The organism is Marinoscillum luteum (assembly GCF_044005705.1).
Taxonomy (GTDB): Bacteria; Bacteroidota; Bacteroidia; order Cytophagales; family Cyclobacteriaceae; genus Marinoscillum; species Marinoscillum luteum.
In genome coordinates this window covers 749730-865072 of the sequence record NZ_JBIPKE010000020.1, presented here as the reverse complement: position 1 = coordinate 865072, position 115343 = coordinate 749730, and the positions used below count along the sequence as shown (strand labels likewise).

102 protein-coding genes and 2 tRNA genes (2 of these 104 cut by a window edge) are annotated in these 115343 nt (G+C 45.9%); 58 read left to right on the top strand and 46 right to left on the bottom strand.

The genetic code is table 11. The features are described 5' to 3' along the window. The 3 genes in view from cobA to ACHKAR_RS21285 are tightly spaced (at most 4 nt apart) and all read left to right on the top strand, a layout consistent with a single transcriptional unit that may run on beyond the window. Window positions 1-416, top strand: the 3' portion of a protein-coding gene (gene cobA, locus ACHKAR_RS21295; protein WP_159582158.1) for a uroporphyrinogen-III C-methyltransferase. The gene continues 352 nt to the left of window position 1, outside the view; the window shows 416 of its 768 coding nt (coding positions 353-768); the start codon falls outside the window, past its left edge; the stop codon is at window positions 414-416. After that, a complete protein-coding gene (locus tag ACHKAR_RS21290; RefSeq protein ID WP_395419472.1) occupies window positions 413-1015 on the top strand; it encodes a precorrin-2 dehydrogenase/sirohydrochlorin ferrochelatase family protein in 603 nt (200 codons plus the stop codon). The genes cobA and ACHKAR_RS21290 overlap by 4 nt, the downstream gene beginning before the upstream one ends. A gap of 4 nt (window positions 1016-1019) precedes the next feature. Next, on the top strand, window positions 1020-1685 hold the full coding sequence (locus ACHKAR_RS21285) for a phosphoadenylyl-sulfate reductase (RefSeq protein ID WP_255465301.1): 666 nt from the start codon (window positions 1020-1022) through the stop codon (window positions 1683-1685). Between the two features lie 92 nt (window positions 1686-1777). On the opposite strand, the gene ACHKAR_RS21280 is transcribed toward ACHKAR_RS21285, so the two are convergent. The 4 genes from ACHKAR_RS21280 to ACHKAR_RS21265 all read right to left on the bottom strand — a co-directional run bounded on the left by ACHKAR_RS21280 (window position 1778) and on the right by ACHKAR_RS21265 (window position 3336). After that, window positions 1778-1987, bottom strand: coding sequence for a hypothetical protein (locus tag ACHKAR_RS21280; protein ID WP_159582155.1), 210 nt, complete (start codon window positions 1985-1987; stop codon window positions 1778-1780). Window positions 1988-2175: 188 nt separating this feature from the next. Beyond that, the gene (locus tag ACHKAR_RS21275) at window positions 2176-2400 is read right to left on the bottom strand and encodes a hypothetical protein (RefSeq protein WP_395419471.1); all 225 of its coding nucleotides are present in this window, start codon (window positions 2398-2400) and stop codon (window positions 2176-2178) included. 199 nt (window positions 2401-2599) lie between these two features. After that, entirely contained in the window at window positions 2600-2926 is a 327-nt protein-coding gene (locus tag ACHKAR_RS21270) for a HesB/IscA family protein (protein ID WP_159582153.1), read from the bottom strand. 2 nt (window positions 2927-2928) lie between these two features. Next, complete coding sequence (locus ACHKAR_RS21265; RefSeq protein ID WP_159582152.1) at window positions 2929-3336, bottom strand: hypothetical protein; 408 nt, start codon at window positions 3334-3336, stop codon at window positions 2929-2931. Window positions 3337-3436: 100 nt separating this feature from the next. Between ACHKAR_RS21265 and mce the strand changes: the two genes are divergently transcribed. Both mce and thiL read left to right on the top strand, forming a co-directional pair. Then, window positions 3437-3841, top strand: a complete 405-nt coding sequence (gene mce / locus ACHKAR_RS21260) for a methylmalonyl-CoA epimerase (protein ID WP_395419470.1) — start codon at window positions 3437-3439, stop codon at window positions 3839-3841. A gap of 22 nt (window positions 3842-3863) precedes the next feature. After that, entirely contained in the window at window positions 3864-4895 is a 1032-nt protein-coding gene (gene thiL, locus ACHKAR_RS21255; protein ID WP_395419469.1) for a thiamine-phosphate kinase, read from the top strand. Here thiL and ACHKAR_RS21250 read toward each other — a convergent pair. Together ACHKAR_RS21250 and ACHKAR_RS21245 are read right to left on the bottom strand one after the other, a co-directional pair. Continuing rightward, window positions 4892-5305 (bottom strand): hypothetical protein, encoded by a 414-nt coding sequence (locus tag ACHKAR_RS21250; RefSeq protein WP_395419467.1) that lies wholly within the window; start codon window positions 5303-5305, stop codon window positions 4892-4894. The genes thiL and ACHKAR_RS21250 overlap by 4 nt on opposite strands. A gap of 233 nt (window positions 5306-5538) precedes the next feature. Further along, window positions 5539-6576: a LacI family DNA-binding transcriptional regulator gene (locus ACHKAR_RS21245; protein WP_395419466.1), complete on the bottom strand. Its 1038-nt coding sequence runs from the start codon at window positions 6574-6576 to the stop codon at window positions 5539-5541. 162 nt (window positions 6577-6738) lie between these two features. Here ACHKAR_RS21245 and ACHKAR_RS21240 point away from each other — a divergent pair, with 162 nt between their 5' ends. The 8 genes from ACHKAR_RS21240 to corA all read left to right on the top strand — a co-directional run bounded on the left by ACHKAR_RS21240 (window position 6739) and on the right by corA (window position 13552). After that, the gene (locus ACHKAR_RS21240) at window positions 6739-7785 is read left to right on the top strand and encodes a sugar kinase (RefSeq protein WP_159582147.1); all 1047 of its coding nucleotides are present in this window, start codon (window positions 6739-6741) and stop codon (window positions 7783-7785) included. A gap of 79 nt (window positions 7786-7864) precedes the next feature. Continuing rightward, a complete protein-coding gene (locus ACHKAR_RS21235) occupies window positions 7865-9082 on the top strand; it encodes a 6-phosphofructokinase (RefSeq protein ID WP_395419464.1) in 1218 nt (405 codons plus the stop codon). After that, window positions 9082-9753 carry a bifunctional 4-hydroxy-2-oxoglutarate aldolase/2-dehydro-3-deoxy-phosphogluconate aldolase gene (locus ACHKAR_RS21230; RefSeq protein WP_159582145.1) on the top strand — a complete coding sequence of 224 codons (672 nt, stop codon included), beginning with the start codon at window positions 9082-9084 and terminating at the stop codon, window positions 9751-9753. The genes ACHKAR_RS21235 and ACHKAR_RS21230 overlap by 1 nt, the downstream gene beginning before the upstream one ends. A gap of 129 nt (window positions 9754-9882) precedes the next feature. Next, entirely contained in the window at window positions 9883-10371 is a 489-nt protein-coding gene (locus ACHKAR_RS21225; RefSeq protein ID WP_159582144.1) for a gluconokinase, read from the top strand. A 1-nt stretch (window position 10372) separates the two neighbouring features. Continuing rightward, the gene (locus ACHKAR_RS21220) at window positions 10373-10885 is read left to right on the top strand and encodes a DUF3124 domain-containing protein (protein ID WP_159582143.1); all 513 of its coding nucleotides are present in this window, start codon (window positions 10373-10375) and stop codon (window positions 10883-10885) included. Between the two features lie 61 nt (window positions 10886-10946). After that, a complete protein-coding gene (locus ACHKAR_RS21215; protein ID WP_395419463.1) occupies window positions 10947-11132 on the top strand; it encodes a YwbE family protein in 186 nt (61 codons plus the stop codon). 449 nt (window positions 11133-11581) lie between these two features. Further along, a complete protein-coding gene (locus tag ACHKAR_RS21210; RefSeq protein ID WP_395419462.1) occupies window positions 11582-12550 on the top strand; it encodes a calcium/sodium antiporter in 969 nt (322 codons plus the stop codon). A gap of 27 nt (window positions 12551-12577) precedes the next feature. Beyond that, window positions 12578-13552 carry a magnesium/cobalt transporter CorA gene (gene corA / locus ACHKAR_RS21205; protein WP_395419460.1) on the top strand — a complete coding sequence of 325 codons (975 nt, stop codon included), beginning with the start codon at window positions 12578-12580 and terminating at the stop codon, window positions 13550-13552. A 47-nt stretch (window positions 13553-13599) separates the two neighbouring features. On the opposite strand, the gene ACHKAR_RS21200 is transcribed toward corA, so the two are convergent. From ACHKAR_RS21200 to ACHKAR_RS21180, 5 genes are all read right to left on the bottom strand, one after another. Continuing rightward, window positions 13600-15750 (bottom strand): M3 family metallopeptidase, encoded by a 2151-nt coding sequence (locus ACHKAR_RS21200; RefSeq protein ID WP_395419458.1) that lies wholly within the window; start codon window positions 15748-15750, stop codon window positions 13600-13602. Window positions 15751-15846: 96 nt separating this feature from the next. Further along, a complete protein-coding gene (locus ACHKAR_RS21195; RefSeq protein ID WP_395419457.1) occupies window positions 15847-16575 on the bottom strand; it encodes a mechanosensitive ion channel family protein in 729 nt (242 codons plus the stop codon). 18 nt (window positions 16576-16593) lie between these two features. Then, entirely contained in the window at window positions 16594-16734 is a 141-nt protein-coding gene (locus tag ACHKAR_RS21190) for a hypothetical protein (RefSeq protein ID WP_395419455.1), read from the bottom strand. A gap of 1 nt (window position 16735) precedes the next feature. Next, window positions 16736-17677, bottom strand: a complete 942-nt coding sequence (locus tag ACHKAR_RS21185) for a mechanosensitive ion channel family protein (RefSeq protein WP_395419454.1) — start codon at window positions 17675-17677, stop codon at window positions 16736-16738. A 1-nt stretch (window position 17678) separates the two neighbouring features. Next, window positions 17679-20612, bottom strand: a complete 2934-nt coding sequence (locus tag ACHKAR_RS21180; RefSeq protein WP_395419453.1) for a hypothetical protein — start codon at window positions 20610-20612, stop codon at window positions 17679-17681. 111 nt (window positions 20613-20723) lie between these two features. Here ACHKAR_RS21180 and ACHKAR_RS21175 point away from each other — a divergent pair, with 111 nt between their 5' ends. Then, window positions 20724-21215 (top strand): hypothetical protein, encoded by a 492-nt coding sequence (locus ACHKAR_RS21175; RefSeq protein ID WP_395419451.1) that lies wholly within the window; start codon window positions 20724-20726, stop codon window positions 21213-21215. Window positions 21216-21388: 173 nt separating this feature from the next. Here ACHKAR_RS21175 and ACHKAR_RS21170 read toward each other — a convergent pair whose 3' ends face one another. Continuing rightward, on the bottom strand, window positions 21389-21685 hold the full coding sequence (locus tag ACHKAR_RS21170; RefSeq protein WP_395419449.1) for a putative quinol monooxygenase: 297 nt from the start codon (window positions 21683-21685) through the stop codon (window positions 21389-21391). Then, window positions 21682-22464: an SAM hydrolase/SAM-dependent halogenase family protein gene (locus ACHKAR_RS21165; RefSeq protein ID WP_395419448.1), complete on the bottom strand. Its 783-nt coding sequence runs from the start codon at window positions 22462-22464 to the stop codon at window positions 21682-21684. Before ACHKAR_RS21165 ends, ACHKAR_RS21170 begins: the two co-directional genes overlap by 4 nt. A gap of 88 nt (window positions 22465-22552) precedes the next feature. On the opposite strand from ACHKAR_RS21165, the gene ACHKAR_RS21160 reads away from it, so the two are divergent. The 4 genes from ACHKAR_RS21160 to ACHKAR_RS21145 all read left to right on the top strand — a co-directional run bounded on the left by ACHKAR_RS21160 (window position 22553) and on the right by ACHKAR_RS21145 (window position 28035). Further along, entirely contained in the window at window positions 22553-23500 is a 948-nt protein-coding gene (locus tag ACHKAR_RS21160; protein WP_395419446.1) for a PhoH family protein, read from the top strand. Next, window positions 23497-23931: a GNAT family N-acetyltransferase gene (locus ACHKAR_RS21155; RefSeq protein ID WP_395419445.1), complete on the top strand. Its 435-nt coding sequence runs from the start codon at window positions 23497-23499 to the stop codon at window positions 23929-23931. The genes ACHKAR_RS21160 and ACHKAR_RS21155 overlap by 4 nt, the downstream gene beginning before the upstream one ends. 80 nt (window positions 23932-24011) lie before the next feature. Next, entirely contained in the window at window positions 24012-26144 is a 2133-nt protein-coding gene (locus ACHKAR_RS21150) for a ComEC/Rec2 family competence protein (protein WP_395419444.1), read from the top strand. 13 nt (window positions 26145-26157) lie between these two features. Next, complete coding sequence (locus tag ACHKAR_RS21145) at window positions 26158-28035, top strand: RecQ family ATP-dependent DNA helicase (protein ID WP_395419442.1); 1878 nt, start codon at window positions 26158-26160, stop codon at window positions 28033-28035. Here ACHKAR_RS21145 and ACHKAR_RS21140 read toward each other — a convergent pair. The 3 genes from ACHKAR_RS21140 to ACHKAR_RS21130 all read right to left on the bottom strand — a co-directional run bounded on the left by ACHKAR_RS21140 (window position 28032) and on the right by ACHKAR_RS21130 (window position 30902). After that, entirely contained in the window at window positions 28032-28580 is a 549-nt protein-coding gene (locus ACHKAR_RS21140; RefSeq protein ID WP_159582129.1) for an HNH endonuclease, read from the bottom strand. The two genes, ACHKAR_RS21145 and ACHKAR_RS21140, sit on opposite strands and share 4 nt — an antisense overlap. 112 nt (window positions 28581-28692) lie before the next feature. Beyond that, window positions 28693-29880, bottom strand: a complete 1188-nt coding sequence (locus ACHKAR_RS21135) for a phosphoglycerate kinase (RefSeq protein WP_395419440.1) — start codon at window positions 29878-29880, stop codon at window positions 28693-28695. A 62-nt stretch (window positions 29881-29942) separates the two neighbouring features. After that, window positions 29943-30902 carry an L-threonylcarbamoyladenylate synthase gene (locus tag ACHKAR_RS21130; RefSeq protein WP_395419439.1) on the bottom strand — a complete coding sequence of 320 codons (960 nt, stop codon included), beginning with the start codon at window positions 30900-30902 and terminating at the stop codon, window positions 29943-29945. A gap of 112 nt (window positions 30903-31014) precedes the next feature. Between ACHKAR_RS21130 and ACHKAR_RS21125 the strand changes: the two genes are divergently transcribed. Further along, complete coding sequence (locus ACHKAR_RS21125) at window positions 31015-31170, top strand: hypothetical protein (RefSeq protein ID WP_159582126.1); 156 nt, start codon at window positions 31015-31017, stop codon at window positions 31168-31170. Here ACHKAR_RS21125 and ACHKAR_RS21120 read toward each other — a convergent pair. From ACHKAR_RS21120 to ACHKAR_RS21105, 4 genes are read right to left on the bottom strand one after another with little or no spacing between them, the layout of a single operon-like run. Continuing rightward, window positions 31167-33977, bottom strand: coding sequence for a FlgD immunoglobulin-like domain containing protein (locus tag ACHKAR_RS21120; protein WP_395419438.1), 2811 nt, complete (start codon window positions 33975-33977; stop codon window positions 31167-31169). The genes ACHKAR_RS21125 and ACHKAR_RS21120 overlap by 4 nt on opposite strands. Beyond that, a complete protein-coding gene (locus tag ACHKAR_RS21115) occupies window positions 33977-34336 on the bottom strand; it encodes a carboxypeptidase-like regulatory domain-containing protein (protein ID WP_159582124.1) in 360 nt (119 codons plus the stop codon). Before ACHKAR_RS21115 ends, ACHKAR_RS21120 begins: the two co-directional genes overlap by 1 nt. A 25-nt stretch (window positions 34337-34361) precedes the next feature. After that, window positions 34362-34952 carry a hypothetical protein gene (locus ACHKAR_RS21110; RefSeq protein ID WP_395419437.1) on the bottom strand — a complete coding sequence of 197 codons (591 nt, stop codon included), beginning with the start codon at window positions 34950-34952 and terminating at the stop codon, window positions 34362-34364. Window positions 34953-34954: 2 nt separating this feature from the next. Next, complete coding sequence (locus ACHKAR_RS21105; RefSeq protein ID WP_395419436.1) at window positions 34955-39184, bottom strand: PKD domain-containing protein; 4230 nt, start codon at window positions 39182-39184, stop codon at window positions 34955-34957. Window positions 39185-39315: 131 nt separating this feature from the next. Here ACHKAR_RS21105 and ACHKAR_RS21100 point away from each other — a divergent pair, with 131 nt between their 5' ends. From ACHKAR_RS21100 to ACHKAR_RS21090, 3 genes are all read left to right on the top strand, one after another. After that, window positions 39316-40395, top strand: a complete 1080-nt coding sequence (locus ACHKAR_RS21100; RefSeq protein WP_395419435.1) for a PorP/SprF family type IX secretion system membrane protein — start codon at window positions 39316-39318, stop codon at window positions 40393-40395. Between the two features lie 69 nt (window positions 40396-40464). Beyond that, the gene (locus tag ACHKAR_RS21095) at window positions 40465-42795 is read left to right on the top strand and encodes a TonB-dependent receptor plug domain-containing protein (RefSeq protein WP_395419433.1); all 2331 of its coding nucleotides are present in this window, start codon (window positions 40465-40467) and stop codon (window positions 42793-42795) included. Then, entirely contained in the window at window positions 42795-43646 is an 852-nt protein-coding gene (locus ACHKAR_RS21090; protein WP_395419432.1) for a DUF4249 domain-containing protein, read from the top strand. Before ACHKAR_RS21095 ends, ACHKAR_RS21090 begins: the two co-directional genes overlap by 1 nt. Before the next feature lie 57 nt (window positions 43647-43703). Here the strand turns inward: ACHKAR_RS21090 and ACHKAR_RS21085 are convergent, their stop codons facing one another. Next, window positions 43704-45068, bottom strand: coding sequence for a hypothetical protein (locus ACHKAR_RS21085; RefSeq protein WP_395419430.1), 1365 nt, complete (start codon window positions 45066-45068; stop codon window positions 43704-43706). A gap of 185 nt (window positions 45069-45253) precedes the next feature. On the opposite strand from ACHKAR_RS21085, the gene ACHKAR_RS21080 reads away from it, so the two are divergent. From ACHKAR_RS21080 to ACHKAR_RS21060, 5 genes are all read left to right on the top strand, one after another. Next, the gene (locus ACHKAR_RS21080; RefSeq protein ID WP_395419429.1) at window positions 45254-46495 is read left to right on the top strand and encodes a M48 family metallopeptidase; all 1242 of its coding nucleotides are present in this window, start codon (window positions 45254-45256) and stop codon (window positions 46493-46495) included. Window positions 46496-46497: 2 nt separating this feature from the next. Beyond that, on the top strand, window positions 46498-46926 hold the full coding sequence (locus ACHKAR_RS21075; RefSeq protein WP_395419427.1) for a response regulator transcription factor: 429 nt from the start codon (window positions 46498-46500) through the stop codon (window positions 46924-46926). 85 nt (window positions 46927-47011) lie between these two features. Beyond that, window positions 47012-47548, top strand: coding sequence for a DUF4199 domain-containing protein (locus ACHKAR_RS21070; protein ID WP_395419426.1), 537 nt, complete (start codon window positions 47012-47014; stop codon window positions 47546-47548). 100 nt (window positions 47549-47648) lie between these two features. Further along, window positions 47649-48668, top strand: a complete 1020-nt coding sequence (locus ACHKAR_RS21065; protein WP_395419424.1) for a potassium channel family protein — start codon at window positions 47649-47651, stop codon at window positions 48666-48668. A 42-nt stretch (window positions 48669-48710) separates the two neighbouring features. Then, complete coding sequence (locus tag ACHKAR_RS21060; RefSeq protein WP_395419423.1) at window positions 48711-49367, top strand: energy transducer TonB; 657 nt, start codon at window positions 48711-48713, stop codon at window positions 49365-49367. Between the two features lie 89 nt (window positions 49368-49456). Here ACHKAR_RS21060 and ACHKAR_RS21055 read toward each other — a convergent pair whose 3' ends face one another. Further along, on the bottom strand, window positions 49457-50125 hold the full coding sequence (locus tag ACHKAR_RS21055) for a heavy metal transporter (protein ID WP_395419421.1): 669 nt from the start codon (window positions 50123-50125) through the stop codon (window positions 49457-49459). A gap of 395 nt (window positions 50126-50520) precedes the next feature. Between ACHKAR_RS21055 and ACHKAR_RS21050 the strand changes: the two genes are divergently transcribed. Then, the gene (locus tag ACHKAR_RS21050) at window positions 50521-51057 is read left to right on the top strand and encodes a hypothetical protein (RefSeq protein ID WP_395419419.1); all 537 of its coding nucleotides are present in this window, start codon (window positions 50521-50523) and stop codon (window positions 51055-51057) included. Between the two features lie 89 nt (window positions 51058-51146). On the opposite strand, the gene ACHKAR_RS21045 is transcribed toward ACHKAR_RS21050, so the two are convergent. Further along, window positions 51147-51989, bottom strand: a complete 843-nt coding sequence (locus tag ACHKAR_RS21045; protein WP_395419417.1) for an ATP cone domain-containing protein — start codon at window positions 51987-51989, stop codon at window positions 51147-51149. A 47-nt stretch (window positions 51990-52036) separates the two neighbouring features. After that, window positions 52037-52780, bottom strand: coding sequence for a sulfite exporter TauE/SafE family protein (locus ACHKAR_RS21040; RefSeq protein WP_395419415.1), 744 nt, complete (start codon window positions 52778-52780; stop codon window positions 52037-52039). A 103-nt stretch (window positions 52781-52883) separates the two neighbouring features. Here ACHKAR_RS21040 and ACHKAR_RS21035 point away from each other — a divergent pair, with 103 nt between their 5' ends. Beyond that, a complete protein-coding gene (locus ACHKAR_RS21035) occupies window positions 52884-53612 on the top strand; it encodes a helix-turn-helix transcriptional regulator (protein ID WP_395419413.1) in 729 nt (242 codons plus the stop codon). 10 nt (window positions 53613-53622) lie between these two features. Here ACHKAR_RS21035 and ACHKAR_RS21030 read toward each other — a convergent pair whose 3' ends face one another. Then, complete coding sequence (locus ACHKAR_RS21030; protein ID WP_159582107.1) at window positions 53623-53817, bottom strand: hypothetical protein; 195 nt, start codon at window positions 53815-53817, stop codon at window positions 53623-53625. Window positions 53818-54027: 210 nt separating this feature from the next. Then, window positions 54028-54882 (bottom strand): AraC family transcriptional regulator, encoded by an 855-nt coding sequence (locus tag ACHKAR_RS21025; RefSeq protein WP_395419410.1) that lies wholly within the window; start codon window positions 54880-54882, stop codon window positions 54028-54030. Window positions 54883-54995: 113 nt separating this feature from the next. Here ACHKAR_RS21025 and ACHKAR_RS21020 point away from each other — a divergent pair, with 113 nt between their 5' ends. The 13 genes from ACHKAR_RS21020 to ACHKAR_RS20960 all read left to right on the top strand — a co-directional run bounded on the left by ACHKAR_RS21020 (window position 54996) and on the right by ACHKAR_RS20960 (window position 66387). After that, window positions 54996-55943 (top strand): NADP-dependent oxidoreductase, encoded by a 948-nt coding sequence (locus ACHKAR_RS21020; RefSeq protein WP_395419408.1) that lies wholly within the window; start codon window positions 54996-54998, stop codon window positions 55941-55943. Window positions 55944-56024: 81 nt separating this feature from the next. Next, window positions 56025-57542, top strand: a complete 1518-nt coding sequence (locus tag ACHKAR_RS21015; RefSeq protein WP_395419407.1) for an L-dopachrome tautomerase-related protein — start codon at window positions 56025-56027, stop codon at window positions 57540-57542. A gap of 36 nt (window positions 57543-57578) precedes the next feature. Beyond that, window positions 57579-58112: a carboxymuconolactone decarboxylase family protein gene (locus ACHKAR_RS21010; protein ID WP_395419406.1), complete on the top strand. Its 534-nt coding sequence runs from the start codon at window positions 57579-57581 to the stop codon at window positions 58110-58112. A gap of 77 nt (window positions 58113-58189) precedes the next feature. Further along, window positions 58190-58444 carry a nitroreductase family protein gene (locus ACHKAR_RS21005; protein ID WP_395419619.1) on the top strand — a complete coding sequence of 85 codons (255 nt, stop codon included), beginning with the start codon at window positions 58190-58192 and terminating at the stop codon, window positions 58442-58444. A 315-nt stretch (window positions 58445-58759) separates the two neighbouring features. Next, on the top strand, window positions 58760-59632 hold the full coding sequence (locus tag ACHKAR_RS21000; protein WP_395419404.1) for an SDR family NAD(P)-dependent oxidoreductase: 873 nt from the start codon (window positions 58760-58762) through the stop codon (window positions 59630-59632). A 69-nt stretch (window positions 59633-59701) separates the two neighbouring features. Beyond that, window positions 59702-60217 (top strand): hypothetical protein, encoded by a 516-nt coding sequence (locus ACHKAR_RS20995; protein WP_395419402.1) that lies wholly within the window; start codon window positions 59702-59704, stop codon window positions 60215-60217. A 30-nt stretch (window positions 60218-60247) separates the two neighbouring features. Beyond that, a complete protein-coding gene (locus tag ACHKAR_RS20990; protein ID WP_395419400.1) occupies window positions 60248-61048 on the top strand; it encodes a helix-turn-helix domain-containing protein in 801 nt (266 codons plus the stop codon). Between the two features lie 125 nt (window positions 61049-61173). Continuing rightward, window positions 61174-61752: a TetR/AcrR family transcriptional regulator gene (locus ACHKAR_RS20985; RefSeq protein WP_395419398.1), complete on the top strand. Its 579-nt coding sequence runs from the start codon at window positions 61174-61176 to the stop codon at window positions 61750-61752. A 53-nt stretch (window positions 61753-61805) separates the two neighbouring features. Next, on the top strand, window positions 61806-62531 hold the full coding sequence (locus ACHKAR_RS20980) for a hypothetical protein (RefSeq protein ID WP_395419396.1): 726 nt from the start codon (window positions 61806-61808) through the stop codon (window positions 62529-62531). A gap of 8 nt (window positions 62532-62539) precedes the next feature. Further along, a complete protein-coding gene (locus ACHKAR_RS20975) occupies window positions 62540-63388 on the top strand; it encodes an alpha/beta fold hydrolase (protein ID WP_395419395.1) in 849 nt (282 codons plus the stop codon). Window positions 63389-63644: 256 nt separating this feature from the next. Continuing rightward, complete coding sequence (locus tag ACHKAR_RS20970) at window positions 63645-64691, top strand: alpha/beta hydrolase (protein WP_159582097.1); 1047 nt, start codon at window positions 63645-63647, stop codon at window positions 64689-64691. A 22-nt stretch (window positions 64692-64713) separates the two neighbouring features. Then, window positions 64714-65535: an SDR family NAD(P)-dependent oxidoreductase gene (locus tag ACHKAR_RS20965; RefSeq protein WP_159582096.1), complete on the top strand. Its 822-nt coding sequence runs from the start codon at window positions 64714-64716 to the stop codon at window positions 65533-65535. Between the two features lie 30 nt (window positions 65536-65565). Continuing rightward, on the top strand, window positions 65566-66387 hold the full coding sequence (locus ACHKAR_RS20960; protein ID WP_159582095.1) for an SDR family NAD(P)-dependent oxidoreductase: 822 nt from the start codon (window positions 65566-65568) through the stop codon (window positions 66385-66387). 213 nt (window positions 66388-66600) lie between these two features. Here the strand turns inward: ACHKAR_RS20960 and ACHKAR_RS20955 are convergent. Further along, window positions 66601-66674, bottom strand: a tRNA-Arg gene (locus ACHKAR_RS20955). 156 nt (window positions 66675-66830) lie between these two features. On the opposite strand from ACHKAR_RS20955, the gene ACHKAR_RS20950 reads away from it, so the two are divergent. Beyond that, entirely contained in the window at window positions 66831-67400 is a 570-nt protein-coding gene (locus tag ACHKAR_RS20950; protein WP_395419393.1) for a nitroreductase family protein, read from the top strand. Between the two features lie 3 nt (window positions 67401-67403). Here ACHKAR_RS20950 and ACHKAR_RS20945 read toward each other — a convergent pair whose 3' ends face one another. The 5 genes from ACHKAR_RS20945 to ACHKAR_RS20925 form a co-directional block, all read right to left on the bottom strand. Continuing rightward, on the bottom strand, window positions 67404-69968 hold the full coding sequence (locus tag ACHKAR_RS20945) for a TonB-dependent receptor plug domain-containing protein (RefSeq protein ID WP_395419392.1): 2565 nt from the start codon (window positions 69966-69968) through the stop codon (window positions 67404-67406). A 9-nt stretch (window positions 69969-69977) separates the two neighbouring features. Then, on the bottom strand, window positions 69978-70880 hold the full coding sequence (locus ACHKAR_RS20940) for a FecR family protein (RefSeq protein WP_395419390.1): 903 nt from the start codon (window positions 70878-70880) through the stop codon (window positions 69978-69980). A gap of 53 nt (window positions 70881-70933) precedes the next feature. Further along, entirely contained in the window at window positions 70934-71461 is a 528-nt protein-coding gene (locus ACHKAR_RS20935) for an RNA polymerase sigma factor (protein WP_395419389.1), read from the bottom strand. A 190-nt stretch (window positions 71462-71651) separates the two neighbouring features. After that, window positions 71652-75119: a YHYH protein gene (locus ACHKAR_RS20930; protein WP_395419387.1), complete on the bottom strand. Its 3468-nt coding sequence runs from the start codon at window positions 75117-75119 to the stop codon at window positions 71652-71654. 30 nt (window positions 75120-75149) lie between these two features. Beyond that, window positions 75150-75641, bottom strand: coding sequence for a hypothetical protein (locus ACHKAR_RS20925; protein WP_395419386.1), 492 nt, complete (start codon window positions 75639-75641; stop codon window positions 75150-75152). Between the two features lie 153 nt (window positions 75642-75794). Here ACHKAR_RS20925 and ACHKAR_RS20920 point away from each other — a divergent pair, with 153 nt between their 5' ends. The 4 genes from ACHKAR_RS20920 to ACHKAR_RS20905 are packed head-to-tail and all read left to right on the top strand — an operon-like array spanning window position 75795 to window position 77942. Further along, window positions 75795-76319: a hypothetical protein gene (locus ACHKAR_RS20920; protein ID WP_395419384.1), complete on the top strand. Its 525-nt coding sequence runs from the start codon at window positions 75795-75797 to the stop codon at window positions 76317-76319. A 22-nt stretch (window positions 76320-76341) separates the two neighbouring features. After that, complete coding sequence (locus ACHKAR_RS20915; protein ID WP_395419383.1) at window positions 76342-76845, top strand: hypothetical protein; 504 nt, start codon at window positions 76342-76344, stop codon at window positions 76843-76845. A gap of 22 nt (window positions 76846-76867) precedes the next feature. Next, window positions 76868-77389, top strand: a complete 522-nt coding sequence (locus ACHKAR_RS20910) for a hypothetical protein (protein ID WP_395419381.1) — start codon at window positions 76868-76870, stop codon at window positions 77387-77389. Window positions 77390-77411: 22 nt separating this feature from the next. Continuing rightward, window positions 77412-77942: a DUF6252 family protein gene (locus ACHKAR_RS20905; RefSeq protein WP_395419380.1), complete on the top strand. Its 531-nt coding sequence runs from the start codon at window positions 77412-77414 to the stop codon at window positions 77940-77942. A gap of 47 nt (window positions 77943-77989) precedes the next feature. On the opposite strand, the gene thrC is transcribed toward ACHKAR_RS20905, so the two are convergent. The 9 genes from thrC to ilvE form a co-directional block, all read right to left on the bottom strand. Further along, entirely contained in the window at window positions 77990-79273 is a 1284-nt protein-coding gene (thrC, locus tag ACHKAR_RS20900) for a threonine synthase (RefSeq protein WP_395419379.1), read from the bottom strand. A 16-nt stretch (window positions 79274-79289) separates the two neighbouring features. Beyond that, window positions 79290-80210, bottom strand: coding sequence for a homoserine kinase (locus ACHKAR_RS20895; protein ID WP_159582077.1), 921 nt, complete (start codon window positions 80208-80210; stop codon window positions 79290-79292). A 35-nt stretch (window positions 80211-80245) separates the two neighbouring features. Further along, complete coding sequence (gene thrA / locus ACHKAR_RS20890; protein WP_159582075.1) at window positions 80246-82675, bottom strand: bifunctional aspartate kinase/homoserine dehydrogenase I; 2430 nt, start codon at window positions 82673-82675, stop codon at window positions 80246-80248. Window positions 82676-82771: 96 nt separating this feature from the next. Next, entirely contained in the window at window positions 82772-84043 is a 1272-nt protein-coding gene (ilvA, locus tag ACHKAR_RS20885) for a threonine ammonia-lyase IlvA (RefSeq protein ID WP_395419378.1), read from the bottom strand. Between the two features lie 8 nt (window positions 84044-84051). After that, window positions 84052-85098, bottom strand: coding sequence for a ketol-acid reductoisomerase (gene ilvC, locus ACHKAR_RS20880; RefSeq protein ID WP_159582071.1), 1047 nt, complete (start codon window positions 85096-85098; stop codon window positions 84052-84054). A gap of 28 nt (window positions 85099-85126) precedes the next feature. Continuing rightward, entirely contained in the window at window positions 85127-85720 is a 594-nt protein-coding gene (gene ilvN / locus ACHKAR_RS20875; protein WP_159582069.1) for an acetolactate synthase small subunit, read from the bottom strand. Between the two features lie 19 nt (window positions 85721-85739). Continuing rightward, a complete protein-coding gene (ilvB, locus tag ACHKAR_RS20870; protein WP_395419376.1) occupies window positions 85740-87473 on the bottom strand; it encodes a biosynthetic-type acetolactate synthase large subunit in 1734 nt (577 codons plus the stop codon). Between the two features lie 10 nt (window positions 87474-87483). Further along, window positions 87484-89160: a dihydroxy-acid dehydratase gene (gene ilvD, locus ACHKAR_RS20865; protein WP_159582065.1), complete on the bottom strand. Its 1677-nt coding sequence runs from the start codon at window positions 89158-89160 to the stop codon at window positions 87484-87486. Window position 89161: 1 nt separating this feature from the next. Further along, a complete protein-coding gene (ilvE, locus tag ACHKAR_RS20860) occupies window positions 89162-90052 on the bottom strand; it encodes a branched-chain-amino-acid transaminase (protein ID WP_159582063.1) in 891 nt (296 codons plus the stop codon). 400 nt (window positions 90053-90452) lie between these two features. On the opposite strand from ilvE, the gene ACHKAR_RS20855 reads away from it, so the two are divergent. The 3 genes from ACHKAR_RS20855 (at window position 90453) to ACHKAR_RS20845 (ending at window position 92641) form a co-directional block, all read left to right on the top strand. Further along, complete coding sequence (locus tag ACHKAR_RS20855) at window positions 90453-91007, top strand: DUF3575 domain-containing protein (protein ID WP_395419374.1); 555 nt, start codon at window positions 90453-90455, stop codon at window positions 91005-91007. A 179-nt stretch (window positions 91008-91186) separates the two neighbouring features. Next, window positions 91187-92239 (top strand): DUF4249 family protein, encoded by a 1053-nt coding sequence (locus ACHKAR_RS20850; protein WP_395419372.1) that lies wholly within the window; start codon window positions 91187-91189, stop codon window positions 92237-92239. Between the two features lie 60 nt (window positions 92240-92299). Further along, window positions 92300-92641 (top strand): hypothetical protein, encoded by a 342-nt coding sequence (locus tag ACHKAR_RS20845; RefSeq protein WP_395419370.1) that lies wholly within the window; start codon window positions 92300-92302, stop codon window positions 92639-92641. Window positions 92642-92755: 114 nt separating this feature from the next. Here ACHKAR_RS20845 and sucC read toward each other — a convergent pair whose 3' ends face one another. Further along, window positions 92756-93967, bottom strand: a complete 1212-nt coding sequence (gene sucC / locus ACHKAR_RS20840) for an ADP-forming succinate--CoA ligase subunit beta (protein WP_159582059.1) — start codon at window positions 93965-93967, stop codon at window positions 92756-92758. Window positions 93968-94175: 208 nt separating this feature from the next. Between sucC and ACHKAR_RS20835 the strand changes: the two genes are divergently transcribed. Both ACHKAR_RS20835 and ACHKAR_RS20830 read left to right on the top strand, forming a co-directional pair. Next, window positions 94176-94826, top strand: a complete 651-nt coding sequence (locus tag ACHKAR_RS20835; protein WP_159582057.1) for an ABC transporter ATP-binding protein — start codon at window positions 94176-94178, stop codon at window positions 94824-94826. Beyond that, entirely contained in the window at window positions 94823-95662 is an 840-nt protein-coding gene (locus tag ACHKAR_RS20830; RefSeq protein ID WP_395419368.1) for a DMT family transporter, read from the top strand. Before ACHKAR_RS20835 ends, ACHKAR_RS20830 begins: the two co-directional genes overlap by 4 nt. Before the next feature lie 18 nt (window positions 95663-95680). On the opposite strand, the gene ACHKAR_RS20825 is transcribed toward ACHKAR_RS20830, so the two are convergent. Further along, entirely contained in the window at window positions 95681-96403 is a 723-nt protein-coding gene (locus ACHKAR_RS20825; protein ID WP_159582055.1) for a LytR/AlgR family response regulator transcription factor, read from the bottom strand. A 74-nt stretch (window positions 96404-96477) separates the two neighbouring features. After that, the gene (locus ACHKAR_RS20820; protein ID WP_395419366.1) at window positions 96478-98664 is read right to left on the bottom strand and encodes a tetratricopeptide repeat-containing sensor histidine kinase; all 2187 of its coding nucleotides are present in this window, start codon (window positions 98662-98664) and stop codon (window positions 96478-96480) included. A 171-nt stretch (window positions 98665-98835) separates the two neighbouring features. On the opposite strand from ACHKAR_RS20820, the gene ACHKAR_RS20815 reads away from it, so the two are divergent. The 4 genes from ACHKAR_RS20815 to ACHKAR_RS20800 all read left to right on the top strand — a co-directional run bounded on the left by ACHKAR_RS20815 (window position 98836) and on the right by ACHKAR_RS20800 (window position 112117). Next, on the top strand, window positions 98836-99000 hold the full coding sequence (locus ACHKAR_RS20815) for a hypothetical protein (protein WP_395419364.1): 165 nt from the start codon (window positions 98836-98838) through the stop codon (window positions 98998-99000). Window positions 99001-99004: 4 nt separating this feature from the next. Further along, entirely contained in the window at window positions 99005-107110 is an 8106-nt protein-coding gene (locus ACHKAR_RS20810; protein WP_395419362.1) for an MBG domain-containing protein, read from the top strand. Window positions 107111-107392: 282 nt separating this feature from the next. Then, window positions 107393-109588: a tetratricopeptide repeat-containing hybrid sensor histidine kinase/response regulator gene (locus ACHKAR_RS20805; protein ID WP_395419360.1), complete on the top strand. Its 2196-nt coding sequence runs from the start codon at window positions 107393-107395 to the stop codon at window positions 109586-109588. A gap of 204 nt (window positions 109589-109792) precedes the next feature. After that, window positions 109793-112117: a glucan 1,4-alpha-maltotetraohydrolase domain-containing protein gene (locus ACHKAR_RS20800; RefSeq protein ID WP_395419359.1), complete on the top strand. Its 2325-nt coding sequence runs from the start codon at window positions 109793-109795 to the stop codon at window positions 112115-112117. Between the two features lie 80 nt (window positions 112118-112197). Here the strand turns inward: ACHKAR_RS20800 and gap are convergent, their stop codons facing one another. Then, complete coding sequence (gene gap / locus ACHKAR_RS20795) at window positions 112198-113202, bottom strand: type I glyceraldehyde-3-phosphate dehydrogenase (protein WP_159582045.1); 1005 nt, start codon at window positions 113200-113202, stop codon at window positions 112198-112200. A gap of 334 nt (window positions 113203-113536) precedes the next feature. On the opposite strand from gap, the gene ACHKAR_RS20790 reads away from it, so the two are divergent. Next, window positions 113537-113608: transfer RNA gene (locus ACHKAR_RS20790), tRNA-Glu, on the top strand. A gap of 604 nt (window positions 113609-114212) precedes the next feature. Further along, window positions 114213-114950, top strand: coding sequence for a FadR/GntR family transcriptional regulator (locus ACHKAR_RS20785; protein ID WP_395419356.1), 738 nt, complete (start codon window positions 114213-114215; stop codon window positions 114948-114950). Window positions 114951-115237: 287 nt separating this feature from the next. Here the strand turns inward: ACHKAR_RS20785 and ACHKAR_RS20780 are convergent, their stop codons facing one another. Next, window positions 115238-115343 carry the 3' end of a PKD domain-containing protein gene (locus ACHKAR_RS20780; protein WP_159582041.1) on the bottom strand. 803 nt of this gene lie beyond the right edge of the window, so the window shows 106 of its 909 coding nt (coding positions 804-909); its start codon lies off the right edge, out of view; its stop codon occupies window positions 115238-115240.

Sequence of the window (115343 nt, the reverse complement as noted above, 5' to 3'; positions counted from 1 at the left end):
TCAGTAGTGTGATGCTGCCGGGCTATTTTGGGATACCACTGACTTGCCGTGGGGTCAATCAAAGCTTTACGGTGGTGACTGCTACTACCAGTGAGGGTACGCTCAGCGAGGATGTACTCAGAGCTGCTGAGCATTCACCTACCACTTTATTTTTTATGGGATTAGGTAAAATAGACCTGATTGCGAGGGCATATGTGGAGTTCGGACGGGGTGACTTACCCGCAGCCATTATTAGCAAGGGTTCTCACGCTGATGGAGATGTCATCAAAGGGAAGGCAAAAGATATAGCGGCCATAGCAGCCAAAGCGAAACCTGAGGCACCAGCACTTTTGATTTTTGGAGAAGGGGCTGCCCAGGCTAGCAACCAGCAGCAGGTGAATACCTGGTGGGAAGCAGCTAAATCCGAGGTAGCATGAATGAAGTAGGTATTTCTGAGGGTAATGTGTTATTTCCGGTTTTTCTAAAGCTCAACCAGATACAGACCGTGGTGGTGGGTGGAGGAAATGTGGGCCTGGAAAAAGTAGAAGCATTGCTGAAGAATGATCCTAAAGCTCGAATAAGAATTATTGCTCCATTGATCCTTCCGGCCTTGCAAGAGCTCGCTGATGGATCGGAGTTTATAGAAATATTAAATCGTAAAGTCAGGGGTGGTGACCTGAAAGGTGCTGACCTTTTGATACTCGCTACTGATGATTATTCGCTTCATGAGAAACTGAAGAAAAAGGCCAAAAAGTTAAGGTTGCTGACAAATGTTGCCGACACCCCTGACCTTTGCGACTTTTACCTGGGGTCTACTGTGAAAAAGGGGGACCTGAAAATTGGGATTAGTACAAACGGGAAGTCACCCACTTTCGCCAAGCGATTCAGAGAAGTGTTGGAGGATATTTTGCCAGACAGCACACCTGAATTACTGAACCAGCTGAAAACAATACGAGATGACCTGAAGGGAGATTTTAATGAGAAGGTAGAGCGCCTCAATGAGATCACTTCAGTCCTCACAAAGAAAGGAAAGTAAAAATATGGAATCCGATTCGAGACTTTTGGAACTTAATGACCGATACGGCAATCTTACTTATCTGGATCGATTGAAAATGCTCTTTGGTGAGTTTGAGCCAGAGGAGATCCTGGTGACCACCTCCTTTGGGAGCACCTCCATAGCGCTCATTCACATGATTAGCAAGGTGGCTCCACGCCACCCGGTTCACCTGATCAATACAGGGTACCTTTTTAAGGAAACCATTCAGTATCGCGATCAGCTCATCAATGAGTTTGATCTGAATGTGGTGGATGTTCAGCCCAGGGAGCGCTCCCATGAGTTTACGAGCAATCATAAAGTTTGGGAGGGCAATCCGGACTTTTGCTGTTTTATCAATAAGGTAGAGCCATTGAATGCTTTGAAGAAGGGTAAGAAAGTATGGGTGTCAGGTTTATTGGGTTTCCAAAATGAGAATCGAGCGGGAAAGAGAATTTTTGAAGAGTCCCAGGGTTTACTGAAGTTTCATCCCATCATTGATATGAGTCAGGAGGACCTGAATCTCTACCGTACCATATATGAGCTTCCCGCTCATCCGCTTTTATACAAGGGGTTTGGGTCTATCGGCTGTGTGCAGTGTACCAAAAAAGGAGTAGGAAGAGCAGGAAGGTGGGAAGGTAAAGAAAAAACCGAGTGCGGGCTGCACTTATGAGTGTGCATGTTTGAATCCTCTATATAGCGTTTGCTAAACCAAAAAAAAGCCCGGAATTTCCGGGCTTTTTACTTTTTGTACTTTCAATGTGATTACTCTGCTACTGTTTCAGTTACTACTTCTACAGAATCAGATACTTCCATCGCAAGAGAGTCTGCTGCTTCTACTACTTCTTCCACAACAGCGATAGGTTCTGATACTTCTACAGTGTCTGCTGCAGTACTTTCAGATTGAGAAGTTCCGGCTCCGCCACAGGCGAAAAAAGCCAGAGAAATGAGTGCTAGGTAAATTTTGTTTTTCATGATAAAAAGGTTGATTTGTTGGTTTAGTGCACACAATTTACGGGGAATATTAAAATATTGCTAATTTTTTAAAAAATTATTATATGAGAGAAAGTGAATGTAACTAACGATTTTTCTTGAAATTAACGGTTTATCACTAGTGTGAAGCCTTTTTTGTTTTCTCTATTCACCTCTTTAGGGCAGATATTTTATTTCTGTAGTCTACTCTTGTAGATGTCGGAGGCTCCTTCCGAGGCGATTTTCTTACGTCCGGGTCTGTTGTTGTAGCCAGTGTCTGATTCCACATAGTTGCGTACTCTAGATGCGGATTGTGTGGAAGTTTCTTTTTCATTCTCGTTGCCAACTAGATTTTGGTTGTTTTCACAGGAGAGGAGGGCAAGAAACATCATGTTGATTAAAATTAGGTGTCTCATGGTTTGGTGTTGTTCTACCGCGAAATTGCCAACATGTGAGTACCCAAGGGGTTAATATTCGTTGGATGACTCGATGCGCTCTGTGGTTTGATCTGTGAGTAGGGTGGAGCAAGGACTTGCTTCAGAGAGGAGCTATAAAAAAAACCACCCTGTGTAATCAGAGTGGTTTTACAATTTTCTGTTGGGTGATGGTATGGTGCTAAACCGCGAAGCTCTCACCGCAGCCACAGGTACGTGAGGCATTCGGGTTGATAAACTGAAATCCTTTGCCGTTCAGTCCATCAGAGAAATCCAGCGTGGTGCCCAGTAAATAGAGCATACTTTTTTTGTCCACAATCACCTTTACTCCTTTGTCCTCAAAAACTTCGTCGCTTTCAGTAAGTGTATTGTCAAAAAGTAAGTCATACATCAAACCGGAGCAACCGCCACCTTTGACTGCCACACGCACGTTATGCGCTGGTGAGTGTCCTTCTTCTATTCTTAGCTCTGCGAGCCTCTCTTTTGCTTTATCGGTTACATTGATCATAGTCAAGCTATTGGGTTGAGTACTACACTAAACACTGTGATGTTGTTCATATCCCGGCCATAGTACAGTTTGTCCATGGCATCATAGATATTTTTTGCTCTGAAATAGGAGGTCTGAAGTTCATTCATCCCCTTAGTGGTCCACTGGATGGTATAGGAGCTTTCCTTCTCTTTATGCGTTTTCACATAATCCAGCATCTTGTTCAAAGCATCTGTCTTGTCAAAACCAGTGATGGTTTTGAATAGAAAAGACTGGTTATGCCTTGGGTTGATGGTGATCAGATCCAGTTTTACCTTACCTTCACTGCTGGCAAATTCAAATACAAGGTCACTGCTTTTCAGACCCAGAAAATTCTTAATTTCATTTTGAATGCGAGCAGCCTCTACATGGACGTCTGTCCTAAATTCCATATTATGTTGACTTTACATAAAAATACAACAACTCAAGGAACCTTTCAAATACAGGAAAAGTTTCCTCATTTTTGCGAAATTAATACATAATCGACACATCATGGTTAGAATAGAGCACATTGGTATCGCAGTAAAGGATTTAGACAAAGCCAATGCGCTTTTTCAGAAGCTTTTTGGAACCCCCTCTTACAAGGAGGAGGTGGTAGATTCTGAGCATGTGACCACTTCATTCTTTGGGATTGGCCCCAATAAGGTGGAATTGCTTCAGGCTGGGGCTCCGGAAAGTGCCATTGCCAAATATATTGATAGGAAGGGGGAGGGCATTCATCACATCGCCTTTGAGGTGGATGATATTCTGGCAGAAATGGAGCGACTGGAATCCGAAGGGTTTGAATTGATTAACAAAGCACCCAAAAAAGGTGCAGATAATAAGCTGGTGTGTTTTTTACATCCCAAAAGCACCAATGGCGTCCTGGTAGAGTTGTGTCAGGAAGTAAAGGCCTAAAAAAGGAAAATCAAACAAGAAAATGAGCGAGGAAAAAAGAACAGAAATAGGAGCGTTGGGTGAGTTTGGCCTGATTGATAAGCTTTCAGAAGGAGTAAAAATATATCATGACACTACTGTAAAAGGTATAGGGGATGATGCTGCGGTGTATGATGCAGGAGATCATTTCGTGCTACTTTCCTCTGACATGCTTTTGGAAGGTGTTCATTTTGATTTGAGTTATATACCCCTGCAGCATCTGGGCTACAAGGCAGTGTCTGTGAATGTTTCGGATATAGCTGCTATGAATGGTACACCCAAGCAGATTACCGTGAGCCTGGGTCTGAGCAATCGATTCTCGGTGGAAGCCGTGGAGGTGCTATACGAAGGGATAAGGGCGGCATGTGAGGATTACAATGTTGATTTGGTGGGTGGAGATACTACTACTTCGCGCTCCGGGCTGGTGATTTCGGTGACTGCCATGGGTACTGTGGAGAAGGACAAGGTGGCTTATCGCTCAGGAGCTAAAGAAAGCGAAATTCTCTGCGTGACCGGGGACCTGGGAGGGGCTTATGTAGGTCTTCAGGTGTTGGAGCGTGAGAAACAGGAGTTTTTGGCTAACCCAAACATGCAGCCCAAGCTGGATGGTTATCCATTTGTGGTGGGCAAGCAGCTGCGACCCATAGCGCGCATGGATGTGATTCATGAGTTCGGGGCTTTGGGCATTGTTCCCACGTCTATGATTGATGTGTCGGATGGTCTTGCATCAGAGGTTTTTCATTTATGCAAGGCATCTGGTCTGGGAGCGGCTCTATATGAGGATAAGATCCCAATAGATAAGGAAACCTATGAGACGGCTGCCGAATTTGGGCTCGACCCTAATACCTGCGCCCTCAATGGCGGTGAGGATTACGAGTTGCTGTTTACCATCACACAGGCAGACTTTGAAAAGGTGAAGAATCATGCGGAGATTCACACCATTGGGTACATGCAGTCTGCTGATAAGGGAAAGGCGCTGGTTACCAGATCTGGCAATACGATCGCCCTCACAGCTCAGGGGTGGAAACACTTCTAATTTTCCTCGAGCCAGTTGAGGGCCATGTCATAGCTGCCGAATGTGACAAAATCCACGTTTTTAATGGTTTGATTGAATATTTCGTAGGCAGGTTGTTTGGCGCTGGTGTCTGTTGATACCACATGCGCATAGGATTTGAGGTTGGTTTTGAGTAGGGCATTGATCCAGTCCGTTCTAAGCCAATCCATGAAATCGGGCCAGGGGCCTGATCCGAGCCGGTTATCATCGATCACTTTGGTGTACCCGGTTTCTTCCAGCTGCCGCACTATGCTCAGGGCTGCCTCTTTGGCGGGTGTAATCTCCATAAGATTGCCAGTCCAGGTGCATTTAATGATCCCCCTTTCGTGAATGGGGATACAGGAAAAAAATGTATGACCACTTGTGTCTTTAAGGGTGATGGAACTGCTCAAGGCTGTTGGTTTAGGTTGGGTGATGCCTAAATTTAACCTGATATGGGACTAAATAAAAGGCCTGACGTGAAAACGACAGGCCGTGTTTTTAGCGGGGGTATTGATTAATCATGCGAAATACTCAGGTTTTCACTGCTACTTATTCTTTTATTGGTGTTTTGGCCATTGTGGATCAGCTCGGTTAGGAGGTGAGATCATCCACCCTGCAAAAGATCAGGGCGTATTTTGAATGGTTATTTCCCATACATCAGGTTCTCTTTGGTGATGATGTCCAGCTGCATGTAGTGCGTGGGTGGCACTTCAGTTTTGAGGATCAGGTGCTTATAAAATGCCTGCACGGCCAGGTTACCCTGCACTTTCGGGTTTTGATATATGACAAAATCAATGAGCCCTTTGTTGAGGTAGACGATGTTTTCGCGGACTAAGTCATAGCCTATGATCCGACTCAAATGTCTCGGAATAACGTTTTCAGCACTTTTTGCGATTTGGTGCACCCGCGAATTGGGTACGAAAAAATGGATAGGTTCCTGATTACCCAGTAGCGACTCTATCCCCGGAGGCAGACCGACAAAGTCCTTTTCGAGTGTTATTTCATGAATGAGCTCCGGGCTGAAATTTTCCTGCTTGTAGTATTTCTTAAATCCCTCTATTCGCTCATCCAGCGTTTTATTCAGACTGTCAAAATCAGTGTATTTGATCACAATCGCTTTTTGGCCCGAGGCATACCCGAGATTAAGGAGTTTGGCCGCCAAAAAACCACTTTGTCTGGAGTCTTGTCCTATGAATGCCAGAGGCTTGATGTTGTCCAGATTGGAGTCCACAAAGATGAATGGAATATCGGCCTGCTGAAGTGACTCACAAATCTGGGTGGCCTCTCGCTGAAGCAGGGGAGCGAGTATCACCCCATCTGGTGAGCTGTTCAGCGCGATATTTGATTGGGTAAGAAACGAATCCTTGTCTTGCCGGTCAAAGGTATAGAAGCTCAGCTGCATTCCCAGAGAGGCATACTCCTCAGCAGCCTCCTCTATACCTTCGCTTTGATTCTTCCAGTATTCATTGTCTTTTGGCAAAATCACGGCCAGGTTATAAACCTTGTTGAGTTTCAGGTTTCTGGCAAACACGTTGGTAGAGTAGTTTCCTTCTTTGGCTATTTTGAGTACCAGATCCCGGGTGGCTTCAGCCACCTCACCCCTGTTGTGCAACACACGGTCTACCGTACCCGCCGAAACCCCGGCCTTTTTCGCTATTTCCTTAATGGTGATTCTTGCCATGGAATATTTTTGTGAAAATAGGTCATATTTTTTTGAAATCAGATGCAATATATTACATTTGTATGAATCGTTATCGTACACGATACAATATCCTCCTTGATTGGGGGTTATTTTTTACCAAACACCGTGTACGAACACGAACATTCTTAAAAGTATAAAGACATGAAAAAAGTAGTAACATTTGGCGAGATCATGCTTCGTCTTGCCCCAGAGGGTTTTTTGCGTTTCTCACAAGCCAACTCATTCGATGTGGTTTATGGTGGAGGAGAATCTAACGTTGCAGTATCACTGGCCAATTTTGGTGTTCCTGTGGATTTTGTAACCAGACTTCCAAAGAACGACATTGGCGAGTGTGCCATGATGGAAATGCGTAAGCGTGGGGTGAATGTGGACAAGATCGTGTGGGGTGGAGAGCGATTGGGTATCTACTTTTTGGAGACTGGTGCTGTCTCTCGCGGGAGCAAGGTGGTGTATGACAGGGCGCATTCTTCTATGTCCACTATCCAGCCAGGAATGGTGGATTGGAAAAAGGTTTTTGATGGGGTAGAATGGTTTCATTGGACGGGTATCACGCCAGCTATTTCTCAGAGTTCTGCTGATGCATGTCTGGAGGCCGTGAAAGTGGCCAGCGAAATGGGTGTTACCATTTCTACGGACTTGAACTATAGAGCAAAATTGTGGCAGTATTGCGATGGAGCTAAGCGAGAAGAGATCATGACCGAGCTGACCTCTTACTGTGATGTGATTTTGGGTAATGAAGAAGATGCTGAAATGCATTTCCACATCAAACCAGAAGGCGTCAGTGTGCAAACGGAAGGTCACAATGTGAAAGCAGAAGCTTTTCTGTCGGTATGTCAGCAAATGATGAAGAAGTTCCCTAAAGCCAAGAAAGTGATCACCACGCTTCGTGGTTCTATCTCGGCTTCTCACAATACATGGGCTGGAGTGCTTTATGATGGCACCAAAATGTTGGAAACCCGTCAATACCAAATCACAGATATCGTGGATAGAGTAGGTGGTGGTGATTCATTCATGGGTGGATTGATCTACGGACTGCTGAAGTACCCTGAAGACGATCAAAACGCACTTGACTTTGCTGTAGCGGCATCTTGCCTGAAGCACACGATCAAAGGTGATGCTAACCTGGTGACAGTTTCTGAAGTAGAGAAATTGATGGGCGGAGATGCTTCCGGAAGGGTAGCGCGCTAATAAGAAACTGGGTCGGTCCTTGAAGTATAATATATTGGTTGTATAAAAAGAGCCTGGGCCGGCCCAAAATTTTAATTCTATGGAAAAATCAGTAGCAATCATCTGCGGTGGAGGTCCGGCCCCTGGCATCAATACGGTCATTAGCACCGTCGCCAAAGTCTTTTTGAACGATGGATACAGAGTGCTGGGTGTGCAGGAAGGATACAAGGGATTGTTCGCTGAGTCTCCACAGATTAAGGAATTTGATTTTGAGCATGCCGACAGAATTTTCAGTCGGGGTGGATCCACTTTGATCATGAGCAGGCATAAGCCCAAAGATGATGAGTTTACGGTGGATTTCTTTGTCAAGAACAATGTGAAACTCCTGGTCACCATCGGTGGAGATGATACGGCCAGCACGGCCAATCGGATTTCTAAATTTCTGGCAAAAAACAACCTGGATGTCAAGAATATCCACGTGCCCAAAACCATAGATAACGACCTCCCCCTGCCGGATCGAAATCCTACTTTCGGGTTTCATTCTGCCAAAGATGAGGGGGTAAAAATTGGCAATACCGTCTATGAAGATGCCCGCACGAGTCACAACTGGTTTGTGATGTCTACCATGGGCCGGTCAGCCGGTCACCTGGCTTTTGGGATCGCCACGGGGTGTCATTTTCCTATGATGATCATCCCTGAGATGTTTAACAAGACCAAGCCCACGCAGGATAAGATCATTAACCTGATCATTTCGTCCATGGTGAAGAGAAGAATTCTTGACATCCAATATGGCGTGGCCCTGGTGAGCGAGGGGGTTTTTCACATCATCGATGTGGAAGAACTCAAGAATTGCGGCATACTCTTCACCTATGATGATCATGGTCATCCTGAGCTGGGCAATGTGAGTAAATCCAATATTTTCAACGTGTTGGTGCAGGAAAAGCTTAAAAAGCTTGGCATCAGTATAAAAAGCCGACCTGTAGAGATTGGCTATGAGCTGAGGTGTTGCAGGCCGATCGGGTATGACCTCACGTTGTGTACTTTGTTGGGCATAGGGGTGAAAAAACTGTACGATGAGGGCATTTCCGGATGCATCGTCACGGCCAACTCCAAGGGAGATATTTCACCGATGTACCTTTCAGAGTTTGAGGACGCCAATGGAAAGATCCCTCCACGGCTTGTGGACATGGATTCACAGATCGCGAAGCTCTGTTTACAGAATATGCATTTCATTACCGAAAAGGATTATGCAGCGGCTGGAGCTTTGCTGGATCATCCCGAAGAATACGATTTCAATAAAATTTTAAATTGGCAATAATGGCAAGATTTACAAGAATAGAAGTAGCATTAAAGATGAAGGAAACCGGGATAGTGCCGGTTTTTTACCACAAAGACGTGGAGGTGTGCAAGGAAGTCCTGAAGGCCTGCTACGAAGGTGGCGTACGAGTATTTGAGTTCACCAATAGGGGAGATTATGCCCATGAGGTTTTCGCAGCGTTGAATAAGTACGCGGAGAAAGAAACTCCTGAAATGATTCTTGGTGTGGGCTCTATTGTAGAGGCAGGAACCACTTCATTGTATATCCAGTTAGGTGCCAACTTCATTGTGTCACCGGTGTTGAACCCTGAAATGGCGAAGGTTTGTAATCGCAGGAAAATCTCCTGGTCTCCAGGCTGCGGGTCTGTGACGGAGATTTCATATGCCGAGGAGCTTGGCTCTGAAGTGGTGAAAATCTTCCCTGGTTCTCAGGTAGGAGGTCCATCTTTTGTGAAGGGTGTAAAAGGGCCATTTCCATGGTGTAGCATAATGCCGACTGGTGGGGTAGAGCCAACTGAAGAAAACCTGAGCAAGTGGTTTGAAGCAGGAGTGCATTGTGTAGGCATGGGCTCACAGCTCATCACTAAGGAAATCCTTCAGAATAAGGACTATGCGGCTTTGCAGGCGAGTGTAAGCCAGGCCGTGGCACTGGCCAAGCGACTTTCTAAGTAATTGATCTCAGAACCGACTCTCTGGCCCTGGGGTGTATGAAAAGGAGCGTTGATGTTTTGGCTTTAGGGTCGGTTTGGTCATCTTAGTAGGTAGAAGTGGGATCCATTCACTTCCAAAAGCAGTAAAGGGATGATTTATATTATTGGAGGAGTGGCAGGAAGCGGAAAGACCACTGTCGGTACGTTACTGGCATCCAAACTGGGTGTTCCCTTTTATGATGCGGATGATTTTCACGTACCGGAAAATATTGAGAAAATGGCTTCCGGTATTCCTTTGTCTGATAAGGATCGCATCTCCTGGCTCAGAAAAATATCACTGAATATGGTCCGATGGGACCAGGAGGGTGGGTGTGTGCTGGCTTGCTCAGCCCTCAAAGAGTTTTATCGCAATATATTGACCCCCATTCCCACACACCACGTACAATGGATTATCTTAGAGGGAGATAGAAACCTTATTCTGCGGAGAATTCGAGAACGAAAGGGGCATTTCTTTGATGAAAGAATTCTTGGCTCTCAGTTTGATATCTTTGAGAAGCCCAAGTATGGGTGGTTTTACAATGTAGCAAACCCCGTGGATGCCATCGTCGATGAAATCCTTGTCAGAATTAATCAGGTGTGATATGAAAAAGATCTCTCCAGTGTTGTTAGTTTTTGTGGCCTTGATGTCCTGTCAGGAAAAGACAGTAGGGTCTGATGAGGTGACACCTGTCAACTGGAACAAGAGATCCGCCAACCTGACGACCTCAGATTCCCTTCAGAAAGGGGTAACATACCTCTCTGTTTACTCACAAATCTATAGCCGCTCCGAACACCGAAGACATGATCTTACGGCTACCGTGAGTCTCCGAAATGTGAGCATCGAAGATACAATCTATGTGTCCAGGGCTCAGTTTTTCGGTACCGAGGGCAAACTGATCCGAACCTATTTTGATCAACCCATTTTCATTTTGCCACTGGAGACGGTAGAAATAGTCATACAGGAAGTGGATAACGAAGGTGGGACAGGAGGTAATTTTATTTTTGAATGGATGATCAATCCAGGCACCCCCGAGCCATTGTTTGAAGCGGTGATGATCTCTACGTCCGGTCAGCAGGGGATTTCATTCACCACGCGAGGGATTCAGATCCGGTAGGTATTCCTATCTTCACGGGAAAGCACATTTTTTATTAGCTTGGTGTCAAAATAACCACAGGATGTCAGACGGAACCATCAGAAGCCATGTGAAAGTGGGACAGGAGGTAGAGATCGTGCAGAAGCACCACCAGCGTACCGGCGAGCTGAAGCGAATCCTTACCAATTCACCCAATCACCCGCATGGCATCAAAGTACAACTCACCACGGGAGAAGTAGGCCGGGTCAGGCATATTTTGGAGGACTGATATCTCCAGATTTGTTAGAGTAGGAATAATGAATCAAATGGAAATGCTGTGGGGAGATGATATTAAAAGATAGATGTTGAGGTGATCTAATACTTTATACCTCAATCCAAATGATTGGCTACTTACCCTTCATTTTCTTTGCTTGCCCAAAGAAAACGAAGCAAAAGAAAAGGCACCAACGCAAAAAATCATTTTGACTCATCATGTTTGGGCTTTTTTTAGGGACTTTTTTGGAGTCAAAATGATTCACACTTGCCTTGGATGCCCCGCCCTCCTTTTCTGAATTCAAAGTGGATTAATTCAGCTTTACAAAATATCTTTATAGTCATACCCCACATAAATATTGCTTGATCCGAAGTAACCTTACGTCTGAAAAAAAAAGTCAATAGAATCAAAGTAAATTCTTATTTTTAGCGGTTTTAACGATTGACTTAACACTTCGGAGATTTATGATTTACTTCTTGTTTTTGATCGGTTTTGTGCTGCTTATTAAAGGTGCAGATTTTCTGGTGGAAGGGGCCTCGTCTCTGGCCAAAAGAAACAATATTCCGGAGTTGGTCATCGGGCTGACCATTGTGTCATTCGGTACCAGTATGCCTGAGCTTATCGTTAACCTGCTCGCCAGCTTTGACGGGAGCTCTGAGCTGGCCATTGGAAATATTCTTGGGAGCAACATTGCCAACGTACTCCTCATCCTGGGGGTGGCGGCTATGATCCGGCCTTTAACTATTCAGAAGAGTATCTATTTTACTGAAGTTCCCATTTCTTTGTTTGCTACTGTGATGGTTGGCTTTTTGGCGAATGCCAATTTGTTTGTAGATGTGAAGGGGCTCACACTGAGTCGTTACGATGGTTCCATTCTCTTGTTTTTCTTCGCTCTTTTCATGACCTATATTTATGTAGTGTCCAAGTCCAAGCAGAGCATTCAGGAAGAAGCCGCTTCTGTGGAGACCATTAGCACCCTCCCGAAGGGTCGCTCCATAGCTTATATTGTTATAGGCTCGCTGGCGTTGTTTTTAGGCGGAAAATGGGTAGTGGATGGAGCCTTCGAAATTGCCCTGTTTTTTGGGTTGTCTGAAACTTTCATTGGTCTGACCGTGGTGGCCGTTGGTACTTCCCTTCCTGAGCTGGTAACTTCTGCGGTGGCCGCCAAAAAAGGGCAGTCAGATATGGCAGTTGGTAATGTGGTAGGATCCAATATCTTCAACATCCTATGGATCCTGGGACTAAGTTCCGTCATTCGTCCTTTGCCATTTGATGTGGTCTCGAACTCCGATATACTGATGGTGATTGCATCGAGTACTCTACTCATTGTGGCCATTGTGATTGGGAGGAAAGCCAGTATTGGCAGAGTTATGGGAACGATCTTCGTGCTGACTTATGCAGCCTACCTGGCCTACCTGGTCATGCGAGGGTAGTTTCTTTCTTGAAAATAATAGATCACCTTGCTCACGCTCATCCAATATAATGATCCCGGGTATCTCACAAAGGAGAACCTGAGCCCTTCGGAGGCGGCTACTCTGGTGAAGGAAGATTTTATCAACTGGATTGATGTGGAGATTACCAGCCAGACGTATGTGGATGATACGGCAGGGCTCTTTAATATCCACCACCTCATTGCCGAAGACATCCTCAACACTGACCAACTGCCCAAGTTTGAACTCTTCGATGATCATCTGTTTTTCAGCACCAAGATGCTCAGTTTCGATGCAGACGAGGATCAGATCATGGAGGAGCACCTGAGTGTGGTGATGTGCAAAAGCCTGGTGATCACCTTCCAGGAAGGCCTCCCAGGGGATGCTTTCAATGAGTTGCGTAAGCGTATCCAGCTGTCCAAAGGTTTGATTAGAAAGTGTAAAGAAGATTACCTGTTTTATCATATTCTGGATGCCGTGGTGGATCATTATCTGCAAATCATGGAAACCCTCCGAACCAGGATAGAGCAACTGGAAGCCCGATCACTTGCAGACCCTTCCTATGACGTCATGCAGCAGGTGATTGAAATTAAAAAAGACATTAATATTCTGAGGAAGTACACCGTGCCGATGCGCGATGCGCTCAATGAGATGCGGGTGGAAGCGGATCATTTTATTCAGAAGAGCTCCATCAATTACTTTCAGGATGTGGCTGACCACCTGCTTTATCTGATTACCTCGTTTGAGACTTCACGGGAGATGCTGAAAGACCTGATGGACTTGCACCGATCCAATCAAAACAGTGAGATGAACCGGGTGATGAAAACCCTCACCGTAGTGTCAGCTATTTTTATCCCCCTCACTTTTTTAGCGGGTGTTTATGGAATGAACTTTCGGTATATGCCGGAGCTCAACTCTCAGTGGGGCTATCCTCTGACAATTGGTGCCATGGTGGGAGTGGCTATGATCATGGCGCTTTACATGAGAATAAAACGGTGGTTTTGATACTGTTCTAAAAGTATAAAAAAAGGCCCGCAAGGGCCTTTCTTATTTTACATATCCGTTACCGGAAATCCCCGGTCACGCATCAGCGCTTTGATGTCTGCATCCCTGCCTCTGAATAGCCGGTAGGCCTCTGCCGGGTCCATAGAGTTGCGTGGAGCAAAGAGGTATTTCACCAGTTTACCTGCCAGATCTTTGTCATAAAACCCACCCGGAGCCTCCTGGAAAGCTTCGCCGGCATCTGCGGTGAGCACATCTGCCCACATATATCCATAATAGGCCGTGGCATAGCCCTCACCAGAGAAGACATGGCCGAAGTGCGGAGAGCGATGGCGCATCACCAGCTCCTTTGGCATTTTCAGCTTCGCCAACGTTTCCCTTTCAAATGTGTCCGGATCCAGGTTGGTAGGGTCAGTGGTGTGGTAGTACATGTCCATGAGCGCTGACGCCAGGTATTCCGTGGTGCCAAATCCCTGGTTGAAGGTGGAAGCCTTTTTGATTTTAGCCACCAGCTCCTGAGGGATAGGTGCTCCTGTTTTGTAATGCACCAGGTAATTGTTGATCACCTCGTCAGTGGCCAGCCACCTTTCCAGGAGCTGAGACTGAAACTCGGTGTAGTCACGCACACCACTGTTGAGTGTGGGGTACTTCACATTGGAAGAAAGGAAGTGTAGCGCATGCCCGAATTCATGAAAGAAGGTCTCAGCATCATCCCACGATACCAGCACCGGCTCGCCCGGAGCAGGCTTGATGAAGTTAGAGTTATTAGAGGCGAGCACAGTTTTCTCGCCATCAAAAGAATCATAACTGCGATATGTGGTCGCCCAGGCACCTGAGCGTTTGCCTTGCCTTGCAAAAGGATCGAGGTACCAAAGCCCAATGAGTTTACCAGAGGTTTTATCAGCCACTTCCCAAACTTTCACGTCTGCATGGAACACAGGCACTACTCCCGAGTCGATGGGGGTAAACTGAAAATTGAATAACTCACCCGCTACGAAAAACATGGCTTCACGAAGCTTGTCCAGTTGCAGGTATTGTTTTACCTCGTCGGAGTCCAAATCGTATTTTTTCTTCCTCACTTTTTCTGCATAGTAGCGATAGTCCCATGGCTCAATGGTCACCTGGTCTCCGTTGGCATCAGCTACTGACTGCATATCAGCCACCTCTTCTGCTACTCGGGCAATGGCGGCTGGCCATACGGCTTCCATCATTGCCATGGCATTCTCAGGGGTTTTAGCCATGCGGTCCTGCAGTCTCCATTGGGCGTAGTTATCAAAGCCAAGGAGTCCTACACGCTCGTTTCGAAGTTTGAGGATTTCTGTTATAAGCTTGTTGTTATCATGCTCGTCTCCGTTGTCTCCACGGGAGTAGTAGATGTTCCATACTTTTTCACGCAGCTCCCGCTCATCAGAGTAGGTGAGGAATGGATCCATGGAGGATCGCGTATTGGTCACCGCGTACATTCCATCTTTGCCTCTGTCTGTTGCGGCTTTGGCTGCAGCCTTTACAAATGACTCTGGCAATCCACTCAGCTGGTCAGCAGAGAGATAGGTGACGTATCCTTCCTCATCGGCCAGGATGTTGTTTGAAAAGCTGGTGTGAAGGGAGGAAAGTTCTTTGTTGATGGCAGCATAGCGTGCCTTTGAGGCTTCATCCAGCTCGGCACCATTCATAGCAAAACTGGTGTAAGTAAGGTCTACTACACGCTGCTGATCAGCAGGAAGAGGATCCTTTTGTGAAGCTTCATATACGGCCTTGATCCTGGCGAAAAGCTTTTCGTTTTGGGTGATCTTAGAGTTAAACTCGGAGAGCTTAGGGGCCATTTCTGCCTGTATTTCTCTAAACTCCGGAGATGAGACATTGCTACTCCAGATGCCGTAGTAAGAATACACCCGGCCCAGGTCATTGCCTGATCGCTCCATGGCCACAATGGTATTCTCAAAAGTAGGTGCTTCGGGGTTGTTGGCGATGGCCTCTATTTCAGCCAGATTGGCCTCCATACCCTGCTCCAGCGCTGGTTTCAGATCGGTCAGGCTCATTCGATCAAAAGCAGGCAGGCCGCCATATGGACCAGTCCATGGTTGTAAAAGCACATTGTCAGAGACTGGGGCCTGGGTCTCCTTGGTGCCCTGGCAACTAATAGCCGCCAGCGCAACCAAAGCAAAAAGTGCTTTGGTGATGTTCATTGTTTTGTATGTCATTCCATTCGGGATTGTTGATTTCAGGTAATTTAACCAATGCCCTGCACGTGGAAATACAGATTTCTATCAAAGGTCAGAAAGGGTGATGGACAAAGTCTACTGCTTAGCTGGTTCATTCATATGAGTCACTTCAAAAGCTGCGGAGGCTATGAAGAGCTTGTCCTGGTGAAGATTAACAGTCTCCAGAATTCGTGTGTAGAGCTGATCTTTTGTGATTCTACGTCGCTTAAAATCCACCACATAGCGGATGGTAAAAGTGATCCAGTTTTCATCAAAGGCCATGGTAACCATAGGGTCTATTTGGGCATTTTCCACATAGAGTTGGTCGGTGAGTTTATTCCATTGGGTCTTGGTTTCCAAAGTGAATTCTTTCACAAGGTTGGTAGTGATGTCCAGCATGAGCTGTCGGGCTAGTTGATGGTCGCTACTGTGCTTGAGTGGGATGGTGATTTCGTCCCAGAGGAAAGGAAAGTCTCCGGAGTAGTTGAAAACAGGTTCTTTGAAAATAAAACTGTTGGCCACACGAACCATTTTACCATTGTATAAGTCGCCATTTACCCAGTCTCCTATCTCCATGAGTGTGGTTCTCAGTATGCCAATGTCCACTACATCCCCTTTGATGCCACCGAGTTTTACCCGGTCCCCAATTTTATAGAAATTACCAAAAAGAATCGCCAGAAATCCGGCCATGCTCACAATCACCTCCTGCAGGGCAAAAGCAATGCCTGCTCCTGCTACCCCCAGGGCCAGGGTAAGGTTTGAGAACTTATAGTTGTAGATGAGCATCAGCGCGAGCAGTGCCAGGATGTAGCCTGTAAAGGACACTACCTTTCTGGCCTGATATCACGTAGTACTATTCTTGATGTACTTATTAAGTCCTTTTTGCAGCATTTTCACCATGAAAAAGACTATGGCCAATACAATGGCCACCTGAATGAGTTTGCTGCCGGTAGTACCCTGAAGAAAGTCTAGAATGTATTGCATTTTAGTTAAAGTCCTGGTCGTTGATCAACTGATCATCAATGAGTGCCTTGATGACGATCTCCGTCATTTCACTTTTGAAGGCAAATTCACTGCGGATGTCCATTACATAGGCCTTTAGTCTCATTTTTAAATAGGACTTTCGGTCTTTTACTTCATTGAAGAAGAGTACGGCTATGGGCTTGGCAAGGTAGATATATTTACTTACCTGAGCGGCCTGAGTGGCGATTTCCCTCACACGCACTGTATCTATGCTGATGGGAAGGTAAATTTCAGCCACTACCTGACAGTTGGCTTCTCCGGCATTGGAGTTGGATACCGACCCGTTCATAATCTCACTATTGGGAATAGAGACCAGCGAATCATCCGGTGTAACCACGCGAGTGGAACGAAGCCCTATCTGAGTCACCTCACCATAGTAGGAGCCTACCTCAATTTTGTCTCCTACCTGAAAAGGTCTGTCAAAAAGGATCATTACTCCGCCAAAGATGTTTTTGAGAATATCCTGAGAGGCAAAACCCACGGCAACACCCACAGAGGCGGATAGTGCCAGGATGGTAGCTGCAGGAGGCTGAAAAATCCCGGCTACAATAATGAACAGCACGAAAATCCAGCCAAGAATACGTACCACCGGAATCAACCCTTTCAGGGTAATCCGATACTGTGTGCTTCGCTCCGCAAGTATTTCCAGTATTTTGGAGATAACTCTAATGCCTATGTAGCCTGAAAGCAGAAATACCAGTGCCCAGAAAATTTTGGCCATGGAGAAAATTTCGGACAGATTGGGTGCTTCGTCCCTTACATTGGTTTTGGCAGCGGCATTCTCCACTTGAATCATCAGGGTAGACGTGTCACCAGTATCCACTGCCAGACTGTCTTGTGCATATGCCGAAGTTGCCAGGCAAAGTGCGAAGAATAATAAGCTGAGGTAGGTAAATAGTCTCATTTTAGTAGATCAGGTTTTTAGCTTTCAGGAGGCTGATGACGCTTCTATATACCAGCGGGTTCACCGTGTAGATGTCATTTTTAAAAATCAGTATACCATCTTCGAGCATCATGGATAGCATGAGGAAGGCTGATTGATGAGAAGACCTATTGACGATGGTAAATTGATTGAGCGTGAGCCCGTCATGCAGAATCAGTTGATGTAGTGCCAGGACTTTTCCGATATCAAAAGCCATCAGAAAACCGAGATCGGGCTTTCTGAAATCACCGATAACAATGCCATTTTGGTCAACAGATTTAGTAGAGAGCAACCAGAACATCAGGGCCATGCTGATATTGCTTTCGGAGAAATCTATCAGTTTTTTGAAAAAGCGCCCCTTCAAAGTGGCTTGCTGATCTGCTTCGCTTAGATTTTTAAATTTCTTGGACTTTAGATCATCTTCAGACGGATCAAATAGAATCTTGTAACCACTGATGCGATTTCGCTTGGCTACAATGTTACTCAGCTCCACCGCGGTAGGGGGTTGCAGTTTGATGTGGTAGCTGAATACATCCTGAACATTGAGGGTCTTCTGAAAGTAGTTCCAGGTATACAACGTACTTGTGGCTATCCAGAAGATGTTTTTGGAGGTATGGCTGATCAGCTCTAGCAGGTCTTTTAGCCTTGCAAAACCGCCTACTTTTCTCAGGTAGAGGTTTTGAATGTCTTCCACAATGATAATTCGTCGGGGTCCTTCATTCAGTGCGCTGACACACTGTATCGGAGTTTCAGCTGTATCATTTTCCAGCAGTCCGTGCAGGAAAGTCAGTAGTTGTTGAGTTCCATAGGATTCTGTTTCGCAGGTGATCCGGTTCACCGCATACCTGAAAGGCGACTGATGCTGAATGTAATTGAGGTATGAGGTTAGTCCACTCCATTTTTCACCGATAATTACGGCTGAGCCCATTCTTCCTTTTTCCCAGTTGGCATAGGCCCCCATCAGTTGGTCATATTCCTGCTGCCTGCCTACAAAAAGTTCATGATCTGTGAGTGGCTCTATTCTATACAGGTTTCTGTAGATGATGGGCAAAGCGTTGATCACCTCCTGAGACTCGGACAGGAAGTCAGAAACCTCTTTGGAGGCCGTCTCTTTCTTAGAAGTGAGTATAAAGCGTTGGCTGAGGTCATGCTGAAGTATCTTAAGTTTGTTTAGCCATGCCTTGGCATGAGCAAGTGCCTGATAAGTATAGGCTTTTGCCGAATCTTTCATCTCAGCCTTATAGGCTTCCGTTTGCTGGATGGCCTTGGCTTTCATCACCCGCATTCTGATCTCGCGCACATTTTCGTTGACTGTGAGCTGTCGGAGCGATTCTGTGTAGTCATTCAGCGCAATTCTCAGCTGTTCATTGGTGGTGTCTATGATGTCCGCCAGAGCAGTTTGTATATCACGCACCCTCTCCTCAGAGCGCCGGAGGCTTTCTATTGCCACTTTCTGAGCATCCTCTTTGGCAGCCGGATGTTCCTGAAGTTGCTGTATAGCTGCAGATAGACCAAAGGTGATCATATGGTCCAGATCTCTGGCCACAGTGACACTCTCATCCAGCTGGCCGATGAATTCTCCTTTGATTCGATCTAGCTGTGACTTGAAAGCAGGGGTAATCTCAAAGGCTATGAGCTCATAGGGTGAAATCGTTGTGATATTTGCAATTGCAATAGGAGAAAGGTAGTCCGTAGGAATCTTAGCTATTTTCCGCTCCGTAGTGAGATTTTCAAGGGCTCTGTTCAGGTCAGCCTCAAACCGGTTGACGGCATTGATAATCTGATTGCTGCTAAGCTTCTCCACCAGCAATGGGATCACTTCCTGGTCCAGGGTTTTTTGAGCTTTATAGGTGCATTTTTTCAGCGTGAGCGAAAAATCTTCGTCTTTCGATTTTTCTAAATCCCCGACAGCAGAGTGTATGTAGTCGAAGATCGATTCCAGCTCCTCCCCAATGTCCTCGCTCAGGTTGTTTGACTGAGCCGACTGATAGGTGACAAAGTCAGATTCAGCCAGGCTAATCAGTCTGAATACCTCCAGGTCAGCGCGCCATTCTTCAAAAAAAGCATCGAAAGTGTTATGCCAACCAGCATCCTCTTTTTGCCATAGCCCATCTGCTGATTGGAGGTGTGCCATGAGGTTTTTCTCTTCGTACCGGTTTGGGCTGTGCTCAAGTGTATCCACTGTGGTGGCAGCTTTTCTCAGTTGCTGCATGGTGGTGTGGAGGTTGTTCACCAGTTCGGTTTTCAGGTCTTTCCTTACTTTGGAGAATGACTTGGTGAGGTGGCTGAAGTCAAGCCGTGTAAATTCTGCGGTATCTGCAGATTCTTCCCATTCTTTCAGTTCCTGATAGGCCTTGGAAAAAAGGGTATAATACCTGGCGCGAACCTCCAAAATAGATTGAATATACTCGCCCAAAAGGTAATATTCCCCAATCGCCCTAAGTGGAATCTTGTGATTCCAGTAGCTGATAGGCTGTTTCTTTTTCCTAAAGAGATTGGCCGTGCGGACAGGCATCTTAGAAGCGCCAAAAGCAATAGATTTAGCACCTTTGGCCAACTTTAGCAGGAACGAGTCTGTTTTGAGTGCGGTGAATCGGTCTTTTTCCTGTGGTATTTCCAGTGTCTCCGGTATTGACTGAAGGCATGCCTGCACGGCTTCATAATAGCCCGCCGAAAACTCGCTGAAAGGCTGCCCGTCGGAGGCATTCCAGGATTGAGAGATCAAAGAGAGAATCTCCGCTTTGAGTTCTGCCTTGCTTAGCTTCCCGGCACTGTTTTCGTAGGTTTGAAAAATGGATTTTTGCAGACTTTCAAAGTCTGAATGTTCATTTCTGATCTCCGATTTGAAGCTGGTATATAGCTTGTCATTAATCAGTTTTTCTAATTCTACTTCGAGTGAATTAAGGAGCTCTTGCATTAGGTTAAATTCATGACAATGACAGAACGGAAAAAGTTTTTATTAGTTTTTGTTAAATCATAATAAATGATAACTGCCGGATGATTGTTAACTTAACTAAAATACCTTGTTATGAAGAATGTTCTGCTGATTTTCTCTGTTTTCGTGATTTTGAGTGCCTGCTCCACTGGTGATGAGCCAGGGACTGCCGAGAGAAGCTCTACTTATTTGCTTTATAGGGCAAATTATAACCCTGTGAGTGGAGATGTGACCGTGCGTGAGTTGGCTCCCGGTCAGCTGGAGTTTCATATCAAATTACAAAACACAACGGAAGGTGGTGAACACCCTGCGCACCTTCATTTTGGTTCTGTTCGGGAGGTGGGCGAATTGGCCTTTGCTCTGAATCCTGTAGACGGATCCACCGGAGAGAGCGTTACCGTGTTGGAGGGGGTACAAATGAGTGATGGTGAGGTGCTTACCTATGATAGTTTCCTGGAGATGGATGCCAGTATCAAGGTCCATATGAATGATAATTATTTCAAACACATGGTGTTGTCCTTCGGTAATGTGGGGAAGAATGAGAATTATTTCTTTGATGGGGTGGCGATGTGCACGGGGCACTAGAAAAAAAAATCCCCAACAAATGATTGAAGGGGATTTTACCAGCTATGTACAAATAACCTATGTAACCTATACGAGAGTAAAATTATTGGATTCCCTGAGATGACAATTAATTAATCGGTAGACCTTGAGAATTCATCGGTGAATATCCTCCTGGTTCAATCTAAACCTTCCAATCAGTTTAATTCTACTTCCTGTTTCAGGGAATAGGCCTGCGCTTTTTCGTTAAAACATTTCCTGGTGGCTTCCCAGGTGGTTTTGAAGAGATCAGAATCACGATATTGATCCAGCGCCTCCTGAGAATCCCATTTGCTGAGCGTATAATAGACATTGACGTGATGGTAATCTCTGTGTAGGGATAGGTATTGACACCCCTCCATGGCCCTGATTTTCTTCTTGGCCCCATGAAAGATTTCCAGGAAGTCGTCTTTCTTCTCCGGGGTGAAGGACATACGTACGATACGGGTGATCATAATTGGAAGTTGATAATGACAGGCGCATCGAGGTGGAGCCCTAGCAGCTCAGATGCATTGCCTTTGTTAATACCTATTTGTAGTTGTTGATTGCTATTGAAAAGAATAAAATATTCACCAGACTCCACCTCATGATAGGCGGAGTGTATTTTGCGGGAGCGCTCCCTGCCAAAGCACACTTCGTACGGTTTTTCACCATTGAGTTTCATGATGGTCTCAAATGCCGAGTGCACGATATTGGTGATGAGATTTCCATAGTGGTCTACCCGGATTATGTTGCCAGAGATCTCCCGCTTAGTCACTTTGAGCTGACGTGCATACAGGGTCTTGAGCACATCCAGAGGCTTGCCGAGCTCGGATATTTTTTGACCATTGGCCAGCGCCACGGCAGCAGGGGCCAGCAGGTCTTTGGCCAGGAAAGTGGAGCCATTCAGGTCATTGGTGCTCAGCTCCACCATGGCTGTAGGGGGCTGATCACTTAATAAACTAAACAGACCGGAATCATAGCCAACAAAATAATGTTCCTCTAGTTGCACCGCTACGAGTTTGGAAGGCTCACGACTGTTCATGTCTATGGCACAGAGGTGGACCGTGCCGGTTGGGAAATCCCTGAAAACGCTCTTCAACACATAGGAAGCATGCCCTATGTCTGAAGGATAAATTTCATGGCTAATGTCAATAATGTGCGTCTCAGGACCCATTTTATGGGCAACAGCTTTTACCGCCGCTACGTAATGGTCTTCTGTACCAAAATCTGACATAAATGTGACTAGAGCCATACAAGCGACGGAATATTTCTTTATTTTGACACAAAAATATAAATTCTAAAAGCAACAAAAATTAAACGCTTATAAATCACTCATTCATTTGCTAGAAAAGGTCATAACACTCGATAATATCTCCCTGGTGGATTTTTTGGGAATCCAAAATCAAAACATTAAAGAGATCGCTTCAGCGTTTCCCGAGAGTAAAATTATCTCGCGGGGCAATGAGATTCGAATTCAGGGTACCGCACCTCAGATTCTGAAAATCAATGATATCCTCAACTCACTCCTGAACCATTACGATAAGTTTGGTAAGGTAACGCATGAAAATGTGGTCTCCTATATCAATGAGGAACAACATAACTCTTCTCATGCCGGAGCTAATGATGTGTTGGTGTTTGGGACACGGGGTTTTAAGATCTCTCCCAAAACCAAGAATCAGAAGGCGCTGGTAGAAGCCGTGGATGCCAATGATTTGGTGTTTGCCATAGGGCCTGCGGGTACAGGTAAAACCTACATTTCAGTAGCTCTGGCTGTGCGTGCGCTGAAGAACAAGGAAGTGAAGAAAATCATCATCACCAGGCCGGCAGTAGAGGCTGGTGAGAACCTGGGTTTTTTGCCCGGCGACCTGAAGGAGAAAATAGATCCTTACCTCAGACCGATCTATGATGCGCTCAATGATATGATCCCCACTGAAAAACTCAGATACTACCGTGAAAATGGGGTGATTGAAATAGCGCCTCTGGCTTATATGAGAGGCCGTACGCTGAATGATGCCTATATCCTGCTGGATGAGGCGCAAAATACTACACCCATGCAGATCAAGATGTTCTTGACCAGGATGGGGCCAGAGTCCAAAGTGATTATCACAGGAGACAAGTCTCAGATAGACTTACCGAGAAATCAGCGTTCGGGGCTTATAGATGCGCTGGATGTTTTGAAAGAGGTCAAGAACATTGGGTTTGTGGAGTTGGATGATCGGGATGTGGTCAGGCACAAATTGGTGAAGGAAATCGTGAAAGCATACAACAAGCAGGGAGAAAAAGAATGATACGGGTAATCACAGCAAATACTGAGGAGCTCAAAGAAAAAGCCTTTACCATTCGGAGGGAGGTTTTTGTGGTGGAGCAAAAGGTATCTACTCGCGACGAGTTTGATGAATTTGAAGCCACCAGCACCCACTTTGTGGCGCTCGATGAAAATGAACAGCCGGTGGGAGCGGCGAGGTGGCGCCGCACCGAAAAGGGCATCAAATTAGAGCGCTTTGCGGTGAAGGCCAACCAGCGTGGTAAGCAGATTGGTTCAAAACTGGTGGAGGCTGTTATTGCCGATGTCCGATCAAAGGAAGGATCTGGTCAGTACCTCTATTTGCACGCTCAGCTCACCGCTGTGCCGCTCTATGAGAAGTTTGGGTTTGAGAAAAAGGGTGACCAGTTTTCCGAATGTGACATTTTGCACTATCTGATGTTCAAGGTGTCTTAATCGATCAAATAAACTCAAATTCCCGTTGTTTGATATGGTAAAATTTCTGAAATTGACTGGGTCAGTTTTGCAGGAATTTTATGTTTAAGTGGACCGCCTTTCCTTTTATCCGTATTTCCTTTTTCCTCTCCCTGGGCATTATTCTTTATGATTCCTATGGTGTGCTGTGGTCTGGGCTCCCCTGGCGACAGATGTCTATGATCTTTTTGTTGGCGCTGATTATTCCTTTCTGGCTGGGGCGGCCGATTCTCAAAGGAGTGGTTTACCTGTTGCTGATGGTGTATCTGGGCGGTTTGATAGCCATGCTGGCCGATGAATCTGCTGTCCCCGGGCATTATTCTTCCTTTGAGAAGGTAGAGGGTTTTATGGGAGTAGTCATTTCGGACAATACCGAGCGGGATCATTATCACCGGTATGAGGTGGCCGTTCATATGGTAGCTCAGTCAGATTCCCTGAATGCGGCTCACGGCAAAATTTTTCTTTATGTAAAGAAGACGCAGGAGGACAGCACACACTTGCAATATGGCGATGTGGTGGCAGTAGACAAAAACTTCTTCCCAATAGCGGGACCTAAAAACCCGCATGAATTTGACTACAGAGCATACCTGAAGAAACAAAAGATCTACGCCCATGCTTTCGCTGACCCCTCTGAAGTCCGGGAAATAGGGCACGAACCACCAAATCCCCTACTCGCTCACGCAATGGGCATACGTACCTATGCCAGGCAGAAGATCGAAGACTGGATCCCACAACAGCGCGAACGTGCCATCCTTACAGCGTTGATTTTGGGTGTGAAAGACTATCTCGATGAAGAGACTACTTCAGCTTATGCGGCGGCAGGCGCCATGCACGTGCTGGCAGTATCCGGCCTGCATGTAGGCATCGTAGTGATGATTTTGAGTGTCATTTTTCAGAAATGGAAGGAGACCCGATGGGGGAATGTAGTGTTTACGATTGGGTCTGTTGCAATCATTTGGCTCTATGCCCTAATTACCGGATTCACCCCATCGGTGATGCGGGCCTCCACTATGTTCACGGTGATTATCGTCAGCAGCGCTTTTAACCAAAGGGCTAATATTTACAATTCCCTGGGGTTGGCGGCTTTTGTGCTGATTTTATATAATCCTTATGTAATCTATGCAGTGGGGTTTCAGCTATCCTTTGCGGCTGTCATTGGTATCGTGATTTTGCAACCCCGCTTATACAGACTGTTGGATTTTTCTGGCATCGTTACGGACTATGTCTGGTCTATTACCTGTGTGTCCATTGCTGCACAAGTGGCTACCTTTCCCTTAGCGCTGGTCTATTTTCATCAGTTCCCCACTTATTTTCTTGTATCCAATCTCATTGTTATTCCGGCGGCATTTTTGATGCTGGGTGGTGGCATCTCTATGCTCCTGGTCGGCAGTATCCTACCTGCTGTTGGGTGGGCTCTGGGGTTTGTATTACAGGGGTTTTCATGGGTAGTGAATGAACTCATCCTGGGTATTAAGTGGTTGCCCTATCCGATTTTCGATTGGCTATATTTTGATGCCTGGGACACCATTTTCACATATCTAATTATGAGTTTTCTCGTGCTGGCTATATGGAAGTACAGCTATCACTATATGGTACTTGCTTGGTTGGCAGCCATTACCTTGGCGGCATGGCTTCATTTAAAATCCTTTGAGCAGGAAAACCAAAAGAGAATGGTGTTTTACGAAATAGATGGGATAACAGCCATCGACCTGATCAATGGGAGGGAGGCGGTATTGCTCATCGATGATTTCTCAGAAGCCAATAAGGAGCTGATCGCCTTTCAGATCAACCCCAACAGACTGGCTAGTGGGCTGCCAAAAGTGGAAGACACCTGGCAACTCATGAGCAGTTCGGAATGGGTACAGGTTCATTCTTGTTTCGATTTGATTCAGTGGGACGGGGTACGGGTGATCCTGATGAAACACATGGAAACCTACCAACTCACGCATCCATTGGAGGCTGATGTCATTTACTTTAAGGATGCTGAAATGATTTCATATGAGGGATTGCTGCCAGGAATAGCCCTCCTCGGGACAAATTTTAATTATTATGAAACACGTGATGCAAAGCGCATATTTGAAAACAGGAAAATTGAGGCCCGTAGTTTGTCGCAGGATGGCTTCTTGGAGTTAGATTTGAATCAAACAAGACCTTTTAGCCAGAGAAAACATCGGCTGGCAACTATCAGTGAGTAGACCACAGGAAATATTGAGGCAATATTGGGGCTTTGAGGCCTTCAGGCCCATGCAGGCTGAGATTATCGGTGCCGTGCTGGACAGCCAGCACGTGCTGGCACTTCTTCCTACAGGTGGTGGGAAATCACTCTGTTTTCAGGTGCCGGCACTGTGTCTGGAAGGGGTTTGCGTGGTGGTATCTCCGCTCATAGCGCTGATGAAAGATCAGGTGGAACAACTGAAGAAACGAGGCATCAAAGCGGCCGCCATCTATTCAGGGATGTCCCTGAAGGAAATTGATATTGTACTGGATAACTGTATTTATGGGGCCATTAAGTTCATATATGTTTCTCCAGAAAGGATCAAGACGGATCTTTTTCTGGCCCGGGCTGCCCAAATGAATATCTCACTGCTTGCGATAGACGAAGCACATTGCATCTCACAGTGGGGGTATGACTTCCGGCCTTCTTATCTGGAGATTGCTGATTTTATAGAAACACTTAAAATCACCAGAATCATCGCCCTCACAGCATCGGCTACCGCTCAGGTCAGGCTGGATATATTGGAAAAGCTTGGGATGAATGAGCCCAGAGTCTTTCAAAAGAGCTTTGCCCGGAGTAATCTGTCTTACTCTGTGTTTGAGTTGGAAAACAAGGAGCAAAAGATGCTGGAGATCTTGCGCAATGTTCCGGGGAGCAGTGTGGTCTATGTACGCAGTAGAAAACAAACGCGGGAGCTGGCAGAGTTTCTTCGAAACAGTGGAGTTTCCGCAGATTATTATCATGCCGGTATTCCCGGGCATGTCAGAGCCCGCCGGCAGGATCAGTGGATTTCAGGACAAACCAGGGTGATCGTGGCCACCAATGCCTTTGGGATGGGCATTGATAAGCCAGATGTGCGCACGGTTATTCATTACGACTTACCGGATTCGCTGGAGGCCTACTACCAGGAAGCCGGCCGAGCAGGGCGGGACGAACGAAAGGCATATGCCATTCAGCTCTATGCCAAAAACGATGTAATCAATCTGAGACGAAGAGCTGAGCAGGCGGCTGTGTCGGTGGACTTTATGCGCAAGGTCTATCAGGCACTGGCCAATCACTTCAAGCTGGCGGTAGGCAGCAGTGCTTTTACGAGCTTTGAATTTGATTATGAAGGTTTTATTCGCACGTTTGATCTACCCATGGTGGAGACCTACCACGCCCTGAATAAGCTGGCAGATGAGGGACTCATAGAGCTCAATGAATCTTTTAAGGAGTCCTCCAAAATGATTTTCCTCCTGGAACAATCCGAGGTGTACAAATATCAGGTGGCCAACAGGACGATGGACCCCGTGATCAAAACCCTGATGCGACTCTATGGCGGGGAGATGTTTTCGGATTTTGTGACCATCAAGGAAGAGGACCTGGCTAAACTTTTGAAGGAGCCCGTGGATCTGGTCAGAAATCAGCTGCAATACTTGCACCAGGCTGAAGTGCTGATCTATCAGCAAGCCAGTGACAAACCAAGGATCAATTTCTTAACCCCGAGGGTGGAAGCTAATAACCTGCCCATAGACCAAAAACAAATGGCCTGGCGCAAGGAGGTCACACTCACCAAAGCCAAAAAGGTAGAAGAATACGTTACCTCAGAGCATAAATGTAGATCCCGCATGTTGCAAAGCTATTTTGATGAGCTCACTTATCAGGATTGTGGCGTCTGTGATATCTGTATTCACCGACACAAGAAAATTCAGAGCATGCCACTGGACGAAATTGAGGCGTTCATCCGCGAAAACCCCAAAAAGGAGAGTGAGCTTATTCAGCAATTTAGCCGACTGGCGCTGGATGATTTGGTGACCTCTCTGCGCGTCTTAATGGATCAAAAGCGGATCGGGTTGACCAAAGAGGAATTGTTCGAAGTAAAAATTGCCTAGGAGGAAGATTTATCTGACCCAGCCGCTTTCACGTGCTTCCAGGAATCTCCACGTTTGATACTGAAGATGGTACCCACCGAGACCCCAAATTGCTTGGCAATAATTTTCACACGGGTTTTACGGTTGGGATCGTTCATCATTTTTTTGATCACCGCCACCTGTGTTCTCGTCAGCTTGTTGTTGGGAGTGAAGTCCTTATCATAAGTATATGCAGACTTATGATACTTACTCATGTGGTCTTTGAAGGTGGCCTTATCTACCCATCGCAGGTTATCTGCTTCTGGGTTTCCTTTGTTTTCGTCGATGAAAATGAGGTGGGTATGGTTTTCCGGATTGGGAACAAAGAGTTCTGCCACTACTTTATGCACGTATATCAGGGTGTTTTTCCCATCCTTTTTTCTGGTGGGAATGGCCCGATAGCCCATGTTTTTGTAGTGTTTAAGGAGTTTTGGTGGATCAAAATACAGTGATTTAACCTCACCATAGCTGCTTACCAGAAACTTGTTGCGAATCTCATCGCTTTCCCAAACTTTCCACTCTTCCATAAAAAAGAAGGGTTCTTTGAATCAAAAGTACCGATTTTTTGAGAATCGAGCGGATAAAAAAAGGGTGAATAATTCATTCACCCTTTTTGATTATCTCTAATTGATATGATTTTTATTCCTCCAGAGCGGCTACTCCGGGCAGTACTTTTCCTTCCATGTACTCCAAAAGTGCGCCTCCGCCGGTACTTACGTAAGACACTTTATCTCCGTACCCAAGATTGTTGATAGCCGAGGCAGAGTCCCCTCCACCGATCAATGAGAAAGCACCTTTTTCAGTGGCACTCACCAGAGATTTGGCGATGGCCTCAGTACCTACAGCAAATGCAGGGAACTCAAAAACACCCATTGGGCCATTCCAGAGAATGGTTTTGGAGTTTTTGATGGTTTCAGAAAATAATTTGATGGTTTCAGGTCCAATGTCCAACCCTTGCCAATCGTCCGGAATCTTACCGGCCGGAACCGTTTTCTTGTTTGCATCTTTATCGAAATCATCGGCAATTACGGTATCCACAGGCAGGATAAGGTTCACACCCTTGGCTTTTGCTTTGGCTTCCAGCTCTTTGGTGAGGTCCATTTTGTCGGCTTCCAGGAGCGATTTACCAATATTTCCTCCTTTTGCTTTGGAGAAGGTATAGGACATTCCACCACCAATGATGAGGTTGTCAGCTACATCCAGCAAACGGTCGATAATCAATATCTTATCGGAAACCTTGGCACCACCCATGATGGCTGTAAAAGGACGCGTAGGTTCACCTAATACTTTTTCTGCGTTTACCAGCTCCTGCTGCATCACATAGCCGCAGCACTTATCTGCAAAAAACTTAGCGGCGATGGTCGTGGAGGCATGGGCACGGTGTGCGGTCCCAAATGCATCATTGACGTAGATATCTCCCAAACTGGCGAGTTTCTCAGCAAAAGCTTCGTCCCCTTTAGTCTCTTCCGGATAGAATCGTACGTTTTCTAGCAATAGCACTTCACCATTTCCAAGGGCTTTAGCCTTTTCCTGAGCTTCGTCTCCGATACAGTCATTGGCAAAATGAACGCTGACACCTAGTTTTTCACTGAGGTCTGCTACGATGTGCTTAAGGGAATATTTTTCTTCTGGTCCGGTCTTAGGTCTCCCCAAGTGGCTCATCAGTATAACAGCACCCCCTTCATCGATTATTTTCTTGATGGTAGGTATGGCCGCTCTTAGTCGTGTATCGTCAGTAATTTGGCTGTTTTCATCCAGGGGTACATTAAAGTCTACCCTGATTAGTGCCTTCCTGTTTCTAAAGTTAAAATCATCTATGGTTCTCATATCCACTTATTTTGGAGTGCTAAATTGTCTGATCTGGGTAAAAAAGCAAAGCTTCTGGAGACTTATCTTGTGGCGGCTCTCTTCAAGCGGTCATTTATAGCTTGTCCAAGACCCATATCAGGGAATTTTTCGGTAATAATAAATTCCACATCCTTCTGATCCATGGTGCGCAATGCCCCAAAGAGCTGGCGCGCGGCCTCATCCAGGTTACGGGTTTTAGAAAGAATAATCTGCCGGTCTGCTGTTAATCCCTCAAATGACTGATGGAAGCTGATCACTCCAAAATTCCGCTTGTGAAATCGGGGAACCAGTTCGGTCAGGTTGCCAATGATGAGCCGCTTGGATGGAGCATAATGGGATTTGAGCATGCCTGGTGCGATGGGGTCAGAGCTGTGATTGATCCGTAATTTCACTTTGCCAACCACTTGCTCAATGTCATCTATTTTCTTCCCACCAAGCCGGTATACGATGGGTTGCTCTTGTTCATTGAACCCAATAATGGTGGATTCTATACCTACTGAGCAGTTGCCCCCATCCAGTATATAAGGGATATGTGCACCCAGCTGATCGTGAACATGCTGTGCCGAAGTGGGCGAGATGTACCCAAAAGGATTGGCGCTAGGTGCCGCTAGTGGGAAATCCAGCTGTGAAAGCAGTGAATGGGTAAGCGGGTGACGAGGTATTCTCACCGCCACATCTGAAAGGCCGGAGGTAAGAATGTCCGGGATGTGTGGCTTTTTATTCAATAAAATGGTCAATGGGCCCGGCCAGAAGGCTTCTGCCAGCATGAGTGCTTTGTCAGGAATGTGCGTGACTATGCCCTTGATTTTTTCCAGAGAATCCGTGTGTGCAATCAACGGGTCAAACTTGGGTCGCTTTTTGACCTTGAAGATGTCCAGAATGGCAGATTCATCCAGGGCATTTCCCGCCAAACCATATACAGTCTCCGTGGGAATGGCCACCAGTTTCCCTGCCTTTAGGAGGGCTGCTGCCTGTTCGATATTGGTGCCTATTTCTGCCATTTGGTAATTCAATGCACAATTATCTTGAAAATTATTGACAACTTATGAGAGGTCTATATATTTACGATTGCAACATCATCGCCAGTTGTTAAAAAACCAACTAACCGTAGATATGAGTAAAAGTACTAGAAATACCCTCAGATTGATTTCTGTTATTATCGTTTTGGCTTTGGTGTTGATGGAATTGAATGTCATTCCCAATCTGCTGAACTATAAATTTTGGTTTATGGTTGCGGCTTATGCCCTGGCGCTAATTACCTATCGCTAGTTCGGAAGGTAGATCATTCTCTTGCTGATCTGCTGTCCCTGAAACTGGAGCACATAGGTGTATATGCCGGACTTTAGGCGCGTTCCGGAGTTGTTGGTGCCATCCCAGATGGTCCTGTTTTCCCCTGCGTATTGTGGGCCCCAAAGCAGGTTTCTGATGAATCTTCCAGAGGCATCGTACAGATCTATTTTTACTTCACCATTTTCTGGCAGGGAGTACCGGATCATCGTTTCTTTGGTAAACGGATTTGGATAATTCTGCAGACTCGTTAGTTGTTCTCCGGGTGCGTACTGATTGGTGAAGGGGCGCGTATCCTCCAGGAACGACTGAAAAGTGCCATTGCCATGTGTCGCAATGACCAGGCGACCGTCTATGTCACGATAATCCATCATCGTGATCACCGCATTGCCTATTTTGTCTTCACTTTCCTTTAGCCAGATGGTTTGGGCACCATCGGTGGCAGTGGTGGAGTACAATCCTGTACTCGTGCCCACAAAGATGCTAATGCCAGTGGTGGTGGGGACAATTTCTGCCCACCTTACGCTGGGTCCGCTACCAGAGCCATCGGGGTTTTCTTCCAGGTTTCCGCTGATGTCTGAGAAGGACACTCCTCCATCCACCGTCATGAAGACAGATGGGATGCCATAGTTAGAAAACACCACGATCAGGTGATCTGCGTTTTCAGGATTGACCGTGACGCATGCGATGTGACCATTTTCAGGAAAAATGGTAGGAGACATAAACGTTACGCTTTCCCGGGTGGGGTCCGAAGCATTTTCTACTTTGACAATGGTGGGGCTTTGACTGTATATTCCGGCATAGAGAATATCCTGATCCCGTGCTTTGTCTATGGCCGTGTACACCCCGGAGGCCTGCTCCGTATCTTTAATTTCCGACCAGTTGACAGAGGTCTTTTTTTGATTTCCACCCGGCACCTGCAGCAGGTTTTCATTTCGCCAGATCACATCACCCCCAGTCAAAAACATTCGACTGGCGTTGGTCGGATCCAGAATGAAAGGATTGATGAATAGATAACCCTGACCCTCTCGTTCACCTCCGCCTATTGGATCCACCCGTGCAAAGGATTTGAGTTGGAAGGTGGAGCTGAGTGAGAGCCGGTAGATTTGGCTGTTTTGGAAGGAGACGTAAACAAAGTCACGGTTGGGGGCAATGGCACAGTAGCCTCCATCTCCACCCAGGATTCTGTTCCAGGAGGGGTTTTCACCCAGCGCATCTCTCATGTACGTCCCATTGTCCTGCATTCCGCCCAGGATTTCATCAGTGTTCTTGTCCAGTCGCTGGGTGATGGTGTAAAACTGTGAGGTAAGGTATCCGTTGTTCAGGCTTTTCCAGGAGACAGAGTCTGCCAGTACATTGGTGGTGAGCCGGATGCCACCGTCATTGGCTGAGATCATCCTTTTTTCATCTGAGGGATAAAAAAGCAGGGCATGCTGATCTGGGTAATGTCCGGGGTAGACTGAAGCGTCGTTCTCAGGGCTGTAGCCTCCGATCCATTTGATGTTTTTGGCAGATGTAAAACCATCGGTGGATCGGTAGAGGTTGGTACCACCTATGAACACGAGGTTGGGGTTCTGAGGATGTACCTCTATGAGCATGTTGTAGCCACCCTGACTCTCAAAGTCACCGTATTCGCCACCCGATGCAGGTATGTTGCTGGTCAGGTTAGTCCAGGACCCTGAGAGTATTCCATTCTGTATGTTGGCCACATTAAGTCTCCAAAGGGATGCCTCTTCGCCCTGGGTGAGGAAATACACACTCGATTCGTCAGCAGCAAAACCGATCACCGTGCGCTCGTGATAGGCTGCCAGGCCCGGAGGAGTGATTTGCTGCCATTGATCTCCGGTAGCTGAGAAATAAAAACCCGCTGAAGGCGAAAGCTTATTGGAGGAGGAGGCACTGCTCATCGCAGCAAAAAAATGTCCGGAAGGTGTTTTTCTCAAGCTGGTATAAAATGGGGCATCAGATTCGTTGAGGTCTGTGTTTTCCGGCAGGTCAAATAATTTCTGACCAAGCGCCACGCCCCAGGTCTGGCCCCCATCTGACGATTTGAGGATGGCTCCATAGGCGGCTACCAATACTTCATCCTGGCTGAGGTTGAGCTGGTTGGTTTCAATGGCCCAGATGTATTGAAACTGGCTGCTAAACTGACTGGGGGTGGCATTGTCTATAGTGCCGGGGAGTACTTCCCAGCTTTCACCACCGTCAGTAGATTTGAAGAGGCCTGCACCCCTGTATGGGGCAGCTGTACTTCGGGCGGAGTTGCCCAAAAGTTCGCCCGTTCCTGCGTACCAAATGTCCTGTTTCCCTGGTCTCAGGTCCTGATTAAGGGCAGTCACGCTATTTCTTAGTGCCGGATCAGAGGTTCTTTTCCAATCAGTGCCTCCATTGGTGGTTTTCCAGATGCCCCCGGAAACACCACCCGCGAGTATGGTATTTTCATTGCGAATGTCGAGAGAGATGGCCCGGGTGCGCCCACCCACATTGAAGGGGCCGGCAAGTTCATAATTCTGAGCAACTACCCGCTGATAATGACCAGCCCTGTGCTGTCTGGAAAGTAGCAGCTCAGCAAACCGGAGCTCCCGGTCTCTGATGTCTTTGGGAATCTGCCCTGTAGAAGGGTCAACCAGCAATCGATTTTCGTAATTTGCTCTGGCCTGAGGATCCTCTGTAGTACCAATGGCCGATGGTTGCTGATCGAGTACTAATGAATAATCCGGAAGCGGTTTCGGCTCCCGGATTATGCTGAAAAATATGAGGAAGGCTAGAAAACCGGTGACCCTATTCACTATTCGATGACAGTGTTTACTTTATTGAGTTTACCTTCTTCGAGTGCCGCTGTTCTCACTCCTTCAAAGTCATTGTTCATGTCCCCTTTTCGGGCATCGATAAAATAAGGAACCGGCTTCAGGTCTTTGAATGTAACCCGCCCTTTGTTGTCAGATATGGCTTTAGCTACGGGGTTTTCACTGTTCCGGTAGTCATCCTCATTGAGATAAATGGTCACTGTGGCACCTTCTGCAGGGTTGCCAAGTCCGTCAATTACCGTGATCCGAAGTTTAGTCGGGAGTAATTCGGGCTGTGCCGGGCTAAAGGAGAACAAACCCACCAAAAGAACGGTGGAGAGGACGAAAAGTACGTATTTCATGATTTTCATAATTAGATTCTTAATTTCAATTAACCTCAAACAAATATTTGGCCAAAACCTCAAAGCTGTCAGGGTTTTTATACATTCTGTCATTATACGTATTGGCCACTAATTTGATAAAACTTGGACGATTATCAATGGATATGTGTTCGATCAGGATATTGCCAAACTGCTGATCAAGGGGAGCCTCCTGTGATTGCTGAATGGGCTTGAAGTAATGCTTTTCCTTGGATTCGATCACATTGCCCTTATCAGTGATAGTCACATCGCTGTTGGATCGTTTATATGGCAGGGCTTCCACTTTTTCGCCCAGCCAGTCAAAGAAAAACTGAAATTCTTTCTTGTCTATTTCTTCATTGAAGGAGATGGCAAAGCCATTGGAGAGGCTGGTGGACAGCAGGTGGACATCAGGTTCTCCAACCAGATTGTTTTGCTTCAGTAAATATGACTCAGCTACTTGCCGGATGAGCTTTTTATGATTGACAGAGTGCAGCCAGAAGGCATAACTTTCTGAGTAATGCTCATTTCTCGAGATGGGTTCGTAGACCAGTACCTCATTGGAGGTTTCCGGCTTAGAAAAGAGTTTTTGATATACCTGATCGAAAAATGTCATCATGCTTATTTTACAACCGTCACAGAACCATACTGTTCAAAGGTGCCTTTTTCTGGCTCCAGCGTGCTGGTGAAAAGCATGCGATAAGCATAGGTACCCATGGGTACTTCCCCGCCTGCAAAAGAACCGTCCCACCTGAAGCTTTTATTGTTGGAATAAAAAACCAGGTCGCCCCAACGATTGAAAACATAGACCTGAAACTGATCCACAAATTCATTGGGAAAAGCAAACCACTCATCATTGGCGCCATTTCCATTTGGACTGAACGCATTGGGAACAAATATGGTACGGTAGCATTCGTCCGAGACACTTAGCCGAACAGTGTCCGATTGGATACAGTTTGGTGGATTGGTATCGCGCACTTCCACGAAGTAGAGTCCGCTATCCAGGTCATTGATGGTAAAGGTGCTCCGGGTCAGGGTTTCTGTTGAGCTAAAGACATTGTTGCCGGCTTCATTCACTACGTTTATTTCCACTCTGGCGGGAATGCGATTGCTAAACCGGACTGAGATATCGCCAGTGAGGGCGCAGGCGTTCTCACCCACGGCCTCCATTTCAAAAGGCGCATTATCTTCCAGGAGCACAATTTCATCAGTGCTACATCCCGTCACTGTATTGGTCACTGTCGAGGTGTAAGTGCCAGCAGGCAAGCCCGTGAAAGCTGGTGTGGTGCCGGGCCCATCAAAATTGAGCGGTCCGGCAGTGACAGGGCCCGAGAGCGCGTAACTATAATTACCTGTAGTACTAATGTCCAGCGTAAACGAACCGTTGGCCTGCCCGCAATCTGGCGTGAGTATATTGGACTGGATGGCCTGTGGGCCACCCTGCACGGTGATCTGGATGGTGTCCCTGTAAATACACCCAGAGAAATCATTGATCACTTCCACGGCGTAAAGAAAGTCCCCAGGACTTCCTGAAGCTACCAATTGGGTTCTTTGATCACCGACCACTACACCATCCCGGTACCAGGTGTAATTTGGTCCAGGGTCATTTGAGTCTAAAATCAGTGTATCATTTTGACAAATCAGCCGATCTGGCCCCAAGTCAATGAATGATTCATCCTCGCCGATGAATACTGTCAGGGTGTCTGAGCTACAACCATCGTCATTGATGATGGCCACGTTTACAATGGTAGGAGCGGTAAAAGTGACTGCTCTGGTGGTGTCTCCTGATGACCAGTAGTAGTTGAGGCCTGGATCATCCGTGTCCCATGCAAAGAGTGTGACCGGACCACCACATAGTGCGGTGTCCGTAGGTACTGTAGGAAGCAAAGGGATATTGAAAACCTCCACAGTGTCCCGGAGCACGCTGTCCATGTCGCACCGGTTGCTCAGGGTCAACTGGACGATGTAGGTTCCGGGGTTGAGGTAGGTATGCTGTGGGCTCTGATCTGTGACTACACCCGTGGTGTCACCAAAGTCCCAGCTATAGGTTTCGATGCTGCTATCACGGCCTACGGCCGTAAAGGAAGTGGGCTGGCCCGCACATGCCACCTCTGTGGTGATTCCGGGTTGCTGCGGGGCAGCCGTGATCTGCTGGGTGAAGTTGGGCAAACCCAGCCTGGAGGTTCTTCCTCCAAGATCGGTATTGGTTTCCTGATAGGATGCCGTCAGATCGTTACCACCGGGGCTGCTGATCGAACCTATTTGTGTCTGTCCGTCTATGGCCAGGTAGATCACTCCATTTGGTCCACGCTGTAGTGCGCCATAACCGGGCAAAGTGGCACCGTAGCCATCAAATTTGGTGGCCTGAATGTCAGCTGCCGGATTTTGTGAGTTGATACTGTCCAGGTCATACTGGATTAGCTTGGAGTTGACTCCTGTGGTAGTGACATATAGTTTGAGACCATCACCCGAAAATTCTAAACCATAGGCTTCACCAGCTTCTTCAATGTCAATCAACCGCGAGTTGCTGACCTGTCCGGTGGTCAGGTCAAAATTCAACAGGTCGATGTAGTTGGGGCTACCTGGTACCACCACAGCCACCAGATCTCCAGCAGGTGAGAATTTCATATAACCTGTGGCCCGCGGTTCGCTCTGGAATACGTGAGGCTCCCCGGCAGAGGAATGTATGGCGCCTATCACGCCATTGGTGTTGATCTGGTAGGCCCTGAAGTTATTGTTGCCGTACTCATGGGCCAGGAGCCAGGGGGTGCCGCCAAATCCTGATGCAGTGACTCTTTCTGTGCTGCATTCTATGATGGGGATGTTTTTGACCAATACCTGCCCGCGAGCGGTGTCCTTTTTCATGTCTACAATGGACATTTTCAGATTGAAAGTAAAGTCCCCGTAAACCTCTTCGGTGGTGAAAATGTAGAACATGGTGTTGTCATCGGGGAAGGGCAGAATAATGGAAGACTGGGCCGCCGTACTGTCTCCACCAATGCCCTGTCCATTGGCCATCACCAGGTGGTCTTTGTTCCAGACCGTGGATCCATTGGTATAGAAAAGCAATTGACCATTGTCGTCTGACATGGTGGCACAGCCTTCCTCCGAGAAAATCATACCGTCCAGTAAGGGCGCGGGCGGATTGGAGTTAAAGTCTAACCCGGCCATTTCACCAAAATACCATTGGTTGAAAACCTGCCGCTGCACTCCGTACTCAGTAACCACAATGTCGTCAAACGAAGTACACCCTGAAGGACCCGTCACCTCTACCCAGTAGGTACCTGCGGTGTCCACTTCAATGGTTTGAGTAAGTTCTCCGGTACTCCACAAGTAGGATATGCCATCTCCCGCATCCAGCATAAGCGTCTCATCCACACAGATGGTGGTGTCGTTTCCCAAATCCACTGCCGAGTCTCCGGGCAGAATGTCCACAGGTAGCGTGACTGACTGGAAAGTACCGTTGAGTTCAGCGGTGAGCGTGACAAAGTAGCCACTGGCCAAATCATAAGTATGGATGGGAGCGGGCCCCACGCTACCAGTACCATCACCAAAGTTCCAAAAGTAGTTATTGGGCAAGGGGTCTACCAGCGCTATAAACTTGGTAGCGCTTTCCACACAGGAGTCCAGATAAGTGAAGCTCATGGTAAAGAAGTTGGTAGGCATGTAGGCCGGTGCAAATTCAGGAAACTGGGTGCCGTTGAAGTTATTAGAGAAGACCAGACTGTCATAAAACACCCCGATGGCCGCAGCGCTGTCCGGTCGATTGATTCTGCCCAGAATAAAAGGTGCCGTGCTGTTTCTCTGATAGAGGTGATAAATATTGCCGTCTATGGCTCTTTTGAGTCCATAGCTTCGGAAGTACGCATTGTTGAGGATAGGCGTAACCGGAGGGTTTGCATTGACAGTGTCTGCAAAATCAATCTGATAGATGTTTCCCTGATTGGTGTCATCTCCAGTTCGGGAAATGTAGAGTTTGGAGCCATCATTTGACCATTCGGTATCATAAATCACAGAAATGCCAGAGTCGTCAAAGCCCGAGCCGATTACCTGCTGGTTGAAAGCCAATGCTCCGGTGAGTGGATCAAAATCCAATAGGATGGTGTTTCGATTGGCGTTTTTGGGGGATGCCGCCACATAAGTGCCGGTGGTATCTGTTTTGATGGCCAGAGCTGTGGCCTGAAATCGGGGTAAAGCTGCCGGAAAGACATCATAGCTCGTTGTGGCACCTAGACCGGTACTGTTAATCTCGGTGACCTGAAAGTTCAGGGTGGTGGCTTCCTGGGTTACCAGCCAATAGCGCTGCCCATCAGCACTTTCCAGTATTTTCATCAGTTCTCCGGGGTTGTTCAGGCCCGTGGGTTGGTTGATCGCGCCAGAGACATCTCCCAATGGAAATTGAAGAATCGTGGAATTTCCTGGAAGGGAGGCATCCACCACGGTGAATTCAACGGCACTGCCGGTGTTGGTAAAAATATAGTATTGAGGAGTGCCGTCAGGAAAAGGGCAGGAAACCACGGGCTGTATTTTGGTAAGGTCTGCACTCAGGGTAGCGGCTCCCAGTCCGGGGAGCGCCTGATGAGTGTTGTCATAGATGATCTCACCATCCGAATAGAAAAGAAGATTCCCTTTCTCCTGATCACTGATCACCGTGGAGCCATTGGTGCCGAAAGGGGTCACCTGATTGTCCACGATATTGGGAGTTCGCCCGTTTTTATCCATCACAAAGGCATCTGGTGAGTTTCCAAAATACCACTGAGTCTCTGTGATATTCTGGGCCACCACCGCAGACGGGACCATGAAAAAGCAGAGAATAAATTTGATTACACCTGAACGCAAAATCTTTGACATTAAACTTATTAAGGGTTATTTAGAGGGAAAATGTCCTTAGCATCACAACACTATGTAAATTTAGCATAAAATACTAACGGTAAACTTTACGTTACATTACCTAGTTTAGCAACTTTAAGGCAAAAATCAATTTGACACTTAATTTGATTTATTTTAATTCACATCAGCTGCGTTTGTTCTGCCGACTGAGTTTTTTGTTTGTGCTGGTTAGCCTACTTTCCACCAACAACTTAAAAGCTCAGGACCCGCAGTTTTCACAGTATTATGCAGCGCCTATGTACCTCAATCCGGGGTTGGTAGGGATCAGTCAGATTGGGCGCGCAGGCTTGAATTATCGGAATCAGTGGCCATCCATAGATGCCAATTATGTGACTTATTCTTTTTTTATCGACTACTTTTTCGAAGATGAATTCAGTGCCCTTGGACTGATTGTGAATACCGATCAGGAGGGGATAGCCGGCCTTAGATCAACGAATATTGGCCTGCAGTATGCCTATCAGCTGAATCTTACAGACACATGGACTTTCAGACCTGGTGTGGAAGCGTCTTACTATTTCAGGGATTTGAATTTTGACCGTTTGACCTTTGGAGATCAGTTTGACAACTCCGGTCAGGTACGTCCTACTACCGGGGAGACTTTCGACACTGGCTTTAGCGCCAGGTTTTTCGATCTGGCTTTTGGTGGCATTTTATACAATGATAAAATGTGGTTTGGTGCATCCATGCACCACGTACTGGAGCCCAATCAGGCAGTAGCTGGTGGAGATGCGCCACTTCCTCGAAAATTTTCCCTGCATGGGGGCTACAAGATCCTTTTCACGGAGATCAACAAACGCGCCAGGCCACAGGGCAAGGGTCGTGAGCGAAGTATGACACCCTCGGTAAACTATAAGCAGCAAGGGTCATTTAAGCAGTTGGATGTGGGCCTTTATTTTACGCTGGAGCCTATCTTGTTGGGCGCCTGGTACCGTGGCCTGCCGATCGATGGTTTCACAAGCACCAAAAACAGTGAGGCCATCATTTCGATGATAGGGATCAATAAGAATAATCTCACCATTGGATATAGCTTTGATTATACCATTTCTGATCTGGGAATAGGTAGTGGGGGTGCTCATGAGATCTCGCTTATTTATGCTTTTGATCTTTCTGATCCGCGTAAGCCTTCACGCGAGGTGCGTCAGCTGAGGTGCCCCGTTCCCTTTATTTTCTAAGCATACCTCTTTGTAGGGATTATTGGTGTCTCACTTTCGGAGGTGTGTTTTTCCGAATATCTTAGTCAAATGATTCGAGGTGTCTTGCTGGTCATTTTTTTTGCCTTGACTGGTGGTTCTTTTGCACAATCTGTCGTCACCTGGCAAGTGAAGGATAGCGAGCGGGTGCCGGTATTGGGCGCTACCGTCCTGCTGGAGAGTGGAGAGGTTCTGATCACCAATGCTAATGGTAAGGTCAGTAAGGAGATTTCAGGAACTGAGATTGGTTTTCAAATCACTTTTGTGGGTTTTAAGCCGGTGCAAAATACTTTCCCGATTAGTGGAGACACAACACTTTTGATCATTTTGGAGTCCGATGAGGTGGTGATGGAGGCCGTGGAGATCAGGGGAAACCCACCCAGGCAGCAACTGCAGGAAACGGGTACTGGCTATGTCACCTTCAGCATGGAAGGGGAGAGCGAGCTGCCTTACCTGCTGGGCGAGCAGGATCCCCTTAAGTTTATTCAAAGCCAGTCCGGGGTGGCCTCAGGTACCGATGGAAATAATGGCTATTACGTTCGTGGTGGCGGTATTGATCAGAATGCCATTGAGCTTGACCATTTAGAGCTCTATAATACCAATCACTTGTTTGGTTTCTTTTCTACCTTCAACCCCAAGGCCATCGACCAGGTGAGTTTTATGAAGAGTGGTTTTCCTGCAGCGATTGGGGGCAGGCTTTCATCCATGATGCGGATAGAGACCATCAATCCCGATGCGGACTCTTTTCACGGACATGTGAAAGTAGGAGTGCTGGCGGGAGGTGTAAGCCTGGAAATACCTGTGATCAAACAGAAATCTTCCCTGCTGGTGGCAGCACGGAGGTCCTACCTCGACCTGATTACGCAAAATCTGATGGATGATGAAAGCGAGATTAGCCGGCGCACCGACTATCGCTTTTCAGACCTGATTTTGAAATACAATCACCGAATCAATAGTCAGCATACGCTTTCAATGGTTGGTTTCATGGGTACCGACGATTACCTTTTCCGGAGTGAGCGTACCTTCGAAAATCATATTTATTGGAAAACGCTCAATGGCGGGGTGAACTGGAAATGGATGGCCAATGCTGATCTGGACGGGGAGGTCTACGCCACGCTGGGACGCTACGAACAACGTTATGGGGCCGGGTTGAGCATCTATCAGATTGACCTGGATTCCTACATTGCCAATGCCAGAGCGGGAGCCAACGTTTTTCTGACCAGGGGATCACATCAGTTGACCTTTGGTGCGGAGTATTCTTACAGAAGCTTCAGACCGAGTCAGGTGCATATAGAATCCACCCAGGAGGAGTTTAATCTTTCTGAAGTGTCCTGGCTTCCTACCGCTGAGCTGGCGGTGAGTGTGGACGATGAGATCACGCTTACAGAGCAGTTGCGAATCGGGCTGGGGTTGCGCCTGAGTAGTTTTGTACACCTGGGACCCTTCACGCGCTACGAGACCACAGAGAATCTGGTATCCGTGGACTCCACACATTTTTCACATGGCGAATGGGTGCAACATTACGTGAGTCCTGAGCCACGGGTGAGGGTCAATTATTTGATGAATCAAAACAGTGCGTTAAAGGCCTCCTATGACCGGAATGTTCAGTACATCCATCTGTCTCCCCTGGGGTCGGTCTCTTTGCCTACTGATATCTGGGTGCCCAGTTCTCAGAAGATTCGCCCCCAGAAGGCACATCAGGTGGCGCTGGGTTATTACAGCCTCCTTTCCAGCCAGATAAAATATTCGGTAGAGGGGTATTACAAACTATTACAAAATCAGATTGAGTACAGAAACGGGGCCATTGCCGGGTACTCTGGTAGTAAGAATTTTGATGATGATTTTATCTTCGGAAAGGGCCAATCCTATGGCGTAGAGTTTTCAGTAACGAAAGATGCGGGATCGATGGAGTACCAGGCCAGTTACACCCTCAGTAAGACCGAGCGAAGCTTTGAAGAAGTGCAGGGAGGAGAAACCTTTCGCGCCAAGTATGACCGTACCCATGACCTCAACCTTATTGGGACTTACCATCTCGGAAACTGGTCATTTTCAGGATTATTTAAGCTCAGCTCGGGCAATAACCTCACGGTGCCAGTGGCCAAATATGTTATTAATGAAAGTATTGTGAGTGAGTACTCGGACAGAAATGCTTTTCGTCTGCCCATGTACCACCGGCTGGATGTTGCTGCCAGCTGGCACCCCAGTGGGAATGAGCAGGTAACCTGGGTGTTTTCTGTGTACAATGTCTACAATCGTCGAAATCCCTATTTTGTGTATTTCGATGTAAAGGGTGATGTATCTGCCTATGCCCTGGATATTAGTTTGAAGGAAGTAGCGCTCTTTCCGGTTTTGCCTTCACTTAGTTTTGAATATAGCTTCTGATGAAACCAATCTATCTGATCGTATCGATGCTTTTGATCTGGGGATGTGAATCCATAGAGGAGGGGCTGCCTACTGCTGAGCAGAAGCTCGTCATTGATGGAGCGATCGAACAGGGGCAGTTTCCCGTTGTGTACCTCACGCTGAGTTCCGGTTTTTATGATCCTGTGGACTCTATGAACCTACTGGACCTGATTGTCACTACGGCGAGGGTGTCAGTGTCTGATGGCGAAAATGAAGAAGTGCTCACCTTATTCAGAAATGAAGGTTATTTCCCGCCCTATTACTACCGGGGTACAGCTCTGCGTGGGGTCATTGGCAAGGAGTATACCCTGGAGGTGCGAAGCAGGGGGGAGACCTACACCGCCACGACTACCATTCCTGCACCAGTGGCTTTGGATAGCCTGTGGTTTTTGCAGGATGGTCCATCGGATTCATTGGTGAATATTTGGGTGCGGTTCAAAGATGACGGCAGTGCGGTCAATCGCTATCGCTCCTTCACCAGAATTATCAGCAAGAATGATCGGTACATTCCGGCCTATCAATCTACCCTCTCCGACAGGGCTTTTAACGGTGAATCATTTCGTTATCCCATTTTGAAGCAACCTGCTGACTTTACTAAGGTTGCTCAGGATGTGTATTTCACGAAAGGGGATACTGTGAATGTAAAGTTTTGCACGTTGGATCAGGTGCATTTTGACTTTTGGAGGACCCTGGAGCGTGAACTTTACTCAGCAGGTAATCCTTTTGGGTCTTCGGGAAACGAAGTAGAGAGCAATATCCGGGGCACAAAACCAGCGCTGGGTGTGTGGGGTGGGTATGGCGCGAGCTACCATAGGATAGTCTTAAAATAAAATGACTGCCCGGAAGCCGGACAGTCATTTTTTATGAGAAAAACTCTACTAAGAAATTTAGAATTCGATGTGCTCCAGATCTTCACCAATGTCTTCGCTGATCTGATCCAGTAAGTCGTTGATGGCTCCCTCTAGCTGACCAAATCCTGTTTCCAGGTAATCTTCCAGGTCTACCTTGCTGCCGTCTTCAAAGATCATGCGGGCACCCAGCTCAATGCTATAGTCCGTGCCACAGCAGTACTCTTCAGACTCCACAAAGGTGTACCACTCCACTTCTGCGGCGATCTTACCAGTGCTTACATAGGAAGTAGTCAGGCTTACATGGTTATTGAGTGCAGCTTCCAATTTTTCAGCATTGGCCTCCAGGTCGGGCTTTGGATCGGTGTTTCCGTCATAATCGTCATAATACGTATCCAGATTATACACTTTAGGATAGAAATTTGCGAAATCTACATCGGCCACCATTTTCAGGTCCAGCAGGGTGAAGGAGAAATTGGCATCATGGATGACATCCTTTAGTTTTTCTTCATCTTCCTCCGCCGCTTCTATGGCAGCATCAGAGAAGTCGCCATTGAATTCTACACTTGTAGCAATCAACGTTTTGGTGCCATTAGAGAAATCTACTCCGGTTCCAATTTTGGACTTGTTGTTGGTGAGGTCAACAGACAAAGTAAATGGGTTCACAAAAAGGGCTGTTTCCACTTTTTCAGGAACTCCCTCACTGTTATAATCTACCTCAAAACCATAGGTCACCTGAGTGACACCATCTAATTTCAGCTCTACATCCAGGCTTGTCGGAAGGTCTCCTGTGTACTCTTCATCGATTGGATTAGCTACCTGCACGCTGGAGTAGTTGCTAAATGTGAGGGTAGTATTGTTGGATGTCCCGGTTTCTGGCGTAGGATATTTGAAAATGATTTTGTCGCTGCTGTTGTCTGTATAGTCAAACTCCTCAGTTGCAGCATTCCAGTCATAAGTACCTGTGGCCTCATCAAACAGTTCCTGGAGAGACTCAAAGTCATCATCATCGTCATCAGTTCTTAGAGCTACTGGTAGGGCCCCAAATTGATTGGCCGATATGCGCCCATGAGCAAAAGCTACGATGGCTTTGTTGATCTTCATCAAATGGTTGGGAACTCCCGGGTCTTCATCATCATCTTCACCATCTACTAAAAGGCCAAAGGAAGTGAGCGCTTGTATACCTTCAGTCTGCTGCATAGCGGACATTTCGTTTACAAACTGGACTCCAATGGTTTGGAGAAGTTCTTTATTTTGCTCAGGTGTGAGTTTTACCACATTGCTGGTGGTATCTGTAGTGTCAGTAGGGTCTTTGTCTCCAGGCTTGGGATCATCATCCTTATTACAGAATGACAGAGTCAACACCATGGCGAGTGCGAGTAATAAATTAAGTAATTGTTTCATAGTAGTGGAAATTGGATTGTAGACGTTTAAAAAATTGTGATTGGAATATTTGACGCATTAGTTGTAATATTCTAATTGCCTTAACAAAGGTACTACCAAGTAAGATCACTTCAAATACCCCTAAATGGGTAATTTCTAAAACCCATTTTTCGGCTTTATTCGCTTGTTCTGCATAGTTTTGAGTCATGTGGAATGAACAAACAATACTCATTGTCCTGCTGGTGATCATTACTTTCGATTTCGCGTTTGAGCGAGTCATCACTCACCTCAATAATAAAAGTTCTAAAAAGCCGATCCCCTCTGAGCTGGACGGGATTTATGATAGCGAAAAGTATGCCAAATCGCAGGCCTACCAGCGAGCTACCTCACAATTTGGCACCCTTACCGCCACACTCAGTTTTGTGCTCATGTTTGCGGCCATTTATTTTGGATGGTTTGGCCTCCTGGACAAATGGCTACGTGGATTTTCCCCTTTTGAGCCGCTCACCACGCTATTGTTTTTTGGAGCGGTATTTATCATTTCTGATGTTTTCGGGACTCCATTTTCCTGGTATCAAACCTTTGTGATCGAAGAGAAATTTGGTTTTAATAAAATGACCCCAAAGACTTTTTGGCTGGACAAACTGAAAGGCTATGTACTCACTCTCCTGATAGGCGGCATCCTCCTGGCGGCCCTTATTTACCTGGTGATGGCCATGGGGAGTGGCTTTTGGGTCTATTTCTGGATCATTATTACCGTCTTTATTTTGTTCCTGAATGTGTTTTATACCTCCCTGCTGTTACCACTTTTCAATAAGCTCACCCCGCTGGAGGAGGGATCTCTGAAGGAATCCATACAAGCGTATAGTGAGCAGGTGAATTTTCCCCTGAAAAATATCTTTGTGATGGATGGCTCCAAAAGGTCGAGCAAGGGAAATGCCTTTTTTTCAGGCCTGGGCAAAAAGAAAAAAGTGGTCTTGTTTGATACCCTGATAGCGCAACATACCACCGAAGAGCTCACGGCTGTCTTTGCACATGAGGTGGGTCACTTTAAGAAAAAACATATCATTCTGGGCACGGTGATTAGTATCCTCACCATTGGATTGATGCTTTTCCTGCTTTCCAAAATGATCTTCAACAGTGAGGTGAGCTGGGCCATGGGTGGCGATATTACAACCCTTCATCTAAACATGCTGGCATTTGCCATCCTATACACGCCTGTATCCAGGATTTTGGGACTGTTCAGCAATGCGCTGAGTCGAAAAAATGAGTTTGAAGCGGACGAATATGCGGTGACCACCTATGCTGGTCAGCCGCTCATAGATGGGCTCAAAAAACTGAGCAGCGATCACTTGTCTAATCTTACTCCGCATCCGGCTTATGTATTCGTACATTATTCCCATCCTCCGCTGCTGGAGCGCATCCGTGCCATGCAGCAAAAAATGTAATCATGAAGAGGAGCTACTGGATATATGGCGGGGCCACAGGCGTGCTTTTGCTGCTGCTGCAAGTACTCCACTACCGCACCATGGTGCGGGATCTCCGGCTGGAGGTATTTGGGGTGGTCATTGCGGGCATTTTTATGGTGCTGGGCGTGTGGGTAGGAATTCAGCTCTATAAGCGGCGCCAGGCCACACTTATTGACCAGTGGAGGGCACAGGCCCTCCAGCTGAGTGTTCGGGAGACTGAGGTGCTCAGTCTGCTGGTGGATGGATGTTCCAATCAGGAGATCGCTGACCGTCTGTTTGTATCACTCAATACCACCAAAACCCACCTCTCCAATATTTACCAAAAGCTCAATGTATCCAGTCGTACGCAGGCCATTCAGAAAGTGCGGGACTTAGGCATCACCAGCTCACCAGAAAGTACTAAAAAGTAAAAATCACCCGAAAGTATGAAGGGTACTTTGGTTTTTTTATTTTCCTTGAGGCCTTATTTATTTCAATCATCAAAAGAAAGAAAACATGAACGCACAACTTAAAAAGGCTTTGCAGTTTGGACTGATCAGCGGACTGGTTATCATCATTAGCTGGTGGATTACTCAGCTCATTTTTGCTCCGGCAGAGGGCGAACCGTATGATTTCTCCCAGGGGGAGTTTTTGGGTTATCTGACCATGATCGTGGCACTGTCAGCGGTGTTTCTAGGCATCAAAAACTATCGGGATACCACTTTGGCGGGAGTGATCTCATTCAAGAAGGCCTTCTTTATGGGACTTTACATTGTGCTGGTGGCTTCCGGCATCTATGTGGTGGGTTGGATGGTTTACTACCCCAATTTCATGCCTGATTTCATGGACCAGTACTCGGCGTATCAGATGCAGGAGTATGCCAAAGAAGGAATGAGTGCTGCGGAGATCGCAGTGAAGCAGCAGGAGATGAAGGAGTGGATGGAACTCTATGAGAACCCACTGGTGATGGCTGGATTTACCTTTTTGGAGATTTTCCCTGTAGGACTCCTGATATCGGCTATTTCTGCGGTCATTCTGAAAAAGAAAAAGTGAGACGGTTTCTGTCCTGAGAAAAATTTCTGTAATTTCCCTGAAAGCCCCACCTGAGTATCACATGAATGTGGAGAATGTTTGGCTTTAAGCAAATTACAGAATGAACAAGCAACTGGAGAGTCTCATTACAGCGGTTGCCCTTTTTATATTTAGCCTGTTGGTAGGTCTTACCGGGTTTACCCTTATCGAAGACCTGAACTTTGTCAATGCTCTGTATATGACGATCATCACGGTGGGTACAGTGGGTTTCACAGAGGTGAAAGAGCTCAGTTCTGCCGGAAGGGTTTTTACTTCTATTTATATCCTCATGAACCTCGGGCTGTTCGCTTATGTGGTTTCGGTGGTCTCCAGCTACTTTTTCGAGGGAAAACTAAAAACAATCTTTAAAAGCTATCGATCGGGTATGGAAATCAGTAAACTAAAAAACCATGTCATTGTGTGCGGGTTTGGCCGAAACGGCAGTATGGCTTGTGATGAGTTGCAAAAGAGTGGTAAAGAATTTGTGATCATCGAAAAGGATCCGGAGATGGCTCAGGTTATTCCTGATTCGATGAAGCAGTTTATAGGAGATGCCACAGAAGATGATCACCTGCGCATTGTAGGCATTGAAAAGGCCAGCACCATTATCATCACCACACCCTCAGATGCTGCCAATGTGTTCATTACCCTCACCGCGCGGCACCTCAATGATCAAATTATGATCATTGTGAGGGCTTCCAGCAAAGACACAGAGAATAAGCTTTACAGGGCAGGGGCCAATAAAGTGGTGATGCCGGATATACTCGGTGGCATGTTTATGGCCCAGCTGGTCACCAAGCCGATTGTTATAGAGTTTCTGGACCTGCTCAATGGGGTGTCTGAAACCAGCTACCACCTGGAGGAGGTGGGGTATGAAAATCTGAAGCCCGAGTACAAGGACAAGACATTGAAAGAGCTGAATATAGCAGCGTCCACCGGCGTGATCGTGCTGGGGGTGAAAGATAATATCAAGGGGCTGATCCCTGCGCCTTCGGCGGACACCTTCATTGGGGAGGATGATTACCTGATAGTGCTGGGGTCAGACGCCAAGCTGAAAGCATTTGTGAAGGAGTACACGGTGCTTAATTATAATGATTTGTGAATGGGGGGGGTGAATTGATGTTCCATTGATACTTGGATATAAATGAGTAGAGAATTAGTCTTAGTTATACTTATAGTACTTATTGCCTCCTTGACAGGCGCTAGTCAGCCATCGGATGTTGACAATGGTTATGAAAGAGGAAAATTGGAAAATGGTTATAAAGTAGGTGTTTGGGAGTATTTCGGGAACGGTGATTCCGTAGAACTCAAAATCAATTACGACAAAGGAACACTTGTTTATCTTAAGCCAGACACGAGCAAATACTTTGTGATAATAGATTCTGTCTGGACATACAAACACGTGAACCCTTACCCTAGGTATCTTGGCGCATATGCCGAATTCTATACGATACTAGGAAATAATATCAATTATCCTACAGCAGCGAGAAGAGATCAGATTGAAGGAACGGTCTTTCTCATCTTTGAAGTAAACACAATTGGGAAGGCAGTGAACATCGCGGTATTAAACGACAATGGTGGTTATTTCACCGACGAAATAATAGATGTATTCAACCTGATTCCTAATCTGTGGTTAACTGCTAGCTATAACGGTAAGAACGTCCCTTCGAAATTTATCTTACCTTTTTATTTTAAACTCACTGGAGAAAAGGAATCATCAGCTTTTGATATAACCACTTTGAGCACCTTGGAAGGAAAGAAGTTGTTAGAAGTAGTTGTTACTACGCCAAGACCTAAATAAACAAACTCTAATTCAGGTGCGGTGATTATGATAATACATGATCTTAATTAGATCAACAGAAGTCATGAATAGCATACGCTTAACAAACACTACAACGAACACTTGTAGTGAGTCGTGATAAATTCCTCAATGGATTCATAATAAGCTTCAAGCTCCATTTCATCCAGGTCAATGGTGATAGGAGCTCCTGAGGTCAAGTCCAATTCCAACTTCTGAAGATCATTGGAGTCATCCTTAATCATGCGAATCTGTTGGATATCTTTCAGTTCGATGACCCCTTCCTTCGCATTGTTTTTATACGCGATCGAACTGGTGGTGAGCTTCAAAAAGTCATTGTAATTGTTGATGCCGGATACCAACTTACCCACTACCGGCAAAATCGTACAAACCGCCGCCCATCCGTAAAAGCGGAAAGGGCTTACTTCGTACGTGAGAACCAGAAAGACCACAATGGCCGGAATGATCAGGTAAATCAGGGCCTGCACAATCAACTTTGTGGCATGGTTGCGAAAAATCAATCCATCACCATCTGGTTTGATTTTCACGGGGAAAAGAATTTCCTCCCACAGGATCAGGATCATCACGATGACCGCAGTGCTTACCAGAAACTCCCCGAGATAGATGCTCGTGAATTGCTCAATGTTGGGTTGATTTTTTTCAAAAAGCTGACCAGCCAGGAAAAAGACAATAGCAAAAATGATCACTAGTACCCCAACACTGATATCTCTGGGGAGGGTCTTGCGAATGATTTTGGTCATGGGTTAGATAAAGGAATGATGGTTGTGTGTTGTGTTTTTGATTAACCGGGAAATTAATGGTTTTATGGAAATTAATGAAGGTCCGTTTTGTTCAATTGGGTTTTATTTGATGAGTGGTTCGGGTCTTAAGAACGAGCCAATAAAATATTTAATAGCAGGTTGTGGCCCAGTGCCATTGGGTTGAGGAGCATTTAACTCAGGAACCAACTGATAGACCTTGAAGCGGAAACAGGACTCAGTCTCTACCTCACTAAGGATTGGTGGAGTGGTAAAATAGAGATGAAGACAGATGAGTGCGCACAATTCCTGCAATGACCAAAAGCATGAAACTAGGACTGTATATCTAAACCACCGTTTCGTTAGTTGCTATCATCGGTAATTGACTATTTTTAAGGATGAAGATCTCCGAGTTCATTGGTATCTGTCTATTTGTAGTGCTCATGCCCTCCATTATATTGATTTCTTCTTGTGATAGTGATATTTTCCCCAATAACAAAGACACCACGTGCCTCGGAAAAGAGGAGCCTTGTAGAGGCTTTTCATGGAGCTTTGTGGATCCAGATACATACGAAAACCGGATGGGCCCAATCGACAAACCCATCCACCCAGACACGGTAGTAGTACTCAATATGACTCATGACACCATGTATCATACGACACGTAAAATATATAACGTAGACTGGTGGACCGTAGAATTTAGCCCTGGCCCGTACCAGGAGCTCAACTGCTTCAACCAGTGTGTACTCGACTCAGCTTTTTCCAGATACTATTATGTGTATGTGGGCAACCAGGACTGGGATACGGTGGAGGTGCATTTCCCCGCCCGTACCAAATACGCCGGAGTGATGGAGGTATACTTCAATGGTCAAGACCCCACTCCACCCAACGACAGAGAAACTTATTCCAGCTACTATTTCAAGAAAACTCCATAATAATTTACTACCCTTTACTTGTCATCACACAACCCGGAGGCTTCAGAAAAGCGCCTGCCCACACCTGCCTAGAATCAGCAACACTTCTTTCACAAATCACAAATCGTCTGAGCCTCTGTAAGTATTTTGTCTATTTTGGAGCTTTCCAGGCCCAATCCTTCCAGGGCCTCAGGCTGCTCCCAGAGGGTTTTGGCCAGCACAATCCCTTTTTTCATCAGGAGCTCTTTATTGGATTTGGAAAGTGCGCCGATGGTGGTGATCGGATACAGCCTGTGTCTGGTTACCAGGCTTTTCAGGCTGCCCTGTGCAGGATAGTCCCAGCTGAGTAGCTGCAGCCGCGAGCATGTGCCGAAATCAATGGCATCTTTGGTGAACCGGGCATTGGTCACTACCCAGCCTTCGTGCTTTTTGTGGCTGATCTGAGCATCATTTTTCCAGACGGCCTCCAGGTCTTCAAAGCGAGACTTGATGTACATCGTCACCTTCACATCCGTTTTATACCCCAGCCGGTTATGAAATTTGCACTCCATCATGCGCACCATTTTTTCATTTTCGGCATAGACGTCCACTTCGTGAGTCACACACTTACCGGGCATCACCGTGCCTACCTTTACCTTAAACCCCTGGGCCTTCATCAGCTCCCCTACGAACAGTTCAAAGGGATATCCTGTAGGTCCCATGTTGAGGATGGCTTTTTTTAGGCCATATCGTGAAGCTTTGGACTGGGCATGATTTCGGAGCAGGCGGTGTGCGCGCTGGTAAATTTGTTTGGTGCTGATGCCATCGTAGAGTTCATCAGCTATTTTTCTGGAAATGCGCGCCGTGGCGGATTCTGTGGCGCCGGCATCCAGCAGACTCTGCCGCAGTTTATCAATGTCAAAAGGGGTAGTTTCTCCCGAATACTTGACGATCTGTACAGACGATGATTCCATTTAGGCTTTAGTTGTTCTGGCTCAATATATAGTGGTTTGCCGAAATTTTACCAAATGGCCTGCGCGATTAGCATGAGTCCACTGATGACCATAAAAGCAATGGCCCATTTTCTGAAACTTAGGTCGCTGACTTTGCGAAGCACCTTTTTGCCCAGGTAATTTCCAGCCGAAATCCCGATCCCCAGGGCAAGGGCCTGATGCCACTCTACTGTGGACATGAGTCCGAAGTAGGTGTATGACCCGATTTGGGCGAGTCCCATCAGGAAGCTATTGGCCGTTTTGGTGGCAATCAGGGCCTCTTTGGAAAGACCCAGGTTGAGGTAGAAGGGATTGAGCAACGGGCCACCGGCGCCTATGAGTGTACCGATGGCGGAGATCACCACCCCCAGGGGCGCCAGTAGGGGGAAGGTCATGGGAAAGGATCGCTCCCGCTTGCCCCAGCGGTATTGAAACACGGTGCTGACGAGAAACAGTCCGACGATCAACTGGAGCACAGGGAGGTTGGCTTTGGAAAACAGAAAGCCTGCACCGAGGGCACCCAGTACGGCAAACGGTGCATACCAGAGCACTGCCCGCCAGCTGATGTGGTGCCAGTACAGGACCAGCCGCACAGGGCGCCCCAGTAGGTTGCCGGCATTGAGCACTGGTGCGGTGCTGTTCACCCCAATGAGAAGGTTGAGTACGGGCACTAGTAGTAGGGCTCCTCCGCCTGCTGTGAGGGTGGAGATGCTGAATGCTGCCATTCCACTAAGTAGTAGCAAAAGCAGGGTGAGGAGGTATTCTAAATCCATGAGATGCTGATTCTGAGTGAAGGGAAATACGTTGTGGGAGTGATCCCCTTGTTTGAGGTTTTCTCCTCGTCACTGTGATTTCAAGGCTCGATTCGTTAAAATTATGCAAAGAAAACTTGTCGTTGCGATTTTGGGGAAGCTTCATACAGAGAGGGAATTGATCAATGCCGATAAAACTCAGATTTATCGACTGGCGAAGCTTGCCTCCACAGATGAGGCTACTTTCAGAGCGGTGTGCGATCACGTCAACTTTTTTGTGACCTTCAATGACCGCCAAACCCTGAATACTACCTACGCCAATCATACGCTGGAAAACTGGATGGAGCTGGATCGGGAGATGATCATTGCGCTTGGATTTAAGCGTATTCGGCAGATTTCAGATCCTGAGGTAATGAGCAGGGCCATTCGTGAGGTTCAGAGTTTTGAGCGTGCATATCCTGATGGTCAGCGATTTTGTTCCTATCTGCAGCGCCTCTATTTCAGGGGTGGCTATCAGTGGATTTCCACGCATAAGACGGTTTTTGACCATCACACGTATCTCAACTGTGGGTATGACATTCAAACACTGGGAAAGCCTGGGGCCCTGATCAGAAATTTGCTGGACGAGGTGTTTGTGGAGAAAAATGCCTGGGAGCGGTTTGAGTCTCTGGGTAAGCGCGAGCGCGAAGTTTTGGCACTGGTGGCCCGTGGATACACCAGCAAGGAGCTCTCAGAGTTGTTGTTTTTATCTGAGCATACGGTGAGGACCCATCGCAAAAATATTTTGGCCAAGCTGGAAATCACCAGCAATGCAGAGCTTGTGCGTTTTGCTCAGGCGTTTGAGTTGATCTAGATGCCTGCGATTAAGCTTCCGGCTTATTTCTGAACGTGCGAACGGTAAAGAAGATCGACAAGGCAAAGATAAAAGCCACCATGTAGAATTTGATTTGATCGGAGAAGTAGTCACCGCTCTCGGGTGCTTCGGCGACGGTTTCCTGGGCTTTGGCCATCATGAATGCGCAAAATAGGATGACTGAAAGGAGTATTTTTCTTACCATGGCCCTAAGATAAAAGATGTTGATGGATTGGCCAATTTATTGGGGACGGCTCTGTGTATACCCTCATGAATTTACTCTGGATTCATGCGAAACCAATCACTACACTCACTTTTGAACGCAGAAAGGTTCGAGTGGCATTTGGAAGCGTGCTATTCCACTCAACATATTTAAAAGAGTGCATATACCTGCCATAGTTTACCTCTTAGATGGTCAAAATTGCGCTATTTCCTTTCTGAATTCCTTACGAAATGCCACAGGACTTAATCCTGTGGCCTTCTTAAAAAACTTATTCAAATGACTCTCATCAGAAAAACCAAGTGAATTAGCTATTTCGCCAACTCGAAGGTCGCTATGTTTCAGTCGGTGTTCTATCAACTGAACTCTGTAGTTTGAAACATACTCCTGTAAGCTAATTTCAGCGTGTTTTTTAAAATATCGTCCTAAATATGACTCAGATATTCCGAATTCATCACTAATTGCTTTAGCTCTTAATTTTTCGGGTTCATAAATGTTTTTGTGGATGTACTGCAAAATATCCATGGCTTTCTCTTCGGTATGTTCACCAACCGTATCTGGAAGATATTTAGCAATATTTCTTGCCACCACCACAATCATCGTATTTACCAGGTGTTCTATCAATTCCTTGTTGTATAAATCTCTATTCACATACTCTCGGATAATTGCATCCACCATTGGTTTGACCAATTGTTTGTCTGTTTGGTTCTTCAGAATACAACCAGGTTTGTGACCGACATTTTGCAAGATGTACTCGAGTTGTTCAATCTTATCTTTCCACAAGCCACTTTGTTTGATATAAATATCATTGAATCTAAGAAAGAAGAATGTAGTAGTGGTTTCGATATCAAATGAGTGACAATCCTGTGGAGTAATCAGGAACATATGTCCGGGATGATATCGAAACTTATTTTGATTGATGCATTGCTGACCAGTTCCTTCCATGATATAGACCAACTCAAAGAACATATGCATATGCTCAAGCTTAGGACATTCATCTACTGTCTTCGTCACGATTTCGAATGGCTGAAATAATGTTTCCCGTTTCATAAGTAATCAGTGAAGTAGTAAAAGTACTGATTTATATCAAATATGTACCGAATATCACCCAATCCATCGGTGTTTTTTGTCGTTTATGAATACAAACCAAAAACAATAAAGAAATGCAAGCAATTATACTGGACGAGCCTGGAGGAATCGAACAACTACAGGTGACTTTTGTCAATTCTCCTAAAATTCAGGATGATGAAGTACTCGTACAAGTCAAAGCTATTAGTATCAATCCTGTAGATGTAAAAACCCGAGCTGGAAAAGGAGTATATGGTCGACTGAAGGATCACTCCCCTTTAGTAATTGGGTGGGATATTTCTGGAGTGGTGACCAAGACAGGTAGTGCTGTTAAAGAATTTGAAGTTGGTGATGAAGTATTTGGAATGGTTAATTTCCCAGGTCATGGACAGGCCTATGCGGAATATGTGGCAGCTCCTGCAAATCAATTGGCATTAAAGCCCAGTGAGATCAGCCATGAAGAAGCTGCGGTAACAACCTTAGCAGCGCTTACCGCTTATCAAGCGATGATCCATCAATATCCTGTTAAGGCTGGGGACAGAGTTCTTATTCATGCAGCTTCTGGAGGTGTAGGCCATTTTGCTGTTCAGCTAGCTAAACATCTAGGTGCTTATGTGATAGGCACTTCCTCAGCCGCTAATCGAGATTTTGTTTTGGGTCTGGGGGCAGATGAACATATTGATTATCGCTCTGTGAAATTTGAGGAAGCAACTTCGGAAATCGATTTTGTACTGGATACCATTGGTGGTGAAAATATTGACCGATCGCTTGAGGTAGTAAAGCCGGGTGGAACCATCATTAGTATTCCTACCGGTCTGAACGCGGAAGTATCGCAAAAGGCAAAGGACAAAGGAGTCAATGGCTTCTTCTTTCTGGTACAGTCAAGTGGCAAAGACATGAAGGCTCTTGCTGGATTACTCGAAAATGGACATTTGAAGCCACACGTATCAGCAAGCTTCCCATTCGATGAAATGTCAAAAGCCCATGAACTTCAAGAAACCGCACATGTCATTGGAAAATTAGTGGTAACACTTAATGATTAAAATGTCATAGGCTGAAGCTATCCCCAGCTCTTACGATATGAGGATTTCATCAGCCTTTTTTTAAAATCAACTTAGAAAGAAATGAAAACCAATCAATTTATAATCCTACTAATACTTTGCTTAAGTATTATCAATCAGGTCGTTGGGCAAAATGGATCTCTTGAAATCGTTGCAGAGCTGCCCATAAGACCCGGAGACGTTGCAGTTTCCAAATCAGGGCGCGTTTTTGCTACCATCCATAGTCTTGGCAGTAGAAATCTTCAGCTTATAGAAATTAAGAGTAAAAAGCGATTTCAACCCTTTCCAGCCAAGTCGCTTCAAAAGAATGAAAACCCAGCAAACGACCAAATGCTGGACTCTCCCTTAGGATTGATCTTTGATAAAGAAGACAAGCTTTGGGTGATTGATATGGGGCAAGAGCTGGGTAAAACCAGACTTTGGTGTTTTGATATTGATCAAAGGAAAGTTCTTAGAAAAATCGAGCTACCCGAAAGTGTAGCCCCAAAAGGTAGCTTTATACAGGATGTAGCCATTGATCATGAACACCAATGGGCATATATGGCAGATATCAACAATCCGGGCATTATAGCCATGGACTTAGCCACCGAAAATACCCGAAGATTTGGAGGAGCTAAAGAACTGGAAGCCGAAGATGTCGATATGGTGATCGATGGGGAATTGGTTTATTTTGGTGGGAAACCAGCCCGTGTAGCCGTCGACCCAATAACCATCAGTCCTGATGGTAATACAGTCTTTTTCGGAGCAATGAATGGAACCAATTGGTATAGTCTGGATGCACAACTTTTTCGAGATGGCGCCAGTGATGAGTCTATTCAAAGCAGTATTGTACGAGTAGGTGAAAAACCAATAAGTGACGGAGCATCTTCTGATGGTATGGGAAATCATTATTTCACTAATCTCACTGCGCATGCTATCACTCGATTAAATCCTGATGGTACGCTTGAGCATATTATTCAGGATGATCAATTAAAATGGCCGGACAATACCTATCTCGCTCCAGACGGCTCTTTTTATATTTCGGTTAATCAGCTTAATACCACACCTGCATTTACAGGAGGGGAAGATGATGGTAAACCGCCTTATTACATTTATCGCTTTAAACCTCAATCTCATAATGATATTCCCGTACCTGACCGGGTTTCAATTGATGGCGGACTATCAACCAAAGAAGCCAATAAGCTAAAAGAAACAGCCTTGTATTTCTATGCTTTCTGGAATACAGGTAAACAGGAATATCTGGACAGGTCTATCTCGGAGAAGTTTATGGATAGAACCCTCCCGGAAGGTCGCCCGCAGGGACCGGGGGGACCAAGTTTTGCTTCCGATGCATTCAGAAAGGCCGTACCGGATTTGAAATGCGAAGTGAAGGATTTACTTATAACAAAGGATAAGGTAACTATTCGAATGGTATTTAGTGGAACCCATCTGGGGGCTTTTGCCGGAGTAGCGCCAAGTGGAAAACCTATTGAGTTTAACGCTATCGACATCCTCCGAATTGAGGATGGCAAAATTGTAGAAAACTGGCATTTGGAAGATAACCTCAGCCTCTTTCAGCAACTGGGAGTTGTGAAGCTTTAAGGTTCCCATTTACTATTATCAAAACAATTTAAAATCATGGAAAAATATCTTATTCCAGGCAGAGACGATGTGTCTGCCAGCGATCAGGTACTTTTTGACACCTTAGAGAAACGTATCGGCTTTGTGCCAAATCTGTATGCATACTATGCAAAAAACGCCACAGCGCTAATAGATCTTCTCGCTCTGGAAAACAGAAAGTCCAGCTTGAATGCCAAAGAAAAAGAAGTGGTGAATTTGGTGGTGAGCCAATACAATGGCTGCAAGTATTGTGTTTCTGCACATACACAACTGGTATTGAAAAGAGGGTTTAGCGATGAACAGATACTAGAGATACGAAAAGGGTCAGCAACGGATCCCAAGCTTCATGCATTGGCTGAGTTTTCCCTTGAATTATCCTCCAAAAACGGAAAGGTTTCCGAGGCAACGAAAGAGCAATTCTTTGAAGCCGGATATTCTGAAGCCAACATGATCGATGTAGTGGTACTGGCCGGAGGCCGAACCATGGCTAACTACATACATAACCTTGTCGGGTTTGAGATTGACTGGCCTCTGGCTCCAGGACTTGAGTAATAATTACTGAATATTATTAAAATGAAAAGAATAGCACATTATTTTCTGATTGCCTTGGTTTTAGGTTTCGCCCTGACATTTATCACGTCAGTAGTCTTGATTGTGGCATTATCCTGCAAAACATACTATTAGCTGCTCATGCCACTGGGTTAGGTACCTGCCCATTGGGCACTGTGGTTCCGGTGATGAATAGACCTGAAAACCGAGATTTACTGGAGGCCCTGAATATCCCTGAAGACTATGAGGTAGCCATTAATGTGGCTTTGGGCTACTCCGCAGAAAATCCTCCAGTGAAGCAGCGCTATGCCGATAAAATCAAAATAATCGAATAGAAAATATGATAACACACCATAGAAATTTTGATCTTATATACTTCATATCAAGATAGGCTGACAGAAATCAATTTTTAACAAACTTTTTGAGACTATCATATCTGGCACTACTCGATTCTTGACGCCAAACTTGATTAAAAGCACAATTCAAAATGCTAAGGCTATAGATATCGCAACCTCAATTTTTAAACCACAAAGGATGCTGCAAACTATTAAACTATACAGGTTGATCCGCTCAACAAAGTAAACTTGATATTTTCAACAAAGTCTCATACTAGGGCCACTTCTAATTTTGCTATATAAATCAATAGTAAAATGGAAACAAACAGTAAAGTCTGGTTCGTGACCGGAAGCGGGAATGGACTTGGAAGAAACATAGTAGAAACAGCTCTAAAATCTGGACATCAAGTGGTAGCTACAGCACGGAAAGTTGAACAGTTATCAGATCTGAAATCTTTGTATGGAGATCAGATACTCTTGAAAACTTTGGATGTTACGGATGAAGGTCAGGCCAAAGAAGTAGTTAGCAAAGGCATTAAACATTTTGGACGTATTGATGTACTGGTGAACAATGCCGGTTATGGAGATAACCGACCATTTGAGCAAATGCCAGCAGCAGATTTTCGCAAACTAGTTGAGACGTGTTTTTTTGGTGTTGTTACACTTACCCGTGAGGTTTTGCCTTATATGAGAAAACAACGGAGTGGCCACATTATACAGATATCATCAGGAGGTGGAAGAATGGCTGTAGCAGGCCAGGCAGCTTATCATGCATCCAAATGGGCGATAGGCGGCTTCACAGAAGGGCTCGCTCAAGAAACTGCTCCTTTTAATGTGAAAGTCACAGCACTGGAGCCTGGAGGTATGCGTACCAACTGGGGTAAACGAGCCTATGCGGACACCATAGAGCTATTGCCCGAATATGAACCTACAGTAGGAAACACTATTAAATTTCTTGAAAATTATTGGGGGAATGAGAATAGTGACCCTCAAAAGGTGGCTGAAATCATCCTTAAAGTGAGTGAAGCAGATGAAGTTCCCTCACATATTTTGGTTGGAAGTGATTCATATAACCTGGTAAAAGAAGCAAGTGCTAAAAGATGGGAAGAAGCCGAAAAGTGGAAAGATTTAAGCTTTTATGCTGATTTCGAGAATGAAATGGTTCTTCCAGAATTGATGAAGAAGTAAGGTGTCCTTATCAATATGTAGGATGATAATGGATATTTCCATGCCATCCTACATTTATTTAAAAATTCCATGATTGAAGAAATTCATAATTATTATACAGCCGAGAAGGCCGGTGTGCCATATGTAGTTCTAGCTGGTATACTCCTCGTGGGTGCTGGCATTTTGATACTTTTCAAAGCCTCAGCTCATCCCATATCCAAGGGGATTGCGACAGGTTTTTTGATTTCAGGAGGCCTGCTAATTGTTATTATTCTTTCTAACAAATATTATAATGATATGATGATCAAGGAGCTACCGAATCGTATAGATGAAACTGAGTTGGAATTGCAACAATCTGAAATAGGAAGAATGGAAAAAGTTATGAATGTTTCTTTTCGCTATGCTTTCTTGGGGTTTGCTTGTTTCATCACAATATTGGCATGGTTGATGGTAGCTACACCGAGTTATTTCTGGAAAGGATTTTTTATAGGACTCTTGTTTTTAGTGTTGCTGATATTAATAGCCGATACCTACAATTCAAAAAGAAACGATGAATACCTTGAATCTTTGAAAACCTATTTTGAAAGAAGTAAGTGTATTAAGTGATAGAAAAACGTATTTATCAAAGCTTTAGAAATGGATAAAAGAGAAGCAAAGTTCGCTGAGATTGTTCAAGCATGTGTTGATGAAAAGGATTTCAAAACTGAAGCAATTGCTGAATACCACACTTTAATTCGGGGGATCTCCGGAGAAATGAATATTGTTTCGGCAGACATGACTTATACTTTTCGGGTAGGTGATATACTACTTGTTCCGCGAAATCAATTGTGTATGGTAATCAAACGTCCAAAAGATGGTAGACCTTATAAATCAATTGCCGTAGCCTTTAAAACCGAAAGATTGAAGGTATATTATTCGAAAGTCGATCAATTAGCTACACAAGTACCGAATAAAAAGATACAGACTTATCCTCCACATGCTTTACTTGAAAGTTATTTTGCTTCTCTTGAGCCTTATTTTGAATTAGAAAGCCAACTGCCTGAAGAAATAGCGAAACTAAAAATAGAGGAGGGCATAGGGATATTGCGGTCCATCGATAAAGCCGTGGATGGTCTACTTACAGACTTTTCTGAACCAGGGAAGGTTAATCTTGTAGACTACATGGAAAAGAATTACATGTTTAACATGCCATTGAAGAAATTTAGCTATTTGACAGGACGCAGCATTGCGACATTCAACCGGGATTTTCGTAAAGCCTATCACATTTCGCCACAAAAGTGGCTAATTCAGAAAAGACTAGAGTTAGCTCATTATCTCTTGAAAGAAGACAATAAAAAACCAGTTGAAGTTTACTTTGTGTCAGGGTTTGAGAATCTCTCTCATTTCTCCTATTCATTTAAAAAACACTTTGGATATTCTCCTTCTAAGATCAATTAAATATGCCCTGTCTCTCTTAAATAAGTGATTTTCAGAAAAGATTTGAAAAAAAGTAAAGATTTAACGCAACCTATTTTGTACTAAATAGTACAATACTATATCTTTACGAAAGAAATAAGGAGAATATGGCAGGGAGACCTAAAATTTTTGATGAAGAACAGGCACTAGATAAAGCTATTGCTGTTTTCTGGGAAAAGGGATACGAAAATGCTTCGGCTGAAAACTTACTTAAAGCGATGGGTATCGGGAAAGGAAGTTTTTATCATTCATATAAAGGTGGTAAGCAAGAGTTATTTGAAAAGTCGGTGAACAGAGTTGGTAGTCACTACATGAAGGACTTTAAGCAGGCCTTACGGGATTCAGCCAGACCAACTGAGGAGATCAGAAAATTTTTCTATGCAGTAGCAGATCCGGAAAGTCAGTTTGGAAAATTTGGCTGCTATTTTGTCAATGCGGTTTTGCAGGTTGATGATGAACATTTGAAATGTGTAGCTGCCAATCAGCTGGATGTTGTCAGGCAACTATTCATGGAAGCGATTGATCGAGAAAAAAATGCGGGATACCTAAAAACTGCACTTTCAACTGAGTTGATTGGCTTGCACCTCCAAAGCTTGTGGGCTGGAGTCAATGTGATTCGAAATGCAGGCAGGAGTGCAAAGGAAGTTAGAGAGGTGATAAAATTGAACCTCGAAATATTGAAATGAAAATTTTTTAACTTAAACTGTACTGATTGGTACAAAATAAATCTATTTTAATTATGAAAAACACGGCAGAACTATTAGAAAAAGTAATTGACTTTCACGGAGGCGCAGATTTCTGGAATCAACAGCAAGGGTTAGAGGCTCACTTAAATATTGGAGGTGTAACTTGGCCATTGAAAGGGCATGATGATCCTTTGAAGGACGTACAATTCAAAGCGGATCTTCATCAGCAAAAAGGAATATGGAAAGGAATTTTTAGTACAAATACCAGCTCAGAATTTAGTCCTCTAAAAGTTTCTCTTTTGGATGGGGATAAGGTGGAAGAAAGCTTGTTTCAGCCTAAAGACTCCTTTCAGGGCCACACTATCGAGACCCCATGGAGTAAACTACAGTTGGTTTATTTCTCTAGCTATGCGACTTGGAACTACCTGACTACTCCTTTCAATTTCCTAATGTCTGGAGTCCAAGTGAAGGAGTTAGAGCCTAGGGAGGAAGGAAATGAAGTATTAAGAAGGCTCGAGGTTATATATCCAGCGGATTTTGCAACCCATAGCAGAAGGCAGGTCTTTTATTATAGTGAAGAGGGCTTTCTAAGACGTCATGATTATTGGCCTGAGGTGCTTGGAGGGTCATCTGCAACCCAGATTGTAGAAAACTATAAATCATTTTCTGGCATTCAAACTGGAACGAAAAGGAGAATATACATTCTGAATGAAGATGGGAGTTATGCCAAGGATCCCGTTTTGGTTTCCATCGATATAAAAGGTTTAACATTCAATTGAGATTAGCCATGACAAAAGTTACAAAACATTTCGCCAAAGCTTCAACGCAGTACCTAAAGGTCAATGGGATTGATTTTGCCTACCGAAGGTTTGGGAATTCCAAAAATAAGGTCCCTCTAGTAGGCTTTCAACACTTTACTGGCACGTTAGATAACTGGGATCCTTTGATAATGGATGCATTGGCAGCAGAAAGAGAAGTTATCGTATTTGATAATGTTGGAGTAGGCAATAGTGGAGGAAATACGCCAAATACTGTTGAATCTATGACAGCCGATGCTGTTTTGTTTATCAAAGAATTAGGTTTATCTAAAATAGATGTCTTAGGTTTTTCATTAGGTGGATTCATTGCTCAGCATCTTGGTATCTATTATTCTGACCTGATCAGAAAAATTATTATGGTTGGAACTGCACCTCAAGGAGCTGAGGTTTTGACAGGATTCGCGCAACTAATAGAGCATGCAATGAGCCTTGATCCTGAAGAGCGCTTTCTGAAAATTTTCTTCACAGATTCAGAATCTAGCCGTGAGGCAGGTAGAAGTGTATTACAAAGACTTAATGCAAGGAAGCATGATAGAGACGTGGAGACCAGTGTTGATAGCATTATGGCTCAAATGAAGGCCATTTCAGCATGGGCAACACCCCCAGTTGAGGATCGTTTATCTCAAATTGATCACCCCGTATTCATTGTACAGGGAAGCGATGATGAAATGATGGATTCCAACAATTCATATGTACTTTTTAAATCACTTCCCAATGCAACATTAAGCTATTACCCTGATGCTGCTCACGGTTCATTTTATCAGTATCCGGAGACATTTGCTGTACAGGCCAATGATTTTCTTGATCATTTTAAATAATGATTTTATGTGCGAAAAACTGTACTAATTAGTACAATACGGACTAAACATTCGAGGAAAAGAGAATGACGAGTTTCAAAAAAAAGTAGCACAAAATGCAGAAAAGATATTTCCTGTGAGCAATGCACTTGGCTTTGAAATAAAGTTATCTGCAACACTGGTCTCTTAAATAAAAACCTGGCTCCATAAAAGGTGGAGCTTTTTAATCAATAATTGTGTACTAAAAGGTACAATTTAAAACTTAACATATAAAGCGATGAAAAATTTCATATTATTTCTATTAACTTTTTTAACATCCGTATCGGCGATAAAGGCTCAAAGCATTTCGGCAGAAAATGACCCTAGCATAGACCCTCAAATCAGAGAATTTCTGAAAGCGTTAAACAATAGTGGAGGCAAGCCCTTGGAGACGCTTAGTCCTGCGGAAGCCAGGCAGGTTCTGGTCAGTGCTCAACAATCTGTGGAAGTTGATTATTCTGGTATTGAAGAGTCAGAAAAAACCATTACGCAAGATGGCGAAACAATAACTATTCATATCGTTAAACCTGAAGGAGCTGACGCAAACCCACCGGTATTCATGTTTTTTCATGGAGGAGGCTGGGTTTTAGGAGACTATGCCACTCATAGGAGATTAGTAAGGGACCTGGTAGTAAATAGTGGTGCAGTAGCTGTATTTCCTGATTATACTCCATCGCCAGAGGCGCAATATCCTAAAGCAATCAATCAGGCATATGCAGCCACAAAGTGGGTGGCAAAAAACGGACGTCAGATTGGTGTAGATGGCAGTCGTCTTGCGGTAGTTGGAAATAGTGTTGGTGGAAATATGGCGGCAGTAGTGGCCTTGATGGCAAAGGATAAAGGGACACCAACTATCAGTCAGCAAATCTTACTCTGGCCAGTGACAGATTCCGATTTCTCAAGGGCATCTTATGAGTCTTTCGGAGAGGAGCGGTTTCTTACTACCAGTTTGATGAAGTGGATGTGGGACAATTATACGACGGATGTTAACGAACGAAAAGAAAAGTATGCAACACCTATACATGCATCCATTGAAGAGTTGAGAGGTCTGCCACCAGCTTTGGTTCAAACTGCGGAAAATGATATTCTCAGAGATGAGGGCGAAGCTTATGCCAGAAAAATGAGCGAGGCTGGGGTACCAGTTACACTTACTCGCTATCAGGGACTCATCCATGATTATGGTCTACTCAACCCACTTGCGCATGTTCCGGCGGTTCAAACAGCAATTATACAAGCTGCCATTGTACTGAAGGAAGGATTAGACTCCTCCAATTCCAACAAATAATATCAATAGATCAAAAGTCGAAATGAAGACTATTTTTATAACCGGGGCTTCTCGTGGATTTGGAAGGCTCTGGACAGAGGCTCTCCTTGAGCGAGGAGACCGGGTCGTAGCGACCGCTAGAAACCTGACAGATCTTGAAGGATTAAAGGAACAATACAAGGATCGGTTCCTTCCCCTTCAACTTGATGTGACTGACCGTCATGCCAGCATTGATGCTGTGAACAAAGCTCTGAAGTACTTTGAGAGAATAGATGTTCTTATTAACAATGCTGGATACGGTCTATTTGGAACGGTAGAAGAAACGACAGAAGAACAAGCCCGTGCACAGATGGAAACCAATTTCTTCGGTTTACTATGGGTAACACAAGCGATTCTTCCAGTAATGCGATCACAGAAAAGTGGTCATATCATACAGGTTTCCAGCTTCCTTGGACTTACAACGTTACCAATGCTAGGCCTCTATAATGCATCCAAATTTGCTGTGGAAGGGCTCAGTGAGACACTCGCCACTGAGGTTGTGCATCAGAATATTAAAATCACGCTGATAGAACCAAATGGATATGCAACCGACTGGGCTGGGGCTTCTGCAGTACAAACCGAAAGTGGGATTACTGATTATCAGCCGGTTCGAGATGCTTTTGCAACAGCAGGAGAAGATGTCTCTTCATGGGGCAAGCCTGGGGCTACCATTTCACCTGTTCTTGACTTGATTGACAATCCCGAGCCACCACTTCGCCTATTGTTTGGTAAAGTAGCTTATGCAGCTGTAGAGCAATCACTAAACAGTAGGCTTCAACAAATTCACCATTGGAAAGATGTGAGCATTAAAGCTCATGGTCATTAAATGATATAACAATACATAGATACAATATAAATGAAAACGATTTTTATAACCGGAGCTTCCAGAGGATTTGGGAGGCTCTGGACTGAAGCACTCTTACAAAGAGGAGATCGCGTGATTGCCACTTCCAGAGATATTACAAGTTTCAATGAATTGAAAGCGCAGTATTCTGATGCATTTGTGCCATTATCGCTAGATATCACTGATAGAAATGCAGTATTCGAAACGGTAAAAGAAGCCCATGCACGTTGGGGAGTTTTGGATGTTGTCATCAATAATGCAGGCTATGGCGTGTTTGGAGCTACCGAAGAACTATCAGAGAAGGACGCTAAAGAAGTTGTTGATGTAAACCTTTTTGGAACATTATGGGTGACACAGGCTGTTTTGCCATTATTCAGAGCGCAAGGAAATGGTCACCTGATTCAATTATCTAGCGTTCTAGGCCTTTGGACCCTTCCAACCCTCGGATTATACAGTGCTACCAAGTTTGCAGTAGAAGGGCTAAGTGAGGCTCTAGCTCAAGAGGTAGAACGCTTTGGTTTACATGTGACTTTAGTAGAACCGAATGGTTATGCAACAAGTTTTGCAGGTGATTCCGCAGTATTGAGTCAGCCTATTTCTGACTATGACTCTGTAAGGTCGGCATTGACAGCCAATGAGGGCATGCAAGCGCCGGCAACTGGAATACCGGAAGCAACAGTTCCTGCTATCCTTCAACTAATTGATTCTGATAACCCTCCATTGAGATACTTTTTAGGGAAAGTTGGTCTGCAACGAACCAAGCAGGTTTATGCTGAAAGATTGATCGAGTGGGAGAAATTTAATCATGTTGCCATTGCTGCACACGGCAAATAAACATATTCTTAAACAAAAGAGGCTATCCCAAATACTTTTGGGATAGCCTCTTCTCCAATTGTTCACTCGGAAGGATTACTCATACGCACATCCATGCGCTTAGCCCCTCGTGAATTCGCTGCGCTCATTTCAAACGGTTCTCATCCTTCCCTAAAATACATTTGAAATAAAAAAGCATCTCCATACGCTAATGAAGATGCTTTCACTATTTTGTGCACTCGGAAGGATTCGAACCCTCAACCCCCAGAGCCGAAATCTGGTATTCTATCCAGTTGAACTACGAGTGCATTTCCAAATTTGGATTGCAAATATAAAGGCTTCTCCGCTTAAGAATGAAGCAAACATTTAATAAAGTCAATGCTCTAGGGCTACATTTAAATAAGATTAAGAAATTCATGGATAAATACGGCACTACTCTAGCCTGAGGCTTATAATTTTGCGACATGACGATTGAAGAAGTGCACCAGCTATTGCAAAACAGAAGGTCTGTATATCCGGATCAATATTTAGATAAGGTAATCCCGGATCAGATTATCCGAAACATCCTGGAAAACGCCAACTGGGCACCTACACATAAGCTCACAGAGCCCTGGCGATTTAAAGTCATGAAGGGCGCTACCCTCAAAAAATTTGGCACGTTCATGGCAGAAAAGTATAGGTCACTCAATGGCCTGGAGTCGTTCTCGGTGGCCAAATACGAAAAGTTAAAGATGAACCCTCAGAAAGCCGGTGCTCTGATTGCCATATGCATGCAGCGTGACCCCAGAAAAAGAGTGCCCGAGTGGGAAGAGGTTGCTTCTGTGGCCATGGCCGTGCAAAACATGTGGGTTACCTCCTGTGCTTATGGGATTGGTTGCTATTGGAGTACACCCGATCTGCTGGAGTATTTTTCAGAGTTTGAGCCACTGGTAGAAGAAGAGCGCTGCATAGGCCTGTTTTACATGGGCTATGCCAACCCGCCAAGTGGCCGGGTCAAAAGAAAACCAATAGAGGAGAAAGTCAAGTGGTTATAGGCACTACCACTCCACAGTGATCATCAGATTAGGCGCAAAGCCAATGGCATAACGATCGACCAGAAAGGCTGTTGGCCTGCCTGCGCGAACGGCTTTGTCCGTGAGGTTTTGCTGGTTGTACACATTGATCAGTGAGATGCCGAAGGTAGAGCTCCATTTTCGATCTTCCGTTTTAGGTAGTTGATAGGAGGCAGAGAGGTTCAGGGTGTGCACTGCCGGGTACCTGTCTTCCAGGTCGGTATAGCTATCAATTGGTCTTGGCGCATCTGGGGGTAGTTGGTTAACAAACCTGTAGTAGCTGGTTTCAGCTTCACTCACGCGGAACGATCTGGCATACTGGCCGGAGGCGTAGTTCCAGCCGAGTGAAAATTTCCATCCCTCATGCTGCAAAGAACCCCCAACATAAAATACATGTGGTTGACTAAATTGGGACTCAAAACGGGTGTCGCTTATCGTATCCACCATGATTTTGGATTCGGCCCATGAGTACCCGACCCACGCAGAAGCATTGCTGCTGAGTTGTTTCTTGATCAACAGGTCTGCACCATATATCAGATGCGAAGCAAAGTAAAACTCCCCGCGCGATGAAAACCTACCGGCGCTGTAGTAGGAGATGTTATCTGCAGTCTTGTAGTACCCTTCCAAGTCAATAATCCATGATTTCAGGTTGAGTATGGCCCCGGCCATAGATTGAAAACCATTGATTATTCGTGTATCCTTATTATCGGCGAGTAACCAAAGCTCATTGTCAAACCCACCGCCGCTGAACTCCAAAACCTTTACCTGACTTAGGTACTGGTAATACCATCCTGCAGAACCCTTCACTGTGAGTTGCTTGTTGGCAAAGTAGTTGATGAAGATGCGCGGGGCCACTTTGAGGTCATTCAGTTTGCTATAGTAGTTGGCCCGGGCACCTAACTGGACGTACAGTTTTTTGGATGAGTTCCATTCGAAATTTACAAAAGGGGAGGCCGTATGGGCATATTGGTCAGCGCCGCGGGTTTGCACGATGGTATCTCGTACAGGAATGTCCTGATAATCAAAATAGGCGTTCTGATACTTATAGTCCACCCCAAATTGCAGGCGGTTTCCTTGTTCCATATCCAGAGAAAATTCCTCCCGAATACGGAAGTCAGTGAGCTCGTTGGTCGAGTAGATTTCCAGCGATCTCAGATTTGCTGATTTTGGTGGAGTGATCAGGTTTCTGAAGGCAAACCGATAGTCGGAAGAGGTGGCCGAGAACCTGGATACCAACCTGGAGTTAATCACCGATTTCCACTTTAGGTTAAGTCCCAGATTTTCAATCCGATTGGATTCATCCGAATTTTTTTGAGAAACCTTATAGGCCACGTCAGATCGCGAATAGACGGAAGTGAGTGTCAGTAGATTATTGTCATTCACCTGGTGAGTGATTTTTCCTACATAATCTTCAAAAAGCACATCGATATCCTCCTGCAGGTTTCCAGCAGAGTCAAGGAGCGCGGAGCCAGCGAAGACCATTTGAGAGATGGACCTGAGTTTTGGGGAGCTGAAAGAATAAGGATAAGATCTTCTGGCACCTATCGAGAAGCCTGTTTTTTTATTTTTGGAAGGCAGTTTGGCATAGCCCATTCCGTAGAGGGTATTGGATCCTATACCCGCATTCAGATTTTTTTGTGGCTCATCTGTAGAGTTGATCTCCAGGGCACCACCTACACGGCCGCCCATTTTAGGGTGAAAGCCATTTCGGTATACCTTCACATCATCCACCATTTTGGGGTTGTAGGGCGAAATAGTACCATAGTAGTGTCCACGGTGATAGATGGGGATGTCATTGAAAAGGATCAATGACTGGTCTGTAGAACTCCCCCTGATGAAAAGGTTACCCGGCCGGTTGTCTGGTGTGGTAATGCCCGGGAGGGCTGCCAGAGAGGCAAAAATATCACCATCAGTTTCGCCCGGAAGCAGGGGAAGATCTGACACTTTGATAGAAATGCTCTGGTTAGAGGGGTTCATGTTAATCCCTTTGGTCAGGTAATCCTCTATGATCACACCACGCAATTCTATGATCTGGGGGTGAAGGCTAAGTACCACCGATCTGCTGTTTATCAGCTGCTCAAAAGAGATGGGTTTGCGGATATAGCCCAGGGCATATATTTCTACCTGATCTGTAGGGTTGGGTTTATAGAGAAAATCAAGTCTGTTTGCAGACACTGTGCTGGCTATGGGCTGCCCATTGACCAGGGCCGTGGCCTGGGATGGAGCGATCGTTTTTCCATCCACCGAGTCAGAAATGCTGATGGAGTACAAACGCTCCGTGAGTGCGATGGTGTAATATGCGTCTTGTACCTGACTTACCTTGAGGGGGTACTGATTTTCAATGAACCCGATGAAGTTGGCAGGGCTCAGCGTGTCTAGGCCCCTGGGCATAGCTATTTGCTCCAGCAACTCGGGATCGTAAGAGAATTTTATCTCATTTCGCTCTTGATAACTGTTAAGAGCAGTGGTCAGCGACATGTGATCAGTGGACTGTCCCACCACCCACATGGTGAAGAGGAGTCCCAGTGATACCAAAAGCGTTTTGATCATACCCTTATGTTATTCACTAAGTGTGAGTTTACTTTCTTTCATTTCGTAGGAAATGCCCAGAGGGTCAAAAACAATTTTCAGAGCGAGTGCAAGGTTTTTATTGGGAATGGATCCCGTAAACCTACGCTCCAGCTTCACATTGTTTTTGATGATTTGTATGTCATACTCGTTTTCCAGGGTTTTCAGCACCATGGCCAGAGGCACATTGTCAAATTTGGTTTCCTCCTGAAGCCAGGAAGGTTGGGTATCCGTGACGTTGAGTTTTTCTTCCCATTGGTCATGGTGATACAGATAGCCTTCACCTGCAGATACTATTCGCGATCCCTGATTTTTATCGGTGGCCCTTACTTTCCCCTCAAAACAGATCACCTGGAAAGATTCGTCGAACTCTGACACTTCAAAGGACGTACCCAGCACAGTTACTTCGCCAGTTTCAAAAGCCACTGAAAAGGGAGTGCCCTTTTCTACCTGAAAAAAGCCCTTGCCATCTATTTGCAGTCGTCTTTCTGATGAATTCCAGTCGTCTTCCGTCCAGGATACTTTAGAATTGGCCGCCAGTGTCACGATAGACAGTCCATCGGGCAGGGTGATTTGCTTGGTTTCACCAGCTTTGGTAAAATGGACAGTGCGATCGGATCGGAGCATCCATATGCTGAAAAGTGCTACCAACACGACCGAAGCTGCTACAGACAGAGACATCCACCTGGTCATGGTCATCACCTTGCCTTTTTTGGTGACCACCGCAGGATCGAAAATCACGGACTCGTTGTCCGGAGTCCACTGATCCACCTCCTGAATGATCTGCTTATATTTTAGCAGATTGTCTGCGCCTATCTCCTGCATCAGTTGCTCCTCGGGGAGCTCACCGTTCAGCCATTTGATGATTTGATCATTATGTTCATTGTCAGCCATTTGGACCTAGATTATGTCTAATAGTGAAACGGGTATCTCTCCATAAACCCTACCTACAATTTTGAATTGGTTAGCTCATCCAGTTTGCCCTTAAGATTTTGAAGAGAGCTGGCGATGTGTTTTTCTACTGTTTTCAGCGAAATATCAAGTGTTTCAGCTATTTCTTTATTCTTCATTTTGTCTATTCTGCTGAGCAGGAAAACCGCCCGTTGCTTGTCGGATAGCTCTGATACAGCCAGTTCCAGCCGCTCTTTGAATTCATCGTGCTGGTAGATGTATTCAGGATTTGTCTCCATTTGTTTTTCTGTGGTGCCCTGCCGATACTGAAATTTCAGAACCACTTTCTGATGATCCACATCGTCCAGAAAGAGCCGGTTGGCAATGGTGAATAAATAGCTTTTGGCTTTTTCAAAAGGAACTTTGCTGCAATTATCCCAAAGCCTGATGAATGCGTCCTGAGCAAAATCTTTTGCCTTTTCCAGGTCACCGAACTTGTAAAACAGGAAATTTCTTAGTGATGTAGAGTGGTCACTATGCACCTGGTGAAAGGTTTGTTCCTCACAGACCGATTGGTGATTCATGAAACTAGGTAGATGGTTGGTCTACCAAAGGTAAAAATTTTGCTCAGTAAACCGGAAAAAATAATCCTTTTGAACGGTCAGAAACGCCTGGCTGGAAGTGATCTTATTGAATAACTGTTCAGAGATGGAGATAAAGACGCACCGGGCAGCCACTATACCCGATGACGTCTTATCACCGCAACATTTGTCTTTAGTCTCTGACCACCCGGGTCCAGGATTCACCCTCCCCGGAGATCATATGTATCAGGTAAATTCCTGTTTTCCAGGTGGATACATCCAGGGTGAGGGTTTGATGAATGTCTGTTTTTCTGACCATCAGCTCACCCGAGAGGTTGATAACTTCCACCAGCTGAATTTCATTTGTTGGATTCGAAATGAACAGCCTTTCGGTCACCGGATTGGGATAGATTTCTATGGATTCCTGAGATGGTTTGGATTGCAATACCGTAACGCTTACTTCTATACAAGATGAAGTAACAGAGCACCCATCCATGCTGGTGGTGACCGCATAGCTTCCGCTTCGGTCGGGAACGAACTCCCGGGACACAGCGCCATCGATGATGCTGTTATCCGCACAATTCACCCATTGGTAGGTAAGGCCAGTTAGGGTGCTTGCACTCAGCGTAGAATTATCCAGGCTGATTTCAGCGGGCAGGTCGATCACGGTAATGGTGACCTCAGCACTCGCAGAGCAGCCATTGTTGTCAGTACCTGTCACTGCGTAAACACCACTTGCTTCAGGGGTGAAGGGTACACCATCTTCCACTTCGTCACTCCAGGTATAACTAGCGGCGCCAGATCCTGTGAGGGTCAGGCTTTCACCTTTACAGAGGGTGGTGGCAGAAGCATTGGCCAGCACGGCTGGGGGCTGGCTGACAGTGATGGTGATCTGAGTAGTGCCTGTACAGCCGTTATCGTCAGTTCCCGCCACCGTGTAAGTGGTTGTTTGAGTAGGGGCAAAGGGCACTCCATCAGTGATGCCATTGTCCCATTCATAGGTGGCTCCTCCAGAGCCATTGAGTGTTACCTCTTCGCCTGCACAAATCTCCATTGAGCTGGCTGTGGCACTGATTTGCGGCGCTTCATTCACGGTAATCGTGATTTCATCTGTGCTTGAGCAGCCATTTGCATCCGTGCCGGTCACCGTGAAGGTGGTAGTGGACTCGATGGTAAAAGCCTCCCCATTGATTACATTTTGATCCCAGGCATAAGTGCTGGCGCCAGTTCCTGTGAGGATGATTTCCTCTCCACTGCAAACGGTGGTGGATGAAGCGTTGGCGACTGTGGTGGGTGGCGTATTCACTACTACGGTGATTTCATCCGTGGCTGTACATCCGTTTTCTCCTGTGCCGGTTAAGGTATAGTTTTTTGTTTCGGTGGGTGAAAAGGGAACTCCGTCAGTGATCTCATCACTCCAGCTGTATGAAAGTGCCCCAGAGCCGGAAAGGGTTACTGATTCGCCTAGACAAATACTTTCTGAAGAGGCACTAGCCTCTACACTCGCGCTTTGCACGGTGATGGTGATTTCGGCAGACGCGCTACACCCTCCCGAATCTGTCCCGATCACGGTATACGTGGTGGTTTGCGCTGGGGTAAAGGCCACTCCATTTCCTACGCCCTGATCCCAGACATAAGTAAGTGCCCCCGACCCGGAAAGTGTTACCGATTCTCCTGCGCATATAGTGGTGGCTGAAGCCGATGCAGTCACCTCCGGCAGCTCCATGACCGTGATGGTTATTTGATCAGATGATGAACAGCCTTCTGCTGAGGTACCAGTGACCGTGTAGGTGGTGGTTGCTTCGGGGGTGAAGGATTCACCATCAAGTACCCCTTGATCCCAAACGTAGGTAGCCGCCCCGGTGCCACTGAGTGTTACGGATTCTCCGACACAGATAGCCGTATTGTCTGCCGTAGCCTGCACTTCCGGCAGGGGATTGACGGTAATGCTAATGGATGAAGCTGCGCTTTCACAGTTGTCCAGGGTCTCGGTAACATAGTAGATCGTAGTGCCTACTGCGTCAGATGGAGTGTATGATGCTCCGGTGGTCAGTGGTGAAGACAGGTTGGCATCTGCGTACCAGGTGAGGGTACCATTTCCCCCCGTGGCGGTCATTGCGCTGGGGGTATCACCAAAGCAGTAGCTGGCATCTCCTGAAGTAGCAGGAGCATCAGGTGCGCCTGATTCGCCCACCGTACCCGAGGCAGTGATTTCACAACCAGAGGAAGTTTCCTGTATGAGGATCGAATAACTATCCGCGGCCAGATTTTCAAAGAGACCGGAACCCTGAAAGGTTGAGCCATTATCGATGCTGAAGAGGTAATCAGTTCCTGCTCCTCCTGAAGCTGTGAATGTTAAAGTGCCGTCAGTACCGCCACCACAAGTGGCATCAGTAGCAGACACAGAATAGGTGATCTCAGTGGGCTCGGTGATGGTTATTTCCAATTCATCTGTGCAGTCGTCGCCAGAGACTGTCACGGTATAGGTGCCAGCAGCTAGTCCGGTTTTAGTCTCAGAGGTGCCACCACCCGTCCATTCGTAGGTGGGACTATCCCCAAAGCCGGTGACAGATACCGTCACTGATCCGTCCGATTCTCCAAAGCAGGAGGCATTGTCCTGTGAGGCGACCGAAATGCTGGTTTCGCAGGTAGAGGAATAGGTACAACTCCCATCGTCTACATTGGCATTGGCATTATAATTAGTTGAAAATGGATCCATACAGCCAGCTACTGCCACAGCACAGTCGGTGGCGGCGGAAGATTCAGGACACGAGGGGCCTGGTCCCACCCGGAAGGTGTTATCTACAGATGTTCCTTTGAAGCATCTGGGGATGTAGGGATAGGAGTCTGTGAGCACGTAGTAATACGTGCCATAGGGATATTCCGGAGTGACCCCATATCGGCCGTTGCACTCGTCGAGGACGGTGTTGGCGGAGAAGTACTCATAATCTTCATAATAGAGGCCTGTGTAGTCTCCATCAGGAGCTGATACGCCATCTCCCGGGCGGGTGCCAGTTTTCAGTGTAAACCCGGAAGCAGCCTCCATGATGGCACTGGTATTGTCCTCAGGATCTGAATAAATGTATTTGTAGTACATAGGAAAACCATCTGCCGAGTAGCCTACGATCGGAGAGTGTGCCGAGCCATTAATGCTCAGGTCATCAGCGAAATAATCTGCCGGTACGTCGTGGTAGTGGTATTCTCCAAAAGGGTTGAGGTGGCCACCATTATTGCCAAAATTGGCGCTAAAAATATAGCGGGCTTCTACGTGCCAGTCGATGTTGTTTTCGCCAGTGGAAGTGTTTTCAAAATACTCAGCAGAGCTGGGGTCATATTTTACCCCATTCACCCCCACACCGAAGGTGTAGGTGAAAGTACAACCTTTGGTGGTTTCGGTTTCCTCATACAGCGGTGTGAACTCGCTAGCCTCTTCGGGGTACGCACACATGGCATACTCCGTATCGCTGGTGAGGAGATCAAAGGGCGAATTGTAACTGTCTGTGTGGTCAGGATAGTTGTTGGTATAGAAATATCGGACATTGTCCGCAATTTCGTAGCATACGGCATTGGCATCTTCCACCGCATAGATGTCCTCCGGCACACAGGTCTGTCCGTAGGTGAAGAGTGGCATACAGGCTATTAACAGGATCAACTTTTTCATAAGTCAGGGGTTGCGGGTTAGAAAGATGGTTTATGGCTGAAGGAAGTTGGCTTCAATGGTCTTCTTTGAGGCCTTTAGGTCAAATGATTTGCTGATGTTATCGATGGCGAACTGGGCGCGAACAAAGGCATGTTCGTTGTATCGGAGTAGAAAATCACTGGTGATACTTACTGAAGCGATGGGTTCATCCGCTTTAATCATTCGGTAGGAATAGACCACTGCGTTTTTCTCCAGGGTCACAGACACCTTCTCATAAGTGACCGGCTGACAATTGACGGTGATCTGGATGTGCTCTTGGAGGTACTCATCTCCACAGATAGAAATCATCTGATCGGGTGTGCAGTCTGCTTCCTGCATCAGGGCCAGGCTGAGCATGCGCTTGTCGATGATGCTTTTGACGTAGAGTTCGTTCTTGAAATTCTCAAAGATCAACTGACCTGCCATCTCGCTGTGTGCCAGAGAGGGGGTCTGGAGGATAAGAAGAAGGCCCAGCAGGCCTGCAGCTTTTTTTACATTCATCATAGGTTGGATTTCCGATTAGTTGAGTGTAAAACGGGAGGCCTTCAAAAAACCCTACTTTGGAGGTGAAGTTTCCACCTACCACTGCCAAACTTCACACAACCATTGGCTTCCAATTGGGGTCTTTATCTATCTTTGAATGCCAGACCATTACCTATGAGAGTATTGATTATTTGTGTTCTGTTTATTTCCCTTGGTCTGTGCATCTCCTGCGACCTGGGCCTGGGCATTCACGAACCTACGGAGCTGGAAAAACTCCCGCCTCTGACCACTACCGGTGAAAATACCTTCGGATGCCTGGTAAATGGAGAGGCGTTTGTAGTGACGAATACCTCTCAACAGGTAGCCATTTTTCAGCAAGGTCAGCTTCAGTTTGGAGGCAATATCGACAAAGATGATTTGGATGAAGGACTATCCATTTTAATTGGGGATCCTATTGAGACGAATAAGACTTACATATACGCAATGGAGCCATCTTTTTTTATGAGATACTATCTAAGAACATCAGCTTCTAATTGCCGATATGAGGTTGAAGACACCTATAAGGGCTCGATAACCTTTACAAAAATCGATCGAACCAATCTCATAATCTCCGGGACATTTGAATTCTCGACGGTCACAGCGGGTTGCGATACAGTAAAAATCACCGATGGACGCTTCGATATGCAATACATTCCTTAAAACAGGAAGTAGATCATTAACTATGAAAACCTTACTTACTATCGTCCTGTTTACCTCCCTAGGCCTATGCATCTCCTGCGACCTGGGCCTGGGTATTAATGAACCTACGGAACTGGAAAAACTCCCGCCACTTACGACCACTGGCGAGAATACGTTTGGGTATGTAATCAATGGGGACATTGTAAGCATTACCAATTCATTGAACTTTACAGCTTTTAACCAAGGTGGTTTCTTCTTTCTAGGAGGAGGGGGGATAAAATTATATCGATTGGGTGATGTGGCTACTAACCTGAATTACAACTTGGTGAATTTTGATGACGGGAAGGTTGAATTCAGTGTTTTTGATGATCAAAATCAGTTATGCTTTTACGATTCAACGAGAACAATTAACGGAAATCTAGTATTCACTTATTTCTCTAAAGAGAAATACATCGCTTCCGGCATTTTTGAATTTTCAACTGTTAACGATGATTGCGACACCATCCGTGTAACCGACGGTCGTTTTGATGTACAATACATTCCTTAAAACAGGAAGCAGATCATTAGCTATGAAGACCTTACTTACCATTGTTCTTTTTATTTCCCTCGGTTTGTGCATCTCCTGCGACCTGGGCCTGGGCATTCACGAACCTACAGAACTGGAAAAACTCCCGCCTCTGACTACTAGTGGTGAAAATACTTTTGGCTGCTTGGTAAATGGGGTGGCATTTGTAGTGACAAATACCTCTCAACAGGTAGCCATTTTTCAGCAAGGTCAGCTTCAGTTTGGAGCCAGTATGGATGACGGTAACTTAAATGAAAGTATTTACATGATTTTAGGGGATCCATTGACGGAAAATGAAATATACTATTTTACCGAGTCGAGGAATAATTCTGAGTATCAAGGACGAGATGGGAGTTTCATCTGTTTTTATGAATTTGAAGATACATATGAAGGATCATTAACTTTCTCAAGAATCGATCGAACCAATTTCATAATCTCCGGGACATTTGAATTCTCGACGGTCACAGCGGATTGCGATACAGTAAAAATCACAGATGGTCGTTTCGACATGCAATACACCCCTTAAAACAGGAAGTAGATCATTAGCTATGAAGACCTTACTTATCATTGTCCTGTTTATTTCCCTTGGTCTGTGTATCTCCTGCGACCTGGGCCTGGGTATGCATGAACCTACGGAACTGGAAAAACTCCCGCCCCTAACCACTACCGGTGAAAATACCTTCGGATGCCTGGTACATGGTGAGGCGTTTGTTGTGACGAATACGTCACGAATGTCAGCAATATATCAGGGTATAAATCAGAGAGCACTTTCTCTGTCAGGGGAAATTGATAACTCAGAAGTTGATGAAAATGTATCCATGTTTATTGGCAATACAATCAAGGAGGGTGAAAAATACCAATTAGACAATGCTACAACACATAAGGGGAAGTATGATAATCAAATAGGAAATTGTATATATGAAACTTCTAGTATATTTCAAGGATACATATATATATCAAAATTAGACTCACTAGATTATTTACTGGCTGGTACATTTGAATTTGATGCCTATTCCAAAGATTGCCAGGATACAGTTCGGATAACCGATGGACGCTTCGATATGCAATACATTCCTTAAATGGTTTTTGCAATCGGTGATTGTCTCCTTTCAGAAAACTTCATCTGCTACCCAATCAGGTATGCCTTAAAAGCCTCGTAATCATTGTTGATCAGGATTGCCTCTTTCTCTTTTTTCATGAGTTCAGATACGAAATCAGGCAGTGGTATTTCTTTCCCTAGTGCCTGCTCTACCGTGCTGAGAAACTTGCTGTAGTGGGCGGTTTCCAGGAAGAGGCCTGTTTCCTTCTTTTGTAGACCAGCTTTCAGGGCTGCATACCCAATGGCCCCATGCGGGTCCAGGATGTAGTTGTTTTCCTGATCGCACTCTTTCATGACCTTCAGGGTTTGCTCATCGCTGAGGGTGAAGCCAGAGATGTGTTTGATGATGTCTTTGAAACTCTTTTCGTGCAGTTCCAGCATCCTGGGGTGATTGCTTGGATCACTCACATCCATGGCATTGGATAGGGTAGGCACTGTAGGTCGGGGCGAATATTGTTCGTCGATGAGGTACCTGGGCACCACGTCGTTGGCATTGCTGGCAGCAATAAATCTATGAATGGGCAGACCCATTTTTTTGGCGAGCATACCGGCCGTGATGTTGCCATAATTTCCCGAAGGCACGGACACCACCAGCTTATCTTTTTGGAGCTGCTTGTATGCCTCAAAGTAGTAGAGCGACTGAGGTAGCCATCGGGCGATGTTGATGGAGTTGGCTGAGCTCAGGTTGAGCTTTGCGTTGATGTCAGTGTCGTGAAAAGCCTTTTTCACCATGGCCTGGCAGTCATCAAAGTTGCCCTTTACTTCGATGGCTTTGATGTTTTTGCCAAGTGTAGTGAGTTGCTTTTCCTGTAAGTCACTCACCTTTCCGCTAGGGTACAAGATGACCACATTCACACCAGGTACTTCATAGAAGCCGGAGGCTACCGCTCCGCCGGTATCGCCAGAGGTGGCCACCAGTATGGTGACTTCCTTATTTTCTGTTTCGTTGAAATAGCCCAGGCATCTGGCCAGAAATCGGGCACCTACATCTTTGAAGGCGTAGGTGGGGCCATGAAATAGCTCCAGGGAATGAATGTTTTTTTCTACTTCTACCACCGGGATCTCAAAGTTGAGCGCCCCCTCCAGGATTTCCTGCAGTTTGGCCTCAGGGATGTCATCCTTGCAGAATTGCCTCAATACTTCAAACCCTATCTGTGGAAGGGAGTAGTAGCTGAGGGTTTCCAAAAACAGGAAATCGAGCTCTGGTATTTCCTCAGGATAGTACAGCCCTTTGTCTGAGGGCAGGCTCTTGATGACTGCTTCTTTAAACGATACCGGACTGGACTGGCCATTGGTGGAGTAAAATTTCATCTTGAATTCGGTTCTTTTAAAGGATCTGACACCCGTTTGGATTGATTTTGGTCAAATGCAGCATGACCGGGAGATTCACCTTTTGGTACATTTTTTCAATTTTAACCATACAGGCCTTGGCAGCTTCCGAACTCTTGAAAAAGGCAAACATGCTGGGCCCTGATCCGGAAATATTGAAACCCACAGCTCCAAAGTCGAGGGTCGTTTGCTTGACTTTGCCGTATTCTGGGATCAGCTGTTTTCTGACAGGCTCAGCGATCCGGTCTCTTACCGCATGGGAAAGTAGCGAATAATCCTCACTATGCATGGCGTGGATCAGTGCGCCCACGTTGCCCCACTGCTCACGGGCATCCTTCACGGAGAGTTCTTTGGGGATTAATCCTTTGGCTTCTGAGGTTTTGATTTCCACATCCGGAAATATGATGAGCACCCGCAATGCGGCCGGTGTGGGAATGCGGAACAGCTCTAAAGGCTCGTAGCTCCGCACCACCTGAAAGCCTCCCAGTAGGGAAGGGGCTACGTTATCGGCATGATAACTTTTGGAAGCCAGTGCTTCGCCCTCCAACGCAAAATCAAGGAGTTTCTCGAGTTTCAGCGGGTTGCCCAGGAGGTGGTTGGCCGCAAACACCGCTCCTGAGGCGCTGGAGGCGCTGCTTCCCAGGCCGCTTCCCGGTTTGAATATTTTCTTAATGTGCACGTCCATGCCCTGATCACTTTCCAGATAGTCCAGCAGTGACTGGATGGCCACGGTGGCCACATTGTTTTTAGGATCGGTCGGAAGGTCGGCACCTTCTGCCTTCAGTACCTTCAGCTTATGATCATTTCGTTTGGTAAGTGTAATCACATCTCCCAGCTGCTCTATGGCAAAGCCAAAAGTGTCATAACCCGGTCCTACGTTGGCCACTGAGGCCGGTGCAAATACTTGAATGCTTTCCAAGTTTCTAAAGTCAAGAGTTCGAAAAAAATTGTTTACTAGTCGGTCTGGGCAAGCCTCAGTACGTCGGCAAAAATCCCCGAGGCGGTCACTTCAGCACCGGCACCGGCGCCTTTGATCACCATAGGCTGCTCCTTGTAGCGGTTGGTATAGAACAGCACAATGTTGTCCTTGCCTTCCAGGTTGTAAAAAGGATGGGCCGAATCCACAGCCTCCAGCCCTACAGAGCCATGTCCGTTTTTGTATTTGGCGACTACCTTCAGGCGTTTTCCTTCCTTGTTGGCAGCCTCATAAAGGTTTTTGAAGTGGGCTTCTTCTTTTTCCACTTTGGTATAGAAGTCTTCTACCGAATTGCTTTCCAGACAGCTTTCAGGGAGGAAAGAATTTAATTGAATGTCTTCATAGTCGCATTTGTAGCCACTTTCTCTGATCAGAATGACTATTTTTCGTTTGACATCCGATCCGAAAAGATCCAGTCGAGGGTCAGGCTCGGTGTATCCCAGTTGTTTGGCTTTTTTAATCACGTCTACAAACTTGGTTTTACCGTTGTATTCATTGAACAAAAAGACCAGGGTACCGGAAAGCACTGCTTCAATCTGGTGGATCTGATCGCCACTTCTTACCAGATCACTCAGCGTGGAGAGCACAGGCAAGCCAGCGCATACGTTGGTCTCAAACAGGAATCTGCTTCCGTAGCGTCTACTCATCCCTTTCAGGTTGAGGTAGTCTGCATAGGATCCTGTGGCGGCTATTTTATTAGGGGTAACCACCGAAATACTCTTTTTCAGTATTTGAGGATAGAGTCCGGCTACATCTTCAGAGGCTGTAATGTCTATGAAAATACTGTTGCGCAGGTTGGCGTTGTACATTTTCTCCAAAAATTGCTCGCTGGAGTATTTTTCTCCTGCCTGCAGGATGGATTCCCATTTCGAAAGGGGGATTCCATCATTCTCAAAGTGCATGAGTCGGGAGTTGCCCAGACCAATGATTTTGATGTTCAGCTGATGGTGCTTCTTGAGGTAAGTAAATTGCTGAACCAACTGCTGGATGAAGGCCTTTCCGACATTGCCTGTACCGATGATGAAGAGGTTGATCCTCTTGGTGACAGAAAGGAAGAAGCTCTCATGAAGTACGTTCAGTGCTTTGTTTAGGTCATCTTTGGCAATCACAGCTGAGATATTACGCTCAGAGGATCCCTGAGCGATGGCTTTGATGCTCACGCCATTTTTACCCAGTACGTTAAACATCTGGCCACTAACCCCCACCTGATTTTTCATATTGGAGCCCACCAGCGCGATAATCGAAAGGTTGTTTTCAGCCTGGATCGGGTCGATCTTATGATTTTCAATTTGCTCTTCAAACTCAGCATTGAGGGCTTTCACCGCGGCCTTTGAATCTTTCGTGTCGATCCCCACGGTGATCGAATGCTCAGAACTGGACTGAGTGATCAGGATCACATTGATGTGTGCTTCCGACAGGGCCCTGAAGAAGCGGTAGGAGAACTTAGGGACGCCCACCATGCTGTTGCCACTGAGGGTGACCAGCGAGATGTCTTTGATGCTGGAAATCCCTCTGATCAATTCTTTGTCCTGATCCCATTCTTTGGTGATCAGCGTACCCGGATGCTCCGGGTTGAAAGTATTTTTGATGGTGATGGAGATGCCTTTTTCCAGCGCTGGCTGGATGCTGGGCGGATAGATCACTTTAGCGCCAAAGTGTGAAAGCTCGAGCGCTTCCTCATAGGAAACGTGCTCAATGAAATGTGCACGCTTGACCATGCGCGGGTCGGCGGTCATGAGTCCGTCCACATCGGTCCACACTTCAAAATGATCCGCATCGAGCACTCCGGCCAGAATGGCGGCAGAGTAGTCTGAGCCTCCCCGTCCAAGAGTGGTGGTTTGGTTGTCAGCCGTAGAGGCAATGAATCCCGGAAACAGGTTTACTTTGCTGAAGGTCTTGCTGACTTCTTTGAGTCTTTTAGTGGTTTCTTTGAAATCTACGTGGGCATGACCAAAATGATCATCGGTGATGATGTAGTCACGGCTGTCATAGAGGGTCACGTCGATTCCCTCGTTTCTGAAAAACTCAGAAATGATCAAAGTAGAAAGTCGCTCACCGGTGCTGTAGATGTAGTCCGCACTTCTGGGGGTGAGTTCTCGAAGGAGCCACACGCCCTTGCAGATGTCTTCAAACTCTTCGATGATTTTGTAGAATTGCTCATCGGGTTTGTTTTCTATGAGGTTATAATAGAGCTGCTCATGTTGCACTTTCACTCCTTCGATGAATGAAGCGTAATCTTTGCGGCCGGAAGCGGCCAGCTCTCCGATGTGTACCAGCTGATCGGTGACTCCACCCACAGCCGATGTGACCAACACCAACTGATCTATAGATGAATGAACGATTCTGGCTACTTGTCTGATTGCTTCCTCACTACCTACCGAGGTACCTCCAAATTTTAGTACTTTCATATTTGACGCTTAGCTTCGGCTTATAGCCTCCGCGTTTACAGGTTTTAAAAAATCTTTGTCCACTTGGCTGATCCAATGTCCAAAAGTCTAATAATTTCAGATCATATAACTAAATAAATCTGGTTTTTCATTGAGATACTCGCCGAAAAAGTTCCTTTGTTTCATTCGGGTCAATAGGGGCTCAAAGTCTTCTTTGGCTTTGAGTTCGATACCTACGAGTGCGGGGCCTTTTTCTCGTGAGGTCTTTTTGGTGTATTCAAAGTGCACGATATCATCGTCGGGCCCGAGTACTTCGGCCACAAATTCCTTCAGTGCTCCGGCGCGTTGGGGAAAACGGATGATAAAGTAGTGCATCAGCTCTTCATGGAGCATAGACCGCTCCCGGATTTCTTCGGTGCGGGTGATGTCGTTGTTGCTGCCAGACAGGAGGCAGATGATGTTTTTGCCTTTGATCTGATCCTTGTACTGGTCCAGTACGGCCACCGAAAGTGCGCCTGCGGGCTCCAGTACTATGCCGCTTTCGTTGTACATGCTGATGAGGGAGGAGCAGAGCTTCCCCTCGTCTACCAGGGCTATTTCATCCAGATTGGCTTTGCAGAGCGGGTAGGTGAGTTCGCCTACACGTTTCACGGCCGCACCGTCCACAAACTTGTCTATTTCTTCCAATGTCACCACATGGCCTTGCTGAAATGCTTCATGCATGGCAGGGGCTCCGGCAGGCTCCACACCGATCATTTTCGTATGTGGGCTCAGGGCTTTGATAATGGAGGATACTCCGGCAGACAATCCGCCGCCACCTACTGGTAAAAAAAGATAATCGATGCTGAAGTTGGCATCTTTGAACAACTCCAGGCCGATGGTGGCCTGACCTTCTATGACTTTAGGGTCATCGAAGGGGTGCACAAACGTGCTTTTATTCACTGTGCAGTATTCCATGGCCGTCTGGTAGGCATCATCGAAGGTGTCTCCTGCCAGGATCACTTCCACTTTGTCTTTGCCAAACATTTTGACCTGCTGCACTTTTTGTTTGGGGGTGGGAGCGGGCATGAAAATCACGCCCTTCACCCCAAGTTTATAACAGGAGAATGCTACGCCCTGTGCGTGGTTACCAGCACTGGCACATACTACTCCATTGATGAGCTGATCAGGAGCGAGCGAAGTGATTTTATTATAAGCACCTCTGATTTTGTATGAGCGCACAATCTGGGTGTCTTCTCTTTTGAGATAGATGTGGGCGTCATAGCGCTCACTCAGATTGAAGCTATACTGCAAGGCGGTCTGATAGATCACCTTGCTCAGTATATTGTGTGCTTTTTTTACCTCTTCTACCTCCGGATAAAAAGCCGTATGGGTAGTATTTGTAGTCATTCTATTGATTAACTGTTTTCTGGACGCAGCTTTCTTACAGCTTTGCCGGCTTGCCACATTTCAGATTCTTCCAATTCTTTCAGTTCGGCTTCCAGTTTTACCCGGTAGTCTGGCTGAGAGTTGCTATCGATCGATTTCTGAGCTTCTATACCATCTGTCACAGACTTATAGAGTTTTTCGAATACTGGCTTGGTCGCTTCATAGAAGGGTCCCATCCAATCCAAAGCACCTCTTTGTGCAGTAGTAGAGCAGTTGGCATACATCCAATCCATTCCATTCTCTGCGATCAGTGGATAAAGCGACTGAGTAGCTTCTTCCACAGTTTCGTTGAAAGCTTCGGAAGGTGAGTGACCATTGGCTCTCAATACTTCGTACTGTGCACGGAAGATTCCCTGAATGGCACCCATCAAAGTACCTCTTTCACCTGTAAGGTCAGAAGAAACTTCTTTGTAAAAATCTGTTTCGAACAGGTAACCTGATCCCACAGCGATACCCAGAGCAACTACTCTGTCTTTGGCTTTTCCAGTAGCATCCTGGTGGATAGCAAAGCTGGAATTAAGTCCTTTTCCTTCTACAAAAAGTCTTCTGAGAGAAGTTCCTGAGCCTTTAGGAGCTACCAGGATCACATCTACGTCAGCAGGAGGAATGATGCCTGTTTTTTCTTTGTAAGTCACACCGAACCCGTGAGAGAAGTACAGTGCTTTTCCTGGAGTAAGGTATTTCTTTACGGTAGGCCAAAGGGCTATCTGACCAGCATCTGAAAGCAAGAACTGTAGGATTGTGCCTCTTTCGCAAGCTTCTTCCAGTTCGAAAAGCGTTTCGCCTGGTACCCATCCGTCGGCTACTGCCTTGTCCCAGGTTTTAGAATCTTTTCTTTGACCAACGATCACGTTGATGCCATTGTCTTTGAGGTTGAGTGCCTGACCCGGGCCTTGCACACCGTAGCCTAATACCGCTACTGTTTCACCTTTTAGTACTTCCTGAGCTTTTGATAAAGGAAATTCTTCTCTTGTTACTACTTCCTCTTCTACACCTCCAAAATTGATTTTCGCCATTGTTTTGTTTGTTTGTAATAAAATAAGTTTAAAAATCTTTTATGCTTAAATAATGTGACGGGGCATCCTCCAATTGCTTGATGTAGGCCTCGGTCTTTCTTTTTGATTTGGAAATGGCCACCCTTCCGGACCTCACAAACTCCAGCAAACCATGGGGCTCGAGTTTTTTGTAAAGATCATGAGTGTCTTTCTTGTGACCGGTTTTTTCTATGATGATGTGATCTTCTTCGATCACCAGTATGCGTGCGCCGCTGTTTCTCACCAGATCTTCAATCTTGCTGCCGTTCAAAAACACCTTGGTAGGCACTTTGTAAAGGGCTATTTCCTGATAGTAGATCTCATGGTCTTCATAAACAAAGGCTCCTAGTACATCGATGAGCTTTCTGATCTGCTTCACCACTTTTTCGATGGTTTCGCGGGTGGAATGCAGCACGATGGTGAATCGTGAAACTCCCGCCACCTCCGTAGTGGATACATTCAAGCTGATAATGTTCATTTTCCGCCTGGTGAAAATGATCGTGATGTGGTTCAGAAGCCCCGCTTTGTCTTCGGTAAGCACCGAAAGCGTGAAGTCTTTTTCCACTTTCTCACTACTGTCTTCGCTATATATAGAGTTTGACATGATTTGTTTATTAAATGGGTTACTCTAATCTGATGTCAGATACGGAGGCTCCTGATGGTACCATTGGAAATACGTTTTCTTCTTTCTCTACCACTACTTCCAGCAGGGTAGGACCTTTATCAGCCAACCATTCGTCGATTGCTGCATTCAATGCGGCTCTCTCGGAGACCTTGTTGGTTTTGATGCCGTAGCCTTCAGTGATTTTCTGAAAGTCAGGGTTGGTCAATTCGGTGAAAGAATATCTTCTGTCATGGAAAAGCTGCTGCCACTGACGTACCATCCCCAGGAAGTTATTGTTGAGAATAAGGATTTTCACGCCCAGGTTATTCTGAGAGATGGTCCCCAGCTCCTGTATGGTCATCTGAAAGCCACCGTCCCCGATCACTGCAATGACGGTACGGTCCGGACGACCTACCTGTGCGCCCATGGAGGCTGGCAGGGCAAATCCCATGGTGCCCAGTCCGCCTGAGGTGATATTGGAGTCGGTGTCTGCAAACTCATAGTAGCGGCTGGCTACCATCTGGTGCTGCCCTACGTCCGTCACGATCACCGCTTTACCTTCGGTCTTGTCAGAGATCATTCGGATCACTTCAGCCATCAAAATGGGGCCTTCCGTAGGGAATTTCTCCTTCTTAGTCACCTTCTCTTCTTCCAGTTTGTCACACTCCCTGAATTCTGCAATCCATGCCTGGTGATTATTGGACTCCGTCTGCTTGATCAATGATTGCAGTGCCTGCTTGGCGTCTGCATTGATGGCCACAGTGGTTTTTACATTTTTATCAATCTCAGCCGGGTCTATTTCTATGTGAATAACCTTGGCCTGACGTGCATATTTTTTGAGATCTCCGGTTACCCGGTCGTCAAATCGCATCCCAATGGCGATCATCACATCACACTCATTGGTTTTGATGTTGGGGCCATAGTTTCCATGCATTCCCAGATAGCCTACATAGAGAGGGTGGTTCACTGGTACTGCAGAGAGGCCCATCAGGGTAGAGGCCATCGGGATGTTGGCTTTTTCTGCAAAAGCAAGTAGCTCTTTTTGAGCTTCCGAAATCAACACGCCATGCCCTACCAGCAAAAATGGTTTTTTGGCTTCATTGATGATTTTGGCAGCCGCTGCTATCTTGTCTTCTTCCAAAATGGGGTAAGGGTGATAGCTTCTGATTTTAGTGCATTTCTTATAGCTAAACTCGAACTCACCAAACTGTGCGTCTTTGGTGATGTCCACCAATACGGGGCCTGGTCTGCCTGTGCCGGCAATATAGAATGCCCTGGCAATGGCTTCCGGGATTTCTTCAGCGCGTGTGACCTGATAGTTCCACTTGGTGACGGGCATGGAGATACCTACCACGTCCGTTTCCTGAAAGGCATCTGTGCCCAAAAGGTGCGAAGGTACCTGGCCGGTGATGGCTACCAAAGGCGTAGAGTCAATCTGTGCATCGGCTATGCCGGTGATGAGGTTGGTGGCTCCCGGGCCTGAGGTGGCAAAGCAGACGCCAGTACGACCATTGACTCTGGCATATCCTTGTGCAGCATGTGCTGCACCTTGCTCGTGTCTGGTCAGAATGTGGTTGAGCTTGTCGGCATAACCATACAGCGCATCATAAATAGGCATGATGGCTCCTCCGGGATAGCCAAATATGACATCAACTCCTTCTTCGATCAGGCATAATAAAACCGCCTCTGCTCCCGATACCTTGATCGTGGATTGTTTGGGCTCCTTCTCTACCGCTAAAGATGGTGAATTCATAGTCTTATGTTTATTCATCAGTTACGCAACCCTCCGAGGCTGATTTTACTGAATTGATATATTTCCTTAATATGCCCTTCGTAGCCTTATAAGGTGGCTTGTTCCAGGCTTTTCTGCGTGCTTCCAGCTCTTCGTCCGAAAGTTTCACTTCCAGTTTGTTGGTGATGGCATCTATGCGAATGATGTCTCCGTTTTGGATCAGTCCGAGCGGGCCACCTTCCTGGGCCTCAGGAGTGATGTGACCCACCACAAAACCGTGCGATCCGCCTGAGAACCTGCCATCGGTGATGAGCGCTACATCTTTACCTAGTCCTTTACCCATCACAGCACCAGTAGGCTTGAGCATTTCCGGCATTCCGGGAGCACCTTTTGGTCCGGAGTATCTGATTACAATCACTTCTCCTTTTTGTACTTCCTCCTGTATACCCCGGATGGCATCAAATTCATCTTCATAAATCCTGGCGGGTCCTTCGAAAACTTCACCTTCCTTGCCGGTGATCTTCGCCACGGCCCCTTCAGGTGCCAGGTTGCCATAGAGTATCTGGAGGTGTCCTTTGGCTTTGATAGGTTTATCAAAGCTGTACATCAGTCCTTTGTCATCATGCAGATCAGGAACTTCGGCCAGGTTTTCGGCCAGTGTCTTGCCTGTGACCGTCATACAGTCGCCATGCAGGTAGCCTTCTTTCAGCAAAAGCTTTAATACGCCGGGTACTCCGCCAATCTTATGAAGGTCTTCCATGAGGAACCTGCCACTTGGTTTCAGGTCGGCCAGGAAAGGGGTCTTGTCGCTAATTCGCTGAAAGTCGTCCAATCCTATGTTTACATCTACTGATCTGGCCATAGCAATGAGGTGAAGTACCGCATTGGTAGAGCCACCAAGTATCATAACAGTGGTGATGGCATTTTCAAATGCCTCTTTTGTCATGATGTCCCTTGGGAGGATATTTTTCTCCAGCAGGTTTCTGATCGCCGCTCCTACCTTTTGTGTTTCCGTCTGTTTTTCATCGCTCACAGCAGGGTTAGAGGAGCTAAAAGGTAAGCTCATCCCCATAGCCTCAATGGCTGATGCCATGGTGTTGGCCGTGTACATGCCGCCGCAGGCTCCGGGGCCCGGGATGGAGTTTTTGATGATGCCTTTGTAATCTTCATCAGACATGTTGCCCTGCATGCGGGCACCATATGCTTCAAAAGCCGATACAATGTTCAGGTCTTCGCCTTTCCATTTTCCGGGTTTCACAGAACCTCCGTAGACCATGAGTCCGGGTCTGTTGAGCCTTCCAAGTGCCATGATGGCCCCAGGCATATTTTTATCACATCCTACTACCGGCACCACCGCATCATAAAACTGGGCGTTGACCACCGTTTCAATAGAGTCGGCGATGATGTCTCTGGAAATGAGGGAGTATTTCATCCCTACGGTACCATTAGAAATACCATCACTCACCCCAATGGTGTGAAAAATAAGACCTACCAGGTCAGCTTCTCTTACCCCCTTTTTCACCTGATGGGCGAGGATGTTGAGGTGCATGTTGCATGGATTGCCCTCAAAACCTGTGGATACGATGCCCACCTGAGCTCTGTCCATGTCTTCCTCGGTGAGGCCTGTAGCATAGAGCTGCGCCTGCGAGGCAGGTTGTGTAGGGTCTTGTGTGATTACTTTGCTAAAAGTGTTGAGTTCTTGCGCCATTTTATACAATCGTGAGTCCCTGGTACTCGTCAAACATTACTTTTTGTTGGTAGATCAAGTGGAGGTTGTGTCCGATGGACCCTTCCCACTCTTTTTTGAATTTTTCTCCATTCACAGAGCTGATGTGCGTGATCTCGGTGGCGGTGCCACAGAAGAAGGCGTGATCAGCTTTGTAAAACTCTTCGGGAGTGATGTCTTTTTCGGTGACTTTTACCTTGAGCTCTTCGCAAATCTCCAGTACCGTGCTTCTGGTGATCCCGGGGAAGATGTTACCCAGCTTGGGAGTGAAGAGTTCTCCATTTTTTTCGTAAAAGATGTTGCTGCCAGGGCCTTCCGCGAGGTGACCATTGTGATCCAGGAGGATGGCTTCATCGTAGCCCAGTCGCTTGGCCTCTGCAGATGCCAGGGTATTGGCCGAGTAGTTTCCTACGATTTTGGCATCTACTACGGTGGATTTGGGGCTGGGCTTCAGATAGGACGAGATCATGGTATTGAGTGGCTCGTATCCGGGGTACTTGGCCCATTTCCATGCAGTCATGAAAAAGTGTGATTCCTTAGACGGTGCCAGGATCATGTTGGGTCCGGCAAAAACCAGGGGTCTGATGTAGGCGTTGGTGAGGTTGTTCCGGTCTATCAGGTCGTAGGCTATTTTGATGAGGTCTTCAATGGGGTAGGGTATTTTCAAGAAAACCTTTTCGGCGGCTTTATGCAGCCTTTTGAAGTGCTCGGCAGGTTTGAAGATGTTGAACCCATTACCATTGTTATAGGACCTCAACCCATCAAAAACGCCTGTGCCATAGTGGAGGGTCTGATCGAAAAGGCTGGCTTTTGCGTCCTTGGCCTTGATCCATTCCCCATCCAAAAATACTTCTGTACGATCGTCGTAGTACATGGTCAATTTGATTAAAAAAAAGCGCCATTCCGTGTTAGGAATGGCGCTTTGTGTTTATTTTATATTTTCTGCTAAACACAGCCATTCCCATTCCTAATCACAGTGGTGACCAGAATAATAATTGGTACAATGACAATATTTAGGTTGATTCTTTTCATTATTCGAAATCAAAGCTAATATATAAGCCAGCAAATTGACAACCTACCTCTTCGATTTTTTTACAGAAATAATAATAATTACGATATCAAAGAAGATTGATTTTTTTAATCAAGCTCAGTATTAGTTCAAATTGAGCATTTCCACCTTCTTTTATCTACGATGTTTAGTGATTAGATTCAGGGGCATGAGTCGTTCTGGCATGGCATTTGTTTTTCCCCCGGCCAAACAAACTTATATACTTATGAAAAAGGTTCTAACCTCATTTTTTATCATTGCAGTATTTGGAATGACCAGTGTGTCCGCACAGGATGCTGAAAAGAAGAATACGCTAAAAGCCAACCCAATGGGTCTGATTATCGGGCTTGGCAAGATCAACTACGAGCGTAAGCTTGGTGATGCCAGCTCCGCCCAGCTTGGCGTTTCTTACTTCAGCTATTCCTCTGATGGCACCTCGTTTTCAGGACTTGGTTTGTTGCCAGAGTATCGGTTTTATGTGACCAAGGAAGCGCTTGATGGATTTTATCTGGCTCCCTTTATGAAGTATAACAATTTCACATTGAAGAATGATGAGGAAGACTTCAAAGGCAGCTTGAATGCATACAGATTTGGAGCCAAGGCTGGTTTTCAGTGGCTGATGGGTAAGCGCAAGAGCTTCGTGATGGATCTGGCGTTCGGCGGCAAGTACTCAGATTTTAACCTGAAAGTAAAAGAAGGCAGCGAAGATGATTTTGATAATGAAAATCTGTTCCAGGGCTTTAGTCCGGAATTGCACTTTGCGATCGGTTACGCCTTCTAATGATCCAGCATAGATTGCATAAAAAAAAGGCTTCCAGGTTACAGGAAGCCTTTTTTGTGTTTTGATGTTTACAAGGCTGAACTCAGTTTCTGAAACGGCATCTATTTGATTACATGTAATGGATAATTGAAATTTTTATAACTTTAAAAATATCGTTTCTTTTTAAAGAAAAGTTAGGGGTGAAAAGTATCGTTTATTTATTTTCAATTCTCATTTACTGCTTTTTCGGGTGTGAAGAGCCCTATGAATTAAATTTCTCTGGGCGCGGATCCGAAACTGAAATGGTGATTTCGGGTTTGATTCATCAGGGGCCGGGGCCTTATTATGTAGATGTGGAGCGGTCGAGGATAAACTCCACTGACCGTGCGGTTGTATTCGGAGCGGAAGTGAACCTTTATGATCATTTGGGTAATTGTGAGCCGTGTCTGTCTTCTGAAATCGGTCGGTATGTTTGCCCCGGCTTAATTGTGAGGGGGGTGTCCGGTGGTGCGTACAGGATCAGTGTGCTGCTTAACGACGGTACCGAGATTTTGAGTGAACCAGATACATTGCCCATGCGAAGCGATGTTAGTGTTGATATTGACTGGAAGGAGGTTTGGTTAACTGAAACTTCCTCGTTGGGGATAGACACTAAAAAGAAGATACTGGATTTTAAAATGCGAGCTCAGATTCCTCTGGTGGAGCAGCCACTGTTTCTTTACTGGACAGCTGATGAACTGTATCAGTATCTCCAGAAGAATCAAATTTATCCATTTCAACCACCACCTCCCTGTTATCATTATGGTGATTTAGGTCTTGGTCAATTGGAGTTGCTACAACCGACGATTGGATCAGAACTGGTTTATTCAAGGGAACACTTTATTCAGCGAGATATTGATGAAACCTTTCTCCGAAAACATGTTTTTTTGATTTACCAACAATCAGTTTCTGAGGGATATTTCTTTTTTTTAAGAGATATGGAGGAATTAATTGAGAACGTGGGCTCAATCTTCGATAAGCCAAGGGGCAGGCTACGGGGTAATTTGTATTACAATGAATCTGACCTTGAAGACCAGGTAAATGGCTACTTAAGAGCTGTTTATATAGATACAATGGCACTGGCGATCTACCCGAATCAAATTGAATTTCCAGTCAACGAAGTTTGCGGATACTACAACGATACACGATGTTTCAATTGTGAAAATATAGGAGGGACCTTTGAAAGATCTAGGCTTTATGACCAAGTTCAGTGAAAGGAGGTAAGTTTTTTTGGTTATATAAACAGTTAAGAGTAAATTATATCTAAAAAAGATATGAAAAAACTTGTATTTACATGCTTAATTGCGTTTCAAGCAATGTTTGTTTATGGTCAAACTTGCCCGTCACCTGTAGAAATTAGTAGGAATCAATCATGTATTGAATGTGATTGCAGGACAGGTTCTGGTGATTTCATGTTCATTGCCACTTCTGGATGGGATACCTATAACTGGTCTGTTAGTGGAGGGACGATTACGTACGATTTTGGATATTATATTTATGTTTCAAAACCTGGTGGTGGTTACTTAGGGGTGAACGTAACGGCTGAAGACGATTGGCCTTTTTGTTCTGACACTTATGACTACTGGGGGGTCAATGTTGAAAATTGCAGTTATTGAGATTGAGCCTCTTGTCCAATCAATTATTACCATAGCTGGAAGTAGTTCATTGGATTTAGATAAAACACAAGCCTGGCTGATTGGGCCAGGCTTGTCTTGTTACAGTATTATTCGTTATGCCAGTACTTGTTTTACTTTCTCTGCGGCATCTTTGAGTACAATGGCAGACGTTACCTTCAGGCCAGACTCTTCGATGATTTTCGCACCTTCTTCGGCGTTGGTGCCTTGCAGACGCACAATGATCGGTACTCTGATGTCTCCGATGCTCTTGTAAGCTTCTACCACACCATTGGCTACCCGGTCGCATCTCACAATCCCACCAAAGATGTTGATGAGAATGGCTTTTACATTAGGGTCTTTCAGGATGATTCTGAAACCGGCCTCTACAGTTTGTGCATTGGCCCCACCCCCTACATCCAGGAAGTTGGCAGGCTCACCACCTGATAGCTTGATGATGTCCATAGTAGCCATGGCCAAACCAGCTCCGTTCACCATGCAGCCTACGTTTCCGTCAAGCTTCACATAGTTCAGTCCATTTTGTCCAGCTTCTACCTCCAAAGGATCTTCTTCCGATAGATCTCTCATTTCGGCAATGTCTTTGTGGCGATACAGGGCATTGTCATCCACGTTGACCTTGGCATCTACTGCCAGGATTTTGTTGTCTGATGTTTTGAGCACCGGGTTGATCTCAAACTGAGAGCTATCGGTGGCTTCGTATGCTTTGTAAAGGTTGAAAATGAATTTCACCATTTCCTTGAATGCCTGACCTTCCAGTCCAAGGGCGAATGCTACTTTTCGGGCCTGAAATCCTTGCAAACCGACAGCAGGATCGATCCATTCTTTGACGATCTTCTCAGGAGTCTCTTCAGCCACTGTCTCGATATCCATACCGCCTTCTGTGGAAGCCATGATGACGTTGCATCCTTTTGCACGATCAAGCAAAATAGAGAGGTAATATTCTTTTGGCTCAGACTCGCCAGGGTAGTACACATCCTGAGCAATCAATATCTTGTTGACTTTTTTGCCTTCAGGTCCGGTTTGGTGTGTGACCAGCGTACCACCCAGGATGGCGTCAGCTTTGGGCTTTACCTCTGCCAAACCTTTTGCCAATACCACTCCATTGGATCCGGTTTCGTTAATTTTTCCCTTTCCGCGTCCACCAGCGTGGATTTGTGCCTTTATCACATACCATTCTGTGCCTGTTTCTCTGTTGAGTTCTTTGGCTGCTTCATGGGCTTTTTCTGGGGTATCAGCTACGATTCCTTCCTGGATGGTTACACCATAGCTTTTCAATATCTCTTTAGCTTGATATTCGTGGATGTTCATGCTGTCTGAATTTTCTTGCGAATCTACGGCAAACGGCTTGCTTATTCAACCGAATGGCATTGAAAGTTCAGTAGATCGGGGACAATATGAGTGAAAAGTGAGTGACCACATATTGCTTTCAGCGAGGAGGAGTCTGATATGAGGGGATCCAATGACTAAACCGTAAAAAGGGAGGTTATCAACTAAAGAACATCTATATATTTGCGGCATGCTAAAAGCTGAGGGCCTGTACAAAGCATATGGAAAGCTTCCCGTCCTGAAGGGAATAGACCTCCACATCAGAGAAGGGGAGATTGTTTCTATCGTAGGGGCATCGGGGGCAGGCAAGAGTACCTTGCTGCATTTGCTGGGTACGTTGGATTCCCCTGAAAAAGGAAAAATTTTCATCAGCAATACCGACGTTTTTCAGCTCAACCAACAGAAACTGGCTGGTTTTCGAAATAAGCACATTGGATTTATTTTTCAGTTTCACAACCTGCTGCCTGAATTTTCAGCACTGGAAAATGTGATGATACCCGGGCTCATCGCTAAGCGATCAGGTACAGAGGTCAAACGTAGGGCGATGGAGCTGCTGGGGCTACTAGGGCTGCTGGAGCGAAAAGATCATAAGCCAGGCGAACTCTCAGGTGGAGAGCAGCAGCGTGTATCTGTAGCGCGTGCACTGATCAATGATCCTTCCATTGTATTTGCTGATGAGCCCAGTGGAAACCTGGATTCCAAAAATGCAGATGAACTGCATCAGCTATTTTTTGATCTAAGAAAGGAGCTTAACCAGACTTTTGTGATTGTCACCCACAATAAAGAATTGGCGGAGATGGCAGACCGAAAGCTGGAGATTGAAGATGGGGTGATCCTGTGAAGGCTCAACTGTCTGCTGGCGTAAAATTCATGCTCCTGGCCACTTTTACCTTCACCCTGATGAAGGTTTGTGTAAAGCTGATTCCTCATATTCCGGCCATTGAAATCATTCTTTTCCGATCGGTTATTTCCTTGGTCATCAGTGTCTTTTACCTGCACCGCCAGCAGGTAAGTGTATGGGGAAATAATAAGTCCATCCTACTTCTGAGAGGCGTTACCGGAGCCATCGCATTGATCACTTACTTCAGTTTGTTACAGCAAATACCCCTTGCCACCGCTTCTACGCTGCAGTACCTGGCCCCGATCTTCACGGCTATTTTGGGTATTTTTCTGGTCAAAGAAAAGGTGCGGTCCTGGCAGTGGCTTTTCTTTGCGATCAGTTTCGCGGGAGTGGTGGTGGTACAGGGGTTTGATCCGCGAATTTCTACCCTGCACCTGCTCATGGGGGTGGGTGCTTCTCTCTTTATGGGGCTGGCTTACAATTTTATCAGAATGCTGAAGACCTCCGAACATCCACTGGTGATCATTTTCTATTTCCCGCTGGTCATGCTGCCAGTGGCAGGTCTGTGGTCCGTGATGGTGTGGGTGCAGCCGGTGGGGTGGGACTGGCTGGTGCTGCTGGCCGTAGGTTTGTGTACACAGGTTGCTCAGTTTTTTATGACCAAGTCTTATCAGTCTGCAGAGCTTTCTAAGGTCTCTATTCTCAATTATATTGGTATTGTGTATGCACTGGGATTTGGCTGGCTTCTCTTTGATGAGACGTTTAACCTGATGACCTATGTGGGCATGGGGCTGGTGCTGGCCGGGGTGATAGGCAATGTGGTTTTTAAGAAGTGATAAGAAGGTGTCTCGGTACTACAATTTTTTGATTTGAGAAAGCACCTGGTCTTTGTACGACATGCCTATGGGTACAGGCTCCCCTTCTATATATAGCATGAAATCCTCCAAAATGATCTGGCTGATCCGAAGTGAATCTACCACATAAGATCTGTGCACCTGCAAATAATTGGAGGGTATTTTGGCCAGCAGGTCTTTCAGGGAAATCCGAATGATATATTTCTTTTGAGGGGTGTGAAGTATACAGTATTTGTCTTCTGCCTTGATGTAGAGAATGTCCTTTACCATTACCTTGACGAGGACATTTTTTTCCTTGATAAAAAAGCTGTCCGATAGAATGACATCTTTTTCTTTCCAGACATCCTTTTTCTCTCCGGCAAGATTGGCTACTGCCAGCTCTATCGCATTGGTCAACATCAGTGGGTCGAAAGGCTTCAGGATAAAAGCAAAAGGCTTGGTTTGTTTGGCTTGTTCGAAAATGGAACGTTCGCGCAATGAGGTGATGAAAATAATAGGAATGGCCGGATTCAGTTTGTTGGCCAACTCTATTCCATTGTGCGGCCCGGAAATGTGGATGTCCAGCAGGAGGAGATCGGGCCGGGTGGATTCTATGACGCGCAGGGCCTCTGTGCTGTCGGCTATTACATCTATCACTTGATAGCCTGCCTGCTCCACTGTAAAACGTATGGTTTCTGCGTAAATGGGGTCGTCCTCCACGGACAGTATTCGGATATTGGACATATAGTTTTTAGGGTACAAAGGCAAACCAGAAGGGTGATAGATTGTTTAGGTTTTAAGGGTGATTTTAATGTTTTTTAGGGTTGATAGATGTTGGAGATTGGCTCCTCGTTCATGGAGGAGATAGGCAATGTAAAAGTGAACACTGTGCCGTGGCCCGGGGTGCTGTCCACGCTGATGGTGCCTTTGTTGAGAGACACATATTCCTTGCAAAGGATGAGCCCAAGTCCTGTGCCTTTCTCATTTGCGGTGCCAAAGGTGGACTTGCTTTCATTCAACTCAAAGAGGGTTTCCAGTTTTTCCTTGGGAATACCAACCCCTGAGTCCTGAACCTGAATAAGCACCTGCTCTTTTTCTGTCTGGCACCCTATCAGGATAGCACCATTCATAGGGGTGAATTTGAGGGCATTGGAAATGAGATTTCGCAGTACCAGCAGGAGTGCGTTTCTGTCTGCCAGAACACAGGTAGGCTCAGTGATTTTAACCGTCAGAGCAATGTTTTTCACTTTCAACTGGTTGGTGAAAAGGCCTTCTATTTCATGGATCACGGGTTCTAGCTGGAAGCTTTCCGGGTGATAAGGGAGGCCTCCTGTTTGAGCCATGGCCCAGTTCAGCAGGTTGTTGAGGAGTGTGTCCAGTTGCTCTGCCGATTTGGAAATATTTTCACCAAGCGCCCGCAGCTTCTTTTCATCTTTCTTTTCGATATACCATTTTATGAGATTATTGATGCCTGCAAAGGAGGTGATAGGCCCTCTTAAATCATGCCCTATGATACTAAAAAAGCGGTCTTTTGTCTTGATTAGGTTTTGAAGTCTGGTATTTTGATCATCCACCACTTTTTTGTTTTGTCGCAGGGTGACATAGAGAAAAATACCCAATGCAAGCACCACCATGGTCATCATAAGGCCGGCAATCAGAAAGAGTTCGCGGGTTTTACGTTCTTCCAGGCTTGACTGTGCAGCTTTTTGTCTGGCAACTGCCAGAGCCAGTTGCTGCTCCTTTTTTTCATTTTCATAAAGCGCCTCTATGTTGGCAATCTGGCGGGTTTTTTCCTGATTCAGTACACTGTCCTTCACAGCGGAGTATTCCAGACTAAGTTGGTAGGCTTTGGAGAAGTCTTTCTGTGAAGCATAAAGCCTGGATAGAAGCAACAGAAAGTCCTTTTCAGTGTCTTTGAGCTCAAGTTCACGAGAGAGTGAAAGGCCTTTCTCTGCCAGCGCAACTGATTTTTTTATGTCGTGAAGATTCAGATAGGCCTCAGACAAAACCAATTGGGCAGCAGTATATCTTCTCGGAGACTTCACTTTCCTGAAATACTCGTAAGCAATGGAGGCATTCTCGGCTACTTTATTCCATTCCTCGTTGCGTTTATAATGGAGTGCCAAATAGTGGTGTCCCTCGGCAACCCGGTCTGCGTCGTTTGTTTTTAGCGCAACAGAGATACCCTTGTTGATATGAAAAATGCAGGAATCCCGATTGCCAATTTGTGAATACACATTGCCCAGGGTGTAATGACTCTCAGATATACCCACTGGTGACTGGGTGCTATTTTCGAATCCATTCAGGGCTTTGAGTGCGTGCTGCCTGGCTTTTCTATAGTCTTCCAGAAGCTCATAACATTCGCCAAGATTCAGGTTGAGGATGGCCTGGGTTTCTCCACCATCTTCACTGAGGTAGTTGAACGATTCGAAAAAGGACCGGATGGCAGCCGGGTAGTCACCTTGCCGCATGTACACATTTCCAAGGTTGATGAACCTGCCAGCTATGGAAATAGAATCTTTTAGGGCTTTGTGGATAATGAGTGATTGATTGTAGAATGAAATAGATGTCTGAAAATCTCCCAGATAGCCTGCTACGATGCCTTTATAATTCAGTGCATTGGCCAGTTCGGCCTGTGTGAGTTTGTCTGATGTTGCCTCAGAGGGTACTATTTTTTCCAAAGAGGCTTGAGCCTCAATGAAGTCGTTTTTGATGATGTGAGCCGCGCCAATCAGGCGCAGTGCTTTAATGTGCTGGTGGTATTTGCCTTGATTTTCTGCCAGAGATAACGCCCGTCGGGCATAAGAGAGTGTAGAATCGGGCATCCGTTTTTGGTGGTAACGTTCAGCCAATTCCAATAAAAGATCTATGTGGGTGCTGTCTGCCAGCGTTTCACGATGAAGGGTGGATTTAATGCTGTCTATCCGTTGGCTTTGCCCAAAGCCACTGTGTTGAAGGGTAATACTAAGTACAATTAATAACAACAGCTTTATCGGGTAGCTCATACAATTCTCCAGCGGCCTGCCAATGAGCTGGTTTCATCTAATCATTTGTCCTTTTTTGAAATATGTCAGTGAGGGGCGGCAAGATTCACGACATGAATTCTGGTGTTGGCGCCACAAAGCACGGCATTCGTGGACAAAAACCCAAGGGCAATTTGCCAATTGATCTTCTTTATGGTCAGAATGACCAATTCATATGCCAAGACAAATGCTATTCAGACCAACAGACATATTATCACCAACAAGAATCAAATCTCAAACCTGCTAATCTATGATGACGAACAGCTCGTCCATGATCATCAAAAATTCAATATCAAGGTGTTTTTCTTTCTCCAATAAATCTATGAATCAAGTTTACCATTTATTTCTGACCGAATCGGGTAAGAGACCCGGATTTGCACGTGTGCTGTGGAAAGCACTGAGTTTTGTGATCGTCTTCAGCTTTGGAGCCTCGATGGCTACTGCTCAGCAGCAATTATATGTTTCCACGGATACCATCTCGGCGGTTGTTCAATCAGGAGGGACAGCCGGGGTGTCTTTTAATATTACCAATTCGGGAGATGCTCCTTTGGTCATTGACTCCTATACGGAGCGAAATGCCTATGGTACTGCCAAGTCGGTAGTATTCACGAAAGCGAATTATGCCAACTGGCTCTTGCCAGCCAACCAGGATCGCATTGCACCTCATGTCTGGCTTACCAGGGATGAAACCAAGAGTTTGTTCAACGCCAAAAGTGAAGTAGCTTCAGAGACCAGCTCACCGGAGGGTACTTCCTGGGCACTGGGCACTGTCAATGAGGTGTCGCCAGGAGATTTCACCACCTTCAACACCATGCATGGTAATGATCCTCAGTCACTAGTGGGGGATACGGCTACTCTGAAGATTGATTTCGCCAATGGATCCTCCAGTAAATACTATTCTATTTACATGCAGCAATGGAGTGGTGGAAAAACCGGTGGAGGTTTTACGTATATCAGAAAGGAGATGCTCCCCTTTTACAACCTGACTGCTTCCTATACCGGGGAGATATTAGCAGGTAATACCGAGTCCGTGAGTATCCTGCTAAGTGATGCGGGATTGGAATCAGGCACTCATTACGGACATGTCGACATTGCCAGTAATGACCCCGGCCAGCCTGTTACCACAGTGGTGGTGAAGCTTGAGGTACTTCCGGTACCCCAAATTGAGCTATCGGAATCTACCATCTCTGTGAGCATGGACAATGCAGAGGGGCCGATTGAAAGGACGTTTACAATTTTCAATACTGGAGGGTCCACATTGAACTGGAATGGTAGCACGAGCACCAATACTCAGGGAATGTGTGCCAGCTTTAGTGCGTTGAGTGGTTCTATTGAGGCCGGAGCCTCCGCTGAGTATACCATCACATTTGCGGTATGTAATGAGGGCACCTATCAGTGGCCGTTCGTGATCACCTCCAATGATACTGGCCGCCCGAACGTAACGCTACAGTTGACTGCAGTGGTGGACGGAAGTCCGGAGCTGGATTACACCACACCCGTATTTGTGGAAACATATACTGGAGCATCCTCGACCGGGACTTTGATCCTTCATTCTACAGGAACTGCAGATCTGCACATCACGGATATTTCGAGTGATAACCCTGTTTTTTCCCCTACCAGGAAAACACTTACGATTAAGCCGGGAGCCAGTGTGTCCGTTCCTGTGAAGTTTATCCCCAAGTCTGCCGGATCACATTCCGGTCAATTGCTGATAGTGAGTGACCATGAAGAAGACTCTCTGTATGTTGACTTGTTCGCTTCGGCGGTAGGGGCACCTGTTTTGTCCATCTCTCCTTCAAGCCTGGCCTTTGATATGAGCCATGGAGAAAGCACTAAAGACAGCCTGGCCATTTTCAATAATGGAACATCTGATTTGGAATGGGATTTTTCGGTCACTGGGGCCGTTTCATCCGCTGGCTCTTTTTTTGAAAAGAAAGACCATGCCGACATCTCTCTGTCACAGAATCGTGACCGACTCACTCCAAACGTGGAGCTGGCAAGGGACGATGAAGGAGGGATATATAACTACCTTTCTGCGCCAATAATGTATACATTGGGGTCTACCAAAGACAATAATTCCACCAAATACAAGAGTGATTTCAGGTCTGGGGTTAATAGTAGTGCCAGTGATCTACCTGGTCAGATCCTTTCGATTTATATACCTTCTGAGGAAAGATACTTCGATTTACACATCGATTCATGGACTTGCTGCGGAGCTGGTGGAGGTCTGTCTTACACTCGCTATGAGGTATTTAAGTGGATCAATCCGGAATATAAGAGTAACCCCGAGTTGGAGGTGTTTTTTGAAAAGCCAGAAAATGTAAACACCAGCTTGCCGGAGTATCGGGATAGCCTGACGGAAAATGTATCGCTGGTGCGGAACTTCTATAGTAATATGGGTAACTACAACGGTAGTCCTGAAATCAGATATGCATTGGGCTCTGCCCGATACCTGAGTGCGGAAGACTATGTAAGTTACTTCCCGAATGCTGTGGGCAATGCGAGCGAGCTGCCCGGAAAGACGGTTTCCATCTACATTCCCGCGGAAGACAGGTATTTTGATCTGGACTTCATTACCTGGTCAGCGGATAATTATAGTAACTACACCCCAGGAGGGTATTCGTATGTGCGCAGGGAGATTCTGCCAACATCCACAGCTGCAGGCATGACGGACTATGCCGTAATCAATGTGAACGGCAATATGCCGGCGGGTACCTATTCAGGATCGGTTACCGTGGAATCAAACGATCCCCTTTTACCATCGGCCGTGGTGCCAATTACCATTACCACTACAGGAACTCCTGATATTTCGGAGACGGATCAGACCTACGATTTCGGGTCTACGGTTCAAGGGGTGGCTAAGACATTTGAAGTAAGGATTCGAAATAGTGGCTCGGATGTGCTGGAGATCGCTTCTGTGGCAATTGATAACAGTAGTTTTGAGGTAAGCTCAGACGGTATTTCTATTCCTGCGGGGAGCTCACATAAGCTTCCAGTGACGGTTCATTCATCAGTTGTTGGACCTATTGTCGCCACACTCACACTGACTACTAATGACTCTGAGCATTCTGAATATACCATTGAGGTTTCAGGTCTAATACTGGATGTGCCGGTTTTTGCCATGAACGATGTGATATTTTATGATACGCTGGCGTTTGGTAGCAGTTCTGTGCAGCAACTTTCTATTCAGAACAACGGACTCGGGCAGATGGAATGGGCAGTGGCTTACGATGTTTACTTCGAGAAGGAAGATTTTGCGCTGACTACTGATGCGTCTGCTCAGGACAGAATTACTGATCATGTATGGTTGACTCGCGCGAATGAGCGAGGGCTTTTCAATATTTTGGAAGCAGATGAGTATACTCGGGTTGCGGAGACATTCGAGTGGGGTAATGAGGCTTCTACTTATGAATCTACCGAATACAGTTATTTCACCGATTTCTGGGATGGCGGAGACCTTATGAATAATGCTAAGATCTCTATGCATATGATTCCTGATGACTTGTACTATGATTTTCATTTTACCAGTTGGACATCTGGTGAAGGCCTTGGCGGAGGTGGTTTTGCTTATGAGCGGCGCGCAGGTGTGAGATGGCTTGGCCTGGGAGCATATGAGGGTGTAGTGGAGGCCGGAGCATCGGTAGACGTTCCCCTATACTTTTCCGCAGCAAATACTACGGCGGGTGATCATGAGTTTACCTATAGGATTGCGACGAATGACCCTAATAATCCAGAACAGCTGGTTACTTTCAAGCTACATGTAGATGGTGAGCCTGAGATCGAAGTAGCGATGGATCCCCTGGATTTTGGTTCTTTTCCTATCGGAAAAACGCATACTGTAGAATCCGCAATAGAAATAAACAACCTTGGTGGCGCTGATCTCGAAATCACCCTGAGTACTGATAATGAGGTATTCTCTTTCGAAACTTCTTCGTTTGTGATTCCTGGTGGTACTTCCAAAGCCATTTATTCCCGATTCACACCGGAAACTGAAACCATCTACGAAGGAACCATCACCATCAGTAGCAATGACGCTGATGAACCTGTATTAAACCTTGCAGTTTCTGCTGAGGGTTTCTATGGCCCTGAGGTGACGGTGAGTGCAGATACCATAGCTGCCACGATGATAAGTGGAGGGTTGGTTAAAAAGACAGTTACCCTCTCCAATACCGGAGGTACCAACCTTGAGTGGAGCCTATGGTCCGGATTCTTCATGAAGGAAGAGCTGGCTGATTACAAACTGGAAGCAAATCAGCTTCATTTAAGCGATAAGGTCTGGATTACCAGAAATGGCTACAATGGGCCTTTTAACATCAAGGAAACCAGTAACTATACCTATAACCCGTCTTCGGTCAAATGGGCTTTGGGAGCTACGGAAGATCTTTTGTCAACGGCATATTCCGCCGATTGGAATAGTCTGGTTTATTCTTTGAGTCACAATTTTAACAACCTGCCCGGGAAAGTGGTATCTCTCTATATGGTAGAGGAGGGTCGATATTTTGATTTCCTTTTTACCAACTATACCAACAATGGAGCAATGGGATTTTACTACGCCGAAGTTGGTGGTATTTCTCCAAATGAGGGCGAAATTCTTCCGGGCGAAGCGGAAGTTGTGGAGTTGAGTCTGAGTGCGGAAGGGCTGGACGCTGGGGTGCATTATCAGGAGTTTACCCTGTTCCACAATGGCCTGGCGCCATCAAAAAAGTTGGTAGGTAAAATCACCGTACTTGGAGCCCCGGCATTGTCGGTGGCAGAGGAGTCCTTGGCTTTTGGGGTAGCCCCAATAGGAGATAAATCTTATCAGGAAATATCCATCACCAACTCCGGTTCGGCCAGTGGTGTGGTCAGTTTGGCTTCAGATCATCCGGCGTTCACAGTGGATTCTGAGAGTGTTCGCATCAAAGCAAATGAAACCAAAACGGTAGCAGTGGCCTTCAATCCACCATCCTCCGGTGATTTTAGTGGCCTTATCACCATCACTACAGACGATGCTGCCAATCCAAGTTTCGTGGTGGGCGTTTCCGGATCAGGAGCTACTGCAGCTACCATATCCGTAGTGAAACCCAACCTCAATGCTTCACTGTTTTTGGGAGAAACGATTACGCGATCATTCACAATCTCTAATAGTGGAGACTTTGACCTGAGCTGGTCACTGGGCACCTATGGAGAAGAAATCTCATTTGTCAAGCCGGATTATGCAGATTACAAACTTGAAGCGTTTCAGGATAGAGTCTCTGATCATCTCTGGATCACCAGACAAAATGAGCGGGGTATTTTCAATATAGCCCTGGAAACGCAATACAACAGGTCCAATTACGAATCACCAAAGGGCACAGAATGGCTTGGTGATGGCTCTGCTATACCAGGTCCTTTTATCACTGTTAGCGCCAACGAATATGGCAAGTGGAGAGATGTAGCCTACCCACCCAATGAACAGCCGGGAAGAACATTTTCCATGCATGATATTAAATCAGATCAATACTATGACATCAGCTGGGATAGCTGGACGGAGGATGGAAATGGGGGAGGCTTCTCCTACAGAAGAAAAGTCGCATTCGGTCCGGAGTACAATGCAGTATCCTTTTCTGATACGGAAGGTGTGATTGCTCCAGGTAAAACGGTCACGGTGTTAGTTACCTATAATCCGAACTCCAGTTATGACGGAGATTTCGAATTACCACTTGCTATTTTGAGCAATGACCCAGCAAATAGGGAAGTGAGGACTCCAATTTCACTTTCAGTGAAGGGAATTATCGTAGATCGGTTCCTTGAGGACTTACAGCTAAACGAAGGGTTTGGTACTCTTTCTATTGATGTGAGTGATGTATTTGTGGATGCGCAAGGAGATGTGTTGAGCCTTTCGGTGAGCAATTCAGATGAAACCGCCATTGCGGCCACTATTCTGGATGGTAATCTGGTACTGACGGAGACGGGATATGGTCATTCGTTAATCACCCTCACCGCCCGTGACGCTACCGGAAACACTGCTACCGAAAAATTCGAGATCGATGTGAACGCCAACCCGGTGGTCACCCCTCTCGAGGATGTGGAATTAACCAGGTCTTCTGAAGTGTTTACGCTCGACATTGCAGCCAACTTTGAAGATCCCGAAGGTCAGGGACTGTCTTATGCTATGATCAATGGTTCTGATGTGGTAGCTGAAGTGAGTTTAACAGGTACCGTACTGTCCATTACTCAGTTATCAGTGGGTACCTCCATGGTGTCACTTACGGTTACTGATCCATTAGGTGGCTCGGTTACGGAGGAGTTTGCAGTGAACGTGAGCGCTCTCCATCAGGAGATTACTTTTGATACCACCTATGTGAAAGTCTATGGAGATGGCGCTTTTGAGCTGGTCGCATTTGCATCATCAGGTTTGGACGTGTCTTTTGTTAGCTCGAATGAGGACATTGTGACCATAGATGGCACAGTAGCTACCGTGGTAAGCGCAGGAAGTGTAACCATCACGGCTACTCAGGTGGGTGATGATGTGTATGTGGCAGCCGAAGAAGTTCAGAATGTGCTGACCATTGGCAAAGCCACTCTGGAGGTGACTGTAGAGGATGCATCAATAACCTATGGAGAATCAGAACCGGTTTATACTCTGAGCTATACCGGGTTTGTAAATGATGATGATCTTACAGATATAGCTACCCCTGGTAGCGGGGCAGTTGCTTCTGCTTTGGTCACCAATGCAGGTACCTATACCCTGCTGGCCAATGAGGATGCAGAAGATAATAACTATGCGTTTACATACACCAGTGGTACATTGACAGTGCATCAGGCTAGCCTGATGATTACTGCAGACGATGTGTCAAAGGTTTATGGAGATGAAAACCCTCCATTGACAGTGAGCTATCAGGGTTTTGTGAAGGATGAGGATGAGACGGTACTTAATAGCCCTGTTGTAGTGCTCTCAGCGGCATCAGTGGAGAGTTCTGTTGGAGCGTATCCCATCACCGCTTCGGGAGCCACTGCAGCCAACTACCAGATAACCTACACAGATGGTTTGCTGACCATTAGTTCGAAGGAGCTCACGGTGAGTGCTATAGATCAGGTGAAGGTTTATGGCGAGTCAGATCCTGAATTGACTTATGCGATTACCGCAGGTGATCTGGTAGGGGAGGATGTGCTCACGGGAGCATTGGTGAGAGAGAGTGGAGAAAATGTGGGATCGTATGCAATCAATCAAGGAACATTGCTGGCTGGAGCCAATTATGAGCTTCACTTTGAGGAGGCTGACCTGACCATTGAACAAGCAATCCTTACTGTAACAGCTGATGCCAAAACGAAAGTTTATGGTGAGTCTGATCCTGAATTGACCTATTCCATTTCCGGAGGGGAGTTGATAGGAGAAGATGTACTATCGGGAGCTTTGACAAGAGCAGCTGGAGAGAACGCAGGCGTGTACCTGATTGGTTTGGGTAGTGTATCAGCGGGTGTCAATTATGATCTTCAGTATGAAAGCGCAGAATTAACTATCACTAAGGCGCCTCTTACAGTAATAGCTGATGCTAAAACGAAAGTTTATGGTGAGTCTGATCCTGAATTGACCTATTCCATTTCCGGAGGGGAGTTGATAGGAGAAGATGTACTATCGGGAGCTTTGGCGAGAGCAGCTGGAGAGAACGCAGGGGTGTACCTGATTAGTTTGGGTAGCGTATCAGCGGGTGTCAACTATGAGCTTCAATATGAAAGCGCGGAATTAACTATTGATAAGGCACCTCTTACTGTGGCTGCTGATGCCAAAACGAAAGTTTATGGTGAGTCTGATCCTGAATTGACCTATTCCATTTCCGGAGGGGAGTTGATAGGAGAGGATGTGTTATCGGGAGCTTTGACGAGGGTAGCTGGAGAGAACGCAGGCGTGTACCTGATTAGTTTGGGTAGCATATCAGCGGGTGTCAACTATGACCTTCAGTATGAAAGCGCGGAATTAACTATTGGGAAAGCCACGTTGACGGTGACTGCCAATGATGTGGTGATCACAGAAGGTGATTTGATCCCGGCACTTACAGTGACTTATTCAGGATTCGTGAATGGAGATACCAAAGCTGACCTTCATAAGGAGCCGGTAGCTTCTACTACGGCAACTCCTTCCAGTATGCCTGGGTCATACCCCATTGTATTGGTGGCGGAGATGGATCATAACTATTCATTCGTTCTGTTAAATGGCACCCTGACCATCGAGGCGGGTGAGCCAATACTGGGTGTTGAACGAGCGGAACTCATAGAAGTGTATCCAAATCCGGCAGTGAACTTTGTGATGGTAAAATCTTCAGAGTCCAAACCATTGGAGCTTTATGATGCAGTAGGTCATCTGGTACGATCAGGTGTTACCAATCAGCAGCTGGAGATTGGTGAATTGCCGGCTGGAATGTACTTGATCAAGGTAGAGGGCCAGGTTTTCAGACTGGTTAAAAAATGATACTAAGGCGGGGGCAGGCTCACAGAGTCTGTTCCAACCAGCCCCGAGGGGGCTGGTTTTTTTGAAATCAATGAGCGCTCCTGCAGTACCTGCAGGAGCGCTTTGTTGTTTTGGGAGTTTCCAAGATATCCGAAAACGCTTGCTCCGGAGGATATTTATTTAAAACGGTATGATAAAGAACCCTGCTTGAGCCGACTGACTATGTAAATTCTTTTTACATAGAAAGCCCTCCAAAAGGTGGGGATTTTGTATTTTCAGGATTGCTAACAGCCAGACCGCCGAATGTATTACACCGACCTGACAGATGCGAAGAGAGTTTTACAATTTCTGAAAAGAGCCAATCAGCAGGATATCGACTTGCACATTGGCTTGGGATTGGCTAGCAGAGCGCTTGAGCTCAGTATGAAGCTGGATGATACCGGCCTGATGGCCAGAAGTCTGTATAAGCTCTCAGAGTTGCACCAGGCCCTCGGTGAAATCGATCAATCCATTCATTATATCAGGGAAGCCATCGGACTTTATCAGGTGCTGGGTGAGGAGGAGCTTATTGCCCGCAGCAAATTCCAACTGGCAGAAATTCATTATAAGTCAGAAAATTATCACCTGAGCCTCATTTATCTCCTGGATTGTCTGGATATCTACAATCGGACAAAGGATTACTATAATTTGGCTGGAGTTCAGAAATTTCTCGGGGGGATTTACGAGTATTTTGGTGATGAGCGCAATGCCATCATGGCCTATGAGCGATCTGCCCAGGCTGCCAAAAGGATCGGTGCCAGAGACCTGGAGTCGGACGCCTATAACCCCCTTTCGGGTATTTACCTTAACCAGAACGACACAGAAAAGGCCGAGCAGCTCATTGAGCGGTCATTTCAGATGAAGCAGGAGCTCGGGGATAAGCGGGGATTGGCATTTGCCCTGTACGGAAAAGCCAAGGTCTATGTGAAAAAAGGGCAAAGTAACCGTGCCAAAGAGGCCTACCAGGAAGCCATACGGTTGCACAGGGAGATCGGAGAGTTGCTGGGATTGGGCATGTGCTACCACAAGCTTGGGGTGATGTACTATGAAGAGGGGGATCTGGACAAGGCGATAGAAGCACTGAAGGGAGCGTTGAATTTCGCAGGACTGTACAACCTGGTGGTGATCAAATCCAAATGTAACAACCTGCTATATCGGATTTTCAAAGAGCGTGGGGATTTTGAGAATGCCCTCGGCTACATCGAGGATTATGTGACGGAAAAGGAGGTCCTCATAGGTGCACAGACCCAGAAAGTCATCCACAGCTATGATGCCATCACTACCATGGAGCGTCTACAAAAAGATGCTGAGAACCAGCGTGAGAAGGCTGAAATCATGGATAAAAAGAATAAAGCAGAGCAGTCCTCCAAGATGAAGCAGGACTTCCTCTCTACGATGAGTCATGAGATCAGAACTCCGCTGAATGCGGTGACCACCATCACCTCATTATTGCAGGAGAGCGCCCGGGAAGATCAGGTAAGTCTATTGAGTTCACTCAGTTTTTCTTCCAACAACCTTCTGAGGATCATTAATGATATTCTGGATTTCAACAAGCTGGACGTAGGTAAACTGAGGTTGCAGCCATCGACCGTGGCGTTCAGGAAGTTGATGGAAAATATACGTCTTACCTATAGCAACATGGCTATTGAGAAAGGCATCAGTTTGAAAATGCACATTTCAGAACAGGTCTCTGATTTTTATATGGTTGACGAAACACGTATTACTCAGATTTTGGGCAACATGGTAAGTAATGCTATCAAATTTACGGAGAAGGGATCCGTCAGTCTGAATATCGAATACGGGGAGACCAAAAACAATAAAGACCTGCTCAGATTCAGTGTGGTGGATACGGGGATCGGCATAGAGGAGGACTTTATTCACGAGGTGTTTGATAGTTTCTCTCAGCCGCAGTTTCACAAAAGCAAAAAGTATGGTGGCTCGGGCTTGGGGCTGGCCATTGTGAAAAAATTAATTGAGTTGCACGGAAGCAATATCCATGTGGAGAGTCAGGTGGGGCACGGAGCCACTTTTTATTTTACCCTGTATCTGGAAAAGGCAGAGCCGCGCCGCTTGAAAACCGAAACCCGAAGGAAGAAACTCAATCCCAAGTCTATTTTGCTGGCGGAGGATAATATGATCAATGCCATGGTTTCCTTGAAGCTTCTGGGCAACTGGGGGATGGAAAGTGTACACGCCCGCAATGGCGAGGAGGCGGTAAAGTTGGCCGAGTCACAGGTATTTGATTGTATTCTCATGGATATTCATATGCCGAGCATGGATGGCATAGAGGCCTCGCAGCGCATCCGGAATACGAACAACCCCAATGTTAACACGCCTATATATGCCCTCACCGCTGATGTGATGGTGGGCTTTGGTGATGAATCTTCACAGTTTTTCAACGGTTTTTTACTCAAACCTATAGAGCAGGAAAAACTCTATGCAGTGCTGGCTTCAGTCTGATAGTGCCACTAAAATTCACACGATTTCCTGCATTTAATCTGTTTTGAGTGCCTCAGGGGCATTTTTTTGATGTGAGATGTCATAGTATCACTGGATCAATCGGGCTATGTGATCCGTCTCGCGTTATGAAATGAAGCGAATGAGCGGAGATAAGAGGGGAGATTGGTTATCACAAATTTTAAAATGCTAACCAAAATCCAATCAATGATGAAACACCTCTTACTTTCTATCGCTTTTTTACTGCTCATGATGAGCGCCGGTGCCCAGGCGGCCAATGATGGCCGGGTGCTGCTCCAGGGTTTTTACTGGGAATCTTCTCATGATTACCCGGGTGACTGGTACAGTCATTTGGAGGGCAAATCTGCGGATATGAATGCCGCCGGTATAGACATGATCTGGCTTCCGCCTCCGAGTGATGCCGGGTCATTGGAGGGCTACCTCCCCAGAGAACTCAATAATTTCGCAAATTCGTATGGGTCACTGGCTGAGCATCAGAGCCTGCTCTCTACCCTGAATGGATTGGGTATAGAAGCCATTGCAGATATTGTGGTCAACCATCGGGTGGGGTCAACCAATTGGGTGGATTTCACCAACCCTACCTGGGGAACCAACTCCATTACCGGTGATGATGAGGTCTGGAGTAATTCCGCCTATAGTGGGATCTCTCTGAGAGGCAATAACGACTCGGGTACCCCATACGCTGCTGCCAGGGATATTGACCATTCGCAGGGCTTTGTGCAAAACGACATCAAGGCTTTTTTAGACAATCTGAAAGCCATTGGCTATGACGGCTGGCGTTACGACTTTGTACATGGGTTTGATCCATATTATTTCACAGTATATAACGGTCACACCAATCCCACATTTTCTGTAGGTGAAAACTGGAGTGCCAACAAGCAAGTAGTTCAGGACTGGGTAAATGCCACGGGCTCCACAGCCTTTGATTTTTCCACTTATTACACCCTCAAGGCGGTGATTAAGGATAATAACTATTCATATCTGTCTACCCAGGGGGCACCTTCAGGAGGTATTGGCTGGGACCCACGGCATTATACCACTTTTATTGAGAACCATGACACTCCGGATTACGATCCCGGCAACAATGTATTGAATGGTAACAATGTAGGTCAGTCTTACGCCTACCTGCTGACTCACCCAGGAGTACCATGTATCTACTGGCCGCACATGTATGAGTGGGGATCAGCTGTGACCAACGAGATCAAGGCGCTGATTCAGGTGAGGAAGGATGCCGGGATTCATAGTGAGAGCCCGGTCACGATTCATCGGAGCGAAAATGGATTGTACGTGGCCTCCATTGCAGGAGATATCCATACTGTTTTCCTGAAGATGGGTTATGGCAATTGGGGGGATCCTGCGGCTGAGGGGATGGGGAGTACCTGGACTTTGGCTGCATCAGGAACCAACTATGCTGTATGGTCTGAAGGAGGCACAGGTGGTGGAGGCGGAGGAGGCTCCATGACTGTGTATGTGCAGGGTTATAGTCATGCTTATGCCTGGGATAGTAATCAAAACCCACTTCTTGGCGCCTGGCCGGGCACGGCAATGACTGCCGGGGCTGGTGGATGGAATGAAGTGACCATCTCCGCAGACTGTTCGAACGTGATCTTCAGCAACAACGGAGCAGGCCAGACAGCAGATCTGAGCACTTGCAATGACATGCCTTACTATGAGAATGGTACATGGTATGCAAGCGAGCCGGGTGGTGGTGGCGGAGGAGGTTCCTCTGGCTCTATGACGGTATATGCCCAGGGTTACACGCACGCCTATGCCTGGGATGCCAATTTGAACCCACTACTTGGCGCCTGGCCAGGGTCAGCACTGGGTGCCGGTCCCAATGGATGGAGTGAAATTAGCATTTCGGAGGACTGTGCCAACATCATTTTTAGCAACAATGGAAGTAACCAGACCAGTGATTTGTATACCTGCAATGACTCTCCCTATTACAGCAATGGAGCATGGTATGCCACTGATCCCAATGGAGGCGGAAGTACCCTCACAGTTTACGTTCAGGGCTACTCCCACTTCTATGCCTGGGGGGATGGACAGACCTACACCAATGGCTGGCCTGGCAATACACTGACTAACAATGGTGACGGTTGGTACTATGGAGTGATCCCTGCCAATTGCTCCAATGTGATCTTCAATAACAATGGAGCCAATCAGACGGCTGACTTGTATACCTGTGGGCCTACGTCTTATTATGCCAATGGTAGCTGGTCTGGGAGTGGTAGCCGGGCAGCTATTTTTGAGGACAATGACCTGACCATCTATCCCAATCCATTTTTCTCTCAAGCCAGTGTGTCATTTAGTTTGAAAACAGCCGCCCATGTCAGGTTGGAGGTCTTCAATACGAGCGGACAGAGTATGAATCTTTTTGATTCAGATTTAGCTGAGGGTGGGCATCAAATCACTTTTCACGCGAGCCAGTTACCGCCTTCCAATGCCATGTATATCGTGAGGGTGTCGGTGAATGATGAGCAATATACGCGGAAGATTGTGGTGAAGTAATCCGGTGGTTCTAACCAGCAGAATAAAAAAAAAGGGGTTCAGACGATAGTCCGAACCCCTTTTTTATGATTTGTGAATGCTTATTTGGAAGCGATGTATTCCAATAGCTCAACAACTTTAGTAGAATAACCCCACTCATTGTCGTACCATGATACCACTTTCAAAAATTTAGGTGTCAATTGGATACCTGCACCTGCATCGAAGATCGAAGTTCGGGAATCGCCCAGGAAGTCGTTAGAGACTACTGCATCTTCTGTATATCCAAGAATACCCTTCAATGGACCTTCAGCTGCCGCTTTCATAGCCGCACATACTTCTTCGTAAGTAGTTTCAGTTTTCAGGTTGACGGTAAGGTCTACACAAGAAACGTCAGGAGTAGGTACTCTGAAAGACATACCTGTCAATTTTCCATTCAATTCAGGAATTACTTTACCCACAGCTTTGGCTGCACCTGTAGAAGAAGGGATGATGTTTTGTCCGGCACCTCTTCCGCCTCTCCAGTCTTTCATAGACGGTCCGTCTACAGTTTTCTGAGTAGCAGTGGTAGCGTGTACAGTAGTCATCAGGCCAGACTCAATTCCGAATTTATCATTCAAAACCTTGGCAATCGGAGCCAGACAGTTGGTAGTACAAGAGGCGTTTGATACAAACACCATGTCAGAGGTATAAGCGTCCTGGTTCACGCCCATTACGAACATAGGGGTGTCGTCCTTAGAAGGAGCAGACATGATTACTTTTTTCGCACCAGCATCGATGTGCCCTTTAGCTGATTCTTTGGTGAGGAAGAGTCCTGTAGATTCTACAATGTACTCAGCGCCTACGTCGCTCCACTTAAGGTCTGCAGGGTTTCTTTCTGATGTTACACGAATTGCAGAACCATTTACAACCAGTTTACCGTCTTTTACTTCTACATCGCCTTTGAACTGGCCGTGTGTAGAATCGTATTTTAGCATATAAGCCATGTAATCAACATCTATAAGGTCGTTGATTCCCACCACTTCAATATTCGGATTTTCAGCGGCTACTCTGAATACCAGTCTGCCGATTCTTCCGAATCCATTGATTCCGATTTTTACTTTTGACATAATATATATTGGTTTTGAAATGTTTTGCTCAAATTCGATGCAAATCTATAACTAGATTATTCAGAAACAAATTTCCAAAAAGAACACTTTTTTAGTATTTTCAGCTCTACTGTCCTGAGCCTCAGGGCGGTTTCGATATTATCTTTGGTTGGTGGGCATATATAATTCCAACGCTGGTGGATTTTTAGTTTTTTACGCCGGATTTTGAAAAATTTACAACGAGGATGGGCTTTTGAAGAGAATTAGTTTGTGAGGAATTTTTTTTGAAAATAATTGCGGTCAACATTTGCATAATAAAGGAGCTTATCTATTTTTGCAGCACCAAAAACAAAATGGTCCGTTCGTCTAGGGGTTAGGACGCCAGGTTTTCATCCTGGTAACAGGGGTTCGATTCCCCTACGGACTACAAAAAGCCACTCATCTGAGTGGCTTTTTTTGTTTTCTGCCTTCATTTTCCTTGTGCTTGGGAAGGGATCAAGCAATATTTGTGTGGGGTAACTCTATATAGTTATATTTTTTAAAGCCAATTAATAGACTGTGAATTTAGAAAAGCAGGAACGTTCAGGCGGGCGGGGCATCCAAGCCTTGCCCGGCCGGGGCAAGCAAAGAAAATGAAGGTAAGTGGCCAATCAACTAGATTGAGAATATAAGGTATCAGATCACAACTTCACCATCCATCTATAATGCAATCTCCCCACAGGAATTCCGCTTGATCCTTGAAAGGCCTTTATAATTCCTTTATATGTGATTTACCCGTCGATGACGATAGAGAGATAATCTCTGGTGAGTCGTGGATTTTAGGCTGAAAATTTATGTTTATCTTTCATTCGATTAATGTCCATTTCCACTAAATGCTTGCTCAAATGTGCTTTTATTATATTTAAGGGTCCTTTTTGTGGTGGACGGAACTGTTCGGAGTAAAAAAATGTATAAAAAGTGGTTTAAGTTTTGAAGAGAATATAATTTAGAATGGGCTGGTCAAAATCGACACCAATAATTAACCAAACGTCATGGATTTGCTAAATAACTTTAAGGAGATTGTCATTGAAAAACCGGGAGATAAAATCATCAAACAGATTAAGGAACTGATTTCTTCTGGTCAATTGAAGCCGGGAGATAGGCTACCAGCAGAGCGCATGCTGAGCGAACGCTTTGGGGTAGGCAGAACTTATGTGAGAGATGCTATTCGCAAACTGGAATTTTACGGTATTTTAAAGACTCTTCCACAGAGTGGTACAGTGGTGGCTGGTTTTGGAATCGGGGCCCTTGAAGGACTTATCTCCGATGTGCTTGAATTGCAGGGAAGTGATTTTCATGCTTTGGTAGAAACCAGAGTTCTTTTGGAGGTAAATGCTGCACGTTTTGCGGCTATGCGCAGAACCAATGAGGACATTGGATCCATTGCCAGTGCATTGTCGGATTACGAAAAGGTTGTTTCAGAGGGTAAAAATTCAGTGGAGTGTGACTTGTTGTTCCACTTGAAAATAGCTGAAGCTAGTAAGAACTCGGTGCTTACATCCCTCATGTTGATTATAACCCCAGATATTCTTACCTACTTCAAGGAAAACAATGTATGCGGGGGTGATCGCCCAGTTACCGCTTTGGATGAACATTACAAGATATTGGAGCACATTGAGCAGAAAAGACCTGATGAGGCTGCTGACTCCATGAAAGAGCATTTGAGTGATATATTGAGTTTTTCATTGACTCAAAGCAATATCAGTGAATCGGCAGTTGCTGCAAAGTAAGCAAAGACTGAGGAACAGCTTAGGTTGAATTTGACCTACTAGGTTATCAAGTTTCCAGCTTGAGATACACTTAGCAATGAATGTCGGAATGAAATATAAAAAAGAGGCTGTCTCAGAAGGGCAGTCTTTTTTATTTAAAGAAGGCTGAGATCAATAAAGTGAGCGGCCTGTGAACTAGGGAAATTGAGAGCTCGACAATTAACTCCACAGAAATCATTGGAATAAAAAGGCCGCCTCAAACATTTGAGACGGCCTCTTTTATACTTGTTTATAAACTTTGATAGTGCTTATTTGAAATCGATAACGTAGTTATCTGTCCAAACTTCACGAGTTCCATCCACAAGTGGATCATCACTGATGAGGAAGAAAAGCACTTTGTCGGTGGTTGCTGTG

Excerpts from the sequence above, each read along its gene's own strand:
- ACHKAR_RS21200 (WP_395419458.1), bottom strand. The coding sequence starts at position 15,750 with ATGACATACAAAACAATGAACATCACCAAAGCACTTTTTGCTTTGGTT.
- ACHKAR_RS21280 (WP_159582155.1), bottom strand. The coding sequence starts at position 1,987 with ATGAAAAACAAAATTTACCTAGCACTCATTTCTCTGGCTTTTTTCGCC.
- ACHKAR_RS21215 (WP_395419463.1), top strand. The coding sequence starts at position 10,947 with ATGTCAGACGGAACCATCAGAAGCCATGTGAAAGTGGGACAGGAGGTA.
- ACHKAR_RS21115 (WP_159582124.1), bottom strand. The coding sequence starts at position 34,336 with ATGAAATACGTACTTTTCGTCCTCTCCACCGTTCTTTTGGTGGGTTTG.
- ilvB (WP_395419376.1), bottom strand. The coding sequence starts at position 87,473 with ATGAATTCACCATCTTTAGCGGTAGAGAAGGAGCCCAAACAATCCACG.
- ACHKAR_RS21270 (WP_159582153.1), bottom strand. The coding sequence starts at position 2,926 with ATGATCAATGTAACCGATAAAGCAAAAGAGAGGCTCGCAGAGCTAAGA.
- ACHKAR_RS21030 (WP_159582107.1), bottom strand. The coding sequence starts at position 53,817 with ATGGTAAGAAAAATACTCCTTTCAGTCATCCTATTTTGCGCATTCATG.
- ACHKAR_RS21210 (WP_395419462.1), top strand. The coding sequence starts at position 11,582 with ATGATTTACTTCTTGTTTTTGATCGGTTTTGTGCTGCTTATTAAAGGT.
- ACHKAR_RS21170 (WP_395419449.1), bottom strand. The coding sequence starts at position 21,685 with ATGATCACCCGTATCGTACGTATGTCCTTCACCCCGGAGAAGAAAGAC.
- ACHKAR_RS20800 (WP_395419359.1), top strand. The coding sequence starts at position 109,793 with ATGATGAAACACCTCTTACTTTCTATCGCTTTTTTACTGCTCATGATG.
- ACHKAR_RS21035 (WP_395419413.1), top strand. The coding sequence starts at position 52,884 with ATGCAAAGAAAACTTGTCGTTGCGATTTTGGGGAAGCTTCATACAGAG.
- ACHKAR_RS21275 (WP_395419471.1), bottom strand. The coding sequence starts at position 2,400 with ATGAGACACCTAATTTTAATCAACATGATGTTTCTTGCCCTCCTCTCC.
- ACHKAR_RS21245 (WP_395419466.1), bottom strand. The coding sequence starts at position 6,576 with ATGGCAAGAATCACCATTAAGGAAATAGCGAAAAAGGCCGGGGTTTCG.
- ilvC (WP_159582071.1), bottom strand. The coding sequence starts at position 85,098 with ATGGCGAAAATCAATTTTGGAGGTGTAGAAGAGGAAGTAGTAACAAGA.
- ACHKAR_RS20950 (WP_395419393.1), top strand. The coding sequence starts at position 66,831 with ATGACGATTGAAGAAGTGCACCAGCTATTGCAAAACAGAAGGTCTGTA.
- ACHKAR_RS20825 (WP_159582055.1), bottom strand. The coding sequence starts at position 96,403 with ATGTCCAATATCCGAATACTGTCCGTGGAGGACGACCCCATTTACGCA.
- ACHKAR_RS21015 (WP_395419407.1), top strand. The coding sequence starts at position 56,025 with ATGAAAACCAATCAATTTATAATCCTACTAATACTTTGCTTAAGTATT.
- ACHKAR_RS20935 (WP_395419389.1), bottom strand. The coding sequence starts at position 71,461 with ATGAATCACCAATCGGTCTGTGAGGAACAAACCTTTCACCAGGTGCAT.
- ACHKAR_RS21060 (WP_395419423.1), top strand. The coding sequence starts at position 48,711 with ATGAGTAGAGAATTAGTCTTAGTTATACTTATAGTACTTATTGCCTCC.
- ACHKAR_RS21050 (WP_395419419.1), top strand. The coding sequence starts at position 50,521 with ATGAAGATCTCCGAGTTCATTGGTATCTGTCTATTTGTAGTGCTCATG.
- ACHKAR_RS20820 (WP_395419366.1), bottom strand. The coding sequence starts at position 98,664 with ATGAGCTACCCGATAAAGCTGTTGTTATTAATTGTACTTAGTATTACC.
- ACHKAR_RS20985 (WP_395419398.1), top strand. The coding sequence starts at position 61,174 with ATGGCAGGGAGACCTAAAATTTTTGATGAAGAACAGGCACTAGATAAA.
- ACHKAR_RS20960 (WP_159582095.1), top strand. The coding sequence starts at position 65,566 with ATGAAAACGATTTTTATAACCGGAGCTTCCAGAGGATTTGGGAGGCTC.
- ACHKAR_RS20930 (WP_395419387.1), bottom strand. The coding sequence starts at position 75,119 with ATGAAAAAGTTGATCCTGTTAATAGCCTGTATGCCACTCTTCACCTAC.
- ACHKAR_RS20995 (WP_395419402.1), top strand. The coding sequence starts at position 59,702 with ATGATTGAAGAAATTCATAATTATTATACAGCCGAGAAGGCCGGTGTG.
- ACHKAR_RS21240 (WP_159582147.1), top strand. The coding sequence starts at position 6,739 with ATGAAAAAAGTAGTAACATTTGGCGAGATCATGCTTCGTCTTGCCCCA.
- ACHKAR_RS21220 (WP_159582143.1), top strand. The coding sequence starts at position 10,373 with ATGAAAAAGATCTCTCCAGTGTTGTTAGTTTTTGTGGCCTTGATGTCC.
- sucC (WP_159582059.1), bottom strand. The coding sequence starts at position 93,967 with ATGAACATCCACGAATATCAAGCTAAAGAGATATTGAAAAGCTATGGT.
- ACHKAR_RS20975 (WP_395419395.1), top strand. The coding sequence starts at position 62,540 with ATGACAAAAGTTACAAAACATTTCGCCAAAGCTTCAACGCAGTACCTA.
- ACHKAR_RS20785 (WP_395419356.1), top strand. The coding sequence starts at position 114,213 with ATGGATTTGCTAAATAACTTTAAGGAGATTGTCATTGAAAAACCGGGA.
- ACHKAR_RS21235 (WP_395419464.1), top strand. The coding sequence starts at position 7,865 with ATGGAAAAATCAGTAGCAATCATCTGCGGTGGAGGTCCGGCCCCTGGC.
- ACHKAR_RS21225 (WP_159582144.1), top strand. The coding sequence starts at position 9,883 with ATGATTTATATTATTGGAGGAGTGGCAGGAAGCGGAAAGACCACTGTC.
- gap (WP_159582045.1), bottom strand. The coding sequence starts at position 113,202 with ATGTCAAAAGTAAAAATCGGAATCAATGGATTCGGAAGAATCGGCAGA.
- ACHKAR_RS20925 (WP_395419386.1), bottom strand. The coding sequence starts at position 75,641 with ATGATGAATGTAAAAAAAGCTGCAGGCCTGCTGGGCCTTCTTCTTATC.
- ACHKAR_RS20810 (WP_395419362.1), top strand. The coding sequence starts at position 99,005 with ATGAATCAAGTTTACCATTTATTTCTGACCGAATCGGGTAAGAGACCC.
- ACHKAR_RS21285 (WP_255465301.1), top strand. The coding sequence starts at position 1,020 with ATGGAATCCGATTCGAGACTTTTGGAACTTAATGACCGATACGGCAAT.
- ACHKAR_RS21065 (WP_395419424.1), top strand. The coding sequence starts at position 47,649 with ATGAACAAGCAACTGGAGAGTCTCATTACAGCGGTTGCCCTTTTTATA.
- ACHKAR_RS21135 (WP_395419440.1), bottom strand. The coding sequence starts at position 29,880 with ATGAGAACCATAGATGATTTTAACTTTAGAAACAGGAAGGCACTAATC.
- ilvE (WP_159582063.1), bottom strand. The coding sequence starts at position 90,052 with ATGTACTACGACGATCGTACAGAAGTATTTTTGGATGGGGAATGGATC.
- ACHKAR_RS21110 (WP_395419437.1), bottom strand. The coding sequence starts at position 34,952 with ATGATGACATTTTTCGATCAGGTATATCAAAAACTCTTTTCTAAGCCG.
- ACHKAR_RS20855 (WP_395419374.1), top strand. The coding sequence starts at position 90,453 with ATGAAAAAGGTTCTAACCTCATTTTTTATCATTGCAGTATTTGGAATG.
- thrA (WP_159582075.1), bottom strand. The coding sequence starts at position 82,675 with ATGAAAGTACTAAAATTTGGAGGTACCTCGGTAGGTAGTGAGGAAGCA.
- ACHKAR_RS20845 (WP_395419370.1), top strand. The coding sequence starts at position 92,300 with ATGAAAAAACTTGTATTTACATGCTTAATTGCGTTTCAAGCAATGTTT.
- ACHKAR_RS21040 (WP_395419415.1), bottom strand. The coding sequence starts at position 52,780 with ATGGATTTAGAATACCTCCTCACCCTGCTTTTGCTACTACTTAGTGGA.
- ACHKAR_RS21290 (WP_395419472.1), top strand. The coding sequence starts at position 413 with ATGAATGAAGTAGGTATTTCTGAGGGTAATGTGTTATTTCCGGTTTTT.
- ACHKAR_RS21175 (WP_395419451.1), top strand. The coding sequence starts at position 20,724 with ATGAAGAATGTTCTGCTGATTTTCTCTGTTTTCGTGATTTTGAGTGCC.
- ACHKAR_RS21230 (WP_159582145.1), top strand. The coding sequence starts at position 9,082 with ATGGCAAGATTTACAAGAATAGAAGTAGCATTAAAGATGAAGGAAACC.
- ACHKAR_RS20980 (WP_395419396.1), top strand. The coding sequence starts at position 61,806 with ATGAAAAACACGGCAGAACTATTAGAAAAAGTAATTGACTTTCACGGA.
- ACHKAR_RS20805 (WP_395419360.1), top strand. The coding sequence starts at position 107,393 with ATGTATTACACCGACCTGACAGATGCGAAGAGAGTTTTACAATTTCTG.
- ACHKAR_RS21095 (WP_395419433.1), top strand. The coding sequence starts at position 40,465 with ATGATTCGAGGTGTCTTGCTGGTCATTTTTTTTGCCTTGACTGGTGGT.
- ilvN (WP_159582069.1), bottom strand. The coding sequence starts at position 85,720 with ATGTCAAACTCTATATATAGCGAAGACAGTAGTGAGAAAGTGGAAAAA.
- ACHKAR_RS21025 (WP_395419410.1), bottom strand. The coding sequence starts at position 54,882 with ATGAAACGGGAAACATTATTTCAGCCATTCGAAATCGTGACGAAGACA.
- ACHKAR_RS21185 (WP_395419454.1), bottom strand. The coding sequence starts at position 17,677 with ATGAGACTATTTACCTACCTCAGCTTATTATTCTTCGCACTTTGCCTG.
- ACHKAR_RS20965 (WP_159582096.1), top strand. The coding sequence starts at position 64,714 with ATGAAGACTATTTTTATAACCGGGGCTTCTCGTGGATTTGGAAGGCTC.
- ACHKAR_RS20905 (WP_395419380.1), top strand. The coding sequence starts at position 77,412 with ATGAAGACCTTACTTATCATTGTCCTGTTTATTTCCCTTGGTCTGTGT.
- ACHKAR_RS21165 (WP_395419448.1), bottom strand. The coding sequence starts at position 22,464 with ATGGCTCTAGTCACATTTATGTCAGATTTTGGTACAGAAGACCATTAC.
- ACHKAR_RS21190 (WP_395419455.1), bottom strand. The coding sequence starts at position 16,734 with ATGCAATACATTCTAGACTTTCTTCAGGGTACTACCGGCAGCAAACTC.
- ACHKAR_RS21140 (WP_159582129.1), bottom strand. The coding sequence starts at position 28,580 with ATGGAAGAGTGGAAAGTTTGGGAAAGCGATGAGATTCGCAACAAGTTT.
- ACHKAR_RS20915 (WP_395419383.1), top strand. The coding sequence starts at position 76,342 with ATGAAAACCTTACTTACTATCGTCCTGTTTACCTCCCTAGGCCTATGC.
- ACHKAR_RS20970 (WP_159582097.1), top strand. The coding sequence starts at position 63,645 with ATGAAAAATTTCATATTATTTCTATTAACTTTTTTAACATCCGTATCG.
- thrC (WP_395419379.1), bottom strand. The coding sequence starts at position 79,273 with ATGAAATTTTACTCCACCAATGGCCAGTCCAGTCCGGTATCGTTTAAA.
- ACHKAR_RS21090 (WP_395419432.1), top strand. The coding sequence starts at position 42,795 with ATGAAACCAATCTATCTGATCGTATCGATGCTTTTGATCTGGGGATGT.
- ACHKAR_RS20910 (WP_395419381.1), top strand. The coding sequence starts at position 76,868 with ATGAAGACCTTACTTACCATTGTTCTTTTTATTTCCCTCGGTTTGTGC.
- ilvA (WP_395419378.1), bottom strand. The coding sequence starts at position 84,043 with ATGACTACAAATACTACCCATACGGCTTTTTATCCGGAGGTAGAAGAG.
- ilvD (WP_159582065.1), bottom strand. The coding sequence starts at position 89,160 with ATGGCGCAAGAACTCAACACTTTTAGCAAAGTAATCACACAAGACCCT.
- ACHKAR_RS21265 (WP_159582152.1), bottom strand. The coding sequence starts at position 3,336 with ATGGAATTTAGGACAGACGTCCATGTAGAGGCTGCTCGCATTCAAAAT.
- ACHKAR_RS20920 (WP_395419384.1), top strand. The coding sequence starts at position 75,795 with ATGAGAGTATTGATTATTTGTGTTCTGTTTATTTCCCTTGGTCTGTGC.
- ACHKAR_RS21070 (WP_395419426.1), top strand. The coding sequence starts at position 47,012 with ATGAACGCACAACTTAAAAAGGCTTTGCAGTTTGGACTGATCAGCGGA.
- ACHKAR_RS21130 (WP_395419439.1), bottom strand. The coding sequence starts at position 30,902 with ATGGCAGAAATAGGCACCAATATCGAACAGGCAGCAGCCCTCCTAAAG.
- ACHKAR_RS20945 (WP_395419392.1), bottom strand. The coding sequence starts at position 69,968 with ATGATCAAAACGCTTTTGGTATCACTGGGACTCCTCTTCACCATGTGG.
- ACHKAR_RS21010 (WP_395419406.1), top strand. The coding sequence starts at position 57,579 with ATGGAAAAATATCTTATTCCAGGCAGAGACGATGTGTCTGCCAGCGAT.
- ACHKAR_RS21045 (WP_395419417.1), bottom strand. The coding sequence starts at position 51,989 with ATGGAATCATCGTCTGTACAGATCGTCAAGTATTCGGGAGAAACTACC.
- ACHKAR_RS20815 (WP_395419364.1), top strand. The coding sequence starts at position 98,836 with ATGGTCAGAATGACCAATTCATATGCCAAGACAAATGCTATTCAGACC.
- ACHKAR_RS21150 (WP_395419444.1), top strand. The coding sequence starts at position 24,012 with ATGTTTAAGTGGACCGCCTTTCCTTTTATCCGTATTTCCTTTTTCCTC.
- ACHKAR_RS21075 (WP_395419427.1), top strand. The coding sequence starts at position 46,498 with ATGAAGAGGAGCTACTGGATATATGGCGGGGCCACAGGCGTGCTTTTG.
- ACHKAR_RS21000 (WP_395419404.1), top strand. The coding sequence starts at position 58,760 with ATGGAAACAAACAGTAAAGTCTGGTTCGTGACCGGAAGCGGGAATGGA.
- ACHKAR_RS21085 (WP_395419430.1), bottom strand. The coding sequence starts at position 45,068 with ATGAAACAATTACTTAATTTATTACTCGCACTCGCCATGGTGTTGACT.
- ACHKAR_RS21020 (WP_395419408.1), top strand. The coding sequence starts at position 54,996 with ATGCAAGCAATTATACTGGACGAGCCTGGAGGAATCGAACAACTACAG.
- ACHKAR_RS20990 (WP_395419400.1), top strand. The coding sequence starts at position 60,248 with ATGGATAAAAGAGAAGCAAAGTTCGCTGAGATTGTTCAAGCATGTGTT.
- ACHKAR_RS21155 (WP_395419445.1), top strand. The coding sequence starts at position 23,497 with ATGATACGGGTAATCACAGCAAATACTGAGGAGCTCAAAGAAAAAGCC.
- ACHKAR_RS20940 (WP_395419390.1), bottom strand. The coding sequence starts at position 70,880 with ATGGCTGACAATGAACATAATGATCAAATCATCAAATGGCTGAACGGT.
- ACHKAR_RS21105 (WP_395419436.1), bottom strand. The coding sequence starts at position 39,184 with ATGTCAAAGATTTTGCGTTCAGGTGTAATCAAATTTATTCTCTGCTTT.
- ACHKAR_RS21180 (WP_395419453.1), bottom strand. The coding sequence starts at position 20,612 with ATGCAAGAGCTCCTTAATTCACTCGAAGTAGAATTAGAAAAACTGATT.
- thiL (WP_395419469.1), top strand. The coding sequence starts at position 3,864 with ATGAGCGAGGAAAAAAGAACAGAAATAGGAGCGTTGGGTGAGTTTGGC.
- ACHKAR_RS21125 (WP_159582126.1), top strand. The coding sequence starts at position 31,015 with ATGAGTAAAAGTACTAGAAATACCCTCAGATTGATTTCTGTTATTATC.
- ACHKAR_RS21080 (WP_395419429.1), top strand. The coding sequence starts at position 45,254 with ATGTGGAATGAACAAACAATACTCATTGTCCTGCTGGTGATCATTACT.
- ACHKAR_RS20835 (WP_159582057.1), top strand. The coding sequence starts at position 94,176 with ATGCTAAAAGCTGAGGGCCTGTACAAAGCATATGGAAAGCTTCCCGTC.
- mce (WP_395419470.1), top strand. The coding sequence starts at position 3,437 with ATGGTTAGAATAGAGCACATTGGTATCGCAGTAAAGGATTTAGACAAA.
- ACHKAR_RS21055 (WP_395419421.1), bottom strand. The coding sequence starts at position 50,125 with ATGACCAAAATCATTCGCAAGACCCTCCCCAGAGATATCAGTGTTGGG.